The sequence below is a fragment of the Paenibacillus daejeonensis DSM 15491 genome (assembly GCF_000378385.1).
In the GTDB taxonomy this organism is placed as follows: Bacteria; Bacillota; Bacilli; order Paenibacillales; family Paenibacillaceae; genus Paenibacillus_D; species Paenibacillus_D daejeonensis.
Genome location: NZ_KB899661.1, coordinates 26168 through 141510, shown reverse-complemented (window position 1 = coordinate 141510; position 115343 = coordinate 26168). Strand labels below are relative to the sequence as shown.

General features: G+C 55.3%; 84 protein-coding genes (1 of these 84 cut by a window edge). 55 read left to right on the top strand and 29 right to left on the bottom strand.

Translation table 11 applies throughout. From position 1 onward, the window contains the following. Together F556_RS0111790 and F556_RS0111785 are read right to left on the bottom strand one after the other, a co-directional pair. Positions 1-1224, bottom strand: partial view of a cache domain-containing sensor histidine kinase gene (locus F556_RS0111790; RefSeq protein WP_020617161.1) — the 5' portion only. The gene continues 543 nt to the left of window position 1, outside the view; only the first 1224 of its 1767 coding nucleotides appear in the window; its start codon is at positions 1222-1224; the stop codon falls past the left edge of the window. Between the two features lies 1 nt (position 1225). Then, the gene (locus tag F556_RS0111785) at positions 1226-1978 is read right to left on the bottom strand and encodes a response regulator transcription factor (RefSeq protein ID WP_020617160.1); all 753 of its coding nucleotides are present in this window, start codon (positions 1976-1978) and stop codon (positions 1226-1228) included. A gap of 263 nt (positions 1979-2241) precedes the next feature. On the opposite strand from F556_RS0111785, the gene F556_RS0111780 reads away from it, so the two are divergent. The 21 genes from F556_RS0111780 (at position 2242) to F556_RS0111675 (ending at position 28803) form a co-directional block, all read left to right on the top strand. Continuing rightward, positions 2242-3567: an ABC transporter substrate-binding protein gene (locus F556_RS0111780; protein ID WP_020617159.1), complete on the top strand. Its 1326-nt coding sequence runs from the start codon at positions 2242-2244 to the stop codon at positions 3565-3567. A 633-nt stretch (positions 3568-4200) separates the two neighbouring features. Continuing rightward, the gene (locus F556_RS0111770; RefSeq protein WP_020617157.1) at positions 4201-5148 is read left to right on the top strand and encodes a carbohydrate ABC transporter permease; all 948 of its coding nucleotides are present in this window, start codon (positions 4201-4203) and stop codon (positions 5146-5148) included. Then, positions 5145-5975 (top strand): carbohydrate ABC transporter permease, encoded by an 831-nt coding sequence (locus F556_RS0111765; RefSeq protein ID WP_020617156.1) that lies wholly within the window; start codon positions 5145-5147, stop codon positions 5973-5975. The genes F556_RS0111770 and F556_RS0111765 overlap by 4 nt, the downstream gene beginning before the upstream one ends. Before the next feature lie 112 nt (positions 5976-6087). Continuing rightward, on the top strand, positions 6088-7449 hold the full coding sequence (locus F556_RS0111760; protein ID WP_020617155.1) for a sulfatase family protein: 1362 nt from the start codon (positions 6088-6090) through the stop codon (positions 7447-7449). An 857-nt stretch (positions 7450-8306) separates the two neighbouring features. Further along, positions 8307-9155 (top strand): helix-turn-helix domain-containing protein, encoded by an 849-nt coding sequence (locus F556_RS0111755; protein ID WP_020617154.1) that lies wholly within the window; start codon positions 8307-8309, stop codon positions 9153-9155. A gap of 171 nt (positions 9156-9326) precedes the next feature. Next, positions 9327-9767 (top strand): DUF6526 family protein, encoded by a 441-nt coding sequence (locus F556_RS0111750; protein ID WP_020617153.1) that lies wholly within the window; start codon positions 9327-9329, stop codon positions 9765-9767. A gap of 152 nt (positions 9768-9919) precedes the next feature. Then, positions 9920-10843, top strand: a complete 924-nt coding sequence (locus F556_RS0111745; protein WP_169447571.1) for an AraC family transcriptional regulator — start codon at positions 9920-9922, stop codon at positions 10841-10843. Positions 10844-11052: 209 nt separating this feature from the next. Further along, positions 11053-12249, top strand: a complete 1197-nt coding sequence (locus F556_RS0111740) for a DUF418 domain-containing protein (protein WP_020617151.1) — start codon at positions 11053-11055, stop codon at positions 12247-12249. Positions 12250-12275: 26 nt separating this feature from the next. Continuing rightward, positions 12276-13436, top strand: a complete 1161-nt coding sequence (locus F556_RS33775) for a sensor histidine kinase (RefSeq protein ID WP_169447570.1) — start codon at positions 12276-12278, stop codon at positions 13434-13436. Next, positions 13433-14041 carry a response regulator transcription factor gene (locus F556_RS0111730; protein ID WP_020617149.1) on the top strand — a complete coding sequence of 203 codons (609 nt, stop codon included), beginning with the start codon at positions 13433-13435 and terminating at the stop codon, positions 14039-14041. Before F556_RS33775 ends, F556_RS0111730 begins: the two co-directional genes overlap by 4 nt. Positions 14042-14287: 246 nt before the next feature. Continuing rightward, entirely contained in the window at positions 14288-15439 is a 1152-nt protein-coding gene (locus F556_RS0111725) for a Gfo/Idh/MocA family protein (RefSeq protein ID WP_020617148.1), read from the top strand. A 57-nt stretch (positions 15440-15496) separates the two neighbouring features. Beyond that, on the top strand, positions 15497-16663 hold the full coding sequence (locus F556_RS0111720; RefSeq protein ID WP_020617147.1) for a dihydrodipicolinate synthase family protein: 1167 nt from the start codon (positions 15497-15499) through the stop codon (positions 16661-16663). 11 nt (positions 16664-16674) lie between these two features. Next, positions 16675-17496: a sugar phosphate isomerase/epimerase family protein gene (locus tag F556_RS0111715; RefSeq protein ID WP_020617146.1), complete on the top strand. Its 822-nt coding sequence runs from the start codon at positions 16675-16677 to the stop codon at positions 17494-17496. Between the two features lie 348 nt (positions 17497-17844). After that, positions 17845-19089, top strand: coding sequence for a Gfo/Idh/MocA family protein (locus tag F556_RS33770; protein ID WP_020617145.1), 1245 nt, complete (start codon positions 17845-17847; stop codon positions 19087-19089). 148 nt (positions 19090-19237) lie between these two features. Next, positions 19238-20314: a LacI family DNA-binding transcriptional regulator gene (locus F556_RS0111705; protein WP_020617144.1), complete on the top strand. Its 1077-nt coding sequence runs from the start codon at positions 19238-19240 to the stop codon at positions 20312-20314. 185 nt (positions 20315-20499) lie between these two features. Next, positions 20500-23286: a beta-galactosidase gene (locus F556_RS33765; RefSeq protein ID WP_020617143.1), complete on the top strand. Its 2787-nt coding sequence runs from the start codon at positions 20500-20502 to the stop codon at positions 23284-23286. 23 nt (positions 23287-23309) lie between these two features. After that, entirely contained in the window at positions 23310-24275 is a 966-nt protein-coding gene (locus tag F556_RS0111695; protein ID WP_020617142.1) for an ABC transporter permease, read from the top strand. Positions 24276-24287: 12 nt separating this feature from the next. Next, positions 24288-25199, top strand: a complete 912-nt coding sequence (locus F556_RS0111690; protein WP_020617141.1) for a carbohydrate ABC transporter permease — start codon at positions 24288-24290, stop codon at positions 25197-25199. Positions 25200-25277: 78 nt separating this feature from the next. Beyond that, positions 25278-26879, top strand: coding sequence for an ABC transporter substrate-binding protein (locus F556_RS0111685; RefSeq protein ID WP_020617140.1), 1602 nt, complete (start codon positions 25278-25280; stop codon positions 26877-26879). A gap of 375 nt (positions 26880-27254) precedes the next feature. Continuing rightward, on the top strand, positions 27255-28451 hold the full coding sequence (locus F556_RS0111680; protein WP_020617139.1) for a ParM/StbA family protein: 1197 nt from the start codon (positions 27255-27257) through the stop codon (positions 28449-28451). Between the two features lie 52 nt (positions 28452-28503). Continuing rightward, positions 28504-28803 (top strand): hypothetical protein, encoded by a 300-nt coding sequence (locus tag F556_RS0111675; protein WP_020617138.1) that lies wholly within the window; start codon positions 28504-28506, stop codon positions 28801-28803. A gap of 269 nt (positions 28804-29072) precedes the next feature. Here F556_RS0111675 and F556_RS33760 read toward each other — a convergent pair whose 3' ends face one another. The 7 genes from F556_RS33760 to F556_RS0111635 form a co-directional block, all read right to left on the bottom strand. Next, positions 29073-32258 (bottom strand): GAP1-N2 domain-containing protein, encoded by a 3186-nt coding sequence (locus F556_RS33760; protein WP_020617137.1) that lies wholly within the window; start codon positions 32256-32258, stop codon positions 29073-29075. Continuing rightward, positions 32258-33517 (bottom strand): TRAFAC clade GTPase domain-containing protein, encoded by a 1260-nt coding sequence (locus tag F556_RS0111665; protein ID WP_020617136.1) that lies wholly within the window; start codon positions 33515-33517, stop codon positions 32258-32260. The genes F556_RS33760 and F556_RS0111665 overlap by 1 nt, the downstream gene beginning before the upstream one ends. Positions 33518-34684: 1167 nt before the next feature. Next, positions 34685-35320, bottom strand: coding sequence for a hypothetical protein (locus F556_RS0111655; protein ID WP_020617134.1), 636 nt, complete (start codon positions 35318-35320; stop codon positions 34685-34687). Positions 35321-35371: 51 nt separating this feature from the next. Continuing rightward, on the bottom strand, positions 35372-36667 hold the full coding sequence (locus F556_RS0111650) for a vWA domain-containing protein (protein WP_020617133.1): 1296 nt from the start codon (positions 36665-36667) through the stop codon (positions 35372-35374). A 66-nt stretch (positions 36668-36733) separates the two neighbouring features. Then, complete coding sequence (locus F556_RS0111645; RefSeq protein WP_020617132.1) at positions 36734-39181, bottom strand: hypothetical protein; 2448 nt, start codon at positions 39179-39181, stop codon at positions 36734-36736. Continuing rightward, positions 39181-42570 carry a tubulin-like doman-containing protein gene (locus tag F556_RS0111640; RefSeq protein WP_020617131.1) on the bottom strand — a complete coding sequence of 1130 codons (3390 nt, stop codon included), beginning with the start codon at positions 42568-42570 and terminating at the stop codon, positions 39181-39183. The genes F556_RS0111645 and F556_RS0111640 overlap by 1 nt, the downstream gene beginning before the upstream one ends. 465 nt (positions 42571-43035) lie before the next feature. Continuing rightward, positions 43036-44820, bottom strand: a complete 1785-nt coding sequence (locus tag F556_RS0111635; RefSeq protein ID WP_020617130.1) for a vWA domain-containing protein — start codon at positions 44818-44820, stop codon at positions 43036-43038. 272 nt (positions 44821-45092) lie between these two features. On the opposite strand from F556_RS0111635, the gene F556_RS0111625 reads away from it, so the two are divergent. The 7 genes from F556_RS0111625 (at position 45093) to F556_RS36205 (ending at position 51707) form a co-directional block, all read left to right on the top strand. Next, positions 45093-46010, top strand: a complete 918-nt coding sequence (locus F556_RS0111625; RefSeq protein ID WP_020617128.1) for a hypothetical protein — start codon at positions 45093-45095, stop codon at positions 46008-46010. Positions 46011-46083: 73 nt separating this feature from the next. Next, positions 46084-46458 carry a glyoxalase superfamily protein gene (locus F556_RS0111620; RefSeq protein WP_020617127.1) on the top strand — a complete coding sequence of 125 codons (375 nt, stop codon included), beginning with the start codon at positions 46084-46086 and terminating at the stop codon, positions 46456-46458. 578 nt (positions 46459-47036) lie between these two features. Continuing rightward, positions 47037-48512 (top strand): DHA2 family efflux MFS transporter permease subunit, encoded by a 1476-nt coding sequence (locus F556_RS0111615; RefSeq protein WP_020617126.1) that lies wholly within the window; start codon positions 47037-47039, stop codon positions 48510-48512. A 93-nt stretch (positions 48513-48605) separates the two neighbouring features. Beyond that, the gene (locus F556_RS0111610; protein WP_020617125.1) at positions 48606-49574 is read left to right on the top strand and encodes a cation diffusion facilitator family transporter; all 969 of its coding nucleotides are present in this window, start codon (positions 48606-48608) and stop codon (positions 49572-49574) included. A gap of 50 nt (positions 49575-49624) precedes the next feature. Further along, positions 49625-50197 carry a beta-class carbonic anhydrase gene (locus F556_RS0111605; RefSeq protein WP_020617124.1) on the top strand — a complete coding sequence of 191 codons (573 nt, stop codon included), beginning with the start codon at positions 49625-49627 and terminating at the stop codon, positions 50195-50197. Positions 50198-50332: 135 nt separating this feature from the next. Next, positions 50333-50971 (top strand): M15 family metallopeptidase, encoded by a 639-nt coding sequence (locus tag F556_RS0111600; RefSeq protein ID WP_425414003.1) that lies wholly within the window; start codon positions 50333-50335, stop codon positions 50969-50971. A 25-nt stretch (positions 50972-50996) separates the two neighbouring features. Continuing rightward, complete coding sequence (locus tag F556_RS36205) at positions 50997-51707, top strand: DUF3153 domain-containing protein (protein ID WP_020617122.1); 711 nt, start codon at positions 50997-50999, stop codon at positions 51705-51707. Positions 51708-51797: 90 nt separating this feature from the next. On the opposite strand, the gene F556_RS0111590 is transcribed toward F556_RS36205, so the two are convergent. After that, positions 51798-52667 (bottom strand): phytanoyl-CoA dioxygenase family protein, encoded by an 870-nt coding sequence (locus F556_RS0111590; protein WP_020617121.1) that lies wholly within the window; start codon positions 52665-52667, stop codon positions 51798-51800. A 123-nt stretch (positions 52668-52790) separates the two neighbouring features. After that, complete coding sequence (locus F556_RS0111585) at positions 52791-53621, bottom strand: AraC family transcriptional regulator (protein ID WP_020617120.1); 831 nt, start codon at positions 53619-53621, stop codon at positions 52791-52793. Positions 53622-53762: 141 nt separating this feature from the next. Here F556_RS0111585 and F556_RS33750 point away from each other — a divergent pair, with 141 nt between their 5' ends. Further along, positions 53763-55286: a polysaccharide deacetylase family protein gene (locus F556_RS33750; protein WP_020617119.1), complete on the top strand. Its 1524-nt coding sequence runs from the start codon at positions 53763-53765 to the stop codon at positions 55284-55286. Here F556_RS33750 and F556_RS0111575 read toward each other — a convergent pair. Next, complete coding sequence (locus tag F556_RS0111575) at positions 55252-56946, bottom strand: glycoside hydrolase family 2 protein (protein WP_020617118.1); 1695 nt, start codon at positions 56944-56946, stop codon at positions 55252-55254. The genes F556_RS33750 and F556_RS0111575 overlap by 35 nt on opposite strands. 216 nt (positions 56947-57162) lie before the next feature. On the opposite strand from F556_RS0111575, the gene F556_RS0111570 reads away from it, so the two are divergent. The 14 genes from F556_RS0111570 (at position 57163) to F556_RS0111505 (ending at position 74157) form a co-directional block, all read left to right on the top strand. Next, positions 57163-57774 (top strand): flavin reductase family protein, encoded by a 612-nt coding sequence (locus tag F556_RS0111570; RefSeq protein ID WP_026297241.1) that lies wholly within the window; start codon positions 57163-57165, stop codon positions 57772-57774. Positions 57775-57881: 107 nt separating this feature from the next. Next, the gene (locus tag F556_RS0111565) at positions 57882-58304 is read left to right on the top strand and encodes an organic hydroperoxide resistance protein (protein WP_020617116.1); all 423 of its coding nucleotides are present in this window, start codon (positions 57882-57884) and stop codon (positions 58302-58304) included. A gap of 64 nt (positions 58305-58368) precedes the next feature. Next, positions 58369-58869, top strand: a complete 501-nt coding sequence (locus F556_RS37725) for a hypothetical protein (RefSeq protein ID WP_157272716.1) — start codon at positions 58369-58371, stop codon at positions 58867-58869. 240 nt (positions 58870-59109) lie between these two features. Continuing rightward, entirely contained in the window at positions 59110-60657 is a 1548-nt protein-coding gene (locus F556_RS33745) for an ABC transporter ATP-binding protein (protein WP_020617114.1), read from the top strand. Continuing rightward, the gene (locus tag F556_RS0111550) at positions 60654-61715 is read left to right on the top strand and encodes an ABC transporter permease (protein ID WP_020617113.1); all 1062 of its coding nucleotides are present in this window, start codon (positions 60654-60656) and stop codon (positions 61713-61715) included. The genes F556_RS33745 and F556_RS0111550 overlap by 4 nt, the downstream gene beginning before the upstream one ends. Continuing rightward, positions 61712-62623 carry an ABC transporter permease gene (locus F556_RS0111545; RefSeq protein WP_020617112.1) on the top strand — a complete coding sequence of 304 codons (912 nt, stop codon included), beginning with the start codon at positions 61712-61714 and terminating at the stop codon, positions 62621-62623. Before F556_RS0111550 ends, F556_RS0111545 begins: the two co-directional genes overlap by 4 nt. Before the next feature lie 88 nt (positions 62624-62711). Continuing rightward, positions 62712-63872: a BMP family ABC transporter substrate-binding protein gene (locus F556_RS0111540; protein ID WP_020617111.1), complete on the top strand. Its 1161-nt coding sequence runs from the start codon at positions 62712-62714 to the stop codon at positions 63870-63872. 21 nt (positions 63873-63893) lie between these two features. After that, positions 63894-64892, top strand: a complete 999-nt coding sequence (locus F556_RS0111535) for a formamidase (protein ID WP_020617110.1) — start codon at positions 63894-63896, stop codon at positions 64890-64892. A gap of 69 nt (positions 64893-64961) precedes the next feature. Further along, on the top strand, positions 64962-65780 hold the full coding sequence (locus F556_RS0111530) for a cysteine hydrolase family protein (RefSeq protein ID WP_245583054.1): 819 nt from the start codon (positions 64962-64964) through the stop codon (positions 65778-65780). Positions 65781-65813: 33 nt separating this feature from the next. After that, positions 65814-66521, top strand: a complete 708-nt coding sequence (locus tag F556_RS0111525; RefSeq protein WP_040716477.1) for a cysteine hydrolase family protein — start codon at positions 65814-65816, stop codon at positions 66519-66521. Positions 66522-67212: 691 nt separating this feature from the next. After that, positions 67213-68988 (top strand): PucR family transcriptional regulator, encoded by a 1776-nt coding sequence (locus tag F556_RS36200; RefSeq protein WP_020617107.1) that lies wholly within the window; start codon positions 67213-67215, stop codon positions 68986-68988. A gap of 153 nt (positions 68989-69141) precedes the next feature. Continuing rightward, entirely contained in the window at positions 69142-70716 is a 1575-nt protein-coding gene (locus tag F556_RS0111515; RefSeq protein WP_020617106.1) for an FAD-dependent oxidoreductase, read from the top strand. A 222-nt stretch (positions 70717-70938) separates the two neighbouring features. Next, positions 70939-72699 (top strand): glycoside hydrolase family 35 protein, encoded by a 1761-nt coding sequence (locus F556_RS0111510; protein ID WP_020617105.1) that lies wholly within the window; start codon positions 70939-70941, stop codon positions 72697-72699. A gap of 24 nt (positions 72700-72723) precedes the next feature. After that, the gene (locus F556_RS0111505) at positions 72724-74157 is read left to right on the top strand and encodes an alpha-L-fucosidase (protein WP_020617104.1); all 1434 of its coding nucleotides are present in this window, start codon (positions 72724-72726) and stop codon (positions 74155-74157) included. Positions 74158-74590: 433 nt separating this feature from the next. Here F556_RS0111505 and F556_RS0111495 read toward each other — a convergent pair whose 3' ends face one another. The 4 genes from F556_RS0111495 to F556_RS0111480 form a co-directional block, all read right to left on the bottom strand. Continuing rightward, on the bottom strand, positions 74591-76564 hold the full coding sequence (locus F556_RS0111495) for a glycoside hydrolase family protein (protein ID WP_020617102.1): 1974 nt from the start codon (positions 76562-76564) through the stop codon (positions 74591-74593). A 228-nt stretch (positions 76565-76792) separates the two neighbouring features. Then, positions 76793-78286: an extracellular solute-binding protein gene (locus F556_RS0111490; RefSeq protein ID WP_020617101.1), complete on the bottom strand. Its 1494-nt coding sequence runs from the start codon at positions 78284-78286 to the stop codon at positions 76793-76795. Between the two features lie 141 nt (positions 78287-78427). Next, positions 78428-79351 (bottom strand): carbohydrate ABC transporter permease, encoded by a 924-nt coding sequence (locus F556_RS0111485; RefSeq protein ID WP_020617100.1) that lies wholly within the window; start codon positions 79349-79351, stop codon positions 78428-78430. Between the two features lie 431 nt (positions 79352-79782). After that, on the bottom strand, positions 79783-80739 hold the full coding sequence (locus F556_RS0111480; RefSeq protein ID WP_020617099.1) for an ABC transporter permease: 957 nt from the start codon (positions 80737-80739) through the stop codon (positions 79783-79785). Between the two features lie 238 nt (positions 80740-80977). Between F556_RS0111480 and F556_RS0111475 the strand changes: the two genes are divergently transcribed. Beyond that, the gene (locus F556_RS0111475) at positions 80978-81163 is read left to right on the top strand and encodes a hypothetical protein (RefSeq protein ID WP_020617098.1); all 186 of its coding nucleotides are present in this window, start codon (positions 80978-80980) and stop codon (positions 81161-81163) included. 153 nt (positions 81164-81316) lie between these two features. Here the strand turns inward: F556_RS0111475 and F556_RS38755 are convergent, their stop codons facing one another. The 4 genes from F556_RS38755 to F556_RS0111455 form a co-directional block, all read right to left on the bottom strand. Then, entirely contained in the window at positions 81317-81427 is a 111-nt protein-coding gene (locus F556_RS38755) for a putative holin-like toxin (RefSeq protein WP_020617097.1), read from the bottom strand. 221 nt (positions 81428-81648) lie between these two features. Beyond that, positions 81649-83256, bottom strand: coding sequence for a response regulator (locus F556_RS0111465; RefSeq protein ID WP_020617096.1), 1608 nt, complete (start codon positions 83254-83256; stop codon positions 81649-81651). Beyond that, positions 83237-85096 (bottom strand): cache domain-containing sensor histidine kinase, encoded by a 1860-nt coding sequence (locus tag F556_RS33735; protein WP_020617095.1) that lies wholly within the window; start codon positions 85094-85096, stop codon positions 83237-83239. Before F556_RS33735 ends, F556_RS0111465 begins: the two co-directional genes overlap by 20 nt. Position 85097: 1 nt before the next feature. Then, positions 85098-86609 (bottom strand): extracellular solute-binding protein, encoded by a 1512-nt coding sequence (locus F556_RS0111455; RefSeq protein WP_020617094.1) that lies wholly within the window; start codon positions 86607-86609, stop codon positions 85098-85100. A gap of 332 nt (positions 86610-86941) precedes the next feature. Between F556_RS0111455 and biuH the strand changes: the two genes are divergently transcribed. From biuH to F556_RS0111415, 8 genes are all read left to right on the top strand, one after another. Then, entirely contained in the window at positions 86942-87628 is a 687-nt protein-coding gene (biuH, locus tag F556_RS0111450) for a biuret amidohydrolase (RefSeq protein WP_020617093.1), read from the top strand. Between the two features lie 28 nt (positions 87629-87656). Further along, the gene (locus F556_RS0111445; protein ID WP_020617092.1) at positions 87657-88670 is read left to right on the top strand and encodes an ABC transporter substrate-binding protein; all 1014 of its coding nucleotides are present in this window, start codon (positions 87657-87659) and stop codon (positions 88668-88670) included. Between the two features lie 12 nt (positions 88671-88682). Continuing rightward, complete coding sequence (locus F556_RS0111440) at positions 88683-89504, top strand: ABC transporter ATP-binding protein (protein ID WP_020617091.1); 822 nt, start codon at positions 88683-88685, stop codon at positions 89502-89504. After that, positions 89501-90253 (top strand): ABC transporter permease, encoded by a 753-nt coding sequence (locus F556_RS0111435; protein WP_020617090.1) that lies wholly within the window; start codon positions 89501-89503, stop codon positions 90251-90253. The genes F556_RS0111440 and F556_RS0111435 overlap by 4 nt, the downstream gene beginning before the upstream one ends. Further along, the gene (gene atzD / locus F556_RS0111430) at positions 90250-91299 is read left to right on the top strand and encodes a cyanuric acid amidohydrolase (RefSeq protein WP_026297238.1); all 1050 of its coding nucleotides are present in this window, start codon (positions 90250-90252) and stop codon (positions 91297-91299) included. Before F556_RS0111435 ends, atzD begins: the two co-directional genes overlap by 4 nt. A 244-nt stretch (positions 91300-91543) precedes the next feature. Further along, positions 91544-91978: a cupin domain-containing protein gene (locus F556_RS0111425; RefSeq protein ID WP_020617088.1), complete on the top strand. Its 435-nt coding sequence runs from the start codon at positions 91544-91546 to the stop codon at positions 91976-91978. Between the two features lie 45 nt (positions 91979-92023). Then, positions 92024-93664 (top strand): PucR family transcriptional regulator, encoded by a 1641-nt coding sequence (locus F556_RS0111420; protein ID WP_020617087.1) that lies wholly within the window; start codon positions 92024-92026, stop codon positions 93662-93664. Continuing rightward, positions 93661-95667 (top strand): allophanate hydrolase, encoded by a 2007-nt coding sequence (locus tag F556_RS0111415; RefSeq protein ID WP_020617086.1) that lies wholly within the window; start codon positions 93661-93663, stop codon positions 95665-95667. The genes F556_RS0111420 and F556_RS0111415 overlap by 4 nt, the downstream gene beginning before the upstream one ends. A gap of 373 nt (positions 95668-96040) precedes the next feature. Here F556_RS0111415 and F556_RS0111405 read toward each other — a convergent pair whose 3' ends face one another. The 5 genes from F556_RS0111405 to F556_RS0111385 form a co-directional block, all read right to left on the bottom strand. Further along, positions 96041-96709 (bottom strand): DUF559 domain-containing protein, encoded by a 669-nt coding sequence (locus tag F556_RS0111405; protein WP_020617084.1) that lies wholly within the window; start codon positions 96707-96709, stop codon positions 96041-96043. A 383-nt stretch (positions 96710-97092) separates the two neighbouring features. Beyond that, positions 97093-98781, bottom strand: coding sequence for an alkaline phosphatase (locus tag F556_RS0111400; RefSeq protein WP_020617083.1), 1689 nt, complete (start codon positions 98779-98781; stop codon positions 97093-97095). 155 nt (positions 98782-98936) lie between these two features. After that, on the bottom strand, positions 98937-99836 hold the full coding sequence (locus tag F556_RS0111395) for a helix-turn-helix domain-containing protein (RefSeq protein WP_020617082.1): 900 nt from the start codon (positions 99834-99836) through the stop codon (positions 98937-98939). Positions 99837-99849: 13 nt separating this feature from the next. After that, the gene (locus F556_RS0111390) at positions 99850-100698 is read right to left on the bottom strand and encodes a Gfo/Idh/MocA family protein (RefSeq protein WP_020617081.1); all 849 of its coding nucleotides are present in this window, start codon (positions 100696-100698) and stop codon (positions 99850-99852) included. A gap of 65 nt (positions 100699-100763) precedes the next feature. Beyond that, on the bottom strand, positions 100764-101825 hold the full coding sequence (locus F556_RS0111385; RefSeq protein ID WP_020617080.1) for a Gfo/Idh/MocA family protein: 1062 nt from the start codon (positions 101823-101825) through the stop codon (positions 100764-100766). A 160-nt stretch (positions 101826-101985) separates the two neighbouring features. On the opposite strand from F556_RS0111385, the gene F556_RS0111380 reads away from it, so the two are divergent. Continuing rightward, positions 101986-103347: an MFS transporter gene (locus tag F556_RS0111380; RefSeq protein WP_020617079.1), complete on the top strand. Its 1362-nt coding sequence runs from the start codon at positions 101986-101988 to the stop codon at positions 103345-103347. A 145-nt stretch (positions 103348-103492) separates the two neighbouring features. Here the strand turns inward: F556_RS0111380 and F556_RS0111375 are convergent, their stop codons facing one another. From F556_RS0111375 to F556_RS0111360, 4 genes are all read right to left on the bottom strand, one after another. Continuing rightward, complete coding sequence (locus F556_RS0111375; protein ID WP_020617078.1) at positions 103493-104374, bottom strand: carbohydrate ABC transporter permease; 882 nt, start codon at positions 104372-104374, stop codon at positions 103493-103495. A gap of 16 nt (positions 104375-104390) precedes the next feature. After that, positions 104391-105347 (bottom strand): ABC transporter permease, encoded by a 957-nt coding sequence (locus F556_RS0111370; protein WP_020617077.1) that lies wholly within the window; start codon positions 105345-105347, stop codon positions 104391-104393. 2 nt (positions 105348-105349) lie between these two features. After that, entirely contained in the window at positions 105350-106984 is a 1635-nt protein-coding gene (locus F556_RS0111365; RefSeq protein WP_020617076.1) for an extracellular solute-binding protein, read from the bottom strand. Between the two features lie 140 nt (positions 106985-107124). Then, positions 107125-109422: an AraC family transcriptional regulator gene (locus F556_RS0111360; protein WP_245583053.1), complete on the bottom strand. Its 2298-nt coding sequence runs from the start codon at positions 109420-109422 to the stop codon at positions 107125-107127. Positions 109423-109635: 213 nt separating this feature from the next. Between F556_RS0111360 and F556_RS33730 the strand changes: the two genes are divergently transcribed. Continuing rightward, positions 109636-113997 (top strand): S-layer homology domain-containing protein, encoded by a 4362-nt coding sequence (locus F556_RS33730; RefSeq protein ID WP_157272715.1) that lies wholly within the window; start codon positions 109636-109638, stop codon positions 113995-113997. A gap of 87 nt (positions 113998-114084) precedes the next feature. Then, positions 114085-115194 (top strand): MBL fold metallo-hydrolase, encoded by a 1110-nt coding sequence (locus tag F556_RS0111350; RefSeq protein ID WP_020617073.1) that lies wholly within the window; start codon positions 114085-114087, stop codon positions 115192-115194. The last annotated feature ends 149 nt before the right edge of the window (positions 115195-115343 follow it).

Sequence of the window (115343 nt, the reverse complement as noted above, 5' to 3'; positions counted from 1 at the left end):
CTTCCAGTTGATCGTCTCCAGCGTATTGAAGAGGAAATGGGGGTTCATCTGCGATTGGAGCGCGAGCAGCTCGGCGGCTTGGAGCCGGTATTTTTTCTCGGAGAGCTGGACGCTCAGGTAATGATGCTCAATGAAGTTGCGCGTCATCGTCTGAATGATGTAATTGGTCTCGTCATCGGAGCTGCTGCGCGCATCGGGCTGTTGGGGCAGCGGCAACCCCTTCTCAGCGGACTTGATGATCATCATCATCCGGCGGATATGACGCAGCGAGCGTCCCGTCAGATAATACGTCAGTGCCAGTCCCAGCAGGAACGATAGCAGCACCACGTAGACCGTGAATTCACTCAGCCGAAAAGCAACCGGATGTATCGCCTGATCCGGCACCAGCGAGAGGTAACGCCATCCCTCATAGCGACTGGAGGCCAGTTGGGCACCCGCATAGGACAGGTCGGAATCGCGCAAGGTAAAGGAAGCATTTGTCTTGGCAGCTTGTTGTACCGTATCGACCTTCAGTTCCCCCAGCTCCCGGCTCTGGAACAGAATCCTATCGTCCTCATCCAGTACGAGCAGCAGTTGCCCGGGGTAGGTTTCGTAGGTGCGCAGCAGGCGCTCCATGTACTCGGTGTAGATATTCAGAACGATGACGCCAAACGGCTCCCGGAGCACACTGGAATAGAGCGGCTTGAAGAGGGTAGTAACCGAGATCGGCTGCTCAAATGAATACCGCTGCACCAGTCGTTCCTCCGTCCAGATCCCCGCGCCAGCCTCCTGATGATCGAGAAAGCTGCCCCACCACGAGAGATCATGGAACTCCCGCAGGTTGGTCAGGCCGGTGCCGCTGGCGAGGAATTGATTATACGGATTGCGCACGTAGACATAGATGGATTCAATGTATGGCCGGGCGTTCGCTGGGGCATCGATGAAATTTTGCGTAGCTTGAACCAGTCGCTTGTTCTCCAAGGTCACCTGCTGTGTGCGAAGGATATCCTCCAGACGATACAACGTCTCCACATGACCGAAGTTCAAGCCGAGGGCGTCCATCTCATTGAAAATCAGCTCAATATTGCGGTCCATCTGGTGGAACAGCTGCATCTGGTTGCGGTTGATCTCTGCCTCATTGTAGCGCTTGGTTACAATAATGGAGAGCGTACCCAGCACGATGGTTGGAATGAGGAGGGGAATGAGGAAGAGCGCCAGATTTTTGATGAAAAATTTTCTCCGCATGCTAATCCCTTGTTCCTTCGTAATTGTTGCGGTATTCGCGTGGGCTCACGCCATGAACCCGCTTGAAGGTGCGGGTGAAGTTCTTGGCATAACTGTAGCCAACCATCTCGCTGACCTCATAGGTTTTGTAACGGATATCCCGCAGCAGCTCGGCCGCCCGTGCCATCTTCACAGCTGTCACGTAATCGGAGAAGTTCTCGCCCGTCTTTTCCTTGAAATACTTGCTGACATAGTGAGGGTTCATATGGACAATGCCCGCTGCTTCCTCCAGGGTGGCTTTGGCATAATTGGATTCGACGTACGCCTGAATCGCCGCAATGACTTGTGCATTGAAGCTGGCGCTCTGCACCTCGCTCTGGCCTGTATCACGTGCAGTGGCTTCATCAAACTCCAGCTTGAGGGAAGAGAAGACGTCGAACAGCTCCGTATATTTGGTCGGTTTGACGATGTAATGCTGGATACCGTAGGTCATCGCCTGCTTGGCATAATCGAAGTCTTTGTAGCCGCTCAAGAAGACGACTTTAATGCCGCTTTTGCGTTCGTACAACTGCTGCGCGACCTCCAGCCCCGATAGAATCGGCATGCGAATATCGCAGAGGAGGACATCGACCGCCCGCTTTTCCAGAAACTGCAGCGCCTCCCGTCCATCCGCACATTGGCCCACCAGCTCGAAGCCCACCTCATGCCACGGGAAATATTGAGAAAGACCGCTTCGGATCTCTTGTTCATCATCGACTAGCAGTAGGGTATACATGGTGCTGCACCTCCCAAGGGTTGTCTATCCCCTGCTACAATTGCAATCGTTTTCACCAGCATAATCGATCCTCCAGGGTTTGTACAGGCGCCACATCTCTCCAAAATAGCCGATATTTCTCGGAATTTAAGCTGAATGTCAACTTCGGATACCTTTGAGCAAAAAAGCACAAGAAATGATACCTTTCGTCATTTTGTATGCCTTTTCATAGCTTGGACACGCCAGTATAGTTAGAGTCAACTACACGTGAGGGGGCAAAACAAATGAGACATAGAAAAGTCTGGCCATCTGCGCTAAGCGCGATTCTACTGACCGGTGTGCTCGCCGGATGTGCCGGAGGCGACGGAGGCAACAGCCCGCAGAACAGCGGCAATAGCGGGGGCTCGGGTGACGATTCACCACAGGAGGTATCGCTGCGCTTCTCCTGGTGGGGCTCGGAGGTCCGGCACAAGGCGTTGCTGGATGCCATCGATCTGTACACAGAGAACAATCCGCATGTCACCATTGAACCTGAATACAGCGGCTTCGACGGGTATTATCAGAAGCTCGTCACACAGTTTGCGGGTGGGACTGCACCGGACCTGACACCGCTGTCCGTCGATTGGATCGACGAGCTGGCAGTGAAGAGCGATCTGGTTGTCGATCTCTACACCTTGGACGAGTACATTGACCTCGACGCCTTTGATGCCGATTTCCTGGAACGGTATGCCGTGTTCGATGGCAAGCTGGCTGGTCTGCCGATGGGCGTCAATGGCATGGTGAATTTGTACAACCAGGACTTTTTTGATCGCTTTGATATTCCCGAGGATACCGTATGGGACTGGGAGACGATTCACACAATCGGCAAGCGTGTCCACGAGGAAGATCCGAATGCTTACTTGCTGGGTATGTTCGACTACCGCACGTTCCTGCAGCCATTCGTGAATCAGCAGACGGGGAACCAGTGGATTCAGGATGACAAAACGGTGGGATTCGAGGCAGATGCGCTGGAAGCGGCGTTTGCTTACTACCAGCAGCTGCTGGATGACGGTGTGATGCAACCGATCGCCGAGAGCAGCCTGTACAAGGATCTGGCGGAGAACCTGCAATGGCAGGAAGGCAACATCGGCATGATGTTCACGCTGGCCTCGACGATTGCCAAGGTGAAGACCTACACGCCGAACCTCGGCGTTAGCATGTATCCGGTGCCGGCAGATGCGCTCACCTCGGCGGTGCTCGTGAACCCGAGTAACCCGCTGGCGATCAGCAAGGCGTCCAAGCATCCAGAGGAGGCGGCCAAGTTCGCCAGCTGGTTGCTCACTTCCTCGGAAGCAGCAGCCATCCTGAAGGATGTCTATAGTGTGCCGGTTGTTGCGGCCAACGCGGAGCAACTGGTGGCGGATGGCGCGATTGATTCGACTGTGGCTGAGGCGGTACAGATTGCCATGGAGAACCCGGGCAACCCGGTCAACGGACTGAGCAACAACCAGGAGCTCAACCAGATTGCCCAGGATATTCTCGATCGCGTTGCGTTCAAGCAGCTGTCCCCAGATCAGGCAGCAGCGGACCTCATGGCCCGGCTGGATGAGAAGCTAAGAAGTATGCCCTAAAGGGCTGCCGCGTTGAAGTGGCTATTGCGCCAGCAGCCGGGCGCAGTGCCGAAATACCGACCAAGAGATTATCTCTGAATGTGGGAATCGTGCCCGACGGTCCAAACCAAGTAACGTTTTACCCCTGGATGAGGGGAATCGAGCTCGACAGTGCAATCCAAGTAACATTTTACCCCTGGATGAGGGGAATCGAGCTAGACAGTGCAATCCAAGTAACATTATACCCCTGGATGAGGGGAATCGAGCTAGACAGTGCAATCCAAGTAACATTTTACCCCTGGATGAGGGGAATCGAGCTCGACAATGCAATCCAAGTAACATTTTACCCCTGGATGAGGGGAATCGAGCTTGATGGAGCAAATCAAGTGACATTTTACCCTTGGATGAGGGGAATCGAGCTCGACAGTGCAAACCAAGTGACATTTTACCTCTGAATGAGGGTATTCGCGACTGGCGGAGCAAATCAAGTGACATTTTACCTCTGAATGAGGGTAATCGCTTCTGGTGGAGCAAATCAAGTAACATTTTACCTCTGCTTCAAGCGGCAGCAGAATCAAAGCAACCCGTCAGACATAACAAAGGGGCACGAGGCGTGAGTCGCCCGGGCCCCGGTACAGACAAGGTGTGAGACACATGCGAAAACAACCGGCTACAGGCGCTCCTGAGGCACCGACACTGCAAGCCCCGCGCAAACGCCGGGCCAAGGGGGAACGGATCGGCCTCCTGTATATCAGCCCCTGGATCATCGGCTTCATCGTGCTGACGCTGGTGCCGTTCATTGCCTCGCTCGTCTATTCCTTTACGGATTATAGTATGGTGCGGGAGCAGCGGTTCATTGGGCTGGCTAACTATATCGAGATGTTCACCAAGGATCCGGTGTTCTACCAGTCCTTGCGAGTGACGCTGCTCTATGTATTGTTCGCCGTGCCAGCCAAGCTGGTGGTGGCTCTACTGGTGGCGATGCTGCTGAACCGGCAGATGCGCGGCATGGGAATTTACCGAACGATCTATTATCTGCCCTCGATCCTGGGCGGCAGCGTGGCCGTGTCGGTGCTGTGGCGGTTCCTGTTCATGCGTGAAGGGCTCGTCAATGAACTGTTGTCCTATCTGTCGATCCCGCCGCTCAACTGGCTTGGCGATCCGGAGCTGGCACTGTTCACCATTGCATTGCTGCCGGTCTGGGAGTTCGGCTCCTCAATGGTGCTGTTTCTCGCAGGGCTCAAGCAGGTGCCCAAAGAGTTGTATGAAGCGTCTACAGTGGACGGCGCAGGAAAGGTAAGGGCTTTTTTCTCGATTACACTGCCGATGCTGACCCCAATCGTTCTGTTCAATCTGATCATGCAGATGATCAACGCCTTCCAGCAGTTCACCTCTGCCTTCGTCATCACGGACGGCGGGCCGATGAAGGCCACCTATCTGTACGGGTTGATGCTGTACGACAATGCGTTCCAGTTCTTCCGGATGGGCTATGCCTCTGCGCAGTCCTGGGTGTTGTTCATCATCATTCTGGTGTTTACCTTCGTACTCTTCAAAACAAGCAACCGCTGGACACATTACGAGGATGGAGGGGACAGCCGATGAAATGGACCCATGTTGGCTATGTGCTGCTGTTGTCGGCGCTCAGTATTCTCTTCCTGTATCCGCTGCTCTGGCTGGTGTCGGCTTCGGTTAAGCCCAACAACGAGATTTTTTCCAGTATCGGGCTGATCCCTTCAGAGATCATCTGGGGGGCTTATGAACGGGGCTGGGAAGGCGTTGGACGGACGAGCTTCAGTCGCTTTTTCAGCAATACGTTCTTGCTCGTTATCCCGGTTGTGCTGTTCACGATGGTGTCGAGTCTGATGGTTGCGTACGGTTTTGCCCGGTTCAAATTTCCGCTTAAAAAGCTGTTCTTCGCGCTGATGATCTCGACGCTCATGCTGCCCGATGCCGTTATCATCATCCCGCGGTACATTCTGTTCCGTAACTTCGGCTGGCTGAACACGTACCTGCCGTTCTATGTGCCCGCCATCTTCGCCGTCAACGCATTCTTCATCTTCCTGATCGTTCAGTTCCTGCGGGGCATCCCGCGCGATCTCGATGAGGCAGCCGTCATCGACGGATGTAATTCGTTCAGCACGTTGCTCCGCGTCCTGCTGCCGCTGTCGGTGCCGGCGCTCATCTCGGTCTGTATCTTCCAGTTCATCTGGACGTGGAATGAGTTCTTCAACGCACTGATCTACATCAACAGCGTCTCCAAGTACACCGTCGCGCTCGGCCTGCGGATGGTGCTGGACAACGAGGGCGCCGTGAACTGGAATCAAGTGATGGCCATGTCGGTCGTGACCATCGTGCCATGCATCATCGTCTTCTTCCTGGCCCAACGCTATTTTGTGGAGGGGATTTCCACCACTGGCCTAAAAGGTTAAGCTATAGGAGACAAGTAAAAAGAGGTCCGCCCGTTTGTGCAGTATTCTGCGCGAGCGGGCGGACTCCTGCACGTTATTCGCTTTACACGTTTAAGAGAGGGAGAGATGCAGCATGAGTACGCGCAAGCAACCGAATGTGATTGTGTTTTTTACGGATCAGCAGCGTTGGGATACGACGGGCGTGCATGGCAATCCACTGGGGTTGACGCCGAATTTTGACCGGATGGCCCGGATGGGGACGCATCTGGACTATGCCTTCACGTGTCAGCCGGTGTGCGGTCCCGCCCGTTCGAGCCTGCAGACGGGGCTGTATGCGACGGAGACTGGCTGTTACACCAACGGCATCCCGCTGCCGGAGGACATGCCGACGCTGGCCAAGTATTATAATGCCGCTAGTTATGAGACCGGATACATTGGCAAATGGCATCTAGCCTGCACCCGGGACCAGCCCGTACCGCCGCAGCTGCGGGGTGGCTACAAGCACTGGCTGGCCGCCGATGCCCTGGAGCACACGTCTGACGCGTACGATACGAAGGTGTACAACGAGGCTGGGGAGGCTGTGCAGCTGCCGGGCTACCGTGTAGATGCGCTGACCGATGCGGCAATCCGTTTCATTGATCAGCAGAGCAGGGCGGACAACCCCTTCTTCCTCTTCCTGTCCTATCTGGAACCGCATCACCAGAATCACCGCGACGATTACCCGGCACCCGATGTCTACCGTGATGCCTACACGTCTCGCTGGACGCCGCCAGATCTGGCAGCATTGACTGGCACTGCGCCCCAGCATCTGGGCGGCTACTACGGGATGGTGAAGCGGCTCGACGAGGCGCTCGGACGTGTGATGGACGTGCTGCGCAGCCTGCGGCTGACGGAAGAGACGATCATCCTCTTCACATCCGACCACGGCTCACACTTCAAGACGCGCAACGGTGAGTACAAGCGCTCCTGTCATGAGAGCTCGATTCGTGTGCCTACGGCGCTCTATGGGGGAGATTTCATAGGTGGCGGACGTGTCGGCGAGCTGGTGAGCCTGGTGGACCTCGTGCCGACACTGCTGGATGCTTCAGGGATCGAGGTGCCAGCGCATATGCAGGGCCGCTCGATCGTACCGCTGCTGCGTGGGGCGCGCGCGGACTGGCCACAGGAGGTGTTCGTGCAGATCAGCGAATCCCAGGTTGGCCGGGCGATCCGCACCCACCGCTGGAAGTATAGCGTCAGCGCGCCGGACGCCGACCCAATCCGCGATGCGTCTGCACCGGTCTACCAGGAAGAATTCCTGTACGACCTCTATGCAGATCCCTACGAGCTGAGTAATCTGGCGGGATACGAATCCCACCGCGAGGTAGCCGATACACTGCGCGAGACGCTGATTCGACGCATCGTCGAAGCGGGGGAGGCGCCACCTGTGATCGAGCCAGCGCCAAGCGTCGCAGCCGGCCAGCGCAAGGTGCGCCCGCAGGAGAATGTGGAGTAGGCGAGCAATTGCAAGGTCGTCCGTCGGCCGTTTGGATGAAGAGTAGGCGGCGACGTGAAGTAGCGGGCCCCCAGGCAGCTGCGTAAGTCGTCCCACCGCCGTCATGTTGCAGACAGGCGCGCTAGGAGGTGTATGAGGAAGGGCTGTTTTGCCCAGATTTCACCTGAGTTGCTCAACAGTGGGGAGGCATGGGCGACAGATTACGATGTGGCGTAAGGCGGCGACGTGAAAGTAGCGGGCCCCAGGCAGGCAGCTGCGTATGTCATTCGATTGCTGGTTATTATGTCCCACCGTCATCAGGCTGATGGCTCGCGTGCTGGGAGCTCACCAACTCGCCACTGATCATTTACCACCAGCTGAACTGCTTGACCACCATCAAGCAGCGAATCCTGGGGCACTTGTGGGCGTCCCACCGCCGTCATGCCGCCTGACCCCGCGCTGGGCGCTGTGCGCGAAAAGAAAAATCGTACACGGTGCATCATCCATCACCAATCAGGTCCATGGCCGCCCTGTGTGAAGGGGGCTCCTGCTGTAACGGCCACCACGGCCGCTATTAAGCCCGAAAAGGCAGGTTTAACATTCTAACGGCCATGGGTGCTCTTATTTGGACGGGTTTAGCCAATTCCACTCACTTTTGGAGCAAATAACTGCGCCTGTGGCCGTTAGCCGCAAAACTCATCATTATTCCGGGGAATAGCTGCATATATGGCCGTTAGAGCAAAAAGACGGCATCAGACGCATCGGGGGCCTCGCGGATATCGGGGGCAGAGTCGGGATATTCCGCATATTTCGCAAGGGGCCGCCCACCCGTCTAATTGACCCTCAGACATACTTCGCCGCAAAGGAGGCACGCGCCAATGAAGGCCAACCGCAGAATTGAGAAGACGCCCGGGACGTTGTTTTTTCAGCCGGGCTTTCCGTTCTATGTAAATCGAATTGAGGAATCGTTCGAGCTAATGGAGCATTCTCATGATTTCTATGAAATCAGCTACGTGGCAGAGGGGCGTGGCTACCATCACATCGGCGAAGAGACGATTGCGGTGCGGCGGGGGGATTTGTTCTGGATTCCGCTGGGCACCTCGCATGTATTCCGTCCTTCGGATGCTCGGGGGCGGGAGCCGTTGATCGTCTACAATTGTATCTTCACAGAGGAAGCGTTCGGGCGGGTTATGGACGAGGACGGGCAGGTGCAGGGACTGCAGCAGGTGACGGAGTGGCGTCATGTGCGCGAGCAAGGGGCGGAGTTTGCTCAGCTGCTCGAACCGATGCTGCGTGAGTTTCTGGGACGCAAGCCGGGTTACCGATTGTGGGTGCAGAGTGACTGGAGCCGGCTGATGATTCTGCTGCATCGTCGTCTGGTTGACGAGGGCTCCGCAGTGCGTCCCGCGCGTGCGCTGGCAGAGCTGCTGGACCAGATTGCCCTCTACCCGGAGCGGAGCTACACGCTGGCTTGGGCGGCGGACCTGCTCGGTTGGAGTGTTCGGCACACACAGCGGCAGGTGAAGGCACATACGGGGGTTCCTTTTAAAACCTATGTACACAATAGTAAAATCCAGGCCTGCTGTGAGCGGCTGCGGGAGACAGACAGCACAATTCCTGAGATCGCCCGCTGGGCCGGATTTCAGGATCTAAAGCATTTCCACGCGCTGTTCAAGCGCAAGACCGGCATGACGCCCGGGCAATATCGCAAGGAGCATCAAGTCTAGTAGAAAGTCAATGAGCGCAAACGAGGGCGGGGGGTGCATCCTGCTTTTATCTTCGTGAGACAGCGAGCTCTTAATTAGTGATGCAAGCCTTCGTGTTCCGGGTAATCAGAGGCATCCTGCCTCCGCCCGACCGGAGCGGACGCAATCACTCACTGACAAGGGGGTCGTCTCATGAGTATGAAGCAACCGAAAACGTCTTCTTTTCTCCGTTTTGACTGGCCGTATCATTTCGTTACGCTGCCGCTTGCACTTGTCCTGCTGGTCTGCTCCATCCTGCTGCTTATCCGAACTGCCCGGGTGGACGGAGATAACGGACTTGCTCTCCTGGTTACTGGTTTTGCGTTAGCGTTGGTGTTCGCCCTGATGCGAATGCGCCGCTATGCTACCAAAACCCAGGACCGGATCGTGCGGATCGAAGAGCAGTTCCGCCATTACCGGCTGACCGGCAAGCCTCTCCATGAACGATTGACGATCCAGCAGATTATCGCTTTGCGTAACGCTGGAGATGATGAGTTCCCGTCTCTATGTCAGCGAGCAGTGACAGAGCGCCTGGAGCCTTCGGCGATACGTGAGCAGATTAGTAACTGGCGCGAGGATACGATGCGCATTTAGCGGTAGAGGGAGGCCTGGAGCCTCTCTTTTTTGCTGCTCAGTGTCTCATGTTAGCTGGTACAGCCCAACAGATCATCGGTGTATCAGTAGAGCTAAGTCCATACTCGTCGAGTTGTGGATTGTCTATACCCCGCAGGCATGTTCAGCACGCCTTGAATAGTGTACGATGGAAGCAAGGAATCCGGCTGCAAGCTGCCGATCCTCATCCAGAGAACGAAGCGGGGTGGACGGCCATGCTGTTGGAGATCGATACGGAAGGCCATGAGATTTATCTGTACGAGAAGAAGCATTCGCAGAAGTATGAGTTTGCGGATCATTATCATAATATTCACCAGATCGTCTACGCGCTGGAGGGGACGGGTGCGGTCGCCTTCGATGGACGTCAGCATACGATTAGCCCGGGCAAGGCGGCGGTTATCACGCCAGGCACCGTTCATTCGATTCGCTCCGATTCACGCCTGACCCTACTCGTCGTGGCGCTGTCCGATCAGATCTTTTTGCAAGGGGAACTGGCAAGCCGTGTGCTTCAGCGTTCCCGGGTGATCTCGCTGTCTGCTCATCTCGACAACGAAATTCGCCGGCTGCTGCGGACGATGCTGTTCGAACAGGCGCGACGCTCGGAATTTTACACGATTGCTCTGAGCTGCCATTTGACGGAGATCTGCTTGATCTTCCACCGGACGCTGCAGACCGAGGACCAGGGTGTCGATCTCAACTATGTGCGGGCCGAGAGCATCCGTGACTATATCGATATGTATTTTTATGATATCAGCAATCTCACCAGTGACATTGCCAACAAGCTGAACATCAGCTCGCGCCATGCAGATAACATCTTCAAGGAATACTATCATGTCACGCCGCGCAAGTATCTGACGGAGGTGCGCATCGAGCACTCCAGGAAGCAGCTGGCGGAGACCGACAAGGATATTGTCACGATCTGTTTTGAGGCAGGCTACGAGAATCTGTCGACGTTCTACCGGACCTTCAAGAATGCGACCGGACTCTCGCCCAATAAGTACAGGCAGACGTATAACGAACAATTCCATGCCGAACAGCATATGGCGCCAACTGAGTAATTTGTTGTGGGTAAGCCATTCCACAAGCTCTTTCCGTACAGCGACGGGAAGGGCTTTTCTATATGTCGTCGCATACTCCGGCAGATATGATACTGTCATATGAATGTTCTGACAGGTATGAATAGTTGCGCGTACGATGCAGCTATACAATACATACAGGACAGCTTGCTGTAGCTGGGCTGCTCAGGTTTATTCATAGGAGGAAAGACATGAAAACGAGTGGGGATGCGTTGCAAATCGAACCCAATCAAAGCGTGTCGCAAGCCGCCGGACGCATCCGTCTGCTGGATATTTTGCGCGGTTTTGCGGTGCTGGGCACCTTGGGTACGAACATTTGGATTTTTGCCAACCATGAAGGGATCAACAGTTTTTTGACTTCAGACAGTGTGCCATGGTGGAACTCTCTGGAAGGCACCATCGGCATGCTGTTCGGAATTCTCGTGAATGGTAAAATGCTGGGGATGCTGACGATCATGTTTGGCATCGGCATGGAGATGAAGTACCAGCAAGCCATGCGGCGCGGCAAAGCCTGGCCGGGTATGTATATTTGGACCGCCTTATTCTTGATTGGGGAAGGCTTCATTCACTTCGCGCTGGTGATGGAGTATGATATTCTCATGAGTTATGGATTGACTGCTCTGCTAACGGCATTGATCCTCAAACGGGGAGATCGGGCAATCAAGCGAACGATGGCTTGGATGGGCGGCCTCCATGTGGTCGCCATTCTCGCCCTGTCGATCGTCCTTGGGGTGCTGTTCATGGGTGTAACAGCTGACCTGGATTTGAACCTCCAGGATACGGCCTTATTGTATCAGCAAGGCAGCTGGCTGGAGCAGGTGCAGTACAGAATGGACAATTTCCTTGCCCTGCGGGGAGAGGCCATTCTCATTCTGCCGATGAATATGTTTTTGTTTCTTTTGGGCGTGCGCCTGTATCGAGCCGGTCTCTTCGCCATGGACGAGGAGGGGCGGCATAAACGAAAAAAACTTATGCGCTACGGCCTGTGGATCGGCGTGCCGCTTAATGCGTTAATCCTATTGCCGAATGGCGTCTTTTTATTGACTGCGCGTTATGTATTTGCTCCAATCTTGGCGCTGGGTTACATCGGTGTGATCGGATGGGTGTTTGACAGGCGAGGCAAGTCGCCGCTCTGGAACAGGCTTGAGCAAGTAGGCAAGATGTCATTGAGCAGTTATGTAGCCCAAAACATAGTGGCCAGTCTGATTTTCTACGGTTGGGGTTTGGGACTTGGCGGACGCGTGGATCATCTGACGATTACGTTCATCTTTTTTGTCATCTGCCTGTTGCAATTGGGATTTGCAGCGTTGTGGCTGCGTTATTTCCGTCTGGGACCGCTGGAATCCACGCGGGTGGCGTTGCTGAGGAGGATACAAGGGAACAGATAACGATGGATACAGGGGCCGGTTCAAACATGAAACGTTTAGTTAACGGAAGAGATACGGGACAATCTATTTTTTTTGATATCCTTGTTTTTTTCTCCTACTTTTTTTATGAGTCGCTGATTAACAGTGATGGCTTTCCGATCTTGCTGCGGTTGTTGATTGTCGGGCTGGTATTCTCGTGTTATTTTATCATGAGGAGACACAACAATTGGCGTTTGCTTGGGGCCTTCCTGTTCAGTTGCGTCCTACTGCCCGTAGCAGCCATTTATGGGTCGGAATGGTTCTTGTACTATGGTTTCATTTTTGCCAATCTATTGGGTCGGACCAGCAGGAAAGGCTATATTGCTGTAGGTATGACGGGCATTGTAGCGATGTTCTTATTCTACATCCTGCAATCGGGAGAACGGGATTGGTCACTGGTGGTCGTACTGCTGGCGCAACTTGGGATGCCGCTGTTCGCGTATGCGAGACACCAGGCTGCCCGGCTCACGCTGGAGCTTGATGAGGCCCGCATCCGGCTCGCCCAGGAAGATGAACGCCACCGGATCGCCCGCGATCTGCATGATACGATCGGACAAACCCTGACAATGATCAAGCTGAAGGGTGAATTGGCGAAGCGCCTTGTGGACAAAGACACGACGCAGGCCAAGGGCGAGCTGGATGAAATTGTGGAAACCTCGCGTGAGGCGCTCGGACAGGTGCGAGAACTGGTGAGTGGCATGACGCGGGTTACCCTGCAGGTGGAACTGGGTTCAGCACAAGAAGCGCTGAGCAGGGCAGGAATCGCCTTGGACATCAAGCCAGGGCTGATGACCCTGCCGGGAGGCGGGGACGCGGTTGTACCAGGGTCACCATTTGAAGCAGATCCAGGGCTTCGGTTCGCCTCACCGACCGTAGAGTCCTTCGTGGCCCTGTCGCTGCGGGAGGCCATTACCAATGTTATCCGTCATAGTGGTGCAAGCCAGTGTCACATTGACTGGCAGCAGCAGGGAAGTGAGGTCGAGTTGAGCATCAGGGACAACGGCTCGGGTGCATGGGGCAACAGTGCAGGGAATGGATTGCGTTCCATCAACGAGCGCATGGCGCTGATCCAGGGTGAGATGATATGGTCCTTGAAGCCTGGCCAGGGTTCAACATTGATGCTGCGCTTCCCGTTGCACGGAGAGAAGAGTAAAGGAGTAGGGGCATGATTCGGATTGCAATCGCCGAAGACCAGAAGTTGTTGCGGGATACACTGGTGAAGCTGCTGAAAATGGAGGATGACATAGAGGTAGTCTGCCAGAGCGGGGACGGTCAGGAGGCACTGGATGCGATCCGCCGGCTGAACCCGGATGTGTGCCTGCTTGATATCGAACTGCCGTTGTTGTCCGGTCTGGAGATTGCCAGGCTGTTGCGTAGTGAGGGGCATCCGGCGCGGCTGATTATGGTGACAACCTTTGCGCGGGCCGGTTATTTGCAGCAGGCAACCGAATTGAAGGTTGAAGGGTATCTCTTGAAGGATGAACCGATCGACGATGTGCTTGAGGCGATTCGTAAGGTCGCGAAGACAGGGGAGCGGGTGGTGAGTAAAGAGCTGGCTGCGGCTTTGTTCGCCAGGGAGGCAGCGCCGCTGACCGAGCGTGAACTGGACGTGCTGCGGCTGTCTCATCGCGGGTTCACGACCGATGAAATCGCCGGGCAGCTTCATTTGACTGTAGGTACGGTACGTAATTATCTGTCGTTGGGAATTCAGAAGCTGGGCGTGCAGACACGCCAGCAGGCAACGGATAAGGCCCGGGAGAACGGATGGTTGTGAAGTTGCCTGACGAATCGGAAGTGAAACGATGATTAAGTGAAGACTGTATGAACCGCCGTTCGGAGTTTCGCTCCGGACGGTTTTTTTGCGCAGCTCGGGCAATGTCGGAAATTGCTGCAATCGTTTCCGAAATTAAGAATACGCTTCCTAAACTCGTAAGACAGGAGCTTGGCGGCAGCGTTATGATAAGGGCAACCGCTCCGAAGAGGAGCAATCCACTACAGGAAGATGAGAGGAGATTGTCCTATGACTACGCATCAAGTTGGGATTATCATGAACGGGGTTACCGGAAGAATGGGTACCAATCAGCATTTGATCCGTTCCATTATTGCCATTCGAGAAGAGGGTGGCGTCAAGATGCCAAACGGCGACATCATCATGCCGGATCCGATTCTGGTTGGACGTCAGGAGCATAAAGTAAAAGCGTTGGCCGAGCGGTTTGGCCTGGAGCGCTGGAGCACAGATCTGGATGCTACGCTGGCTGATGATCACAACGTGATCTATTTTGACTCACAGATGACGAACTTCCGCGCCGAGAGCATTCGCAAAGCCATTAAAGCAGGCAAGCACATCTATTGCGAGAAGCCAACTGCAGCTGGACTGGAAGAGTCACTGGAGCTCGCTAAAATCGCTAAGGCAGCAGGTGTCAAAAATGGCGTCGTTCAGGATAAATTGTTCCTGCCAGGTCTGATCAAGATGAAGCGTCTGGTGGACTCTGGCTTCTTCGGCAAAATCCTCTCGGTCCGCATGGAGTTCGGCTACTGGGTATTCGAAGGCGACTGGCAGCCGGGACAGCGTCCTTCTTGGAACTACCGCGCGGAGGACGGCGGCGGCATCATCGTCGATATGTTCGCTCACTGGCGTTATGTGCTGGACAATCTGTTCGGTGAAGTCCGTTCGGTTTCTTGCCTTGGCGTGACGCACATTCCGGAGCGTATTGACGAGAATGGTGAAGCCTACAAGTGTACGGCTGACGATGCGGCTTATGCAACCTTTGAGCTGGAAGGCGGCATTGTGGTTCAGGCGAACTCCTCTTGGGCTGTCCGCGTGAACCGCGAGGATCTGCTGACGATCCAGGTCGACGGCACAGAGGGCAGTGCAGTTGCCGGTCTGCGTGACTGCAAAACGCAACATCGCGTTAATACCTGCAAGCCAGTCTGGAACCCGGATATCGAGAATCCGTTCAACTTCCGCGAGCAGTGGGAAGAGGTGCCGGACAACCAATTGTTCGACAATGGCTTCAAAGTCCAATGGGAACTGTTCCTGAAGCATATCGTCACCGACAGCCCATTCCCTTGGGACCTCCTCGAAGGCGCAAAAGGCACGCAGCTCTCCGATCTGGGTATGCAATCCTGGAAAGAGCGCCGCTGGATCGACGTACCAGAACTGAAACTTTAAGCACATGCTTCCGAAGTGAGTTTTCCTTCGGAAAACTTTTAGGAGGGGATCGATCGTATGAGCAGCATTATTAGATTGCCACAGGTCGGCGGAGCGCTGCAGGATTACACGCTTCGTGGGCCTGGCGCCTTCGAGGTGCCGCAGGGCAAGCCGTTTGAGAGCAGGATCGCCTATTCCGCCGCTCACGTCGTCTGTGATCCTTTTGCAGGGACAGACCCGGGCAGCAATGGACAAATCGACTGGGAGGGAACGCTGGCGTACCGGCGTCACCTCTGGTCGCTGGGCCTGGCCGTCGCCGAGGCGATGGATACCGCACAGCGGGGCATGGGCCTGAACTGGGAGCGGTCACAAGAGCTGATCAGTCGCTCGGTACAGGAAGCCAAATCCGTAGGTGGACGCGTCGCCAGCGGCGCAGGGACAGATCATCTGCTACCGAAGCCGGGCAACACCATCGATGACGTGCTGCGTGCCTACGAAGAGCAATGCAGCTTCGTCGAGGGCGTAGGCGGACGGATCATCCTCATGGCCAGTCGGGCGCTTGCTGCCTGTGCCAAAGGGCCGGAAGACTACGAATATGTATACGGCAAAATCCTGAGTCAGGTCAAAGAGCCAGTTGTTCTGCACTGGCTGGGCGACATGTTCGATCCGGCATTGTCAGGCTACTGGGGACATCAAGATCTGGACCAGGCTATGGACGTCTGCCTGCGCGTCATTGAGGCGAATGCGGACAAGGTCGACGGCATCAAGATTTCTCTGCTGGATGCAGACAAAGAAATCAACATGCGCCGCCGTCTGCCGGCTGGCGTGAAAATGTACACCGGTGATGACTTCAATTACGCCGAGCTGATTCACGGGGACGAGCAGGGCTACAGCCATGCGCTGCTGGGAATCTTCGACGCCATTTCACCGGCTGCTGCCGCTGCGCTGCATGCGCTGGACGCCGGCAATGTCGAGAAGTTCCACGCTATTCTGGAGCCGACGGTTCCGCTGTCGCGCCATATTTTCCAAAAGCCGACGTACGCGTACAAAACCGGTATCGTGTTCATGGCATACCTGAATGGTCACCAGTCGCATTTCCGGATGATCGGCGGTGCCGAGGGCATGCGCTCGATTACGCATCTGTCCGAGCTGTTCGTGCTGGCTGATCAGGCAGGCTTGCTCAGCCAACCGGAGCTTGCGGTAGAGCGGATGAAGAAAGTACTCGCCGTCTCAGGCGTGGAGTAAGGGGGATGACCATGCAACCATTACAATCATTTGACCGGCTCAGTCTGAATCAGATTACAACGAACCAATGGACGCTCAAGGAAGCGGTCGAAGGCAGCCTGCGTGCAGGCGTGCCGTGGATTGCGCCATGGCGCAACAAAGTGGCAGAGCTGGGCCTGGCCGAGAGCAAGCGGATCATCCGCGAGTCCGGGCTGAAGGTATCGAGCCTGTGCCGCGGCGGCTACTTCCCGGGCGATACCGCTACGCAGCGCCAAGCCAATCTGGAGGATAACTTCCGGGCGGTCGAAGAAGCGGCGGAGCTCGGTACGGATACCCTCGTGCTCGTATGCGGACCGGCTGCGGACAAGGACCTTGCTACTGCTCGCCAGCATGTAGAGGAAGGGATCGCCAACCTGGTCGAGCACGCCCAATCGCATGGCATCAAGCTGGGCATCGAGCCCCTGCATCCGATGTACGCTGCCGAACGCTCGGTCGTCGTATCGCTCGCGCAGGCCAACACCATTGCGGAGCAATACAAGCCAGAGCAAGTAGGTGTCGTTGTCGACGTATTCCACGTCTGGTGGGATCCCGATCTGTATGCTCAGATCGAACGGGCGGCGGGGCGTATCCTCGGCTATCATGTATCCGACTGGATTGTACCGGTGCCGGATCTGCTGCTTGGACGCGGCATGATGGGCGACGGTGTCATCGAGCTGCGCAAAATCCGCGAAGCCGTGGAGAAGGCCGGTTACAACGGTCCGATCGAGGTCGAGATTTTCAACCAGGCGATCTGGGATATGCAAGGTGACGATGTCATGGAACTCATGAAACAGCGTTATCTGGAGCATGTGTAAGGCAGGAAGTGGGCGTGCATCCGAAGAAGTAAACTATAGATAAGCACTATGGTTCCACTTCCGGGAAATAGCACAATCTCGACCGTTTTTTTTGAAATTCTTATCAGGAAAAAGGGCGTGGGGATCCCCCGGCCTTTTTCCAATTCTAAGACTTTATATAAATATATATTGAAAAAAGTGCCGGAGAGGCACGGAATCGAATCTGGAGAAGCGAAGCGTTCGCCTTTGTCCCCGGATTTCACCCCTAAAGGGGTAAAAATCAAAGAAATCTGGGGACAACAGCGATCGTAAGATCGATCCGTGACCGTAGCTGCCTTTTTTCAACTGAGGACGGAGGAGAACGCGCAAATGGCAAAAAAACGGATGGCCTTGGCAGGCGTGGGCGGCTTCGGAGGCTCCCATGTCCGTGTCATCAGCAAGCTTGTCGAGCAGGGAGAGCTGGAATGCGTCGCCTGTGTGGACCCCAACCTGGAGTCATGCAAGGACAATGTTGACATCCTGCGTGGTCTTGGAGCCGCTTACTTTACCAATTATCAGGAGATGCTGGATGCCCATCCGGACCTGGATTTTGTCGCGTTGGCCACACCCATCGCACTTCACAAACCTATGGCCATTGAGGCCATGCGGCGCGGCATGCACGTCCTGACGGAAAAGCCGGCAGCAGTGTTGCTGGAGGACGCCGTGGAGATGGCAGCCGTGAGCCAGGAGACCGGCAAGCGGTTGGCTGTGCAGTATCAGAATACGTCTGGCGAGGCCTTCAACAAGGCGCTGGAGCTCATTCGGAATGGAGAGATTGGAGAGCTGCAGCGGGTCACAGGCCTCGGTATGTGGAAGCGCACGGACCAGTACTATGAACGTACAGGCTGGGCAGGCAAGCTCAAGCATGGCGGCTCTTACGTGCTCGACGGAACGTTGCATAATCCATTTTCCCACTTGTTCTACAATACGCTGACGGCTGCGGGACGCGGGGATGCGCTTGGAGCCGTTCCCGTCTCGGTGCAAGCGGAGCTCTACCACGCCCATACGATCGAGTCGGAGGATATGGCGTGTCTACGGGCACGGATGGCTAACGGCGTGGAAATGCTGCTCTATACGACGCTGTGTGCAGGTGACAATCGTCCGGAGCCCTACATCCGAATGGAAGGCAGTAAGGGCACGATTATGTGGCACTACAATGATATCTTGCATTGGACGGGAGCAAACGGCGAGGAACAGACAGTCGATTACAGCGCTGACTTTCAGCCCAATGAATTAATGAGTCGGCTGTATCGCAATTTGATGGCTGCCATGGATGACCCGTCCCAGCGTTTGTATGCTTCGATTGACGGTTCCATTCATTATCTGACGGTCACCAATGGTGCCTTCCAATCCTCTGGTGCGGTGCATACCGTGCCGGACTCTGCGATCGACCGCTTTCCTGAAGGCGGGAGCATGGCCACCTATATTCGCGATATTGAGGCGACGATGGAGGCTTGTGCTCAGGCGGGTCAGCTTTTTTCTGAGTATGGAGTGAGCTGGGCAGTTCCGGGTACACAAGTAGGAGCAGAGGAATTGGCTGACGTGTCTAAGCACTGGTGGAGAACCGATAAGTAGATCACTTGCAGCAAAGGCAAGCCACGCCTTCGGCCCTCGGGTCGGAGGCGCTTGACGTTGGGCAATCATTGCTCAGAAAAGTAAGCGTATATAAAATAGCTAAACTCTGCTATTCTACTCGTATCTTATAGACTGGGAGCGAGTGGAGATGAAGAGAGTTACTGTATACGACATAGCCAAGGAAGCAAGTGTGTCTGTAGCTACGGTGTCTCGTGTGCTAAATAATACGGCCCCGGTCCGGCAAGCCACTAAGGACCGGGTGCAAGCCTTAATTGATAAGTACCAGTTTCAACCGAACGCGCTGGCTCGCAGCCTATACAAAAAAGAAACGGGAATGCTAGGTGTCATTATTCCGGACATTACGAATCCATTCTTCCCCACGCTGCTTGCGGGGCTGGACCAGAGAGCCCGACAACTTGGGTATACCATCTTTTTGTGCGATACGGTCTCGACAGAGGGGGAATACGAGGATCAGTACCTGCGAGAATCCGAATACTTGAATCTCCTCATGGAGAAGCGAGTGGACGGCATGATATGGATCGGCGGGCGCATCAATCTGGCTCATCCCAGCGAGGATCTTGTGAAGGAAATGATAGATGTCAGCAAACGCGTCCCGTTGTTGCTGGTCAATGGACAGGTCCCCGGAACAGATATGCATAGAGTGTACGTAGATGAGAGAGAAGGGGCTCAGTTAGCAACGCAATATTTAATTCATCTCGGACATCGTGAGATCGCCTTTGTGGGGGGCTATGTCCATATGACCAATACGCTGGAGCGGCTGCAAGGCTTCAACGAAGCGATGCGGGACAACGGGTTAACACCACGCAAGGAATGGATGCTAAATGGAGACTTTTCTGTGGAGAGTGGCAAAAGATATTTTAACCGGCTGCTCAGTTTGCCCAAACTGCCTACAGCGATATTCTGCGCCAATGATTTGGTCGCTGTAGGGGTCATGAAAGCCGCCCACAAAGCTGGCATTCGAGTACCGGAGGATCTGTCACTCATTGGCTTCGATGATATTCCCTATGCTGCTAACAGCATTCCGGAGCTAACGACGGTGTCTCTGAAATGCTATGATGTGGGGCGAATTGCTGCGGATCAGATTTGCGGGATGATGAATGGAGAGTTAGTGTCCAAAGCGATCAAAGTGAAGCCCGAATTAGTAATTCGGGAGTCTGCCACCCCCCTAAATATAGTTGTTGACAACGCTTACAAATTTGAATAGAATGAGAATACAAAAAAGCATAGGCTTCTAAATGTAACCCGTTGCATCATGTTTTTATTGGCATAAAGGAGCAATACGGATAAGCACGCTACTCGATTTGCGTGCTTTTTTTGAACCCTGAATGTAACGGGTTACATTATAGAAAATCATTTTGATTGACTATTCTGGAGCGTGGAGGAACCTTTATGAGCAAGTTAGAGGAGCTAGCGCCAGTCGTGGAATTCAAAGTGGACGGCGTTCACATCCGTCAACAATCACACCTTATATTATGTGCTTCCTTATTTTACTTCCGAATTCCGCGTGCCTACTGGAAAGAGCGCATGCAGCAATTGGTAGCGCTGGGCTACAACTGCATCGATGTCTACTTTCCATGGAATTATCACGAGCAGAGCGAAGGAGACTGGTATTTTGAAGGTGAACACGATGTTTCAGCCTTTCTGGCAGCGGCGGCCGAATCGGGTCTCTGGGTTATCGCTCGTCCAGGCCCTTATATTTGCTCGGAATGGGACGGGGGCGGATTGCCGGCTTATCTATTGGTAAAGGATGGTATCCGGTTACGGGATAATGATTCGCAGTTCCTTAACTATGTGGGGAGCTGGTTCGATCGTATTATGCCGCTGCTCCGTAATTATCAAGAGGGTGAGGGCGGTTCAATCATTGGCATACAGTTGGACAATGAACTGGACTTCTACAATTGCTACGATCCAGCCGGATACATCGGGGCTCTCCGGGATATGACTCTTGCACATGGAATTACAGTACCCCTATTCGCCTGCGCTGGCCAAGGCGGGCTGGAGGAGGCGACCGGTTGGGCAGCCGGCGTTGTGCCAGCCTGCAATGTGTATGTCGACGACCGCGCGCCAGAGTTGGAGGCCAAGGTGCTGCATTATGAAGGCATAGTCAGGAAACGCGGCCATCCGCTGCTGGTGACGGAGACGAATCGTTCGCATTATTTCTTGCGTCGACTGCTGGCTTGTGGCGCCAAGCTGTTGGGACCCTACCTGCAAGTATCGGGGACGGACTTCGGATTCACCAACGCAACGAACAATTGGGGTCAACCGCTTGCTTTTATGACGTCGGATTATGATTTTGGAGGCATGATTTCACCTGAGGGCGAGATCCGGAAGGAAGGGTACGAGGGACGGCTGCTGAGCAGGTTAATCCGAACGTACGGTGAAGCGCTTAGTAGGGCTCAGGTGTGTGATTTCGCGCAGGCTGGATTGGAGCTGGGAGGGGATATATCGGGCATAGCACAGCCCCAATTGCTCCGGTTGAAGGGTGGCGGCTATCTCCTGTTCCTAACCAATCTTGAGGATAGACCCAAGCGGCTCGTCTTGCGCAAAGAGGGCGAGTTTGAAGAAAGTTACCATCTCTCGGCCGGGCGATCGCTGGCCTTGCCGCTCGGCGTTCCATTACCCAGCTTCGGTGCACGAGGCATCCTGGTGATGGCTGCCGCTGAGTTGTATCTGTCAGCATTACGGGACAACGGAGCAACCCTGGTATTCCATGCCGAGGAGAAGGCGACGCTGCTGCTGCGGGTAGAACAGCCGAAGCAATGGGAAGGTCTAGGGGTTGCAGTTATCTATCGTAATGGGATGCTAGTGATTGAGACGGAGGGGACAGCTGAAGCAAGTTGTCGGATTCTGTTCGCCGACGGAAACCAATTACAGCTCATAATTCACTCATTGGATAAAGCGCTTCATTTGTCATATTTAGAAAAAAATAACGAGCTGGTAGTTGAACAATCGCCTAATGCTGTACCCTCTTCAGTACCGGTAACCAGCGAATGGAGGATGACTGCGATTGAAGCAGGAAGGCCAATCCCGGGCGCTGCTGGACCCATTAGACAAGCCAAGCCAGATTATCTGGAGAAAGCAGGTATCTATCGTGGTTATGCATGGTACGAAACCCATTCTTCCCTACCGAGTAGGGCAATTAAGGGGATATTGATTCGGCGGGGCAGCGATGTTGTATCACTCTATGCGGACGGTGAGTATGTAGGCACATCGATACCTGGCGGCTCCAGCTCCTATATGCCGCTGCAAGAGCCTGCAACCATCGGACAACTGCAGGCGCGGGTGGAAATTTGGGGACACTCCAACTTTGATGATGTGCTCCAGCCTGCACTTGGTCTGCATTCGATGAGGGGGCTGCAGGGAATGATTGCGATCTCGGAGGTTCATCGACTTAGTGGCAACTGGCATCTCAATAGATCACCTTATCGTGGATCCCTCACCGTGCCTCTCGATGCTGGTAATGCAGACACTTGGCCTTTGGTAGGGTTCGGAGACTGGACTTCGCCGGATCAGCCGGCTCTGGAATGCTATCGGCGCACGTTTACGCCAGCAGGTGATGCGAACTCGTGGACACTGCACTTCCCGGAACTACAGGTGTCAGCGCGATTATATATAGACGGTCATGACCTTGGCGAGATCAGTCCATTCGATCCTTATGTCGAGCTGACAGCGTTCCTAATACCCGGCAGGACGGTTGAACTGACCGTGGCCATGGAGCGGGCAAGAGGACTTGCACGTGGGCAAGTTATTCTGTACGAGGGTGTTGAGACTACGGATTGTTCGATTAGCGCAGCAGGAGAAGCAGAATGGCTGCAGCATGCTACATCATGCTTGCCACAGGCTTCATCGATCTCATTGCCATTGGTCCTGGACCCGGGTCAGGCGGCATGGCTGTTTACCGAAACCGCCGAGTCACAACGAGGCCACGGATGGCGGGTGGCGGTTGAAGGTTCTGCGCTGAAACTGACTGCTTTCTTCGCTGGACGCATCGTAGGCCGATTGTGGCTGAACGAAGGAAGTAAGGGCCCCACAATGCGTGGCGGGGATCCTGTCTCCTTCTATCTTCCGGGCGCTTGGTACAATGCACAAGCAGCAGGACAGCTTTCCCTGTTGCTCGAGGCAGTGGACAAAGACGCGCCGGGGCGACTGGTATCCGTTCGGTTCCAGGACGTCTAATCACGACACAGGGAGGGCTTGATATGGCAGTCAAGGTTGAAACGGAGCTTCCTCGCAAGCGGTTGCGGACCGAGAACGGCAGAATCAGACGATGGATGAACAACCGGACTCTTATTCTTATGTGTTTGCCAGCCATTCTCTTTTTCATTGTTTTCGCATACTTGCCGATGCCGGGACTTTACCTTGCTTTCATCCAGTTTAACTACTCAGACGGTATTTTCCGAAGCCCGTTTGTTGCCTTTGACAACTTCAGATTCTTGGTGATGAACGGCGATCTGTGGCGCTTGACGTTCAATACAGTGGCCTACAATCTTGCATTTATCCTGCTAGGCAATGTACTGCAGATTTTGGTGGCGGTACTGCTGAATGAAATCCGTCGCAAATGGTTCAAAAAAGTGAGTCAGACCATTATGTTTTTACCTCACTTCATCTCTGCAGTACTGATCGGACTTATCGCTTACAATATTTTGAGCTATGAATATGGATTGTTGAATCAAATGCTCCAAATGATCGGGATGGAGCCGATCAAGACGTACTCCAATGCCTCTATCTGGCCCTTCATCATTGTTCTGGCGTATCTATGGCAGACAACGGGCTATGGCTCGATTATCTATTTTGCTGCAATTATGGGATTGGATAACGAGATTGTGGAAGCGTCGGAGATTGACGGTGCCAATGCCATACAACGGATCATCTACATTGTACTGCCTTGGCTGAAGCCGACATTTATCATCTTGCTGCTGTTCTCATTGGGTGGCATCCTCAAAGGCAATTTCGGGCTATTCTACAACCTTGTAGGTGCTAATAATACAGCCCTGTATCCGACGACGGATATCATTGAAACGTATGTGTTCCGAGCCTTGATGACGAATTTCAACTTCTCGATCGGCAGTGCTGTCAGCCTCTATCAATCCGTCTTCGGTCTGATCATTATTTTGACGGCGAACTGGTTCGTACGCAAAGTCTCGCCCGAGAACTCATTATTCTAGGAGGTGGCGCAGGTGCAGCATTCAGAGCCTAACAGAAGGATACGCGCAGACGCCAGCGAGACAATCGTCCGGACTTTCGGTTACGTTTTCATCAGTATGTTTGCCATGAGCTGTCTCTTGCCATTCTTGTTGGTGATCGGCACCTCATTTACGGCGGAGGGGATGATCAAGAAGTATGGGTTCAATATCTGGCCCCGTGAATTCAGTACGTTCGCGTACAAAATTGTGTTTGAAAACCCGGACCAGATCCTTGGCGCTTATATCGTCACCATGGGCATCACAGTGGTTGGAACGGCCGTCGGTCTCTTCATCGTAGCGATGACGGGCTATGCGCTTCAGCGTCCTGACTTCGGATTACGCAACAGCATTTCCTTCTTCATTTACTTCACAACCTTGTTCACTGGTGGGCTAGTGCCGTTTTATCTGCTCATGACCCGCTACCTGAGCCTGCAAAACAACTATCTGGCCGTGTTGCTGCCAGGACTGCTCACACCATTTCTGATCATTATGATGAAGAGCTTCGTACGCTCGATCCCGCATGCTATTACTGAGTCTGCGAAGATTGATGGGGCGGGAGACTTCACCATTTTTATCAAGCTGATCCTTCCGATGACTACGCCTGCACTTGCAACCATCGGCCTGTTCATCGCATTGGGCTATTGGAATGAATGGTACCACTCCATGCTGTTTCTGTCGGCGGATATGGATTACCGGCCACTGCAACTGTTTTTGTACAATACGGTCACCACGGCAGACTTTGTTCGCAACTCCGCCGCGGCTTCCAATGTAGAACTGCGCGATGTTCCGCTGGAATCCATGAAGATGGCGACCGCCGTTATCGCTACTGGCCCCGTTATTCTGTTCTATCCGTTCGTCCAGCGCTATTTTATCCGGGGCATTACGGTCGGCGCTGTCAAAGGCTGATGTGCAGCGGGCCATTCTCAGGTCCGTCCACATATACGGGCTTTGCCCGATTCTATGAAACCAAAGGGGAGAAGTGGTATGTTTACGTATAAGAAAACGATGGCCTTGCTGACAGCTGCCGTCATGACATTCTCGCTCGCGGCCTGCTCAGGCGATAATAGCGGAAGCGGCAATTCCTCTGGTACCAACACTGGGTCGACTGGTGGCAAAAGCGATACGACAACCGAAGGTGAGCAAGGGATTGATACATCCAAATTTGTGAAAATAAACTATGTCATTCTTGGGAATAAGCCAACCAATGGACACTTCGATAATGCGCTGGCCGAAGTCAACAAAATTATGAAAGAGAAGATCAACGCTGAATTGGAGTGGAAGTGGGTGGAATGGGCCGACTGGCAAACCAAGTATAACTTGCTGCTGGCTTCTGGTGAGGCGCTCGATCTTATTACGGTTGCTACGACGTGGCTGGATACGTGGGGCAACGCTCAGCGCGGGGCCTTCAAACCGCTGGACGATTTGCTGCCCAAATACGCGCCGTTGACGTATGAATCTATTTCCGCAGAGCATTGGGAGGAGAGCAAATATAAAGGGCAAATTGTTCTGATTCCTGAGAATGATTACACGCAGTGGGTCAACCACGGGTTCTTCTATCGGGGGGACTGGGCGCAAGAGGCAGGTATCACCGAGCCGATTAAGGACTGGGAGCAAATCGGTGACTATCTGCAATATATTAAAGACAACAAGCCTGATGTAATTCCGTGGGATGCCATTTCACAGGTGAGTACATTTGGCGGCTTCGTTCAGTCGTATACCGACGAGCTGGAATTACCGATATCGACTGGTTATCTGCCTGTATTTACGACCCAATCCTACGATGAGAAATTTACGGTTGTCAGCCCCGTCTTTGAAGATACGTTCATTGACTACGCGACGATGATGAAAGACTGGGCTGATCGCGGCTTCTGGCGCGAGGATGTGCTCAACAACAAGAACGATACCCGTGTATCGCTGCGTGCCGGTTTGACGGGGATGGATCAGCATCATACACAAACCTTCTCCGGACTTCGTGTGACGATGGATCGGGAGCAGCCGGGCTCCGAGCTGCAGATGTACCCATTCTCCCGAACAAGCGGCAACTTGCTCGATCTGGCAATAACGCATGGTGGCACCTCAATCGGAGCGCATAGCAAAAACCCAGAGCGTGCATTGATGGCTTATGACCTGATTCGTAACGATGAGCAAATCTACCATCTGATCAACTATGGGATCGAGGGTGTGCAGTATACAATTAAAGACGGCAAGCGTGCGCTGCCTGAGGGCTACAATCAAGCGAAGGACGAGTTCTATTCTGACTTCTGGGGCGGGCGCGTAGATAAGTTTGAGATTCCAAGCGAAGCGACCTGGGACCGCATTGACACACTGTATGAAGAGTATGATCAGATTAGAAAACCGTATCCGTATGGCCGATTTGTATTTGACAAGACCCCGGTGGATGCCGAGCTGACTGCGATTACGCAGGTGACTGGGCAACTCGGTCCGGCTATTGCCTTCGGCAAAGCAGGCGATCCCGTGAAAGCGGTAGAGGAGTTCCGGGAGAAGCTGAAAACTGCAGGGTATGACAAAGTGTTGGCTGAACTGCAAAAACAGATGGATGAGTTCAAACAACAAATTGGCGGCTAACATGTGAGGACGTGAAGGGGAGGGTGACCGCTCTAGTAAGGCAGCGGTTTATCCTCCCCGTTTTGCTGGATCCTTCGAGGAGATCACGATATTGGTATTTGGGTGAGATTCGTTTGCATTTTCTCCGCTTTCCCTGAGGCATGGATGCACTTCTACCCGGATTCTTCCAACCGCCAGCAGCTCAAACCAGTCCCGTATCTACGCGATGTGTGCCAATTCGACTTTAGATTTGTGTGAACCTGTCGACTGTTGTACTATTAGTTAGAAAACATTAATCTGCTTTGGGACTGTAGTGGCTTGTCCTGCATCACTTTATATGGCAAAGTATTGCCAAAGGTATTTTTTATAACTATGGATATCGGGAGGAAGAACCAGATGAATCTGCATTTTTATGTAGGTAATGATAACGGCAACAGTGAACATGATCTGATTATCGACGGCAAGCTGATCCAGCAGCCCAACGTCAACTGCACAGTGGACGAGATCCCTTGGAGCGATGAGCAGCCGCCAGAGAGCTTTATCAAAAATCTCCATGAGCAACTCGTGGTGACCATCGATTCACCATCCGCACGTCCGGGCATGTATTATGTCGGCAAGTTCGCGCTAGAGAGCGGCGAAGTGCTGGACAACCTGCAAATCGGTATTGATTTGAAGAGTGATATGGATCTGCCGGTCATCAACACGCTGGCTCAAATTGCAGCTGCAGCGGTACAGAAGGGCTATGAGCAAGACAAGAAGATTCCTGCTCAGATCGACGTTGAGGTGGATATGGCGACAGCGCTTCCGGTAACCCAACACTCCGACGAGACGGCTGCCAAGTTCGAGAAGCGTTTCACATCCGGAACGCATCATGTAACTGTGCATTTGGGACTGCAGCGGGTAGCGGTAAAAATCGTATTCCCGTTCACCAAGGTTGTACCGGAAGCAACGCCTGTTATCTTCACGCTCCAGAAGGATTCGGAAGGCAACTGGCGCGAAGGCGATATTTTCAAAGAGTTCACAGAGACATACAAAATCGACAAGAAGTTCAACGGCAGTTTCTTCAAGGAAAAACGGATCCTGCATGTCGATATCGGTGATGGCTCGACGGAGTATCCGATCACGGAAGGCAACAAGTTCCTGCGCCAGTTCGTGTACGGCACACATCACGGAGCAGGCTACGCCATTGAGGAAGCACTCGATGAGTTCAACCGTCTGATCCATCTGCCGGACAGCCCCCGCCAGTTCTTCAGTGATGTACTGAAGAATCCAAAGCACAAGTACCATGCGCGTGCCATCAAGACGCTGAAGCGTCCGATGGAAACCCAAGTCCGTCAGATCGTTCAGAACGTCAAGCGTCAATTGGCCAAGGCGCGCAACGAGATTGATCTCATCTGCGTATACGGCGGCGGCAGCATCCTGATGCGTTCCGTTCTGCATCCTGCGCTGACTGAGCTGGTGGCGGAGCGTGAAATGCAGCTGCTCTACGTGCCTGCAGATTATGCGGTTCAGCTCAACGCAATGGGTCTCGATGCATTCGTACGTGGCAAAATCTACGAAGCTCTCAAAGGCAAAGCTGTTCAACCAGCCTGATCCAGCAGCAGCGACGAGGATGAAATCGGACGACCGGTAGGTGAGTAGAAGCATGAAAAAACAAAAGCTGCCCGGGGAGAATATTAGCCTCAAGACCAAAAAGTCTGAGGACCCGGCGGTCATGGAATGGATTAATACGCAGACCAATCTCATGGACTCCATCCGATATCTAATCGAAAACGAGATCATTCAAAACCGGATTCGCAACCTGCAGACAGTCATCCCAAGCGAGCGCAATATCTCGCTGGCGATGGCCGAGCAGGCTGCCGGAGCCGGAGAGGTTGCGGCTGCAGAGCCGGAACCGGTGATCGAGGATGAGATTGATGATGAGGATATCGAGTCTTGGATTTAAACGTTTTTGAGTGGAGTGGCACCAAGTATTACTTGGTGCCACTTTTGTTTATTGTGTTTAAGAGGGGCGGCAGACCCCTGGCTGTGGCTGTCATGCACTTCTGTTCCTCTATTTGCTCGTCGCTCCACCATGCGCCGCCTGTAACACACTTTTGTTCCTTTATTTGCTCGCACCCCAGCCGACTAACCACGTCAGAGCAGTGGAGGGCCAAGCAAAAAAACCTTTGCCAGCTAGGAATTAATGCTGACAAAGGTTAGCAAAATGAAAAACTATTCTTGAGAAGGTTCCGTCGCAAGGTCTGGCGTCTTCGATAAGGTAAAGCTCACATCAGTAAAGCGGATCTCACTGTCTTCTGGCAGCTCCAGAAGCTCAGCCAAATCAATGACGATGCGGAACGGATAAGCCTCCTCCAAAGACTGAGGCCCCTCCTCTGCCGTGGTATCATCGGTCGTCGAAGGCGTGCTAGGTGTGTTGTCGGAGCCAGTAGGCGAGTTAATGCCAGGCGTATCGCTGTCGTCAGCCTCTGCATCCTCTCCATTCGCTCCTGACGTTCCCGGACTACCTGTGGTGCCACCACCCGTATTGGTCGAGTTTGTGCTAGTTGTAGAAGGGCGCGCTGCGGCCGCACCCCCAGACACGACTGGCGATTCTTCATTGGCTGAAGTGTCACTATTCGCGGTGTCGTCGTTCGAAACCGGACTGTTAGTTGGTTCGCCATCTGTTCCAGAAGCATCTGGATCATTGGCGTTATTTCCGGTTCCCGGCGCGCTACCTCCTGCATCCTCATCCTCAGAAGTTGGCTCCTCACCGCATACTGCCTCATAGCTCATATTACGAAAGGTATGCTCCTCGCCGTCTGGTGTTTCAATGACGAAGGTGCCCGGCTCACCGGCTTCTAAAGCTGCACAAGCGGCTGCTTCACGAAACAGGAGAATGAGATCGGTCGTTGCAGCTGCCGTGCCCTCGTCCGGCTGATCGGCGTAGGCCAGCGTCGCTGGCCAATCCGTAGCTGGCGGTTCGGCATCCTCTGGTAGTAGCGATTCGTTCTGCGGACCGCCTACGCCCGGTGTTGTCGGTGCTGGCGCATCGTCTGATAGCACGAAGCTCAGCACCACCAGCACCGCCCCGATTGTTACGAGTGACGAAAAAAAGAGCATACCCCGCTTGCCCCGCAGCAGCTTGCCCAACGGGGAAGCGTGCTCTGAACGGGCCTGAGCGAAAATCGATTTCATGGCTGGTCCTGCACCGTCATAATAAGCACGCTTGTTGGCCCGGCTCTTGAACGCATCCCGGTCATGCGTGCGGAAATAAGCAAGCACGGCTGCTGAGTAAGCTGGCACGAAGCCTCGTGGACGCATATACGCGGGATGATCCTCCGACCACTGGAAGAACTCGTACAAGACTTCTGGACCCTTCGCATGCTGACGCAGAAATTCAATGAGTGCCGGGTAATCAATCATTTGGACATCCGAGCTGTTACAGAAGGCCAGGGTAAGACGTCCGAACTGTGAGGCATCCACCTGACCGGCGAGCCAACGCCGCCCGAGCTGCTGGACTCGGTCAATCTCAGCAGGCTCCAGTCCGTCGAACACACGCTGATCCGGCTTAGGGCGGACAAACCAGCGGTATGCCGCCTGTAGCACAGCTGCATTGGATTGCAGTCGGCTATCGAGCCGCTCGTTCCATTGCTCGACCCGGCTGGTGTCTTTGAGAAACTCAGCCTGGTTCAGCTGCTCCCGGGTCAGTGTCTCCCAGGACAGCTCTGTGAGCATGGTACGGTACACGGTTATTTGGAGCTGTCCATTCAGCTCTCCGAGCTCCTCTGATTCCACGGGAGGCAGGGCCGCCTGAGCTTCCGCAGCGAATTTTTCCAATGCTTCGAACGCCTTGGACGCAGCGGTGAGCGGCTGACGGTCTCGAGCCATCAGCTCGGCCAGCCGCGTCCGCAGCAGAGCGGAGAAGGCAGGAGAGGACAGCAGCTCCACATGTCTGCTCAACCACTGCAAGGCGAGCTGCATGACGTCACGGAGCTGACCAGCTTCCTTCAGCTTGCCTTGCAGATAAGGCTCGAACAACTGCTCAGCCATCCGCTCATCAGCCAGCACCTTGCGGAAAAAGGCCTCCGCCAGCTTGGGCTGCTGCTCCAGCGCCCGGTAATAGGCGGCGGTTTCCTCCCACTTGTTCTCCCGGGCAGACGCTTGGATGGCAATAAGGAAGTAGCGAACCAACTGGGCCTCAATGGCCGTGCCACCAGCGGCATAGAATTCGGCGAACACGTGCACGACTGCCGGCTCGGGCAGGCGCCCGGCCTGCAGCTTGCCCAGTTCCTCCTGGAAGCGCGCGCCCATCAGCTGCACAAGCTGTGGCTTGCGCGGCATGGCGCCAGCCGGCTTCAGATAGCTAAGCGCGCTTCGCAGCACAGCCAGCCGTTCAGCTTCATAAGCGGCATGATCGCCCTCGCTGACACGGAATAGCAAGGCAAGATGGTGATAATCCGCCATGGAGGTGTGATGCTCCGGCCCCATATCAGCCAGCATGCGTTCGGCGAACTCCGCGAACTGTGCTGCACGTTCAGGCTGTTCCAGATGCGACCAAGCCAGGTCCAGAAACGCTTGATCCTTGCCTTCATAGTTGACGTTGACGACCCGGTCATTCGGCATATCGAAGACAAACTCGCGCTCCAGTGTCCGGTCGCCTGGTCGCAGGGTGCCTTTTTCCACAAACATCAGATGGACAGACTTGCGGCTCTGCGGCTCCTTGGCATAGGTGATGAATCCGAGTTGTCTCTGAAAAGGAGCCGGCAGTGCGGCATAGATTAACTGCAGCAGTTGCCTGGCTCGCAGCGGCAGCTCGTGAATCGGGACATTCAAGGCGACGTAAACCTTCTTCTTGCCGCCGATTGCCGTCATGACGGCGAAGAGCAGCTGCTTGTAGTGCGTCTCGTCAATGCCGATCTGCCGCAGCGCCTCTGCGGCGCTGCCCGGCTCTCCTGACAAAGCAGGCGTGCGCAGGGGGAGCTCGTCCAGATCAGGTAGCTCCGTACCTTGATCTATCGCATAGTTGTTCCGAAAGTCAGCATTCAGCCAGGCTGGCGCTTGACCGGGGGTATCCTTCAGCAAGGCTACCGGAATGACGTAATTGTGCGTGAAAAACGTACTGCGCAGACCCGTAAAATCAGTTGGCACATAGACACTCCGTCCGAGCAGCAGATCGCCGCTTTCCAGCCGAAGCGCATGCATCGTCTCAGGGTAGGCGGCGGCATCCTTCTCGCCGCGTCCCGCCAGCTCAGCAGGGGCATCGTAGACGCAGTACGGGTGGAGTTGTTTTTTGACCAGTTGACTGTCCAGACCAGCCGATAACGCAATCGTGTCGTAACCCTCGGTCGAGCGGAACACGCCGCGGCGTTCGCGGGTGTACAGCTGTTGCTGGATACTGGCGGGGGTAGGTAGCGGCACTAGTCTCGTCTCCCCTCAATAAAGTTCAGTTTGTAGAGCAGCCAGAGGAATGGTTCATCGACCCGTATCGGCTGCACCACCGTCTGCATCTTCTGATCGACCGGATTGCTCCCGAGCGCGGAGACGGCGTAATAGGCGGTATCCTTGAAATACACGTCCATGGTCCCCTTGAACGGCCGGTCGACCTTCTCGATGAAGCGGCGAATCTCCCCGTCAATATTCTCAAATTCATTCAAATTGAAGTAGTCCCGGTGCACCATATTGTTGAAAATGTTGCTGTTGGGCCGGATGTATTCCCCGTCTTCTTCCTTGAGCGCATGCAGCATATCGCTCTTGGTGAGCACGACAGCGGTCGGAATATCCGTTTTGCTATTCTCCTGGTAAGCGATAAAATCACCGAACAGGCTCAGCACAACGTCGCGCGGTTCATCGTACTGCGGCACGAATTCTCCCGCGGCATCGCCTGACTGGATACGGATGCGGTCGCGAATCGAGCGGATCTGCAGCGGGTCGACCAGCAGCAGAATACCGGCGGAATTTTTGATATGCTGGCCATGCAGACTCAGATAATCCTGCTCCACCATACCCTCACCAGCCACATCGAAGAATACGAGCGTCAGCGGCGGCTTGTTCTCATCACGGAACACGAATTGGAAAATAAACGGCTCCTGCATCTTCTCCTTCTGCGTCGAGGCCAGCAGGTCGCCCCGCTCAAACAGCGGCTCCTCATAAAACGTACGGAACTTGCGGCTAATCTCGGTCGTCAGCGGCATGCAGGCCGCATTAAAATGATCCGCCGTCGTATGCTGCAGCGTGTGAATGAGCGAGGTCATGTAAACGGACTTGCCCACCTGGGAGGCGCCGATAATGGAGATGATGTTGCTCGGTACCTTGCCTGCGGTGACCGGCAGCTCGTTGTGGCACTTGGGGCAAAGACGCCGCCGTGTCACTTCACCATAGCGGTCGTTCAGTCCAATGAGCACCTCATCCGAGTAGATCCGGCGTTCCTCCGGCACATCACGGGGATGCAGCACAGCCTCCATATCGTGGACCGAATCCAGTCCAAACCGCTCCCGGTACCGGTTCAGCTCCTCATCCTCACCCAACGCATAGTCCTCGTCGTCCTCCCGGTAATGGGTGGCGCGGAACACGACATCATCCGGCGTGAACTTGCTGAAGCAGTAAGGGCAGACGATATCGTAAAACGGCGGTTCCGGCTCGGGCTCCGGCTTCCGCTTGAACAGGTCGAAAAATCCCACGGGCGCTCTCCTCCTTTTAGGTGGTAATATGAAACAGCAGTTCGTTGAAAAAAAGGGGCCTGCGGTCACGGATCGATCTTACGATCGCTGTTGTCCCCGGATTTCTTGATTCTCTAACCGCTTCAGCGGTAGAAATCCGGGGACAGCGTATGCTTCCGAAGCTAGCTTTTCTGCGAAAGGCTCTGAGGCGAGCGCTCCGCAGCGTATGCTTTCGAAGCCGCTTTCTTTCAGAAAGCGTTGACCAGATTCGATTCCGTGCCTCTTCGGCACTTTTTTCAAATAACAGATTTTCAGGTAGATCAGGGTAGTGGGCCAAACCAAGTGCACAATGTTACTTAAAACCTGTAATCTTGGGTCGATCAGCTCTATTAGGTGCACAATGTTACTTGAAATGTGCGAAATCGGGCTTATGGGCTTAACCAGGTGCACATTGTTACTTAAAACATGCAAAGTTGGGCGTGTGAGCTCAATTAGGTGCACATTGTTATTTAAAACATGCAAAATTGGGTGGTTGGGCTCATGTAGGTGCACATTGTTACTTAAAACATGCAAAGTTGGGCGTGTGAGCTCATATAGGTGCACAATGTTACTTAAAACCAGCAAAGTCGGGCGTGTGAGCTCAATTAGGTGCACATTGTTACTTAAAACTAGCAAAGTCGGGTGATTGGGCTCATGTAGGTGCACAATGTTACTTAAAAATAACAAAGTCGGGCGAATGAGCACATATAGGTGCACAATGTTACTTAATACCAGCAAAATTGGTGGATTGAGCTCATATAGGTGCAAATTGTTACTTGAAACCAACAAAGTCGGATGGGTGAGCTCAGCCAAGTAACAAAGTTCCTATGGTGTCTGGTAACAACTGCTTTTTAGCAGTTATATCGGTCGGATTGCCCGCGTTTGCGCATTTTAATCGTCTAAGGTAGTGCTTATTAAATGCTTTTTAGCAGTTATTTCGGCCGGAGCATCCACGTCAGCTCGCAGGAACCGACTTCCAGCAACTAACTCTGGCACCGAGCGTCAATGCTGGCTCGGAGTACCTGCCATCCGGCAGCTAATTCGGCCCCGCGGCCTAAGCCAACTCACAGTGAGCCCCTGGCATCAGCTCGCCGAAACTGCCATCCGGCAGCACTGCAGCTGCACCAGCTGCACTCTCATCCGTGCGAGCTACTGTTCCGCGATTAGCTCGTACAGGGTGCCATAGGTCTGGCGGTCGGTGAAGAAGAGGCGGATTTGCTCCTGTTTGCCGATTTCGATGGGGGGCAGCTCGTTTCTGCCCGCAGCGAATGGCGTGATGAACGGGTAGCGAATGCCGTCCTCGGTGCTGGTCGGGGAGCCGCCTTGCTTTTTCACGTAGCACAGCACGTCTTCGCCAATCGGCACCTCCGGCGAGACGACAATCTGGACCGTCTTGTGCTTGCTCAGCCAATTACTCTTGTAGCGGATCGAGTAGTGAATCTTGGCTCGTCCGGCGCTCACGGCGATGGCGTTGTCCCCGTCTGGCTGGAGAATCAACAGCGGACTGCCGATGCTCTCTGGACAAGCATAGACGGTATAGATGGCCGCACCGACCCCCTCTATGCGGAAGGTGTAGCCATGGTTAGCCTTGTACTCGGCCCGCGTGTACAGCTTGAGGCTGCGGGGCTCCGGTTCTTGACTGTGCAAGGGTTCCTTGGAGCGGCCGATATAGACCGCGTCCAGGCCCATCGGCCAAATCCACCGCAATGTGCAGCGGTCGTCTTGGATCGTACGGGCGAGCCCGGTAATGATGGGTGAATCCGGCTGTGCCAGCTGGAATCGCATGCGTAATCCCTCCGTAGGTTCATAGAAAAGTTAACTCACTCAGCTATCGCGCTAGAAGCCCCGATGACGGCGGTCGCGCACGGGTCGGTCCTCGTCGTCCGTAGGCCGCCCGGTGCGAACGGCACGCCGGGTCTTGCCTGTGCCTGTCGTCTGGCCGCGGTTGTTCTCGCGAACAGGAACCAGCAGCGGGAAGAGGCAGATAAAGAAGGCGATAATCAGCAGGGTAGCCAGCCTTGTCAGGCCGTCGGTAAAGCCGGCGCCGGAGAGGCTGTTATCGAGCAGCCAGCCGCCAATCAAACCGCCGACCGCACCACCGATACCGAAGCTGCGAGCAAGGTAGCGATTATCGAAGAAGAGGCCCATGCCGATACCCATCAGTCCACCAAGCGCGACAATAGCCAGGATGCGGAACCATTGGTAGAACGTACTGTCGGCGGATGGGCCATCGCGCTCGGTCACCAGGGTCCGGTCTTCGACTGACTCATCGTAGAGGGTCTGATAGATCAACGATAGCTCGTCTGCCTCACGGACATCGTGATAGGAGCCCCCGGTCACCGAGGAAATCGACTCCAGCGCGGCGACGCCAGAGGCATCATCGAGGGCGAGCCCGATGGTGTGCAGGACGATCTCTTGCTCCACGAATCGATCCAATTGACTCTGAATATCCGCATCGCTCTGACCATCAGAGAGCAGGATCGCCATGACGCCGCGGTCCGGATTGGAACGGTTCTCGATTAACTGCAGGGTCTGGTCGAGCGCCGCTGCAAAATCGGTCCCGCCGTCTACCGTCTGCAGGCTGTCGATCGCCGCATAGACTTCGTCCTTCTCGATCTGCCGGTCCATCCGGGTGAACGGCTGGACGACCTCTGCCTGGTCCGTGAACACGACGACCGCGACCCGGCTATCGTCCCGCATCCGGTCAACCAGCTCGCGGGCCGACGTGAAGCGGTCATTGTTCGGATCCGTCTGCAGCATGCTGCCGGAATTATCAATCACCAGTACATAATCACGAACCTGCCGTTCTCCGCCCAGATGCAGACCGTAGAGCAGCTGGAACAAGCTGCCGCCCAGGAACATCAGGACTAGCGTAGCAGGCACTAGCAGCTTCCAGGACAGATCGGTGTACCGAGCCCGCCAAGAGGAGCCGCTGAGGATCGGCTGCATGAGCTCCGCAATCATCGTGCAGATGCCGATAGACAGCGCAACCACGCCGAAGTATAGACCGATCAGGACGGCGCGGGGCATACTGTCCCCATAGACACCCAATAGCAGCTCGCCAAGGACGAAGCCGATGCCGGCGCCCAGCAGGCCTAGCATCAGCAGCAGTAAATTAACTTTTCGTTGCATGACATTCCCCTTCTCCCATTGGAGGTTAAACACGCATTCCAAGCGTAGTCCGGCGCCGCTCTGAAGCTATAGCAGCTCCGGCAGCGTCTCGGCATTGTGGCCGTGGAACTGGTAGCCGTTACGCAGATACGTCTCATAATACATCTTGTTATTGCGGTAGTAGATCAGGTCCTCTAAGTGAAAGCCGCCCATCAAGCTCAGCTTCTCTACGCTGCTGCTCCGCTTCTCGTGAACGACCCCCAGCTTGTGCAGCCGGGAGGAGGCGTCCGCGCCCAGCGCATAGCGGACAAAGGCACTCTCGCCATCACCGAACAGGTAGCTCTCCTCATGCCGGTGCTCATGCGTATAATCGAGCAGCCGGATACGGATCGTCGCTTGTTCCTGGAGTGTCCGATACAGGCGCAGGAACAAATCCTCTCGCGAGAGCGCCTCGCGGTTGTCGTAGGCAACAGAGACGTTGGCGCGGCGCAGCAGCTCCTCCTCGAAGGAGAGGGCGAAGGGCTCCGCAGGCAGCAGCTGTTCACGGCAAAAGGCAATCAACCGCTCAGCTAGCGCGCCAACTCCCTGCTCCAATAAGGCATCGACATCCCCAATGGCCCGAGGCTCCCGCAGGAAGCCGGGGCCTCTGCGCTCCTCCATTTCCAGAAATAAATCCGCAGTGACCCGCTCGTAGTAAGCCAGAATATTCTGGCCGGTATAATCATCCGTTCGTTTGATGCTAGCCAGTGCTTCTTGTCGTGTCAGCTCTTCCAGCTCTTCGAGAAGCACAGCTTTGCGCTGCGCCTTCGGATGGAGCAGAGCCAGCGCCTCGGCGAAGCGTCGACAGAGCTCGCGCTCCAGCTGCAGCTGCAGCAAGTCCCATTTGCGGCCGTACACCTGCTCGAAGAACACCCGCAGGAAAGCCCGCGTATTATGCTTGCCCAGCAGCGGCAACCGCTGGAACTTCAGCTCATCTACCCGCTGGGCCAGCGTCTGCTCCAGCTCTTGCTCGGCCAGTTGAATGGCCGTGCCCAGCTCGCGGCTGCGGCTCTGCAGCAGTCGGATGGCTTCGCCAGGTTCCGGCTGCTCACGCGTCCAAGCCGCGAGCTGCGGGAAATGCACACCGGGATAGCGATCCGCTCCCCGGGTCAGTGCTCGCTGGAGCTCCTCACCTGGTCGCAGCTCCGCCAGCCGTGAACGCATCACGTCCTCGAATTGGCTGCGGAAGAAACGCTCGGCACCCTGTCCGAGCAGCGCGTCTTCCGCTTCACTCAGCGTCATGCGTCGCACCTGGTCGAAGGAGACCGCATGCGTCAGCATACCATTCATGTCCTCCAGCCGGTCAGGGTCGGGCAGCAAGGAGGTCATCCGCTTCAGCATGGCATCCTCATCCAGTCCGAACACGGACAGAACCTCCTGCGCATTCAACCCGGGATCGGCCTCCAGGCGCCGACGCAGTTCACGTACGCTGTGATAGAGCACAGTCAGCGCAATGGCGTGATTGGGGCGGCGGACGGTAGCCAATCCGGCGGACACATAGCCTTGGCGTCCGGAATCTGCCTTGAGGCTGCTCCGGAACGAGGCATTGTTGTAGCTATCCGTGTGCAGGACGCTATCCTCATCGTCCAGACGGCGCTTGCGGTTCTTCAGCAGCAGAATGGTGCCGATCAGCGCAGCATTGTCTCGTGGACCGTCTGCGACACTGAGACCGCGCTCGTCCCTGTCAGAGAGCACATAGACGAGGTCGAAGAGGGGGGCCGGACCGTGAGTGACCGGAATCGCCAATCCATCGCCCGTTACCAGCAGTTCTGCCTCGAAGCGGTAATCCGGATGCTGCACACCTGACAGCTCGCGCAGGAAGCTGATGCCTGCTGCACCCGAATAGCCGTAGTCTCCCTCTTGATCGCGCTCCTGGATGAGCGTATACAAATCCAGCTGCACAGACTTGAAGAGTTGATGGAAGATGGTTCGGGCCAGCAGCGTGATCTCCGGAATCAGCACATTCAGCGGGTCGTCGACCCGGGTGATGACCGCCATGTGCAGCCGATCAAACGAATGGTAGAGGCGTCCGTAGTCGGCAATCCGGTCGCTAATCTGACGAAGCGCGCGATTCAACTGCTGCAGGCAGCCTGGATTATCGGTGAAAGCCTGCCAGATCGCCTGACGCGCGGTCTTCTTGTCGCCGGATGCTGCAGCTGCCAAGCCATCCAGCACCGTGCGCATCACGCCTGCTGAAGTAGCCCCACGTTCGCTTCCGCCTGCCAGCTCAGGTGCTGTAGCTGCGGCATTCCCCGAATCCGAAGCAGCGTCTGCCTCGCCGCGGGCCGTCACCTGATAATAGATGACGCCCGCATGGTTATCCCAGCGGACGTTATTCGCCTGCATCATCGGCTCTACGGCATTCTGCACCCCATCGCCGATGAAGAGAAAGACCGTGGGGTAGTGGATGCTGCTCTGATCGTCGTGCCGGCCGCTCAGCTTGTGCTGGGCGGCCTCATATTCGGCGGCGTACGTCTGAAGCATCTGACGTGTCATTACTTCAGCTTCCTACGCATGTCATGGAGTTTGGTTGTCATGTTCTTGTAGAACTGATAGAGCTCCTCGCCGCCAGCGAGCTCCACCTTCTCGTACTCCAGCCGTTCGCGGGCCTCGAGGAATGTGTTGAACATCGCATCCAGCTTCTCCAGAAGTGGAGCCGTATCTTCGGAGGACGTCATGTCATTCACCCGGCGGGCGCTCTTGCGCAGCAGGATGCTGCGGCTGCGGTCATCCAGCTTGCGGAAGCTCTCAAAAATCTCATGCTCCACATAGTTCCCGCTTTTCACCAGATTAGCGAACGGACTCCAGGCTTCCTCTTCCGGATCACGGTCGTAGACGAAGAGGGCGCCTTTTTTCTGAATGGTATCCGTGTACAACGCCTCGATGAATTGATCGTACCATTTATCTTCATCTTCATGCAGCGCCAGCAGCTTCTCCAGCTCCGCGGCTTTGCGCTCAATGGACTCGTACTTGGCCAGCTCCTCACGGACGCGGCGCAGAAGCTCCGGCGAGCGGATCAGATTTTCTTTGGCCAGATCCTCGTTGTAGCTGCCGAAGATGTCTTTGGTCGACTCCGATTCCAGCCCGTCCGTCTGCAAGCGACGCAGCTCGCGGTAGGCGCGCTTTACTTCGCCCAGGTTCGGCTTGGAGGCGCCGAGCTGCATATGATAGTCTTCCAGCATGGCTGATAGATCAAAGTATTTGGTCATCCGCACCGTATAACGGCTGCTGGTTGTGTTATCCACGTCCTTCGGCAGGATGATGCCGTAGCCCATGGCTTTGTCGAATTCGTCGCGCACCCGGGCATTGTACGTTTTGACCCGCGGGTTGACATACGTATCGCCCCAGGACTTCTCAGGAATCGGCGAAGGCAGGTAGGTCCAGTTGACCTTGTCCGTCTGCACGAGGTGACGGCCAACGCCTTCCTTGTCCAGGATGGTCCGTTCATAGCTCTCCTCGTATACTTTGAGCGGGGTATAGACGAAGAGAGGCACCCCATTGCGCGTATTGAGCCAGAAAATCCGGTTCTTGACCTCGCTCTCCTTGATCGTGAAGTGCGATTTCCCAAGCGCATTGTTCTGGTAGTTGCGAATGCCCTTGAGGATGCTCGGCGCCTTCACGGGTACCGAGACGAAGCCCCAGGACGGCACGTGCAGGTTGCCTGAGCTGTTGCTCAGATGGAACACCGGGATCGCTTCCTCATCCAGCTTGCTGGCGATGTGACGTTCCACGAACTTCTCGATGGACTCGTCGTTGCCGTACTTCATGACCAGGAACTCTTCCATCGACTGGGTGATCAGATCGCCGAATTTGTCCGACAGGAACGCCGAGATCGAACCGATGATGTCGATTTCCTGTTCTTTGAGCCAGAGGTCAGAGTGGTCCAGGAGTGCCTGCGTGAAGTCACGGATCAGGTCGTCGCCATCGCGCTTGTCCATCATATTGGTGATCATCTCCGAGATGTCCGGTACGCTGACCAGATTCCAATAGTAGGTCTTGTTACCTTTGTGATCGACCTGCTCCTCGCCGCCGGTCAGCAACTCGCTATTCTTGGAAAAGATGCCGTTCAGCACGTTCAGCGTCTCGGTGAACACGTTGTAGATCCGGCTATTTTCTTGATTGAGCAGTTGATAGAGATCCTCGTAGAACTCGATCATTTGCTCATTGCGTTCGATATCTGCACGCAGCCAGTATTCATGGATCTTGGCTTCGATGTAGCTGTTTTTCTTCTTATCCTTCGAGACAAAAGCGCTCTTGGCATCGCCCATCCGCTCGTCCGCTTGATCCTGGGCCTCTTCAATTTCCCGGGGAATACGGGCCAGGTTCTCCTTGAGGGTCTCGATGTAGGAGAGCAGCATCTTCAGAATGCAGAAGCCCTTCTCGGTGTAGAGCAGGCGGGAGACATAGAATGGACCTTGCTCCGGATGCAGGAAGCTGCGGCGGATCTGGTCCGTGAACTGGCCGACAATCTCGCCCGGCATCTGCTTCTTGGACTTGATATATTCTTCGCGTGCACGCGTCAGGAAGGTCATCTCCAGCTCCGTATCCATGCTGACGGACTGCATCTTGATGACATTGTTGTAGCTCAGGCGTTCGCTGTTCTCGAAGCCCGGCAGGGGATCTGGCACCCGCGATTCAAAGGCCTTGACGACGGAGTCGAGGTCAATGCCCAGCTTGCGGGCGAACTTTTCCACGTCCTCCTGGCTAGGGGCTTTGTCGAACATCTTGTCCATTTTGTCGAACAATCGGTAAGCCAGATACGTCGTCATTTCTTCAATCGGGAGTACGGCCGATGAGGCACCGATGATGTTGTAGTCATAGTTGGCCGGATACAGCTTGTTCATCTGCGCGATGTTGGTCCGGATGTTGCTGATATAGTCATGAATCGCGAACTCTTCGCCGGACCCTTTTTCCTCGCTGGCCATGAAGTTCGTAATGTTCTCAGCCGTCACGTTCATGCAATAGTCGTAGGCATTCTCCAGCAGCTTGCCCTCGGCATTGGTGGCAGAGATCAGGTGACACAGGTTAAAAGGCGGCAGCGGCGAATTGACGTTGAGAATGTTGCCATACTGCTGCCGGAACCGGTCGCCGCGGCTGTCCACGTTCATCCAGTAGTCGAGCTCCTTGAGCGCGGCATAGCCGTTTTTCTTGATGTATTCGCGCGTATGCTCGCTTAGGCTCTTGTTGGACAGGTTGATGTCCGGCGTGAAAAGATAACCCAGCGTATTGACCCGGTCGATACCCGCCGAGCCGTGATCACGCTCGATAATGCCGCGCACGATGTAGGCGATGTCCAGAAAAGCGCCGCTGCCCGTACCGCCGGAGAGACCCGTCAGCATGAACACCATCAGCTTCTTGTTGGTACCGACGGATAGGGTCTTGATCTTCTTGTCGATACTCTGCACGACCTGGTTGATCTTGGTGAAGAGCAGCAAGCGCCCGGCCTGGCGGACGCCGGCCGCGCCGTTCATGCCGTCAGTGATGCTCAGCTCGGGCGAGAGCCACTCGGTAATGTAAGGCTCCAGAATGCTACGGTTCTGCAGCAGACCGCCAACTTCGGCATTGGAGAGCAGCACAAACTCGTTGATCGGGTCGAGCCCGATGCCCTTGTAGCGCTTGTTGCGGTCCTGTTCATTGGTCTCGAACGCGAGGAACTCTACGTTGTCCGGCTTCTCCATCTTGCGGCGGGATACAGGATCCTCAGGCAGCTTGAAGCGACGGTTGATCTGGTATTTGAGACGCAGTAGCGCATCAATGCCTGTGCCCCCCAGACCGATGATCAGGATGGGATTGTCGATTGTGTCGACGCGGATTTTCTCGCTGACGATACCTCCGCCAAGCGAAACGTCCAACTGTTGAATGTGTTCTCTCACAACTGGTTTCATAGGTTTACCCCCTGTACTTCTTAATAGTTAAAACCTCAAACCTCAAATGTCGAGCTCTAACGGCCACATATGCGCTTATTCTACAGATATTTGCCGGTTAAATGATCTAACGGCCATGAGCGCAGTTATTCTTGCGTTTTCAGGCGCTTCGGCCTCGTTTTCGAGTAAATAACTGCGCCTGTGGCCGTTAGCATGTAAAAGGTGCTTATTTTGGTGAAATAGCGGCGCTGGTTGGCCGTTAGCGCTAAGTTTGTGACGACTCGATTCATCCGTACACTAATCTGGAGCGGCTCATTCTCACATATGAATTCGTAACGGCAACCAGGATCTAGAATCTCGCACCGCATATATGGAACCAAGTACCTCGTATCTGAACCTTGCATCTCGACCCCCGTGCGTGAAGCCGATGTCTGAACCCAAGCCTCCGAGTTCTTGCCACCAACTAAGGGCCGATTGCTGTTCCAATCACACGATATATTCCACGCTAATCGTCTTGTCTACTTGTTGGAGCACGACGGTGACGCGGTCGCCGTTTTTGAGCTCGATGCCTTTGCTGGCATCAACGGCGCGGCCGGAGCGCTCGATGGTGCTGCCGGAGCCGTTCTGGAGCAGCAGGCGGTCGTTCTTGCCGTGACGGAAGACGATGCGTTCCGTTTCCTTCATCTCGGGTGCCAGTTGCAGCAGCTGGTGAAGGTTGAATTTGCCCTTGAACACGTTCAGCTTCTTATACTGCGGATGCGACTTGTCGCCGGTGGCTTCGTCGCGGATCTCCAGGACGAGCTGGCCGACAAAGCCGCGATTAGCTTGTTTCAGATATCGCATCAGGAAGTAGCCCGCTACCAGCAGGCCGCCGATAATCCCCCCAATCAGGGGCAGCAGCGGGAACGATGACTCCTCCTCGCCAGCCAGCGGCGGCGGTGTCTCCTCGCCTGCAGCTCCGCCTTTGGCGCTGACGGTCACGGGGGAGCTTTCCCGGTAGAAACTGGACTCCTCCGCGCGTACGAAAATTTCGTAATCATGCGCTTCGGCGAGGGTGTAGGTCCCTTCAAATTGCGCACCGTTTACTGTCATCGCGACTTCTTCGGTCTGATCGGTGTCTATATCTTTGACGTGCATGACGGCAGTCATGTTGCTATATTGGCTCGCATCCTGCAGCGGCTGGCCTCCGCTGACAAGGGAGGCGGTGATCGTCACCTCATCGCCTGGCGAGTAACTGCTCTGCGCCGGAGGGTCGATAGCGAGCTCCAAGTCATAGGTGAAAATGAGGTTGATATCGATCCGATCCTGCGGCACACCCTTAATCTGCAGCGTCCATTCCCCCTCGGTCGGACGGAGCAGCTTGATCAGGGAGTAACTGGCGGAACGGGTGAGCAGCACCTCATCCGATGGAATGGCGACTTCATTGCCATCCGGGTCGAGCAGACGGGCCTCGACCGGCTGAGAGGACATCACCGAGATATTGGCCTCGAGGACGTTGGCGTTGGGGACTTGAATGGGAATGTCCCTAACGTTGCCGTCAGCTGTAAACGAATCGACCGGCACGATGTTGAGCTCCTGGTGGCTGGCGAAGATCTCGCTCAGAATTCTCGGCAGATCCTCCGCCGTATTCGTCGAAAACGAGAGACCGCCCGTCTGGTCCGCGATGTCTGCGAGCACGTCGCTGTTCAGGCTTCCGTTGGCGTTAAGTCCAATCGTGTAGACCGGAATGCCGCTGTCCTGCGCCTGCTGCAGAGCGGCGGCCTTCTCCTGGTCAGAGTCGGCGGCTGTGCGTCCGGTGCTCGGATCATAGTCGTTGTTGCCGTCGGTGAACAGGATGATCAACGGCTCGTGATCCGGATCGGCGCCGTCTCGCAGCTGCTGCATAGCAGCCGTCAAGCCGACGGAAGTATCCGTGTAGGTGCCTCTATCCAATTGGTCAATGAACGCCTTGAGCGTATCCTTGTCGGCTTGCGACTGGATGGACAGCATCGCTTTCTCTCGCTCGATGCGGTCGGTGTAGGCGACGATGCCGACTTTGTCCCCTTGCACGGAGAGCATATCGATAAACATCTTCATCGCTTCATTCCCAATATTGCTAGGGTCGCTGCTGTTCATCGATTTGCTCACGTCGAGCAGCAGCACAGCATCCATCTTGGCGCTCGCCCCCGCCTGCGGCGAAGCAGGAGAGGCATGTGCAGGCGCTGCTATACTAAGCAGCATAACCAGGACAAGCAGCATGTATAGGTACGTTGAGCGTATACGTAATGGCATAGGTTAACTCCTTTGGGTGGATTAAGTGGAACGTGATATACTATAGAGTATAACTGATGACTGCCCATATTTCACATCTTACGCTGCCGGAGGGCCGCAAGCGAAGAAATGAGGTGCCCACATATGGTTACATACGTATGTATTGGAATAGTGTTTCTTTTTGCTAGTATAAGAATTGCGCTGTACTACGTCCGGGCCAAACGCACCCCTGAGCCGAGAGAACTGGAGCAGACGTTGTACACCATCCTGAAGCAGGCCAGGCGTGATTCCCGATGACAACCAAACAACCGGTGTTATTGAAGCCGTTTGAACGTCCGGAGTACGCCTATGAGAAGCTGCGCCGCTGCCGGGGCTGCGCAGCCTATACGGTGCTGCAGGAGAAGGAGTGCCCGTCATGCCACAAGCACAAGCTGATTCCACTGGAGCACGAAGCCTTATCCCGGGCCAAGCTGTCGATGTGGTTCGAGCGGTTGGTGGTGCTGGTACTGGGGGTTGCCGCTGTCTACTTTGCTGGGGAAGACGTGCCGCTGTTGGCTTTGGCGCTCGGTGGCGGCATTCTGGCCCTGGTGCTGCTCTGGCGGGTCCAGCTCCGTATGCTACCCCAGCAAACGCTGCGCCGTCTGGGCCAGATGCTGGAGCGGGAGGGAGACCGGATCGTTCACGGATTGATGGAGGATCGTGAGGATGCGATTGAAGTGTTCCGCAGTGGCGACAAGCCCCGGACGTATGAGATGCTCAGGGAGATCGGTTATCTGATGCGGACGGACCCGATCAAGATGGAGCAGGTGCTGCTCTTGCAGACGTTCATCCTGCGCAAGGATATGGATCTGATGCTGGAGCCGCTGCTGATGGACCATTTCAATGTTGATCTGGCCGCTTATATTGGTGAGATTGCCCGCCTGCAGCGCGACCTGATCAAGGAAAAAACGTTCCGCTATGTTATGGTTTATGAGTCGGAATTTCGCAGAATGGAGGGTGGCGAGGATATACTGGCGCTGGTGGCCGCTGCTGCCGTGCGGCGCTCCCGTTACGTCAAGCTCTACCCGCATCTCTTGATGCGCTACGCGCATCGTCTGCCCAAGGACCGGTTCATGCGGCTGTACCGGATCATCGCCGAGCGCCCCGCTGCGTACCGCGACGAATTGGTCACCGAGACTTATCGCGTCTACAAGGAGAAATACCAGGTCTGACCCATCTGGCGTAACCCCACCACGAGAGACAACGCATAAGGCAACGCATAATCAAATGAGAGGGTGATTGGTGATGGCTGTATTTCATGGAATCATACCATTGTTCCGGATTTTTGATGTGGAGAAGGCCAAGTCGTTCTATCTGGATTATCTGGGGTTCAAGCTGGATTGGGATCAGGGACCGTCAGAAGGACTGCCCACGTATATGCAGATTTCGCTGGAGACGTGCACGATTCATCTGACCGAGCATTATGGCGATTGTACGCCTGGAGCAGCGATCCGGATTGAAGTCCAGGGGATTGAGCGGCTGCATGCTGAGCTGCTGGGCAAAAACTATCTCTTCTCGCGCCCGGGCATCGAGGTCACGCCTTGGGACAGCCGCGAGGTCACGGTTCTCGATCCGTTCGGCAATCGGATTACATTCTACGAAAATGATAGTATTGGCTAATTATAGGTTGTTTTGAAAACGCACTTATAATAAAATCGCACGAAGCCCAGGCAAACACCTGGGTTTTTTCTATTGAGGATAGGACAGGGGAAGAAGCTTGAGTGCCAGTAAGGACAAAAATACAGTTAAATCTGCAATCAGCGGTGATATTCCGTCTCGCAACGACAAAAATACATTTAACACCGCCAAAATATCCATATTTAACCATAAACGAACGGATTAGTTGTACTTTTGACCTTACCCTCGTCGTATCGCCAATATCGAGGGCTATTACTTGCACTTTTGTCTTTAAACTAGCACGGCTGGGCACGGGGGGAACGGTAGAATATCTTGTCAGGATCTACGACTGGAGCGACGCCGGACAGAGTGCGGCTGTATCAAAGAATTCAAGCCTTCATTCCATTGAAATTGTGGGATGAGGGTTTTTGTGTCTTATGAGGCAAAATAAGCTGCCTGATGTGACCTTTTTCACATTGACACTAAACGCTTCCATACCATATACTTGACTTCTTTGCAAGTCAATTTAAGCTTCTATATTGCCTGACAAGCAGTAGAGAGTTACTGGAGGATTGTTATTCATGGAAGCAGCTGTGCAAGGCAGCTATAGTACCCCGCAGCAAAAGGACCTCCGCGTCCTGCCCATTATGATCTCGCTGCTGGTCAGTGGTTTCATCGGTTTGTTCAGTGAAACGGCGCTTAACATCGCCATTCATGAGCTTACTGCCGTCTTCGATATTTCCAAAGCAACAGCTCAGTGGCTGACCACGGGCTACCTGCTGACGCTCGGCATTCTGGTGCCTGTATCCGGCCTTCTGCTGCAATGGTTCACGACCAGGCAGCTGTTCATGGCTTCCCTCGCATTCTCAATCGTGGGTACACTGATTGCCGCGCTGGCTCCCAGCTTTGCAGTGTTGATGGTGGCCCGCGTCCTGCAGGCGGCAGGAACCGGTCTGCTGCTGCCGTTAATGTTTAATACCATTCTGATTATCTTCCCTATCGAGAAGCGCGGAGCAGCGATGGGCGTAATCGGTCTAGTCATCATGTTCGCGCCAGCGATTGGCCCGACAGTAGCCGGTCTCTTGATCGAAAAACTCGACTGGCACTGGATTTTCTGGCTGTCTCTGCCGTTTCTGCTGATTGCCCTGCTCTTCGGCATGCGCTTCATGCAGAATGTAACGACAATCACCAAACCGCGCATTGACGTCATGTCGATCGTGCTCTCGTCCATCGGCTTCGGCGGGATCGTCTTCGGCTTCAGCAGTGCTGGTGAAGGTGGCGGGGGCTGGGGCAGTCCGCTCGTCATCGGATCAATGGTCATTGGTTTCATTGCGCTGCTGCTGTTCTCCCTACGACAGTTTAAGACAGCTCAACCGATGATTAACCTGCGCGTGTTCCGCTATCCGATGTTCGTCCTGGGATTAATGATGGTCTTGTTCTGTATGATGATCATCCTCTCGTCGATGCTGATCCTGCCGTTGTATCTCCAAGGGGCGATGATGCTCTCGGCACTGTCCGCGGGTCTGATGCTGCTGCCCGGCGGTCTGATGAACGGCTTGCTCTCGCCTGTAATGGGCCGCCTGTTCGACCGTTTCGGACCGAGGGGGCTGGTCATTCCGGGACTGATTATTGTCTCGGCAGCGATGTGGTTCCTCTCCGGGATTACACCCGAGACGCCGATTGCGCTCATCATCGTGCTGCATTCCAGCATCATGGTTGGTATCTCGATGGTGTGGATGCCATCCCAGACCAACGGCCTCAATCAATTGCCGCCTGAGCTCTACCCGGATGGCACAGCCGTTATGAACACCCTGCAGCAGGTAGCTGGCGCCATTGGTACAGCGGTAGCTGTCAGCATCCTCTCCAACGGAGTGGCCCGCCAGCTGGCAGGAGCCGCGGACCCGACCGATCCGGCAACCGTGCTGCAAGCGACAACGGTTGGCACGCAGCATGCGTTGTTGTTCTCACTGGCTGTAACGGTCTGCGGTCTGATCATGGCCTTGTTCATTCGTCGTGTCATCGTTGATGCGCCATCGCATCGGGTGCCAGGGCACTAATATAGCGGTTTCCCGGTTGATGGCAGTGATGCTCGGCCGGGGTTTTAAACGGAAAGGCAAGATTTTCATTTGATACGTGGGAGCGTGCCTCGAGTGGCAAATTGGATCGCTTTGATTAAGAAGGGCAATACCTCTTCAGCAGTGGCTTCACTAGGCAATACAGGCTTGGCCATTATCAAGGCGATCGCGGCTTCGGTCAGCGGCAGCGGCACGATGTTCGCGTCGGCCATGCACTCCGTTGCGGATGCCATCAACCAAGCGTTTGTGTTCTTCGGCAGTGTCCTGGCGGAGAAGGCTCCAACGCGCCGGTTCCCGACCGGCTTTGGCCGGGTCATCAATCTGTTCTGTATGGTAGCGGTCATCGTCGTCACCGTTATGGCATACGAGACCATTCTGAAGGGCTACAAGCTGCTCAAGTATCCTGAAGAGGCTAGTAATTTCTGGTTAAATGTCATTGTCCTGCTCATTGCGGTGGCTATCGACGGGGCCATTCTGATCAAAGCGATGAAAGAAATCGTCAAGGAGTCGCGTAGCGAAGCCAAGGGACTGGCTGTCATTCCCGCGGCATTCCGCAATGCCGGCCGGGCCGCCCCGCCGACGCGCCTGGTTTTCTATGAAGATATTGTAGCTACGATGGGCGCACTCTTTGCCCTGGTGGCCATCGTGTGCACCCAGTTCCTGAACATCCGTATATTGGATGGCATCGCGACAATTCTTATTGGCTGTCTGATGGTGTTCGTGGCCTTCAAGGTGGGCTACGATAACATGGTCGGTCTGATCGGCGTTGCTGCCCCCAAGGATATCGAAGACCGCGTGGCCGGTCTGATCGTGAGCGATCCCGATGTTGCGGATGTGACGCGTCTACGGATCGTGCAGGAAGGACGAACGTATCATGTGGAAGCCTATATCGAGCTGCGCAAGGGCTTCACGCTCGCAGATGCGGGTCTGGTCAAGCAACGGCTGCGCAGCAAGCTGCTAGGCGACCCGGATCTCTCGGATGTGACGCTGGGTCTCACCGAGGACGACGGCGTTCGTACGTGGGGTTCGGATGGCGGGAATTGACGAGCATGGTATACTATTAAGAAATTCTATTCATGCAAGGAGAGAAGCGTATGTCCCTTATTACAAATTTGATGGAGTTTAACCGCACCTTTGTCGATGATAAGCAATACGAAGCCTACCTAAGTGATAAATTGCCGCAGAAGAAAATGGCAATTCTGACTTGTATGGATACCCGTCTGTTCGAACTGCTACCCAAAGCCCTCAACCTGAAGAACGGCGATGCCAAAATTATCAAAAATGCGGGCGCCATCCTGACCCAGCCGTTCGGCAGTGCGATGCGATCCCTGCTTGTTGCTGTGTATGAGATGGGCATTCAGGATATCCTTGTGATCGGGCACCACGGCTGCGGCATGACCAACCTGGATACCAAAGGGCTGATGTCGAAGTTCGCAGAACGTGGTATCCCGGAGCTGGCTGTACAGACGCTGGAGAACTCGGGCATTCGCTTGGACAAGTTCCTGCGCGGCTTCAAGAGTCCGGAAGAAGGCGTGCTGCACAGTGCCAAAATGATTCGGAATCACCCGCTGATGCCGCGTGATGTCAATGTACACGGCTTGATCATCCATCCGGAAACCGGCGAACTGGAAGTCATTGTAGAGAACTACCAGGGTGACGAGGCCTGATTCTGTTAGTTAAGGCCAACTCCGACCTGCATCGGGGTGCTGCCCCGACCCGGGGCCAGTGCATCCGGGAGCAGATTTTTATATAATAGGGGTATGAGCACTTATACGAATGCAACCCAGACTGTTAACCTGTCGATGAGACAACCTACCGTTCCAGCCCGGCATCGACAACCGGTGCGGCGGCCGCAGACCCGGACGCCGCGCCGCAAGAAGAGCCGGTTTGGACGGTTTTTGTTTTATATGCTGGCCATTCTCTTAATCTATCTCTACCTCGATGAGAGTCAAATGCTGGAGCGGCCGCTGCCGGAGATCATTAACATTGAGCCGCCACCTCCAGTCACAGGGCTGCATCCGGTCGTGGAGCAGAAGAAACAGGAATTGATTGCCCGTACGGAAGAGATCGGGATTGAAATCTTGATCACAGATGGGCATCGGAGCGAAGAGGAGCAGAATGCGCTGTACCGGCAGGGCCGAAGCGAGGAAGGTCAGATCGTCACCAATGTTCAAGGAGGCGGCTCCTATCATAATTATGGTCTCGCCATTGACTTCGCTCTGCGCACACCAGATGGCCGCGTGCTGTGGGATCTTGAATACGATGGCAACGGCAACGGACAATCCGATTGGATGGAAGTGGTAGCGATTGCCAAGGAGCTGGGCTTTACTTGGGGCGGCGATTGGCAAGGCTTCAAGGACTATCCGCATTTGCAAATGGATTTTGGCTACAGTATTGCTGAGTTGAAGCGGGGCAAGCGGCCGCCGGATACGCCGGAATAAGGGATAAGAGGAGAGGGGCGAATCGATGAGAGCCAGATGGCTGATGATCGGGTGCCTGATCACGCTGCTGGTCTTCACGGCGGGGTGCGCCAAGGGGACGGGGCATATCATCATTAACAAGGATGGCAGTATCGACTTGCAAGCCGAGATGGTCATCAGTGAACGCGTCCAGGGTCTGCTGGGCGACCGTGCGCTGGAGCGCCTGCAGGAGACGCTTGCCGAACGGGGACTTGCCCTGGAGACCGAATCGGAGGGAACCTCTACCGTCTATCGTTTATCCCGGCAGTACGCTTCAATTGAAGCGATGAACGAGGATCTATCTTGGCTTACTGACAGCCGTGATCCGATGCTGAATGTGACGGCCAAGGACCGGCTGCTCTTTACAACCTATGATATTCGAGGCCGGTTGGATCTGGACCGTCAGGTGTCGGATGCGGCGCTGCTCGCAGGCAGTCTGATCCCGGCTCCGATGGTCAAGCTGCTGCTCCGGCAGGTCGACCTGGATATTCGCGTTACCTTCCCATACAAGCTATATGGCGATAACAATGCTGACCGTGTGATAGGAAATACGCTAATCTGGCAGCTGCCACTGGACCGGCCCACACCGATTCAATTGTCCGTCTATGTGCCTGATCTGCGTAATATTGTGCTGGCGGCCGGGGCACTGATTGTTGTGGCGATTGTCGGTCTACTGTTCTTGCTCCGCAAGCGCAAAAGCCCGCCGCGTCAGATGTGAACCGTTAGCCATACCTTTCTCAACCTCCCCTTATACCTAGCTAAGACTAGCGTATGGGGGAGGTTTTTTTGGATAGATAAAGTGATCGCTTCAGCATTCCGCGTTGGTCATCTCGCTCGTGAACATCCGTTTATACTCCTTTGGCGTCAGTTTGCTGGCTGACTCCGGAGCATAGTGGAGCTGGATAGAGCGGCGGCGCTTCGTAGAGAAGTTCGGTGGCGTGCCGTGGTGCAGCAGGCCGTGGAAGATCAGCACCCCGCCGGGCTTCAGCGGAACGGCAACGTCGCGCTCGACCAGAACTGACCGGTCGCACAGCTGCCAGTCCCGCTCGGCATAGTGGGGCGAGCCGCCCTCGCGGTGAGAATAAGGGATCACATGCATGCAGCCGTTGTCGAGCTCAGCGGGGTCCAGCGCAAACCACATGCCGATCACCGCTTTGTCATAAGCCAGCGGACCATAGGCCATATCCTGGTGCCATGGCTTCTCGGCGCCGCCTGTAGGCGGTTTCAGAATGGCCTGATCCTGTGCCACTTTGGCTTCCTCACCGAACAGCTTGCGCATCGTCTGCAAGACAGAGGGGTGGTGGGCGATGGCCCGCAGCCGTAGCTCATGCTCGAGATAACCGTGGATTTTGCGCGCTGCATATTCGACTTCTTCCAACGTATGGAGCTCGCTTCGCGGCTTGACGAATTGAATCTTGGAGCCTGTGGAGACACCTGACAAAATGTCCATAATGGCATCCAGCGCTTGCTCGACTTCTTCTGGTGAGATCGCTTCCTCGACGACCAGATAGCCCTGTGACCAGAATTGCTTGACATGCTCCTCGGTTACATCCGCCAAGCTCGCGATCCGGTTCTGCTCGATCTGGTCATACCGGTACAGCTCCGTGGCGATCCGGTTGGCCAGACTCAGCTCTTCTTCGTTCTTGTACGCATACAAGGTCTTATCATCTGCTGTCATACGGTATCACACTCCAGATAAGAAGGTAATGAATCTAGATCCAGAGTAACACCTGCCATGCAACGATGACATGGCCTTTACGCGCAATTATTTATACCCAAACGGATAATACGTCGGGAAGCTCTATCGATGTGGTCGAGCCTTGGCGTGATGCCTCTGAAAGGCGGACGGCGGCAAGCCGGTGTAGCGCTTGAATTGCTTGCTGAATAAATAGACTGACGAATAGCCCATTGCATCGGCCACCTGCGATACGTTCATCGAAGACTCGCTGAGCAGATGCTTTGCCCGCTCCAGGCGCATCTCGGTCATATACTCCTTCATCGACCGGCCCGTGTACACCTTGAATAGCTTGGCCAGATAGGCATGCGACAGCCCAACCAGATCGGCAAGCTCTTCATAGGGCCGCCCCTGCCACCCTTCTTCCTGGATCGTGCGCATGACCTGTCTGACGGCCTGTCGCTGCTTGGTAGTGAGGGGGCTGCCCCGCGAGGAGAGCTGCTGCTCCAGGCAGCGCTGCCTGTGGATGAGCAGTTGTTTGCCGATGCAGTCAAACTCCTCCGCCGACCATTCATCAGGGTGCTGCGAGGTATCCAGGAGCTGGTGCAGCAGCCGTTCGGGCTCATACACCTCACTGAAGTAGACGACACGCTCCTGCATCAGCTTGGACATCCTATGTGCATCTGGATTTCCGGTGCGATGCGAGAGTTTGAAATGAATATAAATGACTGTAAGTCGGTCATCCGGATGCTGCTCTGCGGAGGGCGTATCCCCGGGATGAACGAGAAAACAGGCACCCTTGCGGATGGGGAAGACCTCGCTGTTGATTATCATCACGCCGCTTCCCTGCACGGCATACCACAGGTCATAGTCTACCAGCGCTCCTGGTCGCCAGTTCCAGCCGGGCTCGCATTTGGCTTTGCCACGGTTGCGGACATCCAGCAGTTTGTATTCCACGCGGTGCACCTCCTTGGGACCATTCTATCATACTAAAAAAGCAGGGAAACGAAATCATAGACCGGCTTGTCATACTTTCTCGCAGTCTCTCATATACTCTAGTAATCATTAATACGAGAGATGATCTATGGGAGGTTGTTCATGATGCGTGCTGTCGGGATAAGAGAAACGAACGGTGATTGTCTGCATCTTGTAGCGGATGCGAAGAGAGTTGTGAAGATAAGTATCCTGCTCTTCCTGATGCTGATGGTCTGCTGTTCGTTTGCGACAGCATCCGAGACGAGAAAGGAAGGGGAACCTACCACTGTAGCCTCCCAGGAGGGGATATTCGCAGCTTTACAGCGAGGGGAGCGAGTCGCAGTAGACCCGGACCCGGCTTTTACCCGGCCCGAGCAGAAGACGGTGTACCTCTCTTTTGACGATGGGCCCAGTAAATGGACGCCTCAGGTATTGGATATTCTAAAAGAAGAACAGGTGAAGGCTACCTTCTTTGTCCTGGGTGAGCAGGCAGAGCAGCGGGGAGACGTCGTTCGCCGGTTGGTCCGGGAAGGACATGCCTTGGGCAATCATACCTATAATCATACATACGATGAGTTATATGGCAGCTTTGAAGGCTTCTGGCGGCAAATTGAACGGACGAGCCAGATCCTCACTTCGCTGGTCGGCAGGGAACCGGTGCTGCTGCGGGCACCAGGCGGCACGCATGGTCATTTTGATGCCTTCTACTTCTATTATCTTGAGCGTGCGGGCTACCGTATTCACGATTGGAATGTCGATAGCGGGGATTCCCGCAAGCGTGATGTCCCGGCAGCTGATATCGTGCGCAATGTAAAAGAGGGCAAGCTGTCTCACGAGGTCCATGTGCTCATGCATGACAGCAACGGGCATGGCGAAACGGTCAAAGCCCTGCCTGAGATCATTAGCTATTACAAGTCCAAAGGCTATCGGTTCGCCGCCTATACCAGCACTGTGGAGCCGGTTCAGTATCGGTTAGCCACGCCGAGACATACTCGGAGCTATAGCTTTGCAGGGCATCAAGCTACGCTTGCAACCGTCATCCAGGCCAAAAACGCCTCTGAAAGCAGGGAGAAGGCATTCGCCGGTCAGTCAGTCGCGGTCCGTAAAGAAGCTGCTATAGCCCAGCCCAAATCTCTTGCGATGAAGCTCAGAATCGGGGGGCGAGAGGTTGAGCTGACGCAGGGAGGCTATACCCTGCGAGATGGTCGGATCACCATTCCGCTGCGGCTGCTGGCTGAGCAGCTGGATGCGGGCGTGCGATGGGATGACAAGCGCAGGCTTGCCTATCTGGATTATGAAGGCAAGACATACATCATGAATCCCGAATTCGGCACGATCCGTATGGAGCGCGCCGACGGCGCAGATGTCATACGCTCGTGGCCTGAGATGCACTTGCATCATGGCAATCTGCATGTACCGCTAAGAGCGGCCGTGGAGCTCCTGGGCTGGACGGTGAGTGACTATACGGCCACCAGCACAGGCATAATGGTCGTTGCCCAGCGCGCGGAGCAGGCAACAGACGCGCGGCCGCAGCAGAAGGTCCGGCTGGCTGGCTGGAGAGGCTGGCTCACCTCCGGCCAGTCGGTAGTTTACCGTCAATTGCTGGTTACTACTATGAGTCTCCGATCCGCCCGTAATATTTTTTGACCGCATGATAAGCCAGCTTTGGTCTGCGGTAACGGTCAACGATACCTTTACTATTCTGAGTCATGGCGCGGCTGAGCAGCCAGCCTGTCGACTCGGTGACACGGCAGTCGCAGAATTGCCAGATCAGCATACCGGAGATATAGGGGCGCTCGGTGTAGGCCTTCAGATTCGCCTCGATGATATCGGCATGACGCTCTTCCGTACCTCTGGCGCGACCTGGATCGCGGTGGCCGTAATAGCCGTCTCCGCCGAACTCGCTCATGATCATCGGCTTGCCTCTGCCGCCAGCAGCATCTGCCCAGCCGCGAGCCTGATCGCATAGCTCGCCAGGGTCCTCATCGCCGTACCACCCAGGGTAGAGATTGAAGGAGACGATATCCACGAGGTCGAAGCACAGCTCCCGGCTCCGGTGGTGACTGGCAAAGGTGAGCGGTCGGCTGGCATCCAGACTTCGGATTTGTTCCAACTGGCTTTTGTATTTCAATCGGCCTTCCTCCGTATCGCTCGCGCATTCATTGAGAATACCCCAGATGATAATCGACGGATGATTCGCGTGCTGTTCGACCATCTCCCGGTTCACTTGCTCGCATTGGGCGTCAAACCGGGGATGCTGCATCTGCTCCAGGCTGAGTCCTCGGGCGTGATTTTCCTCCCATACATAGAATCCCATCTCATCACATAGATCCAGGAACCGTTCATCGTTGGGGTAGTGACTTGTCCGCACGGTATTGCCGCCCATATCCCGCATTAACTCCAGATCGTTGACCATCAGCGGGATGGGGAAGGTTGGACCAACGGCCGGATGGTCCTCATGTCGGTTGAAGCCCTTGAGTATAAGATCCTGTCCATTCACTTGGATGCGTTCGCGCTCGGTTGTGACCATGCGGAACCCGACCCGCTCAATCAGATCATCAATCGGTTGATTGCGGTCTGTATGGACTTGCATCCGCAACAGGTAGAGCTCTGGCGATTCGACTGTCCAGTCCTTGGCTGTGGGACATGGAAAATGGCCATGAAGCGTGCGTGACTCCTGGGGCTGCAGCTCCGTCTCGGTGAACAATAGGCGTTCACCTGTGAGCGAGCCTTCCAGGCGGATGGTTTGTAAGGTATCCGTGAGGTTGCGTACGGTCACCTGTACATCGGCATGCCACCCACTATCCCTCCAGTCTGGAGTGAATTGAATTCTCTCAATGAGGATGTCTTGCAGGTGTTCCAGGACGACCGGACGGATGAGGCCGCCATAGGTATGGTAGTCATTGGCGATGTGGAGGGCGGAGCCTTCGTGAAAGCGATTGTCGACGACGATTGTCAGCTCATGCTCGCCTGGGGCGGCATGCGCTACCCGTGCTTCGAAGGCAGTATAGGCATTGTAGTGATGCGCGACCGGCTGTCCATTCCAATAGACGTCCGCGGTGTGGCTCGCACCCTTGAACAGGAAGCGCAGCGGGCCGGGCTCCTCTACCCGAATCCATTTGCGGTAAACACCTCGCCCCTGATACGTCAAGAGTTCTGGGTGAACCTCCCAGCAGCCAGGCACATGCAGTCGATAGCGATAGTCGGCAGATGCTGGCTCATCGTGCTCTCCCAGCACAGCAAATTCCCAGAGACCCTCTAGTTCTTCGATGTGTCGCACCTCATTGGTACGGAAAAGGCGTATCATCCGATCAGCTCCTTATTCAAATGATGAGAGTGTTAGTTCTGATGCTAGCCGAGCACGGTATGGATTACAAGTCGAATAGAACGTGAATATATGGATTTATGTCCAGTCTGATCAGAGGTGAGGGGACGTGGAGGCTGGCATCTTGCGCTGTGTCGGGGCAAGCGGTATAGTGGAGGCAAACCTACTAGGGAAAGCGAGGCTACACCTATGAAATCCATGCTGTCAATCGACCCAGCACAGCAGAGTGAGCGGGAGAATTACAAGCTGTTGATCGGAAGCATTGTCCCGCGTCCCATTGCCCTCGTGACGACGTTATCGCCGGAGGGGGTGCTTAACGCAGCTCCCTTCAGCTACTTCAACATCGTCAGCAGCAAGCCGCCCCTGGTCTCCATCGCCATTCAGCGCAGAGGGGGCAAGCCAAAAGATACGGCACGGAATGCCATGACGGAAGGCGCTTTTGTCGTCCATATCACGGATACTTCATACTTGGAACAAATGAATCAAACGGCAGCCAATCTGCCGCCGGAGGCCAGTGAAGTGGCGCTTGCCGAACTGACCCAGGTTGCGAGTGAAGCGATCGCCGTGCCCGGATTGGCAGAGGCGCGCATCCGTATGGAGTGTGTGCTGGAGCAGGCACTGCCGTTGGGCGAAACGTCAGAGTCGCCGACAACAGATTTGCTGCTCGGGCGGATTGTGCGGTTCCATATCGATGCGTCTCTCTACCATGAGGGTCGGATTGATATTGTGGCACTGGACCCGGTCAGCCGTCTCGCGGGATCGGACTACGCCCGTCTCGGAGAGGTCATCTCGTTGCCGCGTCCAGACTGAGCCGAGGCGGCGTATGAAATAATGGGAATTGTGGCATAATCAGGAGTGTCTTGGCGGAAGCTGCATGTATGCGGCCTCCGATCCTGAATTGCAGGAGGAATCTGATTATGCATCCCATGTATACCGCAACCGTGACGGTAGAAGGCGGCCGCGATGGCAAGCTGAAGTCCAGCGACGGCGTCCTGGAGCTGCCGCTGCGCATGCCCAAGGAGCTGGGTGGCCAGGGTGGACAAGCAACCAATCCGGAGCAGCTGTTCGCCGCAGGCTACGCTGCTTGCTTCGAGAGTGCGCTCAACGTTGCATGTAGACAGCGTGAGGTCAAGTTTGAGAGTACGCGAGTAACCGGCCATGTGACCATTGGCAAGGACGAGGCCGACAACTATGTGCTGGCGGTCAAGCTGGAGATTGCCCTCGGTGGAGTCGACGAGAGCACTGCTCTCGATCTAATCTCTGATGCTCACGAGATCTGCCCTTACTCCCGCGCGACCCGTGGCAATATTGAGGTTGATCTGGCGTATGTCAGCATTTAAGTAACTGCGGCACATTGGAAGGCCTCTTTCTTCCCCGGACATTGGCGGGAAGGAAGAGGCCTTCTTGAGTTCAATGGACCTCGTATTCCCGCCAACGGCCCGCTGTAACACACCTTTGTTCCTTTATTTGCTCGCAACCCCGCGCCGCGCCCGCTGTAACACACCTTTGTTCCTCTATTTGCTCGCAACCCCGCGCCGCGCCCGCTGTAACGCCCTTTTGTTCCTCTATTTGCTCGCAACCCCACGCCGTGCCCGCTGTAACACACCTTTGTTCCTCTATTTGCTCGCAACCCCACGCCGTGCCCACTGTAACACACCTTTGTTCCTCTATTTGCTCGCAAACTCGCGCCGCGACCGCTGTAACACACCTTTGTTCCTCTATTTGCTCGCAAACTCGCGCCGCGCCCACTGTAACACACCTTTGTTCCTCTATTTGCTCGCAAACCCGCCCTGCGCCCGCTGTAATGCACCTTTGTTCCTCTATTTGCTCGCAAACCCGCGCCGCGCCCGCTGTAACACACCTTTGTTCCTCTATTGCTCGCAACCCCACGCCGCGCTGGTGTGAGTCTGGCTGCCATAGCTAACGTCCCGGTCATGATTGGAAAGGTAGTAGAGGTTGCCCAATGTGAGGAGTTATTCGCTAATTTGTGTTACATATATGTAACTTATATAGAAAACACCCAGTATGAAAAAGAAATGACTATGTTTTCATCACAAAGATAATTCGACATCCTCGTATTATAATCAAATTACGTTAAATAAACTGACACGTTAACAAAAAACAAAGCAAAGGGGCGAACGAACAGTGGATAAACCAGCTTCCGTAGGAAACGGACCGAAGACAACGCTACTGCAAGCCCGGGGTCTGACGAAACGATTCGGCTCCCTGGTCGCCAACAACAATATTGATCTGGATATCGATGCAGGCTCCATCCATGCTGTGCTTGGAGAGAACGGAGCGGGCAAGAGTACGCTGATGAAGATGCTGTACGGCGTATATGAACCCAACGACGGAGAGGTCATCATGGATGGTGAGCGGACGACGCTGCATCCGCCGATCAAGGCCCGGGCGAAGGGTATCGGCATGGTATTCCAGGATTTCCGACTGGTCCCGGCGCTCTCGGTGCTAGACAATGTCGCACTGGCGGTATCGACGGGGGGATGGCGCCTCAGACGCAAGCAGCTGCGGGAGCAGATCCAGGAAGTATCAGCCAAGTACGGACTCGCCGTGAATCCCGATGCGGATGTCTGGCAGCTCGATCTCGGTCAGCGGCAGCGGCTGGAGATCGTCAAGGTGCTGCTGGTACCAGGTACACGGATCATCATCTTCGATGAACCGACCAGTGTGCTGGTGCCGCAAGAGGTCGAATCGTTCCTCAAGATGCTGGACCTGCTGCGCAAGGATGGCTACGGCATCGTCCTCATTACACACAAAATCAATGAAGTGCTGGCCTGTGCGGATCAGGTGACAGTGCTCCGCGCCGGACAGATTACGTATCAGGCGAGTCGCAGCGATGGACTGGACGGCGATACCCTGATCAAATCCATGATGGGCGTCAAGCCGCTCAAGACCGTTACGAAGCAGACTGCAGTAGATGCAGCTGCGGGAGAGGTTGTCATGGAGGTGCGGGATGGCATCATCAAGGGCAATCATGGCGAGACGGTCATCGAATCATTGGGACTTACGTTGCGGTCGGGAGAGATTACAGGTGTCGCCGGGATCTCCGGCAGCGGTCAGCGGGAACTGGCAGAGGTCATGTTCGGCCTGCGTCCGCTGGCTGCGGGTTCGCTGCAGATTAAAGGTAAAGCTCTTACTGGTGGTCCGGCGGATTTCATGAAAGCTGGTGTCAGCTTCGTCTCCGAAGACCCGCTGAAGGAATCCGTCATCCCGGGCTTCACCATCCTGGAGCATATGGTACTCGACGGTATCTCCGTTCAGAACAAGGGCACGGGCATGGACTGGAAACAGATTCGCAGCGAGCTTGGGGCAAGCGAAGACGCAAAGGCCTTGGCACTGGCTGACCCGGATCGGCGGGCGGATGAGCTATCGGGTGGCAATGTGCAGCGAATGGTACTCTCGCGGGCGCTGATTCGCAAGCCCGACATTCTAATTATTAGCTACCCTAGCCGGGGGCTGGACATTGGCACCACACGTACGATTCAGCAGCAGTTGATTACACTGGCTGAGCAGGGCACGGCCATCCTATTGTTCTCCGAGGATCTGGACGAGTTGTTCAAGCTGTCCGACCGGCTGGTTGTCCTATCTGGCAAGCGGCTGTCGAGCGGCTACCGGCCGTCGGAGACGACCACCTCGGAGATTGGCTATCTAATGTTGAAAGGAGAATCGGCATGAAGCAGCAAGCAGCAGCAGCATCCACACTGGCCACAAGGCCGCTGGGCCGCAACCGTTGGAAGCCCCTTGGCATCCAGGCTGGCTTGATCGCGGCGCCCTTTCTTCTCTTCGGACTCTTCCTGATGTTCTACGACGTCAACCCCATCAGCCTGTATGGCTCGATGATCTCCTCTACCTTTGGCGATTTGTATGGCTTCGGCGAGGTGCTGATCAAGGCGACGCCGATCATCCTCACGGGACTGGCGGCGGCCTTGCCGGCCAGAGCCGGCATGATCAATGTCGGTGGTGAGGGACAACTGGCAATCGGAGCTTTATTCGCCACCTGGTTTGCCGTCTTTTATCTCCATAGCATGCCTTTCTGGCTAGGTATTCCACTGATGCTGATCGCAGGTGCGCTTGGCGGCGCCACCTGGGCAGGCATCACGGCTTTTCTGAAAGTGAGAGGCAATCTGAATGAGACGATCTCCAGCTTGCTGCTCAACTATGTCGCGGTATTCACGGTCGGATTCTTCGTCCATGGGCTGCTGAAGGACCCCGAGTCGTTCAACTGGCCGTTCTCGCCGGAGATTGCCGCTACGCTCCGCCTGCCAATCGTCAACGGAACCCGGCTGCATGTCGGCATCGTCATTGCACTGGCGCTGGTTGCAGTGGTCTGGTACGTCCTCAAGTACACCAGGCTGGGCTTCCGAATTCGGGTGCTGGGCAGCAATAACCTGGCCGCTGAACGTGCAGGTTTCAAGGTAAGCTGGATGCAAGTCGGTGTCTTGCTGGCGGCGGGCGCTCTCGCTGGCGTGGCTGGCATGATTGAAATTGCGGGTATTGAAGGTCGTCTAAGGCCGGCAACAGGTGCCAATTATGGCTACCTTGGCTTCCTGGCTGCCTGGATGGCCTGGAATAGTCCGATCCGGCTCGTATTCACGGCCTTTATCCTCGGTATGATTACGGTGGCGGGCAACTCGCTCGAGATTTCCTCGGGACTCCCATCCTCGTCGGTACACATTCTGATGGGATTGGTTCTGTTCTTCTTGCTCGGCATTGGAAGGAGGTTTAGCAGATGATTACAGATATTCTGACAGGAGCGATACGCTCCGGCACATCGGTTATGTATGCCAGTCAAGGCGAGCTGATCTCAGAGCGTGCGGGGGTCATTAACCTGGGTACGGAGGGCTCGATGCTCTGTGGAGCGCTTGGGGGCTTTGCCGTTACGGTCTGGACCGGCAATCCCTGGCTCGGCACACTCGCTGGCGGCCTGTGCGGACTGCTGATCTCTATGATTCACGCATTTCTGGTTTTGACCTGTGGCGCCAATCAGCTGGCGACTGGCCTGACCATCATGTTTTTCGGAATGGGGATTACCTCCTTCTTCGGACGCGGGTTTGTCAGTGAACAAATCGTTGGCTTCAACCCGGTGCCGATTCCGCTGCTCTCCGAGATTCCGTTTCTGGGCAAGGTATTGTTCAACCATGATCCACTGACATACTTGTCCTTTATCCTCGTGCCGTTGCTCTGGTATCTGCTATTCCGAACCCGACTGGGCGTCATTCTCCGGGCAACCGGTGAACGTGAGGATGTGTTGTTTGCCAGCGGCATCAACCCGCAGCTGATCCGTTATGCAGCTGTGCTGGCAGGGGGCTTCTTGGCTGGTGTAGGCGGGGTGCAGCTGTCCGTCGCCTTTACCCACAGCTGGGTGGAAAATATGGTGCAAGGCCGCGGCGTCGTCGCGGTGGCGCTCGTCATCTTCGCTTCCTGGCTGCCGTTCCGAGCCATGCTGGGTGCGTACCTGTTCGGTGCCGCGCAGGCGCTGCAGCTGACCGTTCAGCAGACGGGGCTTGGTATTTCACCTTTCTTCCTATTCATGGTGCCTTACATTCTCACCTTGGCCGCACTCTACATTGTGGAGCGCAAGAAACGAAGCCAGACGCCAGAGGCGCTGCGCAAAGTATTCACCGGAACATCAGCAGGTTGACTCGCCGGTGGCGGAAGGCCGTGAAGGTCGGGTGCCAGAACCGGCTGCTCATACAAACACAGATATCATAAAAGTGGAGGGAATTCTCATGTCTATGAAAACATCCAGCAAGCTGTTCGGATTGGTCTTGGCGCTCGTTATGCTCATTACCGGCTGCAGTCAGCCCGGCGTTACGCCTGCCCCGGCGTCCGGTGCTAACGCAGAAGGCGGCGAGGCGAGTGCTGCACCAGGTACAGACAGCCCGGCCGTAGGCTTCATCTTTGTCGGCGCACGTGATGACTTTGGTTATAATCAAGCCGCTTATCTCGGCAGTATGGCTGTGGAGAAAGCTTATCCGGATATGAAGGTTCTGCGTTCAGAGAATGTGCCGGAGACAGCTGAGGCAGAGCGTGTCATGGAGCAAATGATCAAGGACGGCGCGAAAATTATTTTCCCAACCTCTTATGGTCACCTTGACCCTGCACTGAATGTTGCGAAACGCCACCCCGACGTTGCGTTCTTCCACCAGGGCGGCCTGAAGACAGCTGAGAATCTGGGCACATACTTCGGCACGATCTGGGAGCCGGTTTATCTGGCAGGTGTAGCAGCAGGCAAAATGTCCGAAAGCGGCAAGCTTGGCTATATCGTATCGGTACCGATTCCGCAAGTATTGCTCAATGTGAATGCATTCCAACTGGGTGCACAATCGGTGAACCCGGATGCTACAACTTCGGTTGTTTTCACTGGCAGCTGGTGTGACCCGGGTCAGCAGGCAAATGCGGCTAACTCCTTGATTGACAGCGGCGTCGATGTGCTGAGCCAGCATCAGGATTGCACGAAAACCGTTATTGAAACCTCCGAGCGTCGCGGTGCGATGACAATCGGCTACCACGCCAATGCAGCCACGCTTGCTCCACAAGGCTGGATTACCGGCTCGGTGTGGAACTGGTCTGACCTGTTCGTAGACATGGTGGACACAGCGATCAAAGGCGAATTTAAAGGAAGTAAGTACGATGGCAAGTTCCGCGGACGTCTGAGCGAAAATATCGTTCAGTTGACCGAAATGGGCTCCGAAGTACCGGATGACGTGAAGCAGTTTGTGGAAGAGAAGAAGGCGGAGCTGGTAGCGGGTACGTTGAGCCCATTTGCTGGACCGGTTCTGGATCAAGCGGGAGAAGTGCGGTTTGCAGAGGGAGAGGAGCCGACACTGGATGAGCTTGAGGCAGCAGACTTCCTGGTGCAAGGCGTCATTGGCAACATTCCTAAATAAGATAGCGGAGGTGCGGGTGCGATGAGTGGATTGGGTGGACTGAATAAATCGCCTGACGGCGTCGTCATCGGACTGGCCCAAATGAAGCTGCCTGTGGTGGAAACACCACAGCAGCTGGCGGAGCAGACGGCTCGCATCGTTGAGATGACGGCCAAAGCCCGGCGTGGGCTGGGAACCATGGATTTGATTGTATTCCCGGAGTATTCGCTGCACGGCTTGTCGATGAATATGGACCCGGCCATTATGTGCCGGGTGGATGGGCCGGAGGTAGAGGCCTTCCGGCAGGCATGTATCGATAACCGGATCTGGGGCTGCTTCTCGATTATGGAGGCGAACCCGGACGGCAACCCGTACAACACGGGATTGATCATTGATGATCAGGGCGAGATTCGGCTGAATTACCGCAAGCTGCACCCATGGGTGCCTGTGGAGCCTTGGGAGCCGGGCGACCTGGGGATCCCGGTCTGTGACGGGCCCAACGGCAGCAAGCTGGCGCTGATTATCTGTCATGACGGGATGTTTCCGGAGATGGCCAGAGAGTGCGCATATCTCGGCGCAGACATCATGATTCGCACCGCTGGGTACACTGCACCGATCCGGCATTCGTGGCAGATCACCAACCAGGCCAATGCGTTCTGTAATCTGATGTATACCGTCTCGGTCTGCATGAGCGGCAGCGACGGTACCTTTGACTCCATGGGCGAGGCCATGATCGTGGGCTTCGACGGTGTGCCGCTCGTTACGGGCGGCGGACGGCCCGATGAGATCGTTGCCGGTGAGGTGCGGCCTGCGCTGGCGCGCGAAGCCAGGCGGCTCTGGGGCGTGGAGAACAACATCTATCAATTCGGTCATCGCGGATATGTCGCTGTGGATGGCGGCGCGATGGACTGCCCGTATACGTACATGCACGATATGGTAAAGGGCGAATACCGGCTGCCGTGGGAGGATGAAGTCGCGGTCACGGACGGCACTTCCGAGGGCTATCCCAAGCCGGAGCGCAAATACAAGGAAGAGAAGTAGCTAACTGCTGTATGATGCAAGCGGTCATATGAGGCCAGACAGGTATCGAGAAAAGGGGGCGGGGTAACGTTGGCTGAACACGAATACGGGCGTCTGTCTGCCTTAGGTAACCAACAGTGGAAACGGCCCCGGCCGACTGGAGCCGCAGCGGTGAAGCTCAGTGGTGAAGTCGTAGCGAACCCTTACGCGTGGCCGTACGACGGCAGACTGATCCCCTCTCGCACAGCCTTGCTTGTGCTGGATATGCAGACGGATTTTTGCGGCAAAAGCGGGTATGTCGACCGGATGGGCTATGATGTGTTCTCGACAGCACGGGCTATTGAGCCGACTCGCAGGTTGCTGGAAATGGTGAGGTCGATCCCTGAGTTTACGGTGATTTATACCCGAGAGGGCCACCGGCCTGATCTGGCCGATCTGGCGCCCAACAAGCGTTGGCGGAGCCGATTAATCGGTGCGGAGATCGGTACTGAGGGACCGGCGGGACGCATCCTGGTTCGCGGTGAGCCCGGCTGGCAGATCGTCCCGCAGCTGACGCCGCTGCCGGGGGAAACGATTGTCGACAAGCCGGGTAAAGGCAGCTTCTATGGAACAGACCTGGATCTCATTCTGCGTTCACGGGGGATTACCCATCTGATCCTGACGGGCATGACGACGGACGTTGGCGTGCAGTCCACGATGCGTGAGGCTAATGACCGGGGGTACGAATGTCTGATTCTGGAGGACTGCACAGGTGCGACGGATATCGATAATCATGTAGCGGCGCTCAATATGGTGACGATGCAAGGGGGCGTGTTCGGCGCAGTGACCACGTCGGATCAGCTCATCCGGGTCCTGCTGCGATTGTCACTGGAGTCTGCCAGACTAACGGAGGGCGAGTTGACCATCTGAGGTTCGCAGGCAGTGGAAGGGAAGGGGATTATGATGCATCAGAAAATAACCGTTAACGAGGCGCGGCCCTACGCTTATTCATCCGGATTAGAGCAGACGGCGCTAGTCGTCATTGATATGCAAAATGATTTTTGCAGTCCGGGCGGCTTCGGTGAGCTGCTCGGCAACGATATCACGCCGGCACGAGCGATTATTCCTGTGATCCAGACGGTGCTGGAGGCGGCGCGTGCGGCGGGGATGATGGTGGTTCACACCCGTGAGGGGCATCTGCCTGATCTCTCCGACTGCCCGCCAACCAAGCTGGCGCGGAGCCGTGCGCAAGGCGCAGGCATTGGCGACGAAGGGCCGATGGGCCGCATCCTGGTGCGCGGCGAGCGCGGCCATGCGATTGTGCCGGAGCTGGCGCCGCTCCCCGGCGAGCTGGTCATCGACAAGCCCGGCAAAGGCGCGTTCTATGAGACGGCCCTGCAGGAGGCGTTGGCCGCTCGTGGCATCACTTCGCTGGTCGTGTGCGGCGTAACCACGCATGTGTGCGTCCATACCACAATCCGCGAGGCCAATGACCGTGGCTACGAATGTCTGCTGCTGGAGGATGCCTCGGCGGCATTCGACCCCGGCGACCACGAAGCGGCTGTGCGGATGATCTGGCAGCAGGGCGCCATCTTCGGCTGGACCGCCACAGCAGCGGCATTTCAGTCCGCACTGGAGCGTAGTGCCGCAGCGGCGGGCGGCCGGGCGTAGAGGGCATGACTGCGCTGACCCGCTGGTTTTATTCTCTGCACTGCCTAACCACATGATCACCAATCTTCGTATGGGGGCTCGGTCCGCCAAGCGCCGCTTGCGGCTTCCCGCGCCATTTGATACTAATGAGCCGCTTAGATGCTGAAACAACCGAATAAACCAAAATCACCGTATGAATTCTGCTCGACAGACGCCGCTTTGCTTCACAAAAACCACAAACACGATATTTCATTCGAATAGCCTCACTAGCTTGGCGAATGAATCCAATGAACTCGAAAAACCGAACTTAATTAGCTCAACAGACACCGATAACGTGCAATAAACACGATATTTCAACCTTATTATGCTGTTTGTGGTCTGAACGGGCCGAATAAGCTCGAAAAACCGAATACAATCGGCTGCAGACAGCTGAGTGTGCGTTGCGAACACGATGTTTCATACACATGGCTCCACTAGTGTGCTGAACCGACCGAATGAACTCGATAAACTAAATGAAATGAGCTAAGCAGAGGCAATTTACGCACCGACCGCCGAATGACACGAAAAGCCCTTCAATAGCCACACTTGCTAAGCACTTCATCGAAAAGTCGCCCCATTGCCTCCCGTTTGCGGGACGATGGGGCGATTTCTTATGGAATTTGGTACACTAGGCAATGGAAAGTAAGCGGAAGAACGGAGAGGAGGGAAAGTCATGGAGGAGGAGCTGGGACTGACGGTAGGAGAGTTGTTCCGAATGTCCCATTTCAAGGAGGCGGTTATTCTGGGCGGCCGGGAAGGACTGGATCGCCTGATAAGCCGCATTAATGTCATGGAGGTCCCTGACGTCATCGATTGGGTTCGTCCAGGGGAGTTCCTGGTGACGACCGGCTATCCATTCCGCAACCGGGTGGAGATGATTGCGCCATTGATTGCCCAGCTGGCAGAGCGTGGGGTCGTGGCGCTTGGCGTGAAGACGACGCGCTTCATTGGAGAGGTCCCGGCGGAGGCCATTGAGGCGGCCAACCGTCACGGCTTGCCGCTCATTGAACTGCCTGCTGACATGGCGTTCTCCGATGTCGTGCGCAGTGTCATGGAGCGGGTGCTGGTGGCGGAGTCCCGTCATTTGTCGATGCTGCAAGGACGGGTCCAGCGCCTCTCGCAAGTGCTGCTGCATGGGGGCGGACTGGCAGCCTTCCTGGAGCATCTGGAATTGCTCGTTCGCAACCCGGTCCTATTGCTGGAGCCAAGCGGTCGATGGTCGGCTTCACCTGCGGCGGAGTCCCTGTGTCAGCAGGTCGAGACTGAGGAGTGGGACAAGCTGAGACGGGAGCGCACATTGGAGACCGGGTTCATCCGGGTAGGTGATACGTATGTGCGGACACATGCGACGGAAATTGAGGATGCGCGCGGGCAGTCTTTTTTGCTGGTGATGCTGGAGGTGCAGCAGGAGTACGGGATCGTTGATACGCTGACGATGAACTGGGCCAGTGAATTGGTTGGGTTTGAGATCAATAATGCCCAGGCCCGCAGTCGGATTGAGGCCAAATATATCGACCAATTCGTCCAAGACTGGCTGGCTGGTCGAATCATCTCTCCGGTGGATCTGCGTCTGAGGGCAGAGGCCTGTGGCAGTCCGCTTGCTGATGATTCTGTCTATGTGGCAGGTATCGTCAGGTTTAAGTCAACGAGACCGACGATTGGACAATTGCAAGAGCTGGCTCGAAGGCTTAACTGGGATGCGGCTGGTCAGACGGGCGAGCCCTTGGCGCGTTGGACGATACTGGAGGAGGAATTGACGGTGCTCTTTGCGATCTCCTCACAGGAAGGTACGACAGCAAGTGCAGCGCAGCCTGGCGATTTGCCTGTAGCCAGGGAGTCTGCGGGTCAACTCGGCCCGGATGCTGGCACGGGAGAGGGGGCAAGCGGACGCTTGGTCGTTTCCACCACTTCCACCACTTCAACTTCCACTGCCTCGCATATGGCGGAGCGGCTCCTGCAAGTGGCGGCCGCCCAGCTCGCGAGACTCGAGCAGTTGTTCCCGGACCGGGCCGTCCAGCTGTGCCTGGGACGACAAGCAGCTGGCCAGAGCGAGGTGCCGGTGAGCTGCCGCGAGGCGAAGCGGGCGGTGGAAGTTGCCACGGTCTGCGGCATGACGGAACCAGTGGTGCATTACGGCGAGCTCGGCGTATACTTGCTGCTCTACCGGCTTCAGGGGACGCTGGAGCTCGAAGAGTTCAAGCGCACCTACCTGGAGCCGCTGCTTCGCTACGATGCCAAGCATCAGGGCTCGCTGCTGCACACCTTGCGCGTGTATTTTCAATGCAATGGCAACGCCCGAGAGACAGCCGATCAGCTGTTTATTCACTACAACACCGTCACCTACCGTCTCGACCGGATTCGTACGGAGCTGGGCTTGCGCCTGGACGACCCCGAGACGCGTCTGCAACTCCAGCTGGCGGTGAAGCTGGTGGATATTAAGGATGGCTAGCCTAAAGAACTGAACATCAGATTACCATAAATAGATATCCCTCTACCCTACTCCCGTGCGGCCTGGCATTCTACAATGATGGAGGATGAACTTACGTTGCAGCTTGTCTACCGGATGAGCGATTTCATAACGGCAAGGGAGAGTTGTAAAAAAATGAATCAGGAAATGCACGCAGACGTCGTCGTCCTTGGTGGGGGCACGGGAGGCACGGCAGCGGCACTGGCCGCTGCCAAGAGTGGGAAAACCGTCATTCTGACGGAGGAGACAACCTGGATTGGCGGGCAGCTGACCAGCCAGGCCGTACCGCCGGATGAGCACCGCTGGATCGAATCGTTCGGTTGTACACGTAGCTATCGGCAGTTTCGCCAAGGCGTGCGTGACTATTATAAGCAATATTTTCCGCTGACAGCCGAAGCGCGGGCACTGCCGCACCTAAACCCTGGCAATGCGATCGTCAGTCGGGTGGCCCACGAGCCACGCACGGCGGTAGCGGTGTTAAACCAGATGCTGGCTCCGTATGTCCATAGCGGGCGGATACAGATTCTTTATCGCCATGTCCTGGAGGCTGCAGAGACTGGGGGGGACCAAGTGAGTGCGGTGACGGTCCGGGATCTTGAGGAGGGGACGCGGCGTACGCTGCTCGCGCCTTATTATATTGATGCCACGGAGTGCGGGGATCTGCTGCCGCTGGCAGGTATTGAATATGTGACCGGCGCGGAGTCAATTCACGATACGGGCGAGCCTCACGCGGTGGACGGCCCGGCTGATCCGATGGAAATGCAAGGCTTCACTTATTGCTTCGCCATGGACTACATCGACGGGGAGGATCACACAATTGAACGTCCGGCGATGTATGATTTCTGGCGAGATTACAAGCCGGACTTCTGGCCAGACCATCTGCTGAGTATGGCTGGTGTGCGGCCAATGACGCTGGAAGCCATCGAGTATGGGCTGTTTCCCGATTCGGAGCGCTTCTCTCTCTACCTGTACCGGCAGTTGATCGATCATAACCAGTTCGCTCCAGGCACGTTCAGCGGTCCGCTCACCCTCGTGAACTGGCCGCAGAATGATTACTGGCTGGGCTCCATCATTGATGTGAGCGAGGAGGAGCGTGCCCTTCATCTGGAACAGGCCAAGCAGCTCAGTCTCTCCTGGCTGTATTGGCTGCAGACCGAGGCGCCGCGGCCGGATGGCAAGCGGGGCTACCCCGGGCTGCGACTGCGCCCGGATGTGGTGGGTACGCAGGACGGTCTGGCGATGTACCCGTATATTCGTGAGTCACGGCGCATCGAGGCGGAGTTCCGTGTGCTGGAGCAGCATGTGGCGACTGACTGCCGTCCGAGCGGCGTGGCAGAGACCTTTGCTGATACAGTGGGCATCGGCAGCTACCGCATCGACTTGCATCCCAGTACGGCGAACCGGACGTACATCGATATCTCGTCGCTGCCGTTCCAGATTCCGCTGGGCAGTCTGATTCCGAAGCGCGTGACCAACGTGTTGGCTGGCTGCAAAAACCTCGGCGTCACCCATATCACCAACGGCTGCTACCGGCTTCACCCGGTGGAGTGGAACATTGGTGAGGCGGCGGGGTACTGCGTGAGCTACGCCCTGGATCGCGATCTGACCCCATCTGCCGTGCGTAACACCGAATCGGAGCTGAAGGCGTTCCAGCAGCGTCTGGTGCAGGAGGGCATTGAGCTGGCGTGGCCAACTGTGGGCGCTGTTTAGGCGAAGCTCGTACGAGCGGATGAAGCTTTGAGTTTTTGATCGGATATAGAAATACCATTTGCTAGTGCTTGAGCCCGCTGTCTATGGATGGCGGGTTTTTCTCGTTATCCAGATCGAGCTCTGCTCTTCTCAGACATATTTAATCTACGGTGCAGCAGGAATGAAGCGCACGCTGTCAAATGGGTAGAGGAGAAGATGGTACATCAAAGGAGAGGTTGCAGCATGGCTCAGTTTGGAGTAGAAGGCGATCATTTCGTTTTTAACGGAGAGCAGATACAGCTATTGTCAGGTGCGATTCATTACTTCCGGGTGGTCCCGGAGTATTGGGAGGATCGGCTGATTAAATTGAAAGCGCTTGGATTAAATACGGTGGAGACCTATATGCCCTGGAATGGGCATGAGCCTCGCAAAGGGGAATTTTGCTTTACAGGGCTATATGATTTCGAAAAATTCGTGAAGCTGGCGGGCGATCTGGGTCTGCATGTCATCCTGCGACCCAGCCCTTACATCTGCGCAGAGTGGGAGTTCGGGGGACTGCCGGCCTGGCTGCTGGCGGAATCGGATATCCGGCTGCGTTGTTATGATGAAACTTATCTGAAGCATCTGGATGCGTATTATGATGAGCTGCTGCCACGGATCGAGCCGCTGCTCTGCACCCATGGCGGTCCGGTCATCGCTCTGCAGATTGAAAATGAATATGGCAGCTACGGCAATGATAAACAATATCTGGCGCATATCCGGGATGCGATGGTCAGCCGGGGCATGGATGTGCTGTTGTTCACCTCCGATGGTCCGACGGATTCGATGCTGCAAGGCGGGACACTGGAGGGCGTTCTGGCAACGGTCAATTTTGGCTCGCGGGCGACAGAGGCTTTCGCTACATTACGTAAGTATCAACCCGAAGGTCCTCTCATGTGTATGGAATTCTGGAATGGCTGGTTCGACCACTGGATGGATAAGCATCACACCCGCGAGGCGGCCGATGTGGCTGTGGCGCTCGATGAGATGCTGGCAGCCGGGGCCTCGGTCAATTTCTACATGCTCCATGGCGGCACCAACTTCGGCTACCTGAACGGGGCCAACCACGTCCATCGGTACGAGCCCACCGTCACCAGCTATGATTACGATGCCTTGCTTAATGAAGCGGGCGAGCCGACAGCCAAATACTGGGCGGCACGCGAGGTGTTGGGACGTTATGTTGAGCTGCCCCCGCTGCAGTTGCCGGAGCCGACGCCCAAGCGGGGCTATGGAACTGTGCGCTTGGAGGAACAGGGCTCACTATTTGGACAGTTGGATGCCTTGTCCGTGCCTGTGCAAGCCACATGCCCGGAACCGATGGAGAAGCTGGGTCAGGCTTACGGATATATATTGTACTCTACGTTTGTCCCTGGACCGAAGAGCGGGATGAGCCTGCATGTACAGGAGGTCAGGGACCGGGCGATCGTCTATGTGGATGGTCAATACCATGGTGTCGTAGAGCGCTGGCAGCCGGAGCCGCTGAAGCTGGATATCCCGGAGCAAGGGGCTCAGATCGACATTCTGGTGGAGAACATGGGCCGGATTAATTACGGGCCGCTGATGGCTGACCGTAAGGGCATCACCGAGGGGGTACGGCTGGACAATCAGTTCCTGTACCATTGGACGATTCGGTCGCTGCCGCTGGAGACGCTGGAGGGCGTAAGCTTCGTGGACGAAGTTCTGGTAGAGAAATCTGCTAATGAAGGGCAACGGCCGGCCTTTTACAGAGGGCATTTTGAGGTGGATGATCTGGCTGACACGTTCTTGCGGCTAGATAACTGGACCAAAGGACAAGTCTATATCAACGGCTTCTTACTCGGCAGATACTGGGAAGCAGGACCGACGAGAACCCTATACATCCCTGCGCCGCTGCTGCGGGCAGGTCGCAATGAGCTGGTGGTCTTCGAGCTGCATGGTACACGATCTCCCGATGTTGTGTTAACCGATGAAGCAGATTTGGGGTAGTTGACCAAGAGAGGGGCGGGTAAGATGAGCATCTCCATCCAAGAGGCGGCACGAATCGCGCCTTCGAACAGACAGTTGGCTTGGCAGGAGACAGAGTTTTACGGTTTCATTCATTTTACAGTGAATACATTCACGGACCGCGAGTGGGGAACGGGCGAAGAGTCGCCAGCGGTTTTTGCGCCTACCGCGCTGGATGCCTCTCAATGGGTAGAAGCATGCAAGGTCGCGGGGATGCGGGGGCTCATCCTGACCTGCAAGCATCATGATGGATTCTGTTTGTGGCCAAGCCAATATACAGAGCATTCGGTTTCGAATAGTCCATTCCGGGAGGGCAAGGGCGATCTGGTCCGAGAAGTCGCTGATGCCTGTCGGGAAGCCGGATTAAAGTTCGGCATCTACCTCTCACCCTGGGACCGACATGAGCCGTCCTATGGCGATTCGGATGCGTATAATGCGTTCTTCGTTCATCAGCTGACGGAGCTGCTAACGGGCTACGGCGAGGTATTCGCGGTGTGGTTCGACGGGGCTTGCGGCGAGGGACGTAATGGCAAAAAGCAGGTCTACGACTGGGACGCTTATTATGAGGTCATCCGCAGGCATCAGCCGGGAGCTGTCATCTCTGTATGCGGTCCGGATGTCCGGTGGTGCGGCAATGAAGCGGGCCGTACCCGGCCGGTGGAGTGGAGCGTCGTTCCGGCAACGCTGCGGGACAATGAGAAGATCCAAGAGGAGTCACAGCAAGCCGACGATCCTGCGTTTGCCCGGCGGATCGGGACCAGCGAGGATGATCTGGGCAGCCGGGCGGTGATTGCGGAAGCAGAGGAGTTGGTCTGGTATCCGGCCGAGGTGAATACGTCCATTCGGCCGGGCTGGTTCTATCATGAAGCGGAGGATGGGGCAGTGAAGTCCGTCGCGGAGTTGGTTGACCTGTATGAGCGTACGGTCGGCGGTAACACGACCTTCCTGCTCAACCTGCCGCCGGACCGGCGCGGCCTGATCCACGAGACGGATGCCGCGCGGCTGCGGGGGCTAGGAGAGTATCTGCGTCGCAGTTATGTCCATGATCTTGCGCGGGGCGGGCGCTGCGAAGCTTCGGCAAGTGCTGATGCGCGGCATGAAGCTGCAGCTGTAATCGACGGTCAGCGCGACACCTATTGGCGTGCTCCTGCAGGTGAGGAGCAGGCTTGGATCGAGCTGGAGCTCGGCGCGGATCAGACGTTTGACCGCGTCGTGCTTATGGAGCAGATCGCCGAGGGTCAGCGGATCGAGCGATTTGTGCTGGAGCGGCAGGAAGGCGACCAGTGGCTGCCCTTCTACGTAGGGCGGGTCGTCGGCTACAAGCACATCTGCCGCTTTGAGCCTGTGCGAGCCCAGCGTCTCCGCCTGAGTATCGAGGCCTCGCGCTGGTACCCGACGCTGCGGGCGTTTGAAGTGTATGCTGCGAATGGCGGGGTTTAGTCACGCATGCACTAGAAAAGAGCTTGTAGAGAGATGGACTTATAGAAGGAAAGCCATACTGCAATGCCGGAGTATCCGCATTGCAGTATGGCTTATTTTTCTTCCCTCAGTCAAGAAAAAGTTGTAAAATTATAGTAAGTATTTAAATGCGGTGATACTGCTTCTAAGACCGTGGAAGTGAGGCGAAAGATGAGAGACAGGAATGAAGACATAAAAGGTCTGCTCATCATAAATACCATCTTTTTCGCAGCCTTTGCATTGCAAGTTGTGATAAATTGGGGAGCTAATGCAGTGATGTTTTATTTGTATTTAGCCGTGCTTATACTAACGGCCGCCCGGCTATTGTTTCAGCTTACAATCTTAATTCAAGATAAATATCACTAGGTTATTGCTCGAGGTTTATCAAGAGAGCGCTCTTGCCTACGCAACTCATCTACCCGCCCTGGATCGCTTCTCCCAAGACAGACCAGTCCTCAATGTGCGACGCATCAAACAGCATGAGCCCGTCGCTATGCGCCAAGGCGGTGCTGCATGCTTCATGCAGCAGGCCGGATGCCTGCACATTGGCGATAGCAAGCCCAGTGTAAATAGGCAGCTCGCCTTCGGTGACGATCTGCGCCTGAGTAAGGTATTTCTCAATCTCGCCTGCTGTCTGCTGATAAGCGCCAATCATCAGGAAGTCCAGGTGGTCAATATAACCAGTGCCGATATAGTCGCGGGTATAGAGGGAGGCGGGGACCAGCTCCAGCTTATCCGCATGTCCGAAGCGCGGGCTGCACCAATTGGCGCCATGCACATAATAGCTTTCATACCAGGAGCCGACGTAGGCGGACACTTCGATTCGGCGACCGCTTAGGTTCCCGTAAGCCTCAGCCAGGGCCCTAGTTTCCTTCAAAAAATCGCCGATGATTCCCGCCCTAAACTCCCACCAATCCTGCAGTAAGGGGCCGTCGATACGCTGATCACCAGCGTAACTATAAATATCGGATGGCCAATCGCGTAGTTGTTTGCCTCGATTCGCCAGGAAGGTCTCGAACTTGCGCCGCGAGGTCTCGCTGAAGTCGGCATGGTCATTATCGTAGCGGCTGCGATCATGGACGATACCGTCGACCTCATAGTTCATCATAATTTCTTCAAACGTGTGAAGCTGGTAAGCGCGCGCTTCTTCGTGCGCCGGGTTGACGAAAGCCACAACTCCGGGGTCAGCGCTCTCGCGTTGACGCTTGATGGCACCTCCGTCTCCCAGGCAGCGAACCTGCTCCTCCCACGCGAGATGCTGGTTCAGTACACCATACTCTCCATACAGTATCGAACCCTCGGCGAACACATTAATCGAAGCGTGAATTTCAAGACCCAGCTGGTGTCCGTAGTGGACGAATAGCTCCAGTAAATCCAGGTCCGGATGGGCACCAGCTTTTTTTGCTGCATGGATGCGGCTTGCATGGGGGCGGCCAGTCATTGTCGTTTTCTGATACGTAACAAACCCCTCGACCCCCAACACATCGAGCACAATCATCGTGACGCCATTCTTTTGGGCCTGCTCCAAAAATGCTGCGACTTGTTCAGGAGACTGGAACTTGCGGCTGTTGGCCCCTTGATCGACCCATAGGATGACCCGTGGATCTTGTGCGTGACTTCGTGTGGATGTAGCGAAGGACGCCTGTGCTGTCGCGAGCCTTGTCAGGCCCTCTCTGCAGAATACAATGACGCGCTGCTGATCCATCACCTCTCCGTTCAGTTGAAGCCGCAGCTTGATCTCATTCGTTCCAGGAGACAGTGAGCAGTCAACAGAGAACGTGCCGTCATTAGCAATAGGTGCGGCAGTCTCCTGAACATACAGCTCAAGGTGCTGGCCGTCCGACCCATTACCGATACTGCCGCTAATCGTAGTCTGACTAGCCACGCTGGTGAGCATGGCGTACTGATCCAGATGGAGACAGGGGTGATTATCGTTGCGCAGACCGCGGATGCCAATGAGCTGACCGCCCCTGCGCAGCTTCACACGGTCCCCGGGCGTAAAGCAGGTGGCGAGATACTGATGCTCTGCGCCTTCTGAATTGTGGTCGGCAGATGAGGTGGAGAGTACGAAGCCGCCCGCTGGAATGGTGACATGGATCGAAGCCTCTGAACGCCAAGTGGAGTTTTGGGCGGCGGGCTCCGGTCGAACAACCTGCGTCACGGTCAGATTCGCGCCCACTTGTACGGCGATATGCCGAGCAGGTAAGCGGACGGTATCACCGTAGTCATCGGTATAGACGACCAAGCCCGACCCTTCGGCAGGTTCGGCTGTATCCACCGTGGCTATTGGCCATCGAGGTCCCTCCACGGTAATCGTGATATCCTCGGGAGCCGCCTCGATCTCAAGTACGGCAGGGGCAGTGGGGCGATGTTGTTTGTGATGCTGCATGGATGAGCCTCCTCCGCGTGAAGCAAGTGATGGTAGTTGCTAAAAAGTACCCGTTACATCAAGCTGTTGCGCAGACGCCAACTCCTTATTGCAAAATAGCTAAGGTTTCGCCGGGAGTCCCGGCCCGTCCACTCACCCGCCTTTAGCCCAAAGAAGGACCCGCCGGCGGCGAATCCTTCTTGGTGCCACGGTCGCAGCGAGGGCGACTGCACCAGCGAGCCCCATCGTTTACTGGTTCGAAGCGAACCACTCGTTGGCGGCTTCGACCATTTCTTTGCCGCCCTCGGCATGCCATTGGGCCAGGAATTGATCATAGTTAGCGATCGGCTCGGAGCCGGCGATAAACTTCAGTACATTGTCGTCGAGCAGCTTGTTGAGCTTAAGCGTGTTCTTGGACACCGCTTCAATGGGTGGCGCCAGCGACATTGGATCGACAACGATGATGCCCTCGGCGTTGGCCTGGAATTGCTCGTAGTACGATTGGAGCGTTGCGTCCTTGCGTACACGTGCTTGCCAGAACGTCGGATAGTTCTCTTCATCAACTGCAGTCATGAAGGCACTGGCATTGTTCAAGTCATCGTTGAACTTCGGCAGGATTGGGAAGTATTTGCCGTCCTTCACCTCATGGTGCACGCCTTCTTCGCCGATTGCCATACCTTTGAAGGTCTCAGGCTCCAGCTTGGCGTTCAGCAGCTTCATAGCGCCATCTTTGTTCTTGGACGATTTCGGAATGGCGATGAACCAGGTTGTATTGGCCAGGGTGCCAATTTGAGCGACGCCGTCTTGATTTTTCAGATACGGAATGGGAGTTACAGTTGCATCTGGATTGTTATCGTTCAAGGCAGAGATGGTGTTGCCTGCATTCCACCAAGCGAGCTTGTAGACGCCAGCGCGGCCGCTGGAGAATTTCTCGATTGCCTTGGCTGCAGTGTTGATCGGCATTTCGGTATCAAGCAGGCCTTCACTGTACAGCTTGTTCATGTATTCGAGGAAGTCTTTCATCTCTGGCAGCTCGGCCCGGTGTTTCAGCTCACCGTCGACCTCTTTCCACTCGGTCAATACGCCAAAGGCTGCGGCAATATCGCCATAAATCGAGTCGTTGCTACCTGTCAGTGGCACAATGTTCTTGGCATCGCGAATGGCGACGAGTACATCGTACAGCTCATCCGTAGTCGTAGGCATCTCAAGACCGAGCTCTTCCATCCAGTCCTGACGAATGACGAGTTCCTCGCCAATGCTTACGCCGGCGCCAGTCTCTGGCAAAGCGAAGATCTGATCATTAATGGTGGCACTGCCCCAGGATTCAGGCTTGATGGCGTTTTTAATGTGGTTGCCGTGCGTCTCAATCAGCTCATCGAGCGGCTCCAGCGCACCGGCAGTGGCCAGGTTGTAGAATTGGGCGGCGTTCAGCTTCATCAGGTCAAAGCTCTCGCGATTCGCCACCATCAGGTTGAGCTTCTCATCGGCATTCTCGGCAGGGAGCATTTCGTAGGTAACGTTGAAGCCGGTCTTTTCCGAAATGTATTTGGCGGTATAATCAGTGTTCGGATCGAAGCGGCTGTATTGCATAATCATTTTCAGATCCGTGTTGTCGCTGCCAGCGGATGTATTGTTGGTGCCTTCATTGCCCGGAGTATTCGCAGGGGTTGAGCCACCGCTACAGCCAGTGACCGCCAGGCTGACGCCAAGCGCGAGTGCAAGCATACTAGTTTTCTTGTTCATAGGTAATCCTCCTTGATATCTTAGGTTTCATTAAGACCACGCCCTTGTTGCATGCCACCAGAACCGAAAAATGCAGTCATCACATCCCTTCAATAGCGATAAAAGAGAAGCGTCTTTCAACCTTTTGCAGGAGGCTGAGCCCTAACCTTTTACGGATCCGACCAGCACGCCCTTCACAAAATACTTCTGCAAGAACGGATACACCAACAGGATCGGCACCGTTGCCAGCAGGATGGACGAGGCCTGAATGGATTGCGGTGTCGTGTTTAGTGCAGCATCCACATTGTCCTTCAGAAAATCACCGGTTGAGGAAACGAAGAGCTCCTTCAGATACAGCTGCAGCGGCTTCAGAGACGGGTTCGTGATATAGATCATCGATGCAAAATAGTCATTCCAGAATGCAACGGCGAAGAAGAGTCCGATGGTTGCCAGTACGGGTGTAGAGAGCGGCAGAATGATCATCAGCAAAATTCGGAAGTTGCCGGCGCCGTCTAGCTTCGCCGATTCCTCCAGGGCGTCGGGCAAGCCTTCAAAATAGTTTTTGATGATGAGCATGTTGAAGACGTTGACCATTGCTGGTAAGAACAAGACCGGCAAAGTGTTGACCAGTCCCAGGTTCTGCATGAGCAGATAGGTCGGGATCAGACCGCCGCTGAAGAGCATCGTGAAGATAAACATCAGCAGCAGGCCTTTGCGTCCGCGCAGTCTCGGCTTGGAGAGCGGATACGCTGTGATGGTCGTCAGTAGCAGGCTAAGCGCTGTGCCCACGACTGTCAGGATGACGGAAATTTTGAGCGCATTGAGAAACATGTTGTCCTGCAAAACATATTGATAGGTGCCCCACTGGAAACCGATCGGCAGCAGACCAACACGACCGGAGATGACGGCTTCCTCACTGCTGAACGACTTGGCGATCAGATTGACGAAGGGCAGAATGGTAATAATGCTCATGAGAATAAAAAAGGTATAGTTGAAACCCGCAAAAACCTTTTCTCCCGTCGACGGCTTGATGGACGATACGCCGACGGCTGCGTTGCTTGGACTCGGTTGTTCTGTATTACTCATCTGATCCCTCCTCAAAGCTTTCTTGATGGAAAGCTGGCTTCAAAAAGCATGTACGTAAGCTGTCCGCTGGAAAGCTGGTACACGTGGTCATGCTGCCTCCTGTTCGAAGCTGGCATTATGGAGTGGCGGGTGTTAGTGATGATGCGCTCTAACAGCTACAGGTGCGCGAATGGTGGCAATGCCGTGCTCTAACGGCCACAGGTGCGCTTATTTTACCGATTCCGAGGGTCATTTTCGTCTAACGGCCACAGGTGCAGCTATTTGCGTGAATGCAGGGGGAAATGGGTCTCATTAGGCGCGATAGCGGCATATATGGCCGTTAGAATTTGAAAACACCAATTTTGGGTGAAATAAGCGCTGCGGTGGCCGTTAGAGTGGAGCGTGGACGAAAAACCCACCCAGCAGCATCCTTCAATCACCACGTCACTGCGCTACCAAATCCCGCGTTGCAGGTACTTTCTGCTCATCGAGTTACCGACAATAACCAGCGTGAACGAGATGACAGCCTCGAACATGCCGACGGCGGTGGTAAAGCTGTAATCCTGATTGCCCAGGCCCATTCGATAGACGTAGGTGCCGATGACATCGGATACCTTGTAGACGACCGGGTTGTACATGACGAGGATCTGCTCCGTGCCAGCCTCAAGGATGTTGCCCAGACGCAGGATGAACATCAGGACGATAATGGGTGCAATGCCCGGCAGGGTGACGTGCCAGAGCTGGCGCATTTTGCTGGCACCGTCCATCTTGGCTGCTTCATAGAGCGACGGGTCGATCATGGAGAAGGCCGCCAGGTAGACGATCGTGCTCCAGCCCGTTTCCTTCCAGCCAGCCGAGGTAATCAGTACGCTGCGGAAGACGCTGTTGTCCAGGAAGAACGAGATTTGTTGCATCCCCAGAGAGGATAGCAGCTTGTTGACGAGACCGCCGTCCGTGGACAGCAGATCGATGAACAAGCCGGCAACGATAACCCACGACAGGAAGTGGGGCAAGTAGACAATGGTCTGCACGGTCCGCTTGAACACCATTTTGCGCAGCTCATTGAGCATGAGGGCAATAATGATGGGGAGCGGGAACAGAATGACGATCTTCAGCAGACTGATAATAATGGTGTTCATGAGGACGATGCGGAAGTCTGGCGATGTGAATAGCTTGGCAAAATGCTTGCCACCAACCCAGGGGCTATCCGCAAATCCGGCAAAAATGTTGAAGTCCTTGAACGCAATGATGATGCCGTACATGGGGGTGTACTTGAACAGCAAAAGAAACAAGATGCCAGGCAGGAGCAGCAGGTATAGATCCCACTCTCGCCGTATATCAAGCCCCAGCCGCCTTACGTACCCCTCTCTGCTGCGCTTCACGGGCGATGGGTCCAGCTCAGGCTTCATGGTCTTCTCCTCCTTGTAAATAACGTGTTAATCCAATACTAGCGCGGAACGAATTTGAAGAGTAGGAGAGACTCATATCCTTTTTTGGTACTTTGATGTTGTGTGTGGATGACATGAAATTGCCCGAAAACAAAAAAACGCCAGTGGCCGATGGTTCTTAGCGGCTTGCGCGCTTATGATTTTTGTGGGAATATTTGTGAGAATGCGAAGGTGTTATAGAATGGGGGAGGGGGTTCACATGCTGATCTTATTGTTACTATCGATTCCGGCGAGTGCGGTTGCTTTTTTTCTCCTTTTTCTGCAGGTGATGGCTAAAATCAGGGCTAGAAGAGATCCGCAGCGATCGGTGACGCTTGCTTGTCTGATGCTGGGGTATGCGGTATTGGGGTTGTGCTACCTAATTGTGGTGGTGTCGGGCGTGTAGGGAATTGCATGTCTAAATATCCTGTGCTATGCTTATAATTAATAAAGGCCCGCAGATGCTGGATACATCTGCGGGCCGGATACACAGCCGCTTCAAAGGCGGTCGGCTTCGGAGTAGAAGTCAGAAATAGACCGATTCCTGTCCGGGGGCGGTCTATTTCTTTTTGTTGGTTATGGCGAGAACGACGTTAATAACCAGCCCGATGAGTGAAACAATCAACGCACCGAACGCAATCATAATCGTCAACGCATCTTTAACCTCCATGGCCTCACCTCCCTTCCGGGAGATTAGCCGACCGCCCTTATAAGCCGTTCTGTATACCTGTCCATATTATACCATAGGCCTCCGTTGAGGGGGCCTTTTTGTTTTGTGGTGTAAGGAGACGGGGATAGCAAAATGATAGAGGTTCAATCCCATTCTGGGTGTGACACCAGCTACTTATGGCAGTTAACGCTTGTGTAGGCTTTATATCAAGTCAGCTCTAATTAAGGCTTATACTCCCCCGGGTTGACGCCCCAGTATTTGCGGAACACCTTGGTGAAGTAGCTGACGTCGCGGTAGCCGGTCTGGCGGGCGGCGTCGTAGACCTTGAGGCCTTCTTGCAGAATGGCCTTGGCCCGCTCCATCTTGTGCTCCAGCACATAGGCGGAGAAGGCGACGCCCATCGACTGCTTGAACAGGCGGCTGAGATAGGAGGGGCTAATGTACAGCCGGTCGGCGACGGTATGCAGCGTGAGGTCCTGGTCAATCTCGCGCTCGACGATGGCGAGAATATCCTGGACGACCTGGTTGCTCGTCGTGCGGCGCTGTTCCTGCATGAAGGCCGTGATGCTGCGTGCCGTCCGGTTCAGCCAGGAGCGAGTCTGCTCGCGGGTGCCGAGCAGGGAGAGGTTATGGAGGTACATCATATCCTCGCCCATCACCTGCCGCACGGTCCAGCCCTGCTTGTGGATCAAGCGGATGAACAAACTGCTCAGATACAGCACGAATTCCTGCACATCCTCCGAAGAGGCGGCTGTATCCTGCCCAGACTCCCACAGTGCGGTCAACGCCTCCAGCGCCTTGGCCTCATCGGCTGTCTCGAGCGCAATCTCCAGCGCCTTTTCCAGCGGCTCCTGCGACAGAGCAGGCGGCTGCTCCTGCCGGGGTGCTTCGCGATACGGGATGACAATGTCCGGGCCGTAGACGAGCCGTTCCTGCAGCGCCCGGCAAGCCTGGGTGTACAGCTGGCTCATCTGCTCCAGGTCGCCCGGTGCCTCGCAGATGCCAGCGCTGGCCGTCAGCTTCAGCACCTCTCGCATCTGGGAGAGCAGCTTGTCGAGAGCGGCCTGGATATAGAGCATGGCCTCCTCGGGCGGTTGCTCCGGTGGCAGGACGAAGACGAGCAGGACCCTGTAGTCGGCATCACTGCTGATCCAGCAGGAGGGATGATCCAGCAGCTCCTTGGCCATGCACAGCAGAGTGAACTGCAGGAGCGGCAGGTCATGCGAGAAGAAGCGGGTATTGCCTTCGGGAATCGGATCGACACCGGCGACGGCGACCGCAATCCGGTCTTTTTCCTGCAGCTCGATGAGCAGCTCTTTACTCTGCTTCAGCACCTCCCAGCCGGTCAGCTCGCCAGCGGCCCAGCGCTGGAAGAAGTGCGTATGCAATCCCGGCAGGTGGGCTTCCCACTTTTGCTCCAGCATCGCCTTGCTCTGCCACTGATCCAACTCTTCACGCAGCTCGCTGGCGGCATCCAGTACAGCCTGGAGGATGACCTCTTCGCCAGCAGGCTTCAGCAGATACCTCGTTACTCCGTGTTCCATGGCATCCTGGGCATAAGCGAAGTTATCATGGCCGCTCAGGATGATCATCTTCAGCAGCGAGCGCCCCTTCTGCTCGTGCAGCTTGCGGACCAATGTCAGACCGTCCATCTGCGGCATCTGAACATCAATAATCATCAGGTCTGGCGCCTTCGTTGCAATCAGTGCCAGTGCCTCCACACCATTGCGAGCAACACCGATCACCTCGATCTCGTGTTCCTCCCAGGGCATATCATGCACGAGCGCATGCCGCAGCCTTGGCTCATCCTCAACGATCATCAGTTTCATCGCTAGACTCTCCTTCCGTGTTGTGTTCCATGTTGTGAGTTTTGGCAGCTGCCCGGACCGGCTCTCCTCTCCGGAGAGGGATATGGATCTCCACGCGGGTGCCTGAGCCAGTTGCGCTGTCGATGATCATGCCCGACCCTTCACCGTAATACAGGCGCATCCGCGTATAGACGTTGCGAAGGCCGAACAGATCCCCTGCAATTTCTTCATCACGCGATAGAGAGGTGATACTGCGTCGCTCCATCCGCTGCAGCTCCTGGCGAATATAACTCAGTCGCTCGGGTGGGATGCCTGGACCATTGTCGGTCACGGCGATTTGCAGCGAGTCATCGTCCATCTGGCTGTGGATGCCCAGCAGTCCGCCGCTTTCCATCCCCTCCATGCCATGCAAGATCGCATTTTCCACCAAGGGCTGCAGCAGCAGCTTGAGAATAGGAATACGCTTGGTCTCCTCCAGAATCTCATACGTCACGGTGAAGTTGTCCATGAAGCGCAGCTGCTGGATGCGGATATAGTAGTGCAGGTGTACGAGACTTTCCTCCAGTGTGAATTCCTCTTGCCCTTTGTTCAAGCTGAGCCGGAAAAACCGGGAGAGGTTCATGACCATCTCACTAATTTCGTCGCTATCGTAGCTTTTGGCCATCCAGTAGATGGAGTCCAGCGTGTTGTACAGGAAATGCGGATTGATCTGTGATTGCAAAAATTTGAGCTCCGTCGTTTTCATGCGCAGCTGCTGCTCATAGTGGTCTTCAATCAGATGCTTCTGATCGGTGGCCATCTGGTTGAAGGCATCCAGCAGAACCCCGAACTCGTCACGGCGCTTGTTGTCGAGCCGGATATCCAGCTTGCCGCTGCCGATCTGCTTCATCCCTCGTGACAGCCTGGTCAGCGGAGAAGCAATGCCGCTATACACGACCCAGGCGATCCCAATGGCCAGCAGGATGCTGATCGCAATGATGGTGTACGTGAACAGCCGGAGCTGATCCGATTCCTCGTACAGCTCGCTTTTGGGCTGAACCAGCCGCAGCTGCCACATCGAGTACTCTGAATGGACGGCGACTTCCATCTCGTCTGCAGCGAGCGGGGCAGCCGCTGTCTCGCTGGAGCGGTCAGTGGTGACAATGACATCGTCCTGCTCGTTGAGCAGCGTAATTCGTGTATTGGCGGTCGGTCCCAGAGTCCGCAAGACATGCTGGAGCGAGTTCCTGTTGATCGGAATCATCAGCAGATCGAACTGTCGCTCGGTATTGTACAGGTCCATGGAACGAACAAGCGACAACGTATCCGTGCCCAGCATTTCGCCAAAGGTCGTATCACCCGAGACAGCGGTATCCGGCAGCATATAGCGGACCCCGGTGCCGCCAGAGCGAGCCAGCTCCAGCAGCCAGGCCTGGGCAGGCTCAGATTGGATCTTGCGGCCGCCAAAGCTGGTCGAGATCAGCATATGGGAGGCCTGGTGATACAGGGAAATCTGGGATGAAAAACGATTCACCGCCTTGAGATTGGACAACTGCTTCAGGATGGCGGAGAAGTCGACAATTGCCGCTGGCGGCAAATAAGCTCCGTTCGCATTCAGCCGTTCTATGATCGAGGGGTCGGCAGCAATCACGGCCGACAGCTCCTCGACATTTTGCAGCGCCAGATCGATGTATTCCATGGTCGAGGCGAGGGCGACCGCTGTCCGCTGCTCGGCTTGCTGGTACAGGATGTCCCGCGATCGCTCGATGGCGAACAGACTGATGACGACCAGGGGCAGCAGAATCAGCAGGAAATAGAAGGTGAGCCGCACCTGGATATTGCGCGTGAACCAGTCCCGCAGCCGGCTATAGAGTTGTGTCATATCAGTTGCCCTCCAGCTGCAGCTGCTTGCGATACCAAGCATTGACCTCGGCCGTAATCTCGTCGCCGCCCTGCTGCTTCCAGTCCAGCACAAACTGATCGAAGGCATCCAGCGGCTCAATCCCCATGATAATACGTACAAATACCTCCTGGAGCTCGGCGAGCTGGCGATCGTACTTGCTCATGGCGGGCGTAGGAACGCCGTAAAATGCGCTCGGAATGACATGGTCATGAATCGTCATCAGATTGTCGTACAAGTTGAAATCGCCGAGGGAATCCAGTCGCTGCTTGAACAGCTCTTGATCCGGTACATCCACCAGCGATTGATAAATACCCCTATACAAATGCTTGTCGTGCATCGCGAAATCCGTTACCATGCGGCCGTTTTCCATTCGCCAGATCTCGTTCTCGAATCCCAGCTTCAGATTTTTATAGTCGTCCACGATGAAATCAAGCAGTTGAATGACCCGCTCAGGATGAGCGGTGCTGGCAGGAATGACATTATAACCGCGAATGCGATCCTTGCCCTCGACACCGCTGGCACCGCCTGGACCGACAGGATAGGGGAGCTTGATCCATTCGGCTTCGGGATCACGGCGTTTGTTGGCTGCGATGGGGCCACGGGTATCATACCAGGTGGCCGAGAACAAACCGACGGTGCCGTTCTCTACCTTCTCATAGAGATTGCTGTGCAAGTTGAGGGGGAACTCCTGATCCAGCAGCTGCTCGCCGTAGAGCTGGGCCAAAAACGCGAGCGCTTCCTTGGTTTCGGGAAGGATGCTGCCGTTCACCAATTGTCCGTCTCTCTCGAACCAGGAACCGAGTTGGACGCCAAAAGCGCCAAAAAACGGCGACGAACGTCCAAGATCAACCATCATCGTCATCCCGATGGTATCGCGCTTGCCGTTGCCGTCCGGGTCCTCCAGCGTAAATGCGCGAATGACCTCGTAATATTCCTCCAGCGTCTCAGGTGGCTCCAGGCCGAGACGGTCCAGCCAGTCCTTGCGCGCATACATAATTTCGTTGCCGATAACCTCATTTAGACTCGGAATCGCGTAAATCTGACCATTGTGGCGTACGCGCTCCCAAAGCTCCTCGGGTATCTTTTGTAGCAGATTCGGACCATAGGCTTCCAGCAGGTCATCGAGCGGGAGGAAGGCGTCTTTCTTCAAATAATGATCGAACCACACCGCTTCATAGGTATGCAGCATATCCGGGAGCTTGCCAGAGGACATAATGACATCGAGTCGTTCCTCATAAACCTCCGGTGGTGGCGTGATGACCTGCACGGCGAGGCCCGTCCTGCTCTCAATATAGCTTAGATAGGGGTTCTCGTTTTCGTCCAGCCCTTCCGGGAAGGAGAGCCCCAAATTGTTAATCACGATATTCACTGCGCGTTGCTCAGTGGATGCTTCTTGCTTCTGCCCAGAGGGGCTGGTGGACAAGCACCCGGCGCAGAGCGCGCAGAGGGCAAGGGTGGCTAAGGGAGCGAAGGTACGCGTCATTCGTTTCATGATGGGGTGCCCCTTTCGAACATAGTTGAGCTTTGACTCTATGGGTAGACGAGTTCCCGTTCAACTTGGATGATTCGATAATTCGACAAGAAACCGATTTCACCTGCTGGAAAAATAAACGCCTATGATTTGGACATGTAATAAAACATAACCTTTTCGCTTGTGTTTGTCATTATTCACAAAAGAAATCTAGGTACTATTGTGAAATTTATAAAGACAAATCAAATTTGTTGTAATATAATATGACACATAGAAGAAAACGAGTAAGAAAACCTAACATATTACGACCGAGCCTATTAATCACAATGGACTTGGGAAGGGAGCTCACATAGATGAAACAAGTTACAGCACAACCGTACGCATGGCCTTACGATGGCGCAATTGATCCCGCCAAGACCGCACTTGTCATTATTGATATGCAGATCGATTTTTGTGGCAAGGGAGGATATGTCGAGCAAATGGGCTATGACCTGTCGTTGACTACCCGGCCCATTGAACCGATTAAGCGGCTGCTAGCCAGAGTCAGAGAAATCGAGGGCTTCACTGTCATCCATACCCGGGAAGGACACAAGCCGGACCTCTCCGATCTGCCAGCCAACAAGCGTTGGCGCAGCAAGCAGATTGGAGCCGAGATTGGCTCGGTTGGACCAGCAGGACGGATTCTGGTGCGGGGTGAGCCGGGCTGGCAGATCATTGAGGAGCTGGCACCGATCGCAGGGGAGCCCATTATCGACAAGCCGGGCAAGGGCAGCTTTTATGCCACAGACCTGGATTTGATCCTCAAGAACAGAGGAATTACACATCTTATTCTTACGGGAATCACAACCGATGTATGCGTCCATACCACGATGCGCGAGGCCAACGACCGAGGCTACGAATGCTTGATCTTGGAGGACTGCACGGGAGCAACAGATGAGGGCAACCATCAGGCAGCGTTGAAAATGGTAACCATGCAAGGCGGCGTGTTCGGCAGTGTGGCTGGCTCGCAGGATGTCTTGAAGGCACTGGAAGGCAAATAAATAGATAAATACATCGGAGGGAAGTCACATGTGGAAGAAAAACAAACCAACCTGGCTGATTATGCTGCTTACGCTTGCTCTTGTCGTCACAGGCTGCGGAGCGTCTGGCAATTCGAATAGTGGAGATGAGAGTACGGGCGGAGAATCGGGCGAGTTGAAAAAGGTCGTGCTTCGGCTGAAGTGGGTGCATCAAGCCCAATTCGCTGGCTTCTACGCAGCGGTAGAACAAGGATATTACGAAGAGGCAGGTCTAGATGTTGAGATTCGTCCGGGCGGTTCCGACTTCCCGTCGGTCCAAATGGTCGCTTCCGGCAGTGAGCACTTCGGTGTTACCGGTGCCGATCAAATCCTGTTGGGACGCGAGAAGGGTGTGCCAGTCAAAGCATTGGCGACAATCTACCGCGAGACACCATTCGTATTGTTCGCACTGAAGGAGTCGGGCATTACCTCAATGGAGGATCTGGAAGGCCAACGTATTGGCGTGAAGCTGGGCGGCAATGAAGAGCTGACATACCGTGCAATGGTGAACAACGCTGGTATTGATGGCTCGGCCGTGGATGAGATGCCAGTCAAATTTGACCTTAGTCCGCTGCTGACGGGTCAGGTCAAAGCATGGCCGGGGTATGTCATCAATGAAGTGCTGGCCGCTGAAGCGCAAGGCCATGAAGTGAACATTATCAAGCCGCAGGACTATGACATTAACTTCTACGCAGATACCCTGTTTGCCAAGGAAGACCTGATCGAGAAGGATCCGGAACTGGTCCGCAGCTTTGTTCAAGCCTCAATGAAGGGCTGGGAATATGCGATTGACAATCCGGAAGAGGCCGCCGAGATGGGGTTGAAGTATGGAGAAAATCTGAAGCTTGACCACGAGATTAACATGATGAACGCCAGCATCCCGTTGCTGCAGCCGGACAATCGTCCGCTCGGCAAAATGGAGGAATCGGCGTGGGATACCCTGCAGGAGAGCCTGATGGAGCTGGAGTTTTTGAAGGAAACCCAGGATCTGTCGACCGTCTTTACGAACGAATTCTTGGAATAGGAGGCGAGCGCTATGGGAACACCCATGCGAATTTTGGAGGAACGCACGGCGGGCCGGGTTGACACGCGGCCTGAGGCGGGACGCGAGCTGGCTGTGTCACTGAAGAACTGCTCGCTTTCCTTTGGTAAGGTGCAGGTACTGAACAATGTCTCGCTTGATGTATATAAGAACGAATTTCTGTCCATTCTCGGGCCCAGCGGCTGTGGTAAATCCACGCTGCTGCGGCTGATGCTGGACTTGCTCAAGCCGTCGCCAGGCGGTGAGATCGTTTATGCGGACAAAGAGCCGTCCATCGGGATGGTTTTCCAGAAGCCGGTGCTGATGCCTTGGCTGTCTGCTGTGCAAAACATCGTGCTGCCGTTGACGCTTGGAACGAAGAAGAAGCTGGGCAAGCGGGAGGCCAAAGAAAAGGCGGAAGATGCATTGAAGCTGGTTGGGCTGCAGGACTTCCGCAACCATTTCCCGCATCAGTTGAGCGGCGGTATGCAGCAGCGGATCGCCATCGCACGGGCCCTGGCGGCTGAGCCGACCGTTCTGCTGATGGATGAGCCGTTCGGTGCACTGGACGAATTTACCCGCGAACGCCTCAATTTTGAATTGCTCCGGTTGTGGGAGAGTCCGGATAACTCGCTAAGCTCCGTTGTCATGGTGACGCACTCCATCCAGGAGTCGGTAATCATGTCGGATCGCATTATTATGATGTCGCCGCGTCCGGCCGGTGTCGAAGACGTTGTTGATGTTCCCCTGCAGCGTCCCCGCGAAGTGGGGATGGAGGAGCTGCCAGCTTTCCATCAGACCGTCAAGGAACTCCGGAAGCGGGTGAAGCACCAATGAGCGAGAAACTCAAAACGGTTCTTTACCCGGTTGCCTTTGCCCTTGGTTTCATTCTGCTGTGGGAATTGGCTGTGCGGATCTTCGATACACCGACGTACCTGCTGCCTGCCCCGAGTGCCATTGTTGGCGTAGTCGACGGCTCACTCGGCGGGCACATGATGGTGACGCTTATGGAAGCGTTGGTCGGATTTGTGCTAGCTAATATTCTGGGCTTTATTACAGCTGTTATATTTGTTCATTCCAAGCCGATTGAAAAGGGAGCTTTTCCGCTGGCCATCGCACTCAAAACCACGCCACTTGTCGCACTGGCACCACTGCTGGTCGTTTGGATGGGAACAGGCTATTCCTCCAAGGTGGTCGCTTCCATGCTCATCTGCTTCTTCCCGATCCTGGTCAACAGTGTCAAGGGCTTGAAAGCAATCGAGCATGAAGCATGGGAGTTGTTCTCGACCTACAAAGGCACGCGTTGGGAAATATTCTGGAAGCTGCGGCTGCCTACAAGCCTGCCTTATGTGCTGTCGGCTCTCAAAATCTCCAGCTCGCTGGCGATTGTTGGTGCGATCGTAGGTGAATTCGTTGGCGCCAACAAAGGACTCGGCTATGTCGTACTGGTGTCCTCGTATCATATGGATACGCCGGTCATGTTCTCGGCCATCATTGCTTCGGCGTTGTGCGGGCTTATGCTGTTCTGGACCATTAGTTTACTCGAGAAGAAAATCATATTCTGGCAAAGGGCGGATGACCTGTGAGGTGTCAAGTAGTCAAAGTGCCAAGCGCATCGCCCAGTGATGTCATTGGTTTGCGCAAGTTGGTGGAAGAGGGGGCGCTGCTTCCCTCAGACGTAGTAGCTGTGCTGGGCAAGACCGAAGGTAACGGCTGTGTCAATGATTTTACACGGGGGTATGCCACCCATTCCCTGCAAGATTTCTTCCGGGGCGCCGGCGGCGAGTCTTCGATCTCCTATGTAATGTCGGGCGGCACGGAGGGCATACTCAGCCCGCACTTCACCGTAGCGACACGCAGTCTGGCAAATGACGATGCGGCAGCGGAAGGACAAAAAGCGCTGGCAATCGGCACGGCCCGTACCCCTTCGTTCCGTCCTGAGGAGCTCGGACGTCTGGCGCAGGTAGAGCAGGTGGCCAATGCAGTGAAACAGGCAATGGCAGAAGCCGGTATCGAGGAAGCGGCGGATGTGCATTTTGTACAGATCAAATGTCCGCTGCTCACCGCTGTCGAAGTGCATGACGCGCAGCAGCGTGGCCTCACAACAGTGACAGAGGATACCTACAAATCGATGGGGTACTCCCGTGGAGCATCCGCGCTGGGTGCGGCGTTGGCGCTAGGCGAAATCGACGGTGTGCGGGATGAAGACATCTGCGGCTCGTGGGAGCTGTACAGCCGGGTGGCTTCGACCTCGGCCGGCAGTGAGCTGGATTACTGCGAGGTTGTCGTCTTCGGCAATTCGTCTGTGGCGACCGGCGATCAATTCATCGACCATGAGGTGATGAAGGATGCCATCGATGGTGCTGCATTGATGCGAATCCTGCAGCGTCATCCGGGTGCCGAGGTCGTACAGGTGCTGGCCAAGGCAGAAGCGGACCCGACCGGCTATGTCCGTGGACGTCGTCATACGATGCTTAACGATTCGGATATTAACCATACCCGCCATGCTCGTGCCGTTGTTGGCGGTGTGCTGGCCTCACTGGTCGGCGACCCCATGATCTACGTATCCGGCGGCGCCGAGCACCAAGGCCCCGCAGGCGGCGGTCCGGTGGCTGTTATATTTAAAATATAAAGTCGGAAGAACAAACCATTACCTTGAGAATTCAGACAGTTGAAAAAGGCCGAAGAGGCACGGAATCGAATCTGGAGAAGCGAAGCGTTCGCCTTTGTCCCCGGATTTCAACCGCTAAAGCGTTTAAAAATTCAAGAAATCTGGGGACAACAGCGATCGTAAGATCGATCCGTGACCGTAGGCTCCTTTTGAGGGTAGTCTGAGGATTGCCCCTTACCACTATGAAGGTTGGAGGAATGACGGCATGATAACAACACAAGAGACAAAGGTTCTGAAGGGCTCGGAGATGACATGGGATCTGATGCCTAACCATATTGAGCTGTATCACCGGGAGATCGTTTCCGCCGCCGAGGCGGATGGCATGGGCATTCGCACCAGCTCGGTGCTGTGGGAGAAGATCGGCGTAGGCGGACAGGTGCTGCCACACTATCATGATGTGGTAGAAATCATCCATATTACAGTGGGCAAGGTGAAGCTGCTTTGCAATGGGGAGTGGAAAGACTACGAAGCGGGTGATACGTTCCAGGTGCCTGCAGGCGTCATCCATTCGGTAGCCAACGCGGGCAACAGTCCTTCCGAGCAAATCAGCATCTTCCTGCCTGCTGAGCAGGATGTGCCAACCAATTCATTCTTTAATACGACGCTGGTGGACGACGTGTACTCCGCCAGTATCCGATAAGGGAAACGCAGGAGTGTGGCGCTGGTGCGCCACACTTCTAGTACTATGGCGATTTCTCGAGAAGTGAGCGGCAAGATCGGCTTCACCTGCGGCGACATCCTGCTGATTCCGGACTTCAAGGATGCCGTGGTGCTGGCCGGCGCGAGTGGTATGCAGCGTGCCATTCACCGCGTCAACGTAATGGAAGTGCCGGATGTCATCGACTGGGTCCGACCGGGTGAATTTCTGATCACCAGCGGCTTTCCGTTCCGTGACAATCCCGAAGTGCTCTCGGCGATGATTCCTCAACTGGCGGAAAAGGGTGTGGCCGCGCTCGGCATCAAGACGAAGCGCTTCATTGACCATATCCCCCAGCAGGCACTGGAGCTGGCGGAGCAGTTGGGCTTTCCTATTTTTGAGCTGCCGCCTTCGACCGTATTCTCCGACGTGGTGCGCGATATTATGGAACGTGTGCTGGTACAGGAGGCGCGCGAGCTGTCACTGCTGCAGAGTCGATTCCAAAAGCTGTCTCAGCAGCTGCTCTACGGCAAAGGTCTGGAGGAATTCCTGCAGACGCTGGATGAGATGCTAGGGAACCCGGTGGTGCTGCTCGACGATGCCGATCACCTGATTCTCTCACCCCAAGCGGAGCGGCTCTCTGCCGATCCGGCGGTGTGGTCAGGGCTGCGCGAATACAGCAACCTCGGTGTGAGCTTCATGACGATCGGCGGCCGGCGGATTCGCGTCTACATCTCTGCCGTAAATGGCAATCACCATCAGCGTTGTCTGCTCATGCTGCTGGAGTGGGATCAGGAGCATACGGTCGTCGATCAGCTGACCATTGACCGGGTCGGTGTGCTGGTCGGGCTGGAGATGATTAACGCTCATGCCCGCAAGGAAGTAGAGTCCAAGTATGTGGACCAGTTCCTGCAGGACTGGCTCACGGGCCGGATTGTGACGGCGGAGGATCTGTTGATCCGGGGCGAGGCTTGCGGCTGCCCGATGCCGGAGGGCCGCAGGCTCTATGCCGGGCTGGTCCGTTGGCTGGATGGCAAGCCCCAGACCCGGATGCTGCAATCGTCGATGCGGCGACTACGGGCGCGGATGGCGCCGTATATCCAGGTGACGCTGCTGGAGGGCGAGCTGGCGCTGCTGCTCTCGGTGCCCCCGGAGGGAGACCCCGAGGCGATGCTGTCGCTGGCGCTCTCCGAGCTGGGCGATGTCTTTGGGGCTGGGAGCTGCTCGATCTGTTTGGGCAATGCGGTGATTTTGCCGAATCAAGTGCACTTGAGCTATCAGGATGCCCGGAAGATCCATGCGATCAGCGTCATCTGTGACTTCCGCGAGCCGATCATCGATCATCGGCGGTTGGGCGTGTTCGAGCTGCTCTATCTGCTGCCGGACAACGAGGAAGTACGGGGATATGCAGATCGCTATATCGCCCCGCTGCTGGCGTACGATGCCAAGCATAAAACGGCGCTGCTGGAAACCGTGAAGCTATACTACCGGTACAACCGGAATGTGAAAAAGACCTCGCAGGAGCTGTTCACCCATTACAATACGGTGACCTATCGCATCGAACGGGCCTGCGAAATTCTGAACTTGCGCCAGGATGAAGGGGATGACCTGCTGCAGCTGCAGTTGGCATTGAAGCTGCATGAGATGCGGCCTGTGGAAACGGATAAAGAGAGGATGGGGCATAGATGAGTGTGGAAGCCTATGAAATTCCTGAGTTGTTGTCGGTTGAAGAATTGCGGGAAGCTTACCGCAAGGGTGTAACGACGCCTGGGGCTGTCATACAGGAGATTATTCGCCGTGCGGAAGCGGATGGGGCAATGAACCTATGGATTACCCCGCCGTCGCTGGAGCGGATTCAGCCCTACCTGGACCGATTGGCGAAGACTGGGCAGGATCTGGAGCGGTTGCCGCTGTGGGGAATCCCGTTCGCGATTAAGGATAATATCGACCTTGCGGGCGTGCCGACGACAGCGGCCTGTGAGGAATTCGCTTATACGCCAAGCGAAGATGCGGTAGTGGTAGCGCGGCTGATCGCAGCTGGAGCTATTCCTGTCGGCAAGACCAATCTCGACCAGTTCGCCACCGGATTGGTTGGCGTGCGCAGCCCGTATGGCGAAGCCCATAACGCGTTGCGTCCCGAACTGATTAGCGGAGGCTCCAGCTCCGGCTCTGCTGTCGCAGTGGCGCGAGGACAGGCTTGCTTCTCCCTGGGGACGGACACAGCGGGGTCGGGCCGAGTGCCGGCGGCGCTGCATGGCCTTGTTGGCTACAAGCCGACACTGGGCGCATGGCCGACCAAGGGTGTGGTTCCGGCGTGTGAGAGCCTGGATTGCGTCAATGTGTTTGCCGGTTCTTTGGACGACGCACTTGTCGTGGATGCTGCGTTGCGAGGGCTTGAAGTGAGCGATCCTTGGTCGCGCGAGATGCCGCGGTCCGCATCGAGCTTGCCTAAACGACTGGTGCTGCCAGACGGTCCATTGGAGTTCTACGGTCCATTCGCGGCGGAGTATCGTCAGGCGTGGGAGTCGGCGGTTGCTCGCGTGGAGGACATGGACGTGCCGGTAGTCTATGTTAGCTATGAGCTGTTCTCGGAGGCAGCGAAGCTGCTGTATGAGGGACCGTATGTGGCGGAACGCTGGGCGGGGCTTGGTGATTTCGTCGAGGCCCATCCTGGTGTCACCTTCCCGGTGACGGAGCAGATTCTGCGGTCCGGTGCGGCTCCGCAGCACACGGCAGCCTCGTTGTTCCAGGCCATGCACAAGCTGCAGCGCTACAAGCAGGAGGCACGCGAGCTGCTGCAGGATGGGGTGCTAGTCATGCCAACCTGCGGCGGCACCTGGACCCGCGACGAAGTACGCGCGGAGCCGGTTGCAGCCAACAGTGCGATGGGCAAGTACACCAACCATTGCAATCTGCTGGACCTGTGCGGCGTGGCCATTCCGGCCGGCCTGGCAGGCGAGCGGCTGCCATTCGGCATCACCCTGTTCGCACTGGCGGAGAGCGAGCACCTCATCTGCGGCACGGCCGAGCGCTTCCTGGAAGCGGGCGGCTCGGCGGGCGCGTTGTATACCGATGCCGCGGTACGTGGGGTTGGCGTTGTGGGTGTGTCTTCCAAGTCGGGTGGAGGTGCGTCGGCAGCTTCCGTTGGCGCCGAAGGCTCGCAGAACTCGGCTGTGCCGAGTGCAGAGCAACGCAGCGAAGCAGTCGTTGGGGCTGTGTCGACCGCGGGGGCGGGTGTGCCAGCTGAGGTGAAGAGCGGGCCAGGCGGGACTACTGCGGCAATGACGCAGGTGGCCGTCTGTGGTCTGCACATGCGCGGATTACCGCTGGAGAAGCAGATGCTGGAGCATGGTGCGCGCTTCCTGCGGGAGGCGCAGACGGCGCCGCGCTATCGCTTGTTCAAGCTGGCAACCGTACCGGCCAAGCCTGGCCTGGTCAAGCAGTCGCAGGGCGGCGTGCCGATTGCCTTGGAGGTATGGGAGATGCCGCTGGAGCGCTTCGGCTCGTTCGCTGCGCTGATCCCGGCACCGCTGGGCATCGGCAAGGTCGAGCTGGAAGACGGCACAGAGGTGCCGGGCTTCATCTGCGAAGGCTACGCCGCTGCCGGCGGCCTGGGTAAGCCCGAGGACGTCAGCCACTTCGGCGGCTGGCGCCGCATGCTCGCCGCATCGGCGGAAACAGTAGAAAAGTAAGACTGTAGAGGCCGTTCCCCGGCACAATGGAGCTGTTAAGCCATCGTGTCGGGGAACGGTTTTTGTGTGCGCAAGTTTGGCAGGTCGGATTACCTCAAAAGTAATGACCGTAGAGACAAAAGTACAACTAATAACAGTAAAAAATGCGTCTGAGGTTAGTTTAAAGACAAAAGTGCTGTTAAAACTCCGGAAAATGGATAATAGTGGTAATTTTTGTTTGATTAACTGTACTTTTGGCGCTGCGAGTCTCATATTCGGAGAAACTAAGGAATTTAGTTGCACTTTTGTCGTTAGCTGCAAGCAGATGCAAAGACCAACGTGTGTTCAGCGAATTCTTGATAAGCTTTGCCTCAGCGAACATTAGATTTAAAGGTTACAGCAAGTGATAAGCATCCTTTTTCAGCGTATAGCGCATTGTGCGAAGATTATCTTCACTTTGAACAGGCAGCAGGATCCCCTTTTCAGACAGGGAATGTAGCTTTCTCGCGCTGGTGCGTGGATTGAGTCCTAAATGACGCTCCACATCGACCGGGCGTAATGTAGAACCGAGACGGTAGGCTAATCTAATCAATTCCTTTTCTAATGGCGCGGTTTTATGGACAGGTGTGGAAGTGGGCTCGTAACGACTAAGCACCATCCGCAACAGGGTAATGCAGAGGTCTGGCCTTGATGCGACGTCGTCGTATGCGAATGAAATGACTTGGAAGCCCATTGCGGTCAGGAAGGTTTCGCGGTTGAGCTCGTTGCAGTACTTCTGCCGGTCCATGTCCCGAACATGCGGACCGAAGCCTTTAATCTCAATAATCAGCTTCAACATTGCTGTTAGCCATGCGAAGTCACAGTAATATTTCCAGCCTCGCAAGTCCGTAACTTCGTATTCCGGGTGGAGGTCTGCGAAGCTACCTCGCAGTGGCCACCAGACGTTCTGGCAAAATAACTTCTCGGCTTCCCGGTGTCCTCGCTCCAGTCTGCCTCTCCGCTCCCCCGTTCGCCGCCGAAGATGTTCTTGGATAAACGAATGATGTTCCTGTGCAAATTCCATTTTCTTTCCTCCTAAGCATGACTATTAACGCAAAAAAGCACGCCGGTTCATACTGCCAAGGCAGTATAGCTCCGGACGTGCTTCGTCTCGTGAGGTTAGTATAGCCGGGTGGGGGCGAAAAAGCCAGCTAAAAATGACAGGAGCAAAATAGAGGAGGGGTTAGGGTGGAGGTAAATTGGTAGGGGGCGCTCTGATGGGGAAGGCAGCATAAGTTACTGTAAATGGAGGAAGGAGTCCCGGTGGTGCTGTAGTGCGAAGGGGGCGCTCCAGTGGTCTGACGGCAATCGTAGCCTTTGTGCAGCAAAGGTCTAGCCAAGCAAACAAAAGACCCGACCAATCAGCGTCGCTGACTGGCCGGGGCGGTTCCCTTGTGCCGATATTGATTACTGCTCCCGACGCTCTTTCAATCCGTCGATGAAGGCTTGCTCGCCCTCGAACAGCTCGGTGCCCATGACGTAGGACATGATGCGCGGCAGGTCGGTGTTGTTGATCAGGCCGACGAAGTGCTCGGCGCCAACGCCGTAAGCGTAGACGGGCAGCTCTTCACCGCTGTGGTGACGGGTGCCCCAGCTCACGAGTGCGTGAGCGGAGTAGACGGTACCAACTTCGTTGGAAATGTTGCCGGCGTTCGCCCAGTTCACGCTTGTGAGGGTGCGCAGATCCGCATCCGTAAGTGTCAGGCCAGTGATTGGCTCAGCTACCGCTTTGATGTCGACCAGGTGAGCCTTGATTGTGCCAGGTGTGTCCTGGGAAGTTGCGATACCTGCTTGTACGCCCATCAGGTCGGCAGCGATACGTACGTTCATGTACGCTGTACCGTTGTCGGTGATATACCCGTTCTCGATGACGTTGTTGCCAGCTACGATGGTCTGCTCTGGCAGATTCAGCGTGAATGGCACGTTGTCGATGTTGATATCCACCAGATTCGTTGCGGCATGGTATTCCAGGCTGCCGCCCAGTTTGTCTACCCATTGGCGAGTTGGCACGTAGTGCTCGCCGTTTACGGTTCTTACATTGTCCAGCTCGACAACATCCGCTGCGCTCAGCAACGCATCGCGTACAGCGTTGGCACTGCCTGTAGCTTCGGATAGAACAGAGATGTTCTCCGCATAGCCGCCTGGCGTGTTGCCGATGTTCAGGCCGCCTGTTTCGTGGTCGCCTACGACGACTACAAGCGTTTCACCGTCTGCTTTGGCGTACTCCAGAGCCACGTCTACAGCGTCTTCGAACGCCAGCATGTCATGAATCAGGGCAACCGGGTCATTGGCATGACCGGCCCAGTCGATTTGACTGCCTTCTACCATCAGGAAGAAGCCCTCATCGTTTTTGCTCAGTACATCGATCGCCAGATCTGTCATTTCTGCCAGACTAGGCGTGTTAACCAGATCGCGGTCGATTTCGTATTTCAGGTCGCTCATTCCGAATAGTCCAAGCACTTTGTCGGACGTTACGTTGCCGAGCTCGCTACGGTTGGTGATGTAGTCATAGCCAGCTTCTTGGGCTTCTGCTACGAGGTTGCGCTCTTCTTGACGACCACCTTCGGAGACGGGCAGGAACATGTCGCGGCCGCCGCCCAGAATAACGTCTACGTTATTGATGTAGTCCAGTGCCAGTGCAGGCTCGTTGCCGCGGCTTGGATCGTGTGCTGCGAATACAGCTGGTGTTGCGTGGGTGATCCGCGAAGTAGCTACCAGACCAGTGGATTTGCCTTTTTCGCGCGAAGCATCCAGGATGGAGTCCGGCTGCCCACCATCAGGTGTAACCGAGATGACACCGTTGTTGGTTTTGTAGCCTGTTGCCATGGCTGTACCGGCAGCGGCAGAATCCGTGATATTGGTATCGGCGGAGTAGGTTTTCATCAATCCTTTCACATACCGCTCGAACGAAAGTTCTTCTCCTTTAAAGATCCGGGTTGCCGTAAGATAACTGATGCCCATGCCATCGGGAATAAGCAAAATGACATTTTTGGCACTGCCCTTCTCTGCTGCCTCGACACCACCTGCAAAGCCTCCGCTAGCGAGCAAACCCACAGTCAAACATACCGCTGTTGCTTTTGTGATCCATTGTTTCACGTTAAAGATCCCTCCATTCCAGATTTCTTACATGGTAAGCTTGTACCTTCATTGGAGTGTTAACGAGAGATAAAGGTATTGTAAAGGAGCTGGAAAGACAGGGAGGAAGGGTGAACAATCACAAGCGGGGAAAGACATGAAAAAAAGCAAGGGAATCACCCCTTGCTGGATTGTCGCTGCTCGGCCACGTACCGTGAGGGCGGATACCCCATAATGCGGGAGAAGGCCTTGCTGAATGACTGGATCGTTTCGTAGCCGAGCTGCTCCGCCACATGTCCGATGGACAGATGCCCGTAGCCCAGCAGCTCGAGAGACTTTTCAATTTTTTTGTGATTAATGTAACGCTGCAGTGTCATGCCGGTCTTGTTCTTGAAGGCGTGGGACAGATAGGTCGCATTGTAGTTCAGATCCGCTGCGATCCCCTGGATGCTCTTGAGCTCCAGAATATGATTCTCCACATAACGAATGACCGAATAGACGGTATGGCCTACCGAGTGCGGTGTGCGCTGAGGAGCGGCGTGGCCTGCACTGCCGGTGAAGGAGCGGTACGCAGCAATCAGGAGCCCTTCACAGCTGTTGCGGACCATCGGCTCTGCGTACGGCTGCTGGGTGTAAAACTCATCGATCCCCCGCATGAACGGCATGAGCATATGATGGGTGTCGCGGGCCATGTGGTACGGCGCGGATGCCAGAAAGGAGCGAAGCTCCGCAAATGAAGGATCGGCCGTCTCATTAAAGTTGAAGCCCATGTAAACAAACCTGAGCATATCGGAAGCGCCAGCTTGGATGGCGTGATCGTAGCCGGGGTTATTGAACACCAGATCGCCCGCGCGCACCTGCAAGACGGTGTCTCCGATCTGGAAGGTGCCACTGCCAGAAACGATATAGCTAAGCTCCATGCAGACCTGCGGATGCAGAGCGATTTCATAGCCTCGCTCACAGGCGATCTCGCCGATCTGCCTCAGGTCAATCATGCCATAGGAGGCTTCTCCAGCCCCGAACAGATTGTCAAAGTGAAACAAGCGTCCCGCTTCGTGGGAATCATGGTTATCCATGAACACATCGCCTCTATTCGCGAGTTGTGGCAGGGAGTGCGATCCATTGATGCGGCTGCGCCATCGCTTGGGCTCCATATTCAATGCAAGTCATAATCGCAATGGTCTCGGCCGAATCAACGGGTGGTCTGCCAGTTTGGAAGAATTGTAGCAAATGTTCAATGAACGATGCAAAAAAGTCCGCCTCTGCCGTCTGTGCCGAGGCTTGGCCATCCTTCTCCTGCCAGGCGAGCCGGAACGGTCCGCCCTGGAGATGCGCCATGACCGCCTGTCTGCCGTCGGGGTAGCCGACCAGCAGCGACGGCGTCTGCTCGGTGCCGATGGACATGATCCGGTCCGGGTTTGCACCCATCAGCATAACGATGGGCTCCAGCTGATGCACAGCGTAATTGCTGTAGCGTCCTGGACCTTGGCTGAACAGCATATCGATCGGCTTGCCGGCTGCTTCTTTGTATTCCGGCGCGAACCGGAGCGCTGAGGAAGAGAACAGCGGCGTGCCATGCTGCTCGGCCAGCTGGAACAAACGGAGGGCCGTCTCGCGGTCCGGTGCGAACGTCTTGTCAATATAAGTAGGCTTGCCTGAGCGCAGCGGCCGTTGGGCGAGCTCTTCATGATACTCCGGATGGTCCGGCGACAGGACGATCAGATAGTCACAACGTTCGATAACCTCCTCGATACTGCCAAGCAGCTCGATATCCATGTCGCGAGCCCAATCCGCGTTGGTCCGTCCTGCAGGAGCGTCCGCCAAGCCGTAGGCACAGGTAACCTTAAGCTCACCGCCTGAGGCATCCGCAATCCACTGCGGATACTTGTTGGCATGCCATTCATCCAAATAATAATCAATAAAACCAATCGTTTTCATGGATTAGCCTCCTGTATATAGTCAAGTTCAACCCTCGTGATCAAAAGCGGAGTTTTTGAACAATATTATTCAAAGGTGATTTCGCGTTTGGCGTCGGAGGAGTCATAGATCCCTTGAATGATCTTCGACGACAGGATGACGGTATCGATATGAGAAGGTAGCTTCTCGCCGGTACGGATGCTGGTGAGGAAGCCGTCGATCTCCGCTTGGAACATGTCGACAGAACGGAAGGTAGGCGAGGTTTCCAGCAGGACGCCATCCTTGGCGCTATACACCTTGAAGCTGCTGCCATACTGCAGTCGGATGCCCGCTTTGTCGCCGAGGAAATCGATGAACATCTCTTTTTCGCCAATATTTTGTGCCCATGCCCCGTTCATGCTGATGGAAGGCCCCTCTGTACGAATCATGGCCGTCACGAAGTCATCCACATCGTACGTTCCTTCATAATTAGGCGGGCCGGCCCACATCGATTCATAAGCATAGTTCGGCATATCGACACCGAGTTTGCTGAAAGCCTGACCGGAGACGGTCTTCGGCTCAGGATCACCTGCACAGTACATGACAATATCGAGAAAATGCACGCCCCAGTCAATCAAGGCACCGCCACCGGCAATCGACTTGGTTGTAAATGCGCCGCCCAGACCTGGGATTGAGCGATGGGAGCGGAAGCTGACGTACACATGATAGAGCTCACCGAGCTCGCCGTTCTCGATCATCTTCTTAATAAGGTTGACACTGGTGTTGAATCGGTTAACGACACCGATGTTCAGGGTTACGCCAGTCTCGTGCTGGACCTTCTGCATCTCCAGCGCTTCTTCGTACGTACGGGCAGCGGGTTTCTCGCAGAGCACATGCTTGCCTGCGCGCATCGCATCAATGGAGATGGAGGCATGGACGTGGTTGGGGGTGCAAATGGATACTGCTTCGACCTCAGGATCTTCGAGCGCCACCTTGTAATCGGTGATGGCCACGCCACAGCCATAATCAGCAACGGCTTGATCGGCCTTGGATTGGATGATGTCGCAAAAATATTTGATCTCGGCGTCAGGGTTGGCCAGGTAGGATTTGATGTGAGCGGCGCTGGCAATGGTGCCGCAGCCAATAATAGCAACTTTAAGGGTAGACAAGGTGAATTCCTCCCATGAATTAAGTTATCCCTATTATAGCTTTCGGAAGCCCTAACAGGGAGTGAAAATGAGCGAAGTTAGTTATCCGAATTTGTGGTTTTGGGCAATGGGTGTATATGGGTGTATAATAGGAGCAATCTAGAGAACGGACTGATACGCGATGGGAATTACCCGCCACCAATTTATGCTCGTCGTTGCCGTTGCTTTTGGCACGTTGCTTAACCCTCTGAACACTACGATGATTGCCGTGGCTTTTTCAAGGCTGCAGGAGGACTTCCAGGTTACTTACGAGAGCATCTCCTGGCTGATTGCCAGCTTTTATCTGGCCAGTGCGATCTCGCAGCCGATCTTTGGCAAGCTGGCTGACCGTTACGGCCCCAAGCGAATCTTCATGATTGGCCTGGTGCTAGTCGCGGGGGCCTCAGCCTTGTCGCCGTTGTCTCCTACATTCGGCTGGCTGATCGGCTTTCGGGTCGTGCAATCATTGGGCAGCGCAGCTCTGTTCCCCGCAGGCATGAGCATTATTCGATCGTCGGTCACGGACAATCAGGCACGGGTGCTGGGCGTACTCTCGATCTTCTCTTCCACCTCCGCGGGGCTGGGACCTTCACTGGGTGGCGTTCTCATCCATTATGGGGATTGGCCACTCATTTTCCTGATTAATTTCCCATTCATCCTGTTGTCAGTTATCCTTGGATGGCGAGTGATGCCAAGGGATCGGCAGCAGGATCGAGGGCAGCGACAGCCGCTGGATATCCCGGGCATGGTGTGGTTTGGGCTACTTATTACAGTAGGGATCGTCTTCCTGCTGACGCTGCAGCGTGGTCCTTACTATTTCTTGCTGGCAGCTGCTGTCCTGTTAATCATCGGTTTCTACCGCTATGAGGGGGGGAGAGCTCATCCGTTCATCGACATGCGCTTTCTAAAAAGTAATCCCGAGGTCTGTGTGGTGTATGTGCAATTCATTCTCGTCAACAGCGTCTTCTATTCCGTGATGTTCTCGTTGCCCTCCTACTTACAGGAAGTCCGGCAGTTCGACTCGCAGACCGTCGGCATCGTGATGCTGTCGGTGGCAGGGCTCGGTATCGTCATCGCACCGCTGGCCGGACTGTGGATCGATCGGGCAGGTTCACGACTGCCGCTTCTTGTCGGTACATTTTCCCTGATCGGCGGATCGGCTCTGATGCTGTCATTGTCGGGCGATACCTCCGCATTGTGGATCTTCTTCGTTCTGTCGATGGTCGGATTTAGCAACGGCTTTCAAAACATTGGACTGCAGACGGCATTGTACTCGCTTGTGAGCAAGCGGGAAACCGGGCTGGCCTCTGGCTTGTTCATGACCTCGCGGTTCTTGGGCACCCTGCTGTCTTCTGCCTTGTTGGGGCTGGTATTCAGCGCTGGCATGACGACAGAGCGGCTGCATCAGATGGCTTGGGCCTGTACCGTCATCAGCCTCTGTCTGCTGCTACTCACCTTGCGGATGCCGCGCAAGGCGGGAGTCCAAAGTAAAGGCTTGGAGTAAAAACAGAAGCTGACAATGCCCGAACATTTGGACCTGCATACTGGGGGATGACAAATGTCGGCCCTGCACATCGTAAGTAGCGTCAAAGAAGCCCTGAATTGTTCTCAGCAACTTGAGAGCAATTCGGGGCTTCTGTCGTTCTGTACTATTCTTTAATCGCACCGATCATGACGCCTTTGACAAAATACTTCTGTAGGAACGGATAGAGAAACAGGATGGGCAAGGTAGCGACCATGATGGTCGCGTACTTGATGGTCTCTGCTACAGGCATCCGGTCGCCCCCGCCGACACCGGTCATCATGCTGTCCGTATTGTTCTGAATCAGAATTTCGCGCAGGATGAGCTGCAGCGGGAACAGATCACGGTTGCGCAGATAGAGCAGGGCATCGAACCATTTGTTCCAATGCCAGACGCCGTAGAATAGCACCATGACGGCAATGACGGGCATGGAGAGCGGGACGATGACGCGCATCAGAATAGAGAAGTCGTTGGCTCCGTCGATGCGTGCGGACTCTTCCAGGGCAGGCGGAATGGCCTGAAAGGAGGTCCGCATAATGATCAGGTTCCAGGTGGTCATGGCACTTGGCAGGATCAGCGCCCAGCGGCTATCCAGCAAGCCGAGATTGAGCATTAGAATATACTTGGGAATGAGACCGCCATCAAAAAACATCGTCAGTACGATAAGGATCATGATCGTCGTTCCCCACATCACGTTGCGGCGGGACAGACCATACGCCCCTAGCGCCGTCATGATGAGATTGAGGGTGGTACCTACAAGGACATAGAAAATCGTGTTGATATAGCTGGTGACGATATTGGGATTTTGAAATACCATCTTGTACGACGCCAGGGAGAACCCTTTGGGCCAGAGCAGAATCCCGCGATGCTGGACAAACGCGGAGGATTCGCTGATGGAGGCGAACAGAACATAGACAAACGGGTACAAGGTGACAACCGATAGCGCGATCAGGAAGAAGATGTTGGACAGATCAAACATCCGCTCGCTCCAAGGCTTGGTATAGTTCATCGTCGTGTCTGACCTCCTACATCAGCTTAGTGTCACTGAATCGTTTGCTCATATAATTGGCTGAGAAGAGCAGGGCAAAGTTGATTAGCGAATTGAACAAACCGACGGCCGCACTGAAGCTATAGCTGGCCTCTAGCACCCCTTTGCGATACACATAGGTGCCGATGACATCGGCGGTTTCATAGGTCATCGGGTTATACATCAGCAGAATCTTCTCGTCCTGGAGCGCCATTAACGAGCCAATTCGCAGAATGAATAGAATGATAATCGTGGGCATGATGCTCGGAATGGTAATGCTGAGCACCTGACGCAGTCGTCCCGCGCCATCCACTCGGGCTGCCTCATACAGGGAGGGGTCGATGTTGGCGATGGCTGCCAGATAAATGATCGAGCCCCAGCCCACCCCCTGCCACACAGCAGAGGAGGTATAGAGGAAGCGGAACCACTCGGGCAACCTCAGGAACGATAGCGGTTCACCGCCGAAGAAGCGGATCAACTGATTGATCAGCCCGTCCATGGACAGAAAATCGACCATCATGCCGATGACGACTACGATCGAGATAAAGTGCGGCAAGTACGTAATGGACTGCACCGTACGCTTGAAGATCCGGCTTCGCACTTCATTGAGCAGTAAAGCCAAAATAATCGAAGCTGGGAATACAAAAATCAAATCGTAGAGCCCCAGCAAAACGGTGTTGACGATAATACGTTCAAAGAAAAAGCTGCTGAAGAAATTCTGGAAATGCTCGAAGCCAACCCAAGGACTGCCGGCAATGCCGAGTCCGGCGGAGAAGTTCTTGAACGCCATCTGAATGCCGTACATCGGGCCATAATGAAAGACACCATAAAATGCGATGACGGGCAGCAGCATCAAATAAATCATGGCATTGCGCCGGAAGTCCTTTACCACACGCTGACGGAAGGATGGCTTATACGATGCATGTGGGGTTGCGACTGTCTTATGAGGCTGCATGTTCAGCCCTCCCGGCTGTTGAAGCGGTCAAGCCCGGCTTGTTGAAGCTGGATGGCTTCCTCGATGCCCATGCCCTTAATGGTATTGACGAACTGCTCGAACTGATCGAGGGGGGTTACGCCCATGATGAATTTATTGACCATCTCGTCATAGTACGTTTTGACGTCGTTCATGATGGAGGCGTAGCGAGAGCTTTCCTCAGCCGTTGGCGAGAGGGTCGGCATCCACCGGCTGTTGTCCGCTTCCATCCAGGTCGCGATGGCTTCTTGCTGCTCGGGCAGTACGGCATATTGCTCCATGTAACGGGCGTCCTGTACAAAGGGGCCCGAGTAGTTGGCCAGCATATATTTGGCCATGACTTGCGTGATGGGGAGGTCGGGATTGTTCATCACCTCATCCGTATAGGTAGGATAACCATCAACCATTTCATAGCTGACCCCCTCAATACCGAAGTTGAAGAGCATATGGCCTTCGTCGCCATAATTGTAATCGAGCCATTTGACCGTCTCTTCTGGATTAGCATTCGCCTTGGTGATGGCTGCTCCGATGCCGCCGAATGGCGCCTCCCGTTGCCCCAGCAGCGGCTGATCGTCTTTGTTCAACACAACATTGGGGGCGCCCGCCAGCTTGAATGACGGGTTGCTGCTCTCCATCAAATCGGTATACCGCCCAATGCTGCTGCCTGAGTAGCCCACAAAAGCGCCGAGCTGGTTATTCGTTACCTTGGCGTCCTTCAGCGTCCCGTCAGTGGCCGCATAGTCCGCATCAATGAGGCCTTCCGCATACCACTGGCTCATTGTGGTCAGATATTCCTTGAACTCCGGTTGCATGGGGCCATAGTGCACTTGGCCATCTACTTGGTAGAAGGCATCGGTAATTCCCCAAGCGCCCAGGAATGCTTGATTCAAGGCCGTCATCGGGATGTCCAGCAGCAGCGGAATTTCGTCGGCTTGCCCGTTCTGATTCGGATCACCCTCCTTGAATGCCTTCAGCGTCTCATACCACTCATCGATGGTCTCGGGCATCGGCAAGTTCAAGGCGTCGAGCCAATCCTGGCGGATAATCAGACCGTTATAAGTGAGGAGATTATCATCGCCACGTATGAATGGGAACACATAAATGTTGCCGTCATCCGTCGTGATTAATTTGCGGTATTCCGGATTGTCAGTCAGCACCTTAGTCAGATTAGGCGCATGCGCTTCAATGAGTTCATTGAGCCTGATAATCGTGCCGTCTGCAATCGCTTTGTCCGGTCCGCCGGCTACACTGGACCAGGTGTGCTGGATGACATCGGGAACATTGCCGGAGGAGACCATCAGATTAAAGGCATCGAGCTCCTGTCCCTGCGGCGGATGCTGGAATGTGACTTGCGTGCCTGTGATCTTCTCGATCTCTTGGTAGGCGGCAATTTCACTGGCATCCTTCATCGTTGCGGACACGTTGGAGTTCAGAGAGACCCAATAGGTCAACTGATCGGGATAACCGACCTCGGCGCTTTCTACGGGCGTCGTGTTCGCGGGGTCAGCCGGAGCTTCCGGTGGTGGGGGATTGCCATTGCCGTTGGAGCACCCCGTGATAAGAGCTGCGGCAACGGCCGAGACGACGAGTCCCTTTAGGTTAATCGTGTTTTTTTTCAATTGCAGACGCCTCCTTTATGTGGTGGTAAGGCTGCTTGCTCTGGCCCAATTGTACTTAGCGGCGGTTGGTCTCGTACATGGTACAGATTCATGATGCATGGTCGGATCTTAAGATACACGTTAATCTGCACCTGCCAAACTTAAGATCGGTGCATTTCCTTGTACTTGCCGGGAGTAATGCCTTCATATTTCTTGAACATCCGGATAAAGCCGATATCACTGGAATACCCAACCTCCTCGGCAATTTTGCCAATGGTGTGGTCCTGCTCCTCCAGGAGCCTCTTGGCATGTCTCAGGCGCACCTGAGCCAGATAGTCGCTTAAGGTTACGCCGCTATTCTTCTTGAAGAAAGAGGAGAGATATTGCGGCGTAATCTGAAACTGCTCGGCGATATAGGCCAGACTGAGCATCGGATTGGCATACTGCTCATTGATATACGTCTTCATGCGCTCCAGCATCAGCAAGGCAGGGTCACCACGATGGGCATTTACATGTGCGCATACCTGCTCATACATCGAGACGACATCCTGATACAGCTCTTCAACAGAGCCCGCTTCATTCAGCTTCTCCAGCGGCCCCCTGGCATCTCCGAAGATATCCTCGTATTGCAGGCTCAGAGTATTCAACAGCTTAAATAGCGTACTGATCAAATTGGAGAATAGCAGCTTGCCCAGCTCGGGTGTCATTTGGCTGCTGCCAAAATTGCTGGTATATAGCTGATGAATGACCTCGGTGGCTTTGGCTGCATTACCGCTCTTGGTCGCGTTGATCAGCTGCACTTCGGTTTCCAGAGGGAAGTTGTACGAGACGCCTTTTGTATTTTTCACTTGCTCATACACAAGCACGGGCTGGTAGTTGACGAAGATGGCATAGTCCATCGCCTTCATGCATTCCTGCAGCGCCTCCGGGACGGCTTGCAGGCTCGTATGCACCTCACTTACTGCCAGGGTGGCCAGCGTGCGGAACCGTTCCTTTAGTACAGCATTCAGCTGCTCTACCCACTCGTAATATTCCTGCTTGCTATGTCCTGCAGGCAGATTGAGGATCACGGCAAGCGTGCTTTTGTCCAGTTCAACGGCATAAGAAGGCAGCGTGGTCATCTCCTCAGCAATCTTGCCAGCGACAAACCGGATTAGTGCCCACTCGCTCTCACTGTCATTGCGTATGAACCCACTCGCATCGTCGAGACGAATCAGAATGACGCTATAGTGATCGTGTGGAAAAGAGATCCCCATGAAGGCCAGCGTCTCCGGCGTCAGCTGATCCCATTCCACATACCCTTTGAGTAGCCTGCTGATAAAGTTGGCCCGGATGACGGGCGTCTGCTTAATGAGCTGATCTTCGAGCTCTGCCTGCTTGTCCATCGAGTGCAGCACCGAGGATTTGATGTAGTCGTATTCATCCATATATTGCTTTTCTTCGCCCGGCTTGCGGCTGCCGATGGAATGAATAATTTCCTTAAGCGGGCGGTATGCACGATAACTCATTAAGCTGCACACAACCCCTCCGGCTACAAGACAGAGGATCAGCATGCTCAGCGCTTGCATTTTGACCTCGTTCACCCGCTCCCAGAACACCTCGCCCGGAACGACAGATATGTATTCCCAGCCGCTCTTCAAGGAGAGAGTGGACACGCTCATATTGTCTTGCTGCGCCGTCAGCTTTGTGGGCAGCTCGATATCGGTATCGCCAGTGCGCAGGAGTACCTGACCTGCTGCATCTTTAATGAAGAGAGCGCCGTTGTTGGCCTTGATAATCTCAGCCATCAACTGCTGGATTTCCTGCTCGTTGATGAGGATGACAAGCGCGCCGGAGGGTGCCGTTCGTTCACCTATGGGCAAGGATTGCATGTACGTGACGACATTGCGCTGCGTATAGCCGCTGCCTATAGTCGCTGAGGGCAGGAAACGTTTGAACTGTGGCTCTTGCAGGAGCGCTTGCCATTGCTCATAGTCCAATTGTTCATATCCGTAGATGCTGGAGTAGAACAGCTGGCTGCTTGTTTTCATCGTTGGTGTGAGCACCGTGTCGCTTTCATGAAAATAGATATAGAAGTCGCTAATGAACGTGCTGATATTACGGTAGCGTTCGAGTTCATCCTTGAATCGGACAAAGTCATAGGATTCCGGCCCACTGAGCGGAACGGAATGCCGAAGCAAGCTGGGAAGCTGGGGATGAGTATAGATATGTCTGGCCAGCTGATCCAGCTCCTCCAGTCGGCTATCAACGACCTGCTTGACTTGCTCAATCAAGGCCGAGTTGGCATTGTTGGCATTCTCGATCATGATGGACTCCACCTGATTGTACAGCCCCAGCCCAATCCCGAGCGGAATCATCAGCACCATCATATAAGAGAACATTAACGTCGCGAACACGCTCATTCGGTTGAAGAACTTTATTTTGCGGGTTCGTGCTTGCTTGTAAGATGGCATAGGCATTTTTGTCTCCTTCCCCGTCCCCCGGTGTAGTAAGCAGTCTCTTGATTAGACATTGTAATTCAACCTGAGCAGGACATTTCCTGTTCCCAATTGGTAAATTCAAACAAGATCTTAACAATAGCCTGACGATATGAAGGATGTACTGTAGGTTATGGCGATGGAGTGGCCTAGTATAGAAGCTGATTAGGACGATAGCTTAGGAGGGGATGACCGTTGAAACGCTTGATTGCGCAATGTCTTGTTCTCGTTCTCTGTATCACATCCGTGTCTGTGCCTTATGTTGAAGCGGGGCAAGACGAGGGGAGTATCCGAATGGCTGCAGACAATTTGCTGACTAATGGAGGGTTCGAAATGCTGGGCGGCACCAACAACAATTGGCAGGATGGCATTGCGCCTGCAGACGCATCTTTTTTTCGCAGTACAGGTACGCCTGTCTTCGCGGTGGATGATACCGTGAGCCGCAGTGGCATCCGCTCGGCCCGCATCTCAGCCGAGAGTGTCAGCCGGGGCGCAATTGTCCAGGAGACAAGAGGCGATCACCTTGTAGCAGGGCAGACGTACCGGATTAGCGGCTGGATGAAGTCGGAGCAGCTGTCCAATAAAGCGATCCTACGTATCCAGGCCGGTCGCAGCGGCAGCAATATCCTAATCAATTTCGGTGAATTAGCGGGCACGAGAGACTGGACGTACTTCAGCCATGACTTGACGCTGCCTGATAATATGACCAACCCGGCTTGGATTAAGCTCGAGGCGTTTCTGGAAAATTCGACGGGGACAATGTGGCTCGATGACTTCTCGATCACACTCATTGAGCCTGCCGTAGCGGCAGAGCCTGTGCTGGATCTGCTGTGGCATGCGACGCCCAAAGATACAGCGTTGGCGGGAAAACTGGAGAAGGTAAGGTTCGCTGATCCGACTACCTTGACTTGGACGAGGGTATCGGAGGCGGAGTATGGCGAGGTGAGTGTTGCTGCCGATGGGAGTTTTGTGTATACCCCGGATACCGGATATATTGGCTACGACCGCTTCCTGGTCCGAGCCGAGAGCGGGACGGGCGCTTCTGCGGAGGGTGAGGTGAGGATATTCGTTCTCCCGGATGCTGCGGACGTACTGGCACTGCTGGGGCCTGGTAGCGGTGGGCTGCTGGCGGATGCGTCACGCTGGGCCGAGATCGAGCAGCTCATCAGGGACGGCGATCCGTACATGCAGGCATGGGCGGATGATCTGCAGGCGCTGGCAGACGGAGTATTGCCAACGGAGCCACTGCCACATACCTCTAATGGCGCCAATTATAATGTCATACGTGACCGTCTCATTCAAACTTCGCTCATGTACAAATTGAGCGGGGATGAGCGATACGCGGCAAGGGCTGCTGCAGAACTGGAGGCCATTGCCGTCTATCCGGACTGGTTCGGCCGCACGAACAATCTGCTACCGCTCGCCGAGCTGACGTATGGCGTCGCGCTGGCTTATGATTGGCTGCAAGGCTACCTGACGGAGGAGCAGAGTGAACGGATCGCCGAGGCGATTCGTGTGAAATCTCTCGGTGTAGCGCTCGAATGGTATCGAGGGGAGTTTCGGCATAACGGGGAATTCAACAATATCAATCTGGTGAATAATGGCGGCTTTGCACTGGGGGCGCTGGCGATCATGGATCGAGGCGGGGCAGCGGCCCAAGATGCCGCAGAAGTGCTGCGAGGCGCTTATACCAAGCTGCAGCAAGCGCTGCGCTTCTATACGGAGGACGGCAGCTGGCTGGAGGGTCCTGCCTACTGGCATTACGGAGGCCAATACTTCACCTACATGATGGTAGCCATGAACAACGTGCTGGGTGAAGATTATGGACTGTCTGCCCTGCCGGGTGTTGCCGCCTCAGGCGAGTTTCCGGTCTACCTGCTCGGGGAAGGCGGATTCTTTGACTTCTATGATGGCGGAATCAGTCTGAATCAGCCGGAATCGATGTGGTATGCAGATTTCTATAATCAGCCGCAGCACGCTTGGCACTTGGGGGATCTCTATGACCGCAAGGGGGTATTCGACCCGTTATACCTTGTGTTCTACAAGCCTGGCATGTTTGACACGCCGCCGGTTGCGCTGGACCGTACATTCCGTGGCATCGAGACGATATCGATGCGCAGCGCATGGAACGATCCGAATGCCTTGTTTGCAGCGATGAAGGGCTTCGATGATACGCTGCTCAGTCACCACGATCTTGATGCCGGCACATTTGTATTCGACGCGCTGGGGGTACGGTGGGCAATGGACTCGGGCAATGAATCCTATAGTCTACCGGGCTTCTGGGATTATAACGGGGCCAGATGGCAGTACTACCGCAAGACGGCGGAAGGACACAACACGATTGTAGTGAACCCGCAGGATAATCCGATTATGCAACAGCAGCACAACGCCAGGGCGCTTTTGATTGATAGTGAGATCAAACCTCGAGGGGCCTATGGCATCCTGGATTTGACGGAGCGGTACGCGCGTGATGCGGTATCGATGAAGCGGGGAATGATGCTGGCAGCGGATCGCCAGGAGTTGATCGTACGCGATGAGATGCGATTCAGGCAGCCGTCGGAATGGTACTGGTTTATGCATACGCGGGCGGAGGTCGAGATTGTAGAGGAAGGCAGAGCGGCGGTGCTCTCCTCGCAGGACAAACGGTTGTACGTCAAGCTGTTGGAAGCTCCGGCAGGCGCTGAACTATCCGTGATGGCTGCCCAGCCGCTGCCCACCTCACCGAATCCCGAAGGCCAATCCATGAATTATGGCATCCGCAAGCTCGCTGTGCATATGGAGGGCGTAGAGCAGAGTGATCTGACGGTATGGATGGTTCCACTGCGGGAGGGTGAAATGCTTCCCCAAGAAACGCCAGCGGTGGGCGCGCTGAGCGATTGGTCGATTCCAGATGGCGAGCTGCCTGAGGCTATCGTCCCGCCGCAGGCGAGGAGCATAGCTATAGACGGTCAGCCGCTGTCCGGGTTTAATCCGAAGCAGACGTATTACGAAATCGTCGTACCGTTCGACCAATCCGAGGTTCCCGTTGTGACTGCAGTAAGCGACTACTCTCTGTCGGTTCGTCAGGCAGAGGGCTTACCAGGCCGAGCGGTCGTGGAAGTGACGGACCCGGCGCGACCGGGCGCGGTGGAGCGCTATACGATTCGATTCGAGTCCGGCCCCATCGTTGGAGAGCTACCCGCGATCAATAAGTTACCCGTTGTGTCTGTAACAGCCAGTGCCGTTCCCGAGGCGGCTCAGGGCAATACGCCAGACAAGACAATCGATGGCCATTTGGATACCCGCTGGTCTGCTGCAGGAGAGCAATGGATTCAGTATGATCTGGGAGAACCCAAGGAGGTGGGTGCGATTTCCATCGCCTATATGTTCGGCGATGCAAGACGCTATTATTTTGACATTCAAGGGTCGTTGGACGGAACGGATTGGGTTGAGCTGTATGCAGGGCAGAGCTCGGGGTTGACGAATGAGCCTCAGCTGTACCCTATATCTGACACACAAGTTCGCTACATCCGAATCAACGGTCAAGGCAACTCCAGCAATAATTGGAACAGTGTTACGGAAGTCGCCATCTTCCGGCCTTCACCGCTCGCGCTGCGGGTAAGTGCGCCCGCACAGGTGACTGCCGGAGAGCAGGCTACAGTTAGCGCCAGATGGAGTTATGGTGATGGACGGCGTACAGACGCAGAAGGACTGATCTACACGAGCAGCAATTCAGCGATCGCTAGTGTAGACGAGCTTGGTCATCTGACGGCCCAACAGGCGGGGCAGGTCACAATAGCTGTAGAGGATCCTGCGTACGGGTTCCAAGAAGAGGTGACCGTTGAGGTTGTCCAGCGACCAGAGCCGCCCCTGGTGCCTTGGCCGCCAGCACCGCCAGTGACGAAGCCGGATGAGCCAGAACTCCCGGAGACACCGGGTGGGCCGGAGGGTCAGGATGATCAAGATGGTCAAGACGGTCAAGACGGTCAAGATGGCCATTCGCCTGGGGGACCGCCAACTGCTGGTACAGATGAAGTGACGTTTACGGATATCCGTGGGTATTGGGCAGAAATGGCGATTATTGATGCGGCCAGGGCAGGATGGGTATCCGGGTATCCGGACGGCAGCTTCAAACCGGGCCAGCCCCTGACGCGTGCAGAGTTCACTCGGATGATTGTAGATAAGCTGGGGCTCTCTGGGCAGGCGGGGGAACTGGCGTTTACCGATCGTGGACAGATCGGAGAGTGGGCTGTCGATGCGATAGCACGGGCTGTTCGTGAAGGTATGATTAGCGGCTATCCCGACGGGACCTTCCGCCCTGGAGCAGCGATTACGAGGGCTGAGATGGCCGTCATAATTGCTAGAGCGTATCAAGTCACGCTGAGTGAAGGGCGGGCGAGCACCTTCGCAGATGATGCGAGCCTTCCTGTCTTCTCCCGCAGTGCAGTGGCCGCGCTCCAGGAAGCCGGTGTAATTCAGGGCCAGGGCGGCAATCGCTTCGCTCCAGGCTCAGCCGCGACTCGTGCCGAAGCCGTGATGCTGCTGCTGGCGAGTGGGGACGCACTCCGTCAACGTTGAGCACGCCATTCACGTAAACTTGCTATGGCCCGAGTTTAGGTATATCGTTAAGAGTATACTTGAAGCGAAGGCGGGAGACGTATGGGAATGGGAGTGGGAGTGACTTTGTCGCTGTTGGCAGCGGGGGTACTGGGCGCTGTGAGTTTTGTTACGTGTCATCCGGTTTTTGGCGGCAAACGGGGCAAAGAGGAAACGCTGAGCTATCGGCAATCCCCGGCATATGGCGTCGGTAAATTCGTTAACGTGATTCCCACGTCGATGGGGATGAACTGGGATACGACGAAGACGTTGCTTCGCGATTATGTACGGGGAATCCCGAACCAGCGGCCAGCCCAGCCGCTCCCGGTTCAGCCGGTCGTGCTGGATCCGCTGAAGGGAAGCCAGCAGCCGCGCGCCGTCTGGCTTGGACATTCGGCTGTCCTGCTGGAGATGGAAGGCATGCGCATGCTGCTGGACCCAATGCTCGGCAGAGCACCTTCCCCCGTCCCTGCCGTGGGTGGCAAGCGGTACAGCAAGCAGCCGCCGATCCAGGCGGAGCAACTGGCTGATATTGATGTCGTGTTGATCTCCCATGATCACTATGACCATCTGGATTATGGCACGATTCGTCAGCTGAAGGATAAGGTCAAGCGATTCATTGTCCCTCTGGGCGTAGGCAGTCATCTGGAACGGTGGGGCGTGCCCGCGGAGCGGATCGAGGAACTGGACTGGTGGCAGGAGACCACGTATGAAGGGATGCGGCTTGCCTGCACACCGGCTCGGCATTTCTCGGGTCGCGGACTGGTCGGACGGGATACCACCCTATGGGGCTCCTGGGTCATCGAAGGAGCAGAGAACAAGGTGTTCTTTAGCGGCGATAGCGGCTATGGTGGACATTTCAAGGAGATCGGCGAGCGTTATGGCCCGTTTGATCTGACGCTCATGGAATGCGGACAATACGACGAGCGCTGGTCCGGAGTGCATATGAGTCCGGAGCAGACGGTACGGGCGAACCTCGATGTGGGCGGCCGCCTGATGGTGCCTATCCATTGGGGCGCCTTCACCCTGGCCATGCACACCTGGAACGATCCCGCGGAGCGCGCCGTCCGGGCAGCAGAGGCAGCAGAGGCGCCGATTGCGACGCCAGCCCTCGGTGAGCCGGTGATGATCCGCTCAGCGGACTATCCGCAGTCCGCTTGGTGGCGCAGCTTGGGATAAGCGGCTTCTAATAGGACGAAGACCCTGGTGGCAGTGCGCCAGGGTCTTTTCCTTGTGCAGCATTAGCTGTAGCGCACCTTTCTTCCTCTATTTGCTCGCACCCCTGCCACGCGCCCACTGTAGCGCACCTTTCTTCCTCTATTTGCTCG

Bases quoted from the DNA above. Each gene is read 5' to 3' on its own strand.
- F556_RS33750 (WP_020617119.1), top strand. From the start codon at position 53,763: ATGATGCGTGCTGTCGGGATAAGAGAAACGAACGGTGATTGTCTGCAT.
- F556_RS0111525 (WP_040716477.1), top strand. From the start codon at position 65,814: ATGCATCAGAAAATAACCGTTAACGAGGCGCGGCCCTACGCTTATTCA.
- F556_RS36205 (WP_020617122.1), top strand. From the start codon at position 50,997: ATGAGAGCCAGATGGCTGATGATCGGGTGCCTGATCACGCTGCTGGTC.
- F556_RS0111780 (WP_020617159.1), top strand. From the start codon at position 2,242: ATGAGACATAGAAAAGTCTGGCCATCTGCGCTAAGCGCGATTCTACTG.
- F556_RS0111475 (WP_020617098.1), top strand. From the start codon at position 80,978: ATGCTGATCTTATTGTTACTATCGATTCCGGCGAGTGCGGTTGCTTTT.
- F556_RS0111435 (WP_020617090.1), top strand. From the start codon at position 89,501: ATGAGCGAGAAACTCAAAACGGTTCTTTACCCGGTTGCCTTTGCCCTT.
- F556_RS0111360 (WP_245583053.1), bottom strand. From the start codon at position 109,422: ATGCCTATGCCATCTTACAAGCAAGCACGAACCCGCAAAATAAAGTTC.
- F556_RS0111740 (WP_020617151.1), top strand. From the start codon at position 11,053: ATGAAAACGAGTGGGGATGCGTTGCAAATCGAACCCAATCAAAGCGTG.
- F556_RS0111570 (WP_026297241.1), top strand. From the start codon at position 57,163: ATGCTGTCAATCGACCCAGCACAGCAGAGTGAGCGGGAGAATTACAAG.
- F556_RS0111495 (WP_020617102.1), bottom strand. From the start codon at position 76,564: ATGCAGCATCACAAACAACATCGCCCCACTGCCCCTGCCGTACTTGAG.
- F556_RS0111600 (WP_425414003.1), top strand. From the start codon at position 50,333: ATGAGACAACCTACCGTTCCAGCCCGGCATCGACAACCGGTGCGGCGG.
- F556_RS0111455 (WP_020617094.1), bottom strand. From the start codon at position 86,609: ATGAAACGAATGACGCGTACCTTCGCTCCCTTAGCCACCCTTGCCCTC.
- F556_RS0111485 (WP_020617100.1), bottom strand. From the start codon at position 79,351: ATGAGTAATACAGAACAACCGAGTCCAAGCAACGCAGCCGTCGGCGTA.
- F556_RS0111575 (WP_020617118.1), bottom strand. From the start codon at position 56,946: ATGATACGCCTTTTCCGTACCAATGAGGTGCGACACATCGAAGAACTA.
- F556_RS0111760 (WP_020617155.1), top strand. From the start codon at position 6,088: ATGAGTACGCGCAAGCAACCGAATGTGATTGTGTTTTTTACGGATCAG.
- F556_RS0111545 (WP_020617112.1), top strand. From the start codon at position 61,712: ATGATTACAGATATTCTGACAGGAGCGATACGCTCCGGCACATCGGTT.
- F556_RS0111540 (WP_020617111.1), top strand. From the start codon at position 62,712: ATGTCTATGAAAACATCCAGCAAGCTGTTCGGATTGGTCTTGGCGCTC.
- F556_RS0111510 (WP_020617105.1), top strand. From the start codon at position 70,939: ATGGCTCAGTTTGGAGTAGAAGGCGATCATTTCGTTTTTAACGGAGAG.
- F556_RS0111565 (WP_020617116.1), top strand. From the start codon at position 57,882: ATGCATCCCATGTATACCGCAACCGTGACGGTAGAAGGCGGCCGCGAT.
- F556_RS0111635 (WP_020617130.1), bottom strand. From the start codon at position 44,820: ATGCCATTACGTATACGCTCAACGTACCTATACATGCTGCTTGTCCTG.
- F556_RS0111590 (WP_020617121.1), bottom strand. From the start codon at position 52,667: ATGACAGCAGATGATAAGACCTTGTATGCGTACAAGAACGAAGAAGAG.
- F556_RS0111445 (WP_020617092.1), top strand. From the start codon at position 87,657: ATGTGGAAGAAAAACAAACCAACCTGGCTGATTATGCTGCTTACGCTT.
- F556_RS0111725 (WP_020617148.1), top strand. From the start codon at position 14,288: ATGACTACGCATCAAGTTGGGATTATCATGAACGGGGTTACCGGAAGA.
- F556_RS0111465 (WP_020617096.1), bottom strand. From the start codon at position 83,256: ATGAAACTGATGATCGTTGAGGATGAGCCAAGGCTGCGGCATGCGCTC.
- F556_RS0111655 (WP_020617134.1), bottom strand. From the start codon at position 35,320: ATGCGATTCCAGCTGGCACAGCCGGATTCACCCATCATTACCGGGCTC.
- F556_RS0111695 (WP_020617142.1), top strand. From the start codon at position 23,310: ATGGCAGTCAAGGTTGAAACGGAGCTTCCTCGCAAGCGGTTGCGGACC.
- F556_RS0111685 (WP_020617140.1), top strand. From the start codon at position 25,278: ATGTTTACGTATAAGAAAACGATGGCCTTGCTGACAGCTGCCGTCATG.
- F556_RS0111505 (WP_020617104.1), top strand. From the start codon at position 72,724: ATGAGCATCTCCATCCAAGAGGCGGCACGAATCGCGCCTTCGAACAGA.
- F556_RS0111605 (WP_020617124.1), top strand. From the start codon at position 49,625: ATGTCCCTTATTACAAATTTGATGGAGTTTAACCGCACCTTTGTCGAT.
- F556_RS0111675 (WP_020617138.1), top strand. From the start codon at position 28,504: ATGAAAAAACAAAAGCTGCCCGGGGAGAATATTAGCCTCAAGACCAAA.
- F556_RS0111755 (WP_020617154.1), top strand. From the start codon at position 8,307: ATGAAGGCCAACCGCAGAATTGAGAAGACGCCCGGGACGTTGTTTTTT.
- F556_RS0111425 (WP_020617088.1), top strand. From the start codon at position 91,544: ATGATAACAACACAAGAGACAAAGGTTCTGAAGGGCTCGGAGATGACA.
- F556_RS0111375 (WP_020617078.1), bottom strand. From the start codon at position 104,374: ATGAACTATACCAAGCCTTGGAGCGAGCGGATGTTTGATCTGTCCAAC.
- F556_RS0111415 (WP_020617086.1), top strand. From the start codon at position 93,661: ATGAGTGTGGAAGCCTATGAAATTCCTGAGTTGTTGTCGGTTGAAGAA.
- F556_RS0111625 (WP_020617128.1), top strand. From the start codon at position 45,093: ATGACAACCAAACAACCGGTGTTATTGAAGCCGTTTGAACGTCCGGAG.
- F556_RS0111620 (WP_020617127.1), top strand. From the start codon at position 46,084: ATGGCTGTATTTCATGGAATCATACCATTGTTCCGGATTTTTGATGTG.
- F556_RS0111440 (WP_020617091.1), top strand. From the start codon at position 88,683: ATGGGAACACCCATGCGAATTTTGGAGGAACGCACGGCGGGCCGGGTT.
- F556_RS33735 (WP_020617095.1), bottom strand. From the start codon at position 85,096: ATGACACAACTCTATAGCCGGCTGCGGGACTGGTTCACGCGCAATATC.
- F556_RS33770 (WP_020617145.1), top strand. From the start codon at position 17,845: ATGGCAAAAAAACGGATGGCCTTGGCAGGCGTGGGCGGCTTCGGAGGC.
- F556_RS38755 (WP_020617097.1), bottom strand. From the start codon at position 81,427: ATGGAGGTTAAAGATGCGTTGACGATTATGATTGCGTTCGGTGCGTTG.
- biuH (WP_020617093.1), top strand. From the start codon at position 86,942: ATGAAACAAGTTACAGCACAACCGTACGCATGGCCTTACGATGGCGCA.
- F556_RS0111490 (WP_020617101.1), bottom strand. From the start codon at position 78,286: ATGAACAAGAAAACTAGTATGCTTGCACTCGCGCTTGGCGTCAGCCTG.
- F556_RS0111615 (WP_020617126.1), top strand. From the start codon at position 47,037: ATGGAAGCAGCTGTGCAAGGCAGCTATAGTACCCCGCAGCAAAAGGAC.
- F556_RS0111785 (WP_020617160.1), bottom strand. From the start codon at position 1,978: ATGTATACCCTACTGCTAGTCGATGATGAACAAGAGATCCGAAGCGGT.
- F556_RS0111420 (WP_020617087.1), top strand. From the start codon at position 92,024: ATGGCGATTTCTCGAGAAGTGAGCGGCAAGATCGGCTTCACCTGCGGC.
- F556_RS0111395 (WP_020617082.1), bottom strand. From the start codon at position 99,836: ATGGATAACCATGATTCCCACGAAGCGGGACGCTTGTTTCACTTTGAC.
- F556_RS33765 (WP_020617143.1), top strand. From the start codon at position 20,500: ATGAGCAAGTTAGAGGAGCTAGCGCCAGTCGTGGAATTCAAAGTGGAC.
- F556_RS0111405 (WP_020617084.1), bottom strand. From the start codon at position 96,709: ATGGAATTTGCACAGGAACATCATTCGTTTATCCAAGAACATCTTCGG.
- F556_RS0111390 (WP_020617081.1), bottom strand. From the start codon at position 100,698: ATGAAAACGATTGGTTTTATTGATTATTATTTGGATGAATGGCATGCC.
- F556_RS0111380 (WP_020617079.1), top strand. From the start codon at position 101,986: ATGGGAATTACCCGCCACCAATTTATGCTCGTCGTTGCCGTTGCTTTT.
- F556_RS0111750 (WP_020617153.1), top strand. From the start codon at position 9,327: ATGAGTATGAAGCAACCGAAAACGTCTTCTTTTCTCCGTTTTGACTGG.
- F556_RS0111650 (WP_020617133.1), bottom strand. From the start codon at position 36,667: ATGCAACGAAAAGTTAATTTACTGCTGCTGATGCTAGGCCTGCTGGGC.
- F556_RS0111715 (WP_020617146.1), top strand. From the start codon at position 16,675: ATGCAACCATTACAATCATTTGACCGGCTCAGTCTGAATCAGATTACA.
- F556_RS0111515 (WP_020617106.1), top strand. From the start codon at position 69,142: ATGAATCAGGAAATGCACGCAGACGTCGTCGTCCTTGGTGGGGGCACG.
- F556_RS0111680 (WP_020617139.1), top strand. From the start codon at position 27,255: ATGAATCTGCATTTTTATGTAGGTAATGATAACGGCAACAGTGAACAT.
- F556_RS0111730 (WP_020617149.1), top strand. From the start codon at position 13,433: ATGATTCGGATTGCAATCGCCGAAGACCAGAAGTTGTTGCGGGATACA.
- F556_RS0111705 (WP_020617144.1), top strand. From the start codon at position 19,238: ATGAAGAGAGTTACTGTATACGACATAGCCAAGGAAGCAAGTGTGTCT.
- F556_RS33775 (WP_169447570.1), top strand. From the start codon at position 12,276: ATGAAACGTTTAGTTAACGGAAGAGATACGGGACAATCTATTTTTTTT.
- F556_RS36200 (WP_020617107.1), top strand. From the start codon at position 67,213: ATGGAGGAGGAGCTGGGACTGACGGTAGGAGAGTTGTTCCGAATGTCC.
- F556_RS0111535 (WP_020617110.1), top strand. From the start codon at position 63,894: ATGAGTGGATTGGGTGGACTGAATAAATCGCCTGACGGCGTCGTCATC.
- F556_RS0111765 (WP_020617156.1), top strand. From the start codon at position 5,145: ATGAAATGGACCCATGTTGGCTATGTGCTGCTGTTGTCGGCGCTCAGT.
- F556_RS0111480 (WP_020617099.1), bottom strand. From the start codon at position 80,739: ATGAAGCCTGAGCTGGACCCATCGCCCGTGAAGCGCAGCAGAGAGGGG.
- F556_RS0111645 (WP_020617132.1), bottom strand. From the start codon at position 39,181: ATGACACGTCAGATGCTTCAGACGTACGCCGCCGAATATGAGGCCGCC.
- F556_RS0111720 (WP_020617147.1), top strand. From the start codon at position 15,497: ATGAGCAGCATTATTAGATTGCCACAGGTCGGCGGAGCGCTGCAGGAT.
- F556_RS0111770 (WP_020617157.1), top strand. From the start codon at position 4,201: ATGCGAAAACAACCGGCTACAGGCGCTCCTGAGGCACCGACACTGCAA.
- F556_RS0111640 (WP_020617131.1), bottom strand. From the start codon at position 42,570: ATGAAACCAGTTGTGAGAGAACACATTCAACAGTTGGACGTTTCGCTT.
- F556_RS0111550 (WP_020617113.1), top strand. From the start codon at position 60,654: ATGAAGCAGCAAGCAGCAGCAGCATCCACACTGGCCACAAGGCCGCTG.
- F556_RS0111370 (WP_020617077.1), bottom strand. From the start codon at position 105,347: ATGCAGCCTCATAAGACAGTCGCAACCCCACATGCATCGTATAAGCCA.
- F556_RS0111350 (WP_020617073.1), top strand. From the start codon at position 114,085: ATGGGAGTGGGAGTGACTTTGTCGCTGTTGGCAGCGGGGGTACTGGGC.